This window comes from Photobacterium carnosum (assembly GCF_021236965.1).
Classification (GTDB): Bacteria; Pseudomonadota; Gammaproteobacteria; order Enterobacterales; family Vibrionaceae; genus Photobacterium; species Photobacterium carnosum.
Window position 1 is genome coordinate 1 of record NZ_WMDN01000014.1, and the last position, 105880, is coordinate 105880.

The 105880-nt window shown below is 38.4% G+C and carries 85 protein-coding genes, 7 tRNA genes, 3 pseudogenes and 2 CRISPR repeat arrays; of the genes and pseudogenes, 38 read left to right on the forward strand and 57 right to left on the reverse strand.

The window, feature by feature from the left end; genetic code table 11:
* Window positions 1-9 precede the first annotated feature (9 nt).
* A CRISPR array of direct repeats spans window positions 10-374; the repeat unit is 33 nt; unit sequence GTCGCTCCCACCACGGGAGCGTGGATTGAAACA.
* 1031 nt (window positions 375-1405) lie between these two features.
* Window positions 1406-2171: a CRISPR direct-repeat array (repeat unit 33 nt; unit sequence GTCGCTCCCACCACGGGAGCGTGGATTGAAACA).
* Between the two features lie 30 nt (window positions 2172-2201).
* From GLP24_RS13230 to GLP24_RS13255, 6 genes are all read right to left on the reverse strand, one after another.
* A complete protein-coding gene (locus GLP24_RS13230; protein ID WP_232616140.1) occupies window positions 2202-2828 on the reverse strand; it encodes an NTP transferase domain-containing protein in 627 nt (208 codons plus the stop codon).
* Window positions 2788-3768 (reverse strand): XdhC family protein, encoded by a 981-nt coding sequence (locus GLP24_RS13235; protein WP_232616141.1) that lies wholly within the window; start codon window positions 3766-3768, stop codon window positions 2788-2790. Before GLP24_RS13235 ends, GLP24_RS13230 begins: the two co-directional genes overlap by 41 nt.
* A gap of 74 nt (window positions 3769-3842) precedes the next feature.
* On the reverse strand, window positions 3843-5123 hold the full coding sequence (locus GLP24_RS13240) for a cytochrome c (RefSeq protein WP_232616142.1): 1281 nt from the start codon (window positions 5121-5123) through the stop codon (window positions 3843-3845).
* Window positions 5120-5650 (reverse strand): (2Fe-2S)-binding protein, encoded by a 531-nt coding sequence (locus tag GLP24_RS13245; RefSeq protein ID WP_232598076.1) that lies wholly within the window; start codon window positions 5648-5650, stop codon window positions 5120-5122. Before GLP24_RS13245 ends, GLP24_RS13240 begins: the two co-directional genes overlap by 4 nt.
* Window positions 5647-8490: a xanthine dehydrogenase family protein molybdopterin-binding subunit gene (locus GLP24_RS13250; RefSeq protein WP_232584338.1), complete on the reverse strand. Its 2844-nt coding sequence runs from the start codon at window positions 8488-8490 to the stop codon at window positions 5647-5649. Before GLP24_RS13250 ends, GLP24_RS13245 begins: the two co-directional genes overlap by 4 nt.
* A gap of 503 nt (window positions 8491-8993) precedes the next feature.
* Window positions 8994-9530, reverse strand: coding sequence for a Dps family protein (locus GLP24_RS13255; protein WP_152653228.1), 537 nt, complete (start codon window positions 9528-9530; stop codon window positions 8994-8996).
* A 240-nt stretch (window positions 9531-9770) separates the two neighbouring features.
* Here GLP24_RS13255 and GLP24_RS13260 point away from each other — a divergent pair, with 240 nt between their 5' ends.
* Together GLP24_RS13260 and GLP24_RS13265 are read left to right on the forward strand one after the other, a co-directional pair.
* The gene (locus GLP24_RS13260) at window positions 9771-10694 is read left to right on the forward strand and encodes a M14 family metallopeptidase (RefSeq protein WP_232616143.1); all 924 of its coding nucleotides are present in this window, start codon (window positions 9771-9773) and stop codon (window positions 10692-10694) included.
* A gap of 66 nt (window positions 10695-10760) precedes the next feature.
* Entirely contained in the window at window positions 10761-11237 is a 477-nt protein-coding gene (locus GLP24_RS13265; protein WP_232584339.1) for a methylated-DNA--[protein]-cysteine S-methyltransferase, read from the forward strand.
* Here the strand turns inward: GLP24_RS13265 and GLP24_RS13270 are convergent.
* The 8 genes from GLP24_RS13270 to GLP24_RS13305 all read right to left on the reverse strand — a co-directional run bounded on the left by GLP24_RS13270 (window position 11234) and on the right by GLP24_RS13305 (window position 18305).
* Entirely contained in the window at window positions 11234-11452 is a 219-nt protein-coding gene (locus tag GLP24_RS13270) for a TIGR02450 family Trp-rich protein (protein WP_045035418.1), read from the reverse strand. The two genes, GLP24_RS13265 and GLP24_RS13270, sit on opposite strands and share 4 nt — an antisense overlap.
* Window positions 11453-11473: 21 nt before the next feature.
* Complete coding sequence (locus tag GLP24_RS13275; RefSeq protein ID WP_232574742.1) at window positions 11474-12130, reverse strand: HAD family hydrolase; 657 nt, start codon at window positions 12128-12130, stop codon at window positions 11474-11476.
* 142 nt (window positions 12131-12272) lie between these two features.
* Window positions 12273-13430: an N-acetylneuraminate epimerase gene (locus tag GLP24_RS13280; RefSeq protein WP_232616144.1), complete on the reverse strand. Its 1158-nt coding sequence runs from the start codon at window positions 13428-13430 to the stop codon at window positions 12273-12275.
* Window positions 13431-13497: 67 nt separating this feature from the next.
* Window positions 13498-13962 (reverse strand): N-acetylneuraminate anomerase, encoded by a 465-nt coding sequence (nanQ, locus tag GLP24_RS13285; protein ID WP_232616145.1) that lies wholly within the window; start codon window positions 13960-13962, stop codon window positions 13498-13500.
* A gap of 77 nt (window positions 13963-14039) precedes the next feature.
* Window positions 14040-15518 (reverse strand): sodium:solute symporter, encoded by a 1479-nt coding sequence (locus GLP24_RS13290; protein ID WP_232577052.1) that lies wholly within the window; start codon window positions 15516-15518, stop codon window positions 14040-14042.
* A 42-nt stretch (window positions 15519-15560) separates the two neighbouring features.
* Window positions 15561-16457 carry an N-acetylmannosamine kinase gene (locus GLP24_RS13295; RefSeq protein WP_232577051.1) on the reverse strand — a complete coding sequence of 299 codons (897 nt, stop codon included), beginning with the start codon at window positions 16455-16457 and terminating at the stop codon, window positions 15561-15563.
* Entirely contained in the window at window positions 16454-17170 is a 717-nt protein-coding gene (locus tag GLP24_RS13300) for an N-acetylmannosamine-6-phosphate 2-epimerase (RefSeq protein ID WP_101769749.1), read from the reverse strand. The genes GLP24_RS13295 and GLP24_RS13300 overlap by 4 nt, the downstream gene beginning before the upstream one ends.
* A gap of 265 nt (window positions 17171-17435) precedes the next feature.
* Window positions 17436-18305 (reverse strand): MurR/RpiR family transcriptional regulator, encoded by an 870-nt coding sequence (locus tag GLP24_RS13305; protein ID WP_101769750.1) that lies wholly within the window; start codon window positions 18303-18305, stop codon window positions 17436-17438.
* Between the two features lie 274 nt (window positions 18306-18579).
* Here GLP24_RS13305 and GLP24_RS13310 point away from each other — a divergent pair, with 274 nt between their 5' ends.
* The gene (locus GLP24_RS13310) at window positions 18580-19473 is read left to right on the forward strand and encodes a dihydrodipicolinate synthase family protein (RefSeq protein ID WP_152653222.1); all 894 of its coding nucleotides are present in this window, start codon (window positions 18580-18582) and stop codon (window positions 19471-19473) included.
* 75 nt (window positions 19474-19548) lie between these two features.
* Here the strand turns inward: GLP24_RS13310 and GLP24_RS13315 are convergent, their stop codons facing one another.
* Window positions 19549-20226 (reverse strand): YoaK family protein, encoded by a 678-nt coding sequence (locus tag GLP24_RS13315; RefSeq protein ID WP_101769752.1) that lies wholly within the window; start codon window positions 20224-20226, stop codon window positions 19549-19551.
* A 289-nt stretch (window positions 20227-20515) separates the two neighbouring features.
* Between GLP24_RS13315 and GLP24_RS13320 the strand changes: the two genes are divergently transcribed.
* Window positions 20516-20671, forward strand: coding sequence for a hypothetical protein (locus GLP24_RS13320; protein ID WP_232616146.1), 156 nt, complete (start codon window positions 20516-20518; stop codon window positions 20669-20671).
* Window positions 20672-20680: 9 nt separating this feature from the next.
* Here the strand turns inward: GLP24_RS13320 and GLP24_RS13325 are convergent, their stop codons facing one another.
* Window positions 20681-22288: an NAD(P)/FAD-dependent oxidoreductase gene (locus tag GLP24_RS13325; RefSeq protein ID WP_101769753.1), complete on the reverse strand. Its 1608-nt coding sequence runs from the start codon at window positions 22286-22288 to the stop codon at window positions 20681-20683.
* Window positions 22289-22685: 397 nt separating this feature from the next.
* Between GLP24_RS13325 and GLP24_RS13330 the strand changes: the two genes are divergently transcribed.
* On the forward strand, window positions 22686-22799 hold the full coding sequence (locus GLP24_RS13330) for an oligogalacturonate-specific porin KdgM family protein (protein WP_232616147.1): 114 nt from the start codon (window positions 22686-22688) through the stop codon (window positions 22797-22799).
* Window positions 22800-22875: 76 nt separating this feature from the next.
* Here the strand turns inward: GLP24_RS13330 and GLP24_RS13335 are convergent, their stop codons facing one another.
* Entirely contained in the window at window positions 22876-23793 is a 918-nt protein-coding gene (locus GLP24_RS13335; RefSeq protein ID WP_232616148.1) for a DUF808 domain-containing protein, read from the reverse strand.
* A 776-nt stretch (window positions 23794-24569) separates the two neighbouring features.
* On the opposite strand from GLP24_RS13335, the gene speA reads away from it, so the two are divergent.
* Together speA and speB are read left to right on the forward strand one after the other, a co-directional pair.
* The gene (gene speA / locus GLP24_RS13340) at window positions 24570-26489 is read left to right on the forward strand and encodes a biosynthetic arginine decarboxylase (RefSeq protein WP_232577048.1); all 1920 of its coding nucleotides are present in this window, start codon (window positions 24570-24572) and stop codon (window positions 26487-26489) included.
* Window positions 26490-26592: 103 nt separating this feature from the next.
* Window positions 26593-27510 carry an agmatinase gene (gene speB, locus GLP24_RS13345; protein ID WP_232616149.1) on the forward strand — a complete coding sequence of 306 codons (918 nt, stop codon included), beginning with the start codon at window positions 26593-26595 and terminating at the stop codon, window positions 27508-27510.
* Window positions 27511-27623: 113 nt separating this feature from the next.
* Here the strand turns inward: speB and GLP24_RS13350 are convergent, their stop codons facing one another.
* Together GLP24_RS13350 and eptA are read right to left on the reverse strand one after the other, a co-directional pair.
* Complete coding sequence (locus GLP24_RS13350) at window positions 27624-27983, reverse strand: diacylglycerol kinase (RefSeq protein ID WP_232616150.1); 360 nt, start codon at window positions 27981-27983, stop codon at window positions 27624-27626.
* 130 nt (window positions 27984-28113) lie between these two features.
* Complete coding sequence (gene eptA, locus GLP24_RS13355; protein WP_232598067.1) at window positions 28114-29721, reverse strand: phosphoethanolamine transferase EptA; 1608 nt, start codon at window positions 29719-29721, stop codon at window positions 28114-28116.
* Window positions 29722-29972: 251 nt separating this feature from the next.
* Here eptA and GLP24_RS13360 point away from each other — a divergent pair, with 251 nt between their 5' ends.
* The 4 genes from GLP24_RS13360 (at window position 29973) to GLP24_RS13375 (ending at window position 32434) form a co-directional block, all read left to right on the forward strand.
* Window positions 29973-30380, forward strand: a complete 408-nt coding sequence (locus GLP24_RS13360) for an NUDIX hydrolase (protein WP_232616151.1) — start codon at window positions 29973-29975, stop codon at window positions 30378-30380.
* Window positions 30381-30774: 394 nt separating this feature from the next.
* Window positions 30775-31242, forward strand: a complete 468-nt coding sequence (locus GLP24_RS13365) for a DUF302 domain-containing protein (protein WP_101769760.1) — start codon at window positions 30775-30777, stop codon at window positions 31240-31242.
* Between the two features lie 11 nt (window positions 31243-31253).
* Window positions 31254-31949, forward strand: a complete 696-nt coding sequence (locus tag GLP24_RS13370; protein WP_232616152.1) for a hypothetical protein — start codon at window positions 31254-31256, stop codon at window positions 31947-31949.
* Window positions 31931-32434 carry an RNA polymerase sigma factor gene (locus GLP24_RS13375; protein ID WP_227990303.1) on the forward strand — a complete coding sequence of 168 codons (504 nt, stop codon included), beginning with the start codon at window positions 31931-31933 and terminating at the stop codon, window positions 32432-32434. Before GLP24_RS13370 ends, GLP24_RS13375 begins: the two co-directional genes overlap by 19 nt.
* 123 nt (window positions 32435-32557) lie before the next feature.
* Here the strand turns inward: GLP24_RS13375 and GLP24_RS13380 are convergent, their stop codons facing one another.
* From GLP24_RS13380 to GLP24_RS13390, 3 genes are all read right to left on the reverse strand, one after another.
* Entirely contained in the window at window positions 32558-35134 is a 2577-nt protein-coding gene (locus tag GLP24_RS13380) for a glycosyl hydrolase family 18 protein (protein ID WP_232577044.1), read from the reverse strand.
* Window positions 35135-35530: 396 nt separating this feature from the next.
* Window positions 35531-36535, reverse strand: a complete 1005-nt coding sequence (locus GLP24_RS13385; protein ID WP_232616153.1) for a HEAT repeat domain-containing protein — start codon at window positions 36533-36535, stop codon at window positions 35531-35533.
* 60 nt (window positions 36536-36595) lie between these two features.
* Window positions 36596-37915, reverse strand: a complete 1320-nt coding sequence (locus tag GLP24_RS13390; RefSeq protein ID WP_232614405.1) for an anaerobic sulfatase maturase — start codon at window positions 37913-37915, stop codon at window positions 36596-36598.
* Between the two features lie 342 nt (window positions 37916-38257).
* On the opposite strand from GLP24_RS13390, the pseudogene GLP24_RS13395 reads away from it, so the two are divergent.
* Together GLP24_RS13395 and GLP24_RS13400 are read left to right on the forward strand one after the other, a co-directional pair.
* A pseudogene (locus GLP24_RS13395) lies at window positions 38258-38371 on the forward strand (sulfatase); the annotation flags it as partial.
* 34 nt (window positions 38372-38405) lie between these two features.
* The gene (locus tag GLP24_RS13400; protein WP_232616154.1) at window positions 38406-40100 is read left to right on the forward strand and encodes an alkaline phosphatase family protein; all 1695 of its coding nucleotides are present in this window, start codon (window positions 38406-38408) and stop codon (window positions 40098-40100) included.
* Window positions 40101-40322: 222 nt separating this feature from the next.
* On the opposite strand, the gene GLP24_RS13405 is transcribed toward GLP24_RS13400, so the two are convergent.
* The 11 genes and pseudogenes from GLP24_RS13405 to dbpA form a co-directional block, all read right to left on the reverse strand.
* Complete coding sequence (locus GLP24_RS13405) at window positions 40323-41657, reverse strand: hypothetical protein (RefSeq protein WP_232616155.1); 1335 nt, start codon at window positions 41655-41657, stop codon at window positions 40323-40325.
* Window positions 41657-43360 (reverse strand): vWA domain-containing protein, encoded by a 1704-nt coding sequence (locus GLP24_RS13410; protein ID WP_232616156.1) that lies wholly within the window; start codon window positions 43358-43360, stop codon window positions 41657-41659. The genes GLP24_RS13405 and GLP24_RS13410 overlap by 1 nt, the downstream gene beginning before the upstream one ends.
* Window positions 43353-44459 carry a VWA domain-containing protein gene (locus tag GLP24_RS13415; RefSeq protein WP_232616157.1) on the reverse strand — a complete coding sequence of 369 codons (1107 nt, stop codon included), beginning with the start codon at window positions 44457-44459 and terminating at the stop codon, window positions 43353-43355. Before GLP24_RS13415 ends, GLP24_RS13410 begins: the two co-directional genes overlap by 8 nt.
* Window positions 44449-44985, reverse strand: coding sequence for a DUF4381 domain-containing protein (locus tag GLP24_RS13420; protein ID WP_107237558.1), 537 nt, complete (start codon window positions 44983-44985; stop codon window positions 44449-44451). The genes GLP24_RS13415 and GLP24_RS13420 overlap by 11 nt, the downstream gene beginning before the upstream one ends.
* Window positions 44985-45920 (reverse strand): DUF58 domain-containing protein, encoded by a 936-nt coding sequence (locus GLP24_RS13425; RefSeq protein WP_232614411.1) that lies wholly within the window; start codon window positions 45918-45920, stop codon window positions 44985-44987. The genes GLP24_RS13420 and GLP24_RS13425 overlap by 1 nt, the downstream gene beginning before the upstream one ends.
* A gap of 8 nt (window positions 45921-45928) precedes the next feature.
* A pseudogene (locus tag GLP24_RS19970) lies at window positions 45929-46276 on the reverse strand (AAA family ATPase); the annotation flags it as partial.
* Between the two features lie 89 nt (window positions 46277-46365).
* Window positions 46366-46945, reverse strand: a pseudogene (locus GLP24_RS19975) (AAA family ATPase); the annotation flags it as partial.
* An 84-nt stretch (window positions 46946-47029) separates the two neighbouring features.
* Window positions 47030-49222 (reverse strand): tetratricopeptide repeat protein, encoded by a 2193-nt coding sequence (locus tag GLP24_RS13435; protein ID WP_232616175.1) that lies wholly within the window; start codon window positions 49220-49222, stop codon window positions 47030-47032.
* Window positions 49223-49453: 231 nt separating this feature from the next.
* A complete protein-coding gene (locus GLP24_RS13440; RefSeq protein WP_232598056.1) occupies window positions 49454-51001 on the reverse strand; it encodes an arylsulfatase in 1548 nt (515 codons plus the stop codon).
* 380 nt (window positions 51002-51381) lie between these two features.
* Complete coding sequence (locus GLP24_RS13445; protein WP_232616159.1) at window positions 51382-53172, reverse strand: cation:proton antiporter; 1791 nt, start codon at window positions 53170-53172, stop codon at window positions 51382-51384.
* Between the two features lie 142 nt (window positions 53173-53314).
* On the reverse strand, window positions 53315-54700 hold the full coding sequence (dbpA, locus tag GLP24_RS13450) for an ATP-dependent RNA helicase DbpA (protein WP_101769772.1): 1386 nt from the start codon (window positions 54698-54700) through the stop codon (window positions 53315-53317).
* Between the two features lie 285 nt (window positions 54701-54985).
* Between dbpA and GLP24_RS13455 the strand changes: the two genes are divergently transcribed.
* Together GLP24_RS13455 and GLP24_RS13460 are read left to right on the forward strand one after the other, a co-directional pair.
* On the forward strand, window positions 54986-55540 hold the full coding sequence (locus GLP24_RS13455) for a type II secretion system protein (RefSeq protein ID WP_232578656.1): 555 nt from the start codon (window positions 54986-54988) through the stop codon (window positions 55538-55540).
* A gap of 305 nt (window positions 55541-55845) precedes the next feature.
* The gene (locus GLP24_RS13460) at window positions 55846-56163 is read left to right on the forward strand and encodes a fumarate hydratase (protein ID WP_232578655.1); all 318 of its coding nucleotides are present in this window, start codon (window positions 55846-55848) and stop codon (window positions 56161-56163) included.
* Window positions 56164-56231: 68 nt separating this feature from the next.
* On the opposite strand, the gene GLP24_RS13465 is transcribed toward GLP24_RS13460, so the two are convergent.
* The 5 genes from GLP24_RS13465 to GLP24_RS13485 form a co-directional block, all read right to left on the reverse strand.
* A complete protein-coding gene (locus GLP24_RS13465; RefSeq protein ID WP_101769784.1) occupies window positions 56232-57101 on the reverse strand; it encodes a glycerol kinase in 870 nt (289 codons plus the stop codon).
* Window positions 57102-57503: 402 nt separating this feature from the next.
* On the reverse strand, window positions 57504-58508 hold the full coding sequence (locus GLP24_RS13470) for a DUF6929 family protein (RefSeq protein ID WP_232616160.1): 1005 nt from the start codon (window positions 58506-58508) through the stop codon (window positions 57504-57506).
* A gap of 191 nt (window positions 58509-58699) precedes the next feature.
* A complete protein-coding gene (locus GLP24_RS13475; protein ID WP_232616161.1) occupies window positions 58700-60187 on the reverse strand; it encodes a DHA2 family efflux MFS transporter permease subunit in 1488 nt (495 codons plus the stop codon).
* Between the two features lie 8 nt (window positions 60188-60195).
* Window positions 60196-61344, reverse strand: a complete 1149-nt coding sequence (locus GLP24_RS13480) for an HlyD family efflux transporter periplasmic adaptor subunit (RefSeq protein WP_232577033.1) — start codon at window positions 61342-61344, stop codon at window positions 60196-60198.
* A gap of 40 nt (window positions 61345-61384) precedes the next feature.
* Window positions 61385-62788 (reverse strand): efflux transporter outer membrane subunit, encoded by a 1404-nt coding sequence (locus tag GLP24_RS13485; RefSeq protein ID WP_232574772.1) that lies wholly within the window; start codon window positions 62786-62788, stop codon window positions 61385-61387.
* Window positions 62789-62868: 80 nt separating this feature from the next.
* Between GLP24_RS13485 and GLP24_RS13490 the strand changes: the two genes are divergently transcribed.
* The 8 genes from GLP24_RS13490 to GLP24_RS13525 all read left to right on the forward strand — a co-directional run bounded on the left by GLP24_RS13490 (window position 62869) and on the right by GLP24_RS13525 (window position 76023).
* Window positions 62869-63792, forward strand: coding sequence for a LysR family transcriptional regulator (locus GLP24_RS13490; RefSeq protein WP_232578652.1), 924 nt, complete (start codon window positions 62869-62871; stop codon window positions 63790-63792).
* 200 nt (window positions 63793-63992) lie between these two features.
* Window positions 63993-65324 (forward strand): ferredoxin reductase family protein, encoded by a 1332-nt coding sequence (locus GLP24_RS13495; protein WP_232616162.1) that lies wholly within the window; start codon window positions 63993-63995, stop codon window positions 65322-65324.
* 408 nt (window positions 65325-65732) lie between these two features.
* Window positions 65733-67112, forward strand: coding sequence for a C4-dicarboxylate transporter DcuC (dcuC, locus tag GLP24_RS13500; protein ID WP_107249861.1), 1380 nt, complete (start codon window positions 65733-65735; stop codon window positions 67110-67112).
* A gap of 647 nt (window positions 67113-67759) precedes the next feature.
* Window positions 67760-67954 carry a hypothetical protein gene (locus GLP24_RS13505; RefSeq protein ID WP_232616163.1) on the forward strand — a complete coding sequence of 65 codons (195 nt, stop codon included), beginning with the start codon at window positions 67760-67762 and terminating at the stop codon, window positions 67952-67954.
* A 45-nt stretch (window positions 67955-67999) separates the two neighbouring features.
* Window positions 68000-69118, forward strand: coding sequence for a DNA cytosine methyltransferase (locus GLP24_RS13510; RefSeq protein ID WP_232616164.1), 1119 nt, complete (start codon window positions 68000-68002; stop codon window positions 69116-69118).
* Between the two features lie 10 nt (window positions 69119-69128).
* Entirely contained in the window at window positions 69129-70712 is a 1584-nt protein-coding gene (locus tag GLP24_RS19930) for an McrB family protein (RefSeq protein ID WP_232616165.1), read from the forward strand.
* Window positions 70709-71992: an McrC family protein gene (locus GLP24_RS13520; RefSeq protein ID WP_232616166.1), complete on the forward strand. Its 1284-nt coding sequence runs from the start codon at window positions 70709-70711 to the stop codon at window positions 71990-71992. Before GLP24_RS19930 ends, GLP24_RS13520 begins: the two co-directional genes overlap by 4 nt.
* 866 nt (window positions 71993-72858) lie before the next feature.
* Window positions 72859-76023 (forward strand): chitinase N-terminal domain-containing protein, encoded by a 3165-nt coding sequence (locus GLP24_RS13525; RefSeq protein ID WP_232616167.1) that lies wholly within the window; start codon window positions 72859-72861, stop codon window positions 76021-76023.
* Between the two features lie 188 nt (window positions 76024-76211).
* On the opposite strand, the gene GLP24_RS13530 is transcribed toward GLP24_RS13525, so the two are convergent.
* The 8 genes from GLP24_RS13530 to GLP24_RS13565 form a co-directional block, all read right to left on the reverse strand.
* The gene (locus GLP24_RS13530; RefSeq protein ID WP_232616176.1) at window positions 76212-76448 is read right to left on the reverse strand and encodes a hypothetical protein; all 237 of its coding nucleotides are present in this window, start codon (window positions 76446-76448) and stop codon (window positions 76212-76214) included.
* Window positions 76449-76549: 101 nt separating this feature from the next.
* Window positions 76550-76639 (reverse strand) — tRNA-Asn (locus GLP24_RS13535).
* Between the two features lie 80 nt (window positions 76640-76719).
* A tRNA-Asn gene (locus GLP24_RS13540) sits at window positions 76720-76807 on the reverse strand.
* A 77-nt stretch (window positions 76808-76884) separates the two neighbouring features.
* Window positions 76885-76960, reverse strand: a tRNA-Asn gene (locus tag GLP24_RS13545).
* A 6-nt stretch (window positions 76961-76966) separates the two neighbouring features.
* Window positions 76967-77041 (reverse strand) — tRNA-Gly (locus tag GLP24_RS13550).
* A 19-nt stretch (window positions 77042-77060) separates the two neighbouring features.
* A tRNA-Tyr gene (locus tag GLP24_RS13555) sits at window positions 77061-77145 on the reverse strand.
* Window positions 77146-77154: 9 nt separating this feature from the next.
* A tRNA-Thr gene (locus GLP24_RS13560) sits at window positions 77155-77230 on the reverse strand.
* A gap of 47 nt (window positions 77231-77277) precedes the next feature.
* Window positions 77278-77368, reverse strand: a tRNA-Ser gene (locus tag GLP24_RS13565).
* A 288-nt stretch (window positions 77369-77656) separates the two neighbouring features.
* Between GLP24_RS13565 and bla the strand changes: the two genes are divergently transcribed.
* A complete protein-coding gene (gene bla, locus GLP24_RS13570; RefSeq protein ID WP_101770272.1) occupies window positions 77657-78514 on the forward strand; it encodes a class A beta-lactamase in 858 nt (285 codons plus the stop codon).
* Window positions 78515-78736: 222 nt separating this feature from the next.
* Window positions 78737-78982, forward strand: coding sequence for a Rho-binding antiterminator (locus tag GLP24_RS13575; protein WP_101770271.1), 246 nt, complete (start codon window positions 78737-78739; stop codon window positions 78980-78982).
* A 129-nt stretch (window positions 78983-79111) separates the two neighbouring features.
* On the opposite strand, the gene GLP24_RS13580 is transcribed toward GLP24_RS13575, so the two are convergent.
* Together GLP24_RS13580 and GLP24_RS13585 are read right to left on the reverse strand one after the other, a co-directional pair.
* Window positions 79112-79291: a hypothetical protein gene (locus GLP24_RS13580; RefSeq protein WP_101770270.1), complete on the reverse strand. Its 180-nt coding sequence runs from the start codon at window positions 79289-79291 to the stop codon at window positions 79112-79114.
* 511 nt (window positions 79292-79802) lie between these two features.
* Complete coding sequence (locus GLP24_RS13585; RefSeq protein WP_232616168.1) at window positions 79803-81161, reverse strand: NCS2 family permease; 1359 nt, start codon at window positions 81159-81161, stop codon at window positions 79803-79805.
* 491 nt (window positions 81162-81652) lie between these two features.
* Between GLP24_RS13585 and GLP24_RS13590 the strand changes: the two genes are divergently transcribed.
* Together GLP24_RS13590 and GLP24_RS13595 are read left to right on the forward strand one after the other, a co-directional pair.
* Window positions 81653-82957: an L-cysteine desulfidase family protein gene (locus GLP24_RS13590; protein ID WP_232577903.1), complete on the forward strand. Its 1305-nt coding sequence runs from the start codon at window positions 81653-81655 to the stop codon at window positions 82955-82957.
* 576 nt (window positions 82958-83533) lie between these two features.
* Window positions 83534-84817 (forward strand): SLC5/6 family protein, encoded by a 1284-nt coding sequence (locus tag GLP24_RS13595; protein WP_407951509.1) that lies wholly within the window; start codon window positions 83534-83536, stop codon window positions 84815-84817.
* A 93-nt stretch (window positions 84818-84910) separates the two neighbouring features.
* Here the strand turns inward: GLP24_RS13595 and GLP24_RS13600 are convergent, their stop codons facing one another.
* The 3 genes from GLP24_RS13600 to GLP24_RS13610 all read right to left on the reverse strand — a co-directional run bounded on the left by GLP24_RS13600 (window position 84911) and on the right by GLP24_RS13610 (window position 87176).
* A complete protein-coding gene (locus tag GLP24_RS13600; RefSeq protein WP_101770267.1) occupies window positions 84911-85801 on the reverse strand; it encodes a DMT family transporter in 891 nt (296 codons plus the stop codon).
* Between the two features lie 221 nt (window positions 85802-86022).
* Window positions 86023-86583 (reverse strand): 3'-5' exonuclease, encoded by a 561-nt coding sequence (locus tag GLP24_RS13605; protein WP_101770266.1) that lies wholly within the window; start codon window positions 86581-86583, stop codon window positions 86023-86025.
* An 80-nt stretch (window positions 86584-86663) separates the two neighbouring features.
* Window positions 86664-87176 (reverse strand): hypothetical protein, encoded by a 513-nt coding sequence (locus GLP24_RS13610; protein WP_232616169.1) that lies wholly within the window; start codon window positions 87174-87176, stop codon window positions 86664-86666.
* Between the two features lie 395 nt (window positions 87177-87571).
* On the opposite strand from GLP24_RS13610, the gene GLP24_RS13615 reads away from it, so the two are divergent.
* The 11 genes from GLP24_RS13615 to GLP24_RS13665 all read left to right on the forward strand — a co-directional run bounded on the left by GLP24_RS13615 (window position 87572) and on the right by GLP24_RS13665 (window position 100773).
* Entirely contained in the window at window positions 87572-88351 is a 780-nt protein-coding gene (locus GLP24_RS13615; protein WP_152653186.1) for an AraC family transcriptional regulator, read from the forward strand.
* A gap of 326 nt (window positions 88352-88677) precedes the next feature.
* Window positions 88678-89736, forward strand: coding sequence for a PTS fructose transporter subunit EIIC (locus GLP24_RS13620; protein WP_045038524.1), 1059 nt, complete (start codon window positions 88678-88680; stop codon window positions 89734-89736).
* Window positions 89737-89796: 60 nt separating this feature from the next.
* Entirely contained in the window at window positions 89797-90111 is a 315-nt protein-coding gene (locus GLP24_RS13625; protein WP_101770263.1) for a PTS fructose-like transporter subunit IIB, read from the forward strand.
* Window positions 90112-90384: 273 nt separating this feature from the next.
* Window positions 90385-91227 carry a helix-turn-helix transcriptional regulator gene (locus GLP24_RS13630; RefSeq protein WP_152653185.1) on the forward strand — a complete coding sequence of 281 codons (843 nt, stop codon included), beginning with the start codon at window positions 90385-90387 and terminating at the stop codon, window positions 91225-91227.
* Between the two features lie 104 nt (window positions 91228-91331).
* Window positions 91332-91754, forward strand: a complete 423-nt coding sequence (locus GLP24_RS13635) for a hypothetical protein (protein WP_101770261.1) — start codon at window positions 91332-91334, stop codon at window positions 91752-91754.
* 244 nt (window positions 91755-91998) lie between these two features.
* Window positions 91999-94461 (forward strand): beta-mannosidase, encoded by a 2463-nt coding sequence (locus GLP24_RS13640; protein WP_232616170.1) that lies wholly within the window; start codon window positions 91999-92001, stop codon window positions 94459-94461.
* 153 nt (window positions 94462-94614) lie between these two features.
* Window positions 94615-96279, forward strand: coding sequence for an ABC transporter substrate-binding protein (locus GLP24_RS13645; protein ID WP_232616171.1), 1665 nt, complete (start codon window positions 94615-94617; stop codon window positions 96277-96279).
* Window positions 96280-96424: 145 nt separating this feature from the next.
* Window positions 96425-97411: an ABC transporter permease gene (locus tag GLP24_RS13650; protein WP_045038518.1), complete on the forward strand. Its 987-nt coding sequence runs from the start codon at window positions 96425-96427 to the stop codon at window positions 97409-97411.
* Between the two features lies 1 nt (window position 97412).
* Window positions 97413-98435, forward strand: a complete 1023-nt coding sequence (locus GLP24_RS13655) for an ABC transporter permease (protein WP_232616172.1) — start codon at window positions 97413-97415, stop codon at window positions 98433-98435.
* Window positions 98435-99832 carry a M17 family metallopeptidase gene (locus tag GLP24_RS13660; RefSeq protein WP_232616173.1) on the forward strand — a complete coding sequence of 466 codons (1398 nt, stop codon included), beginning with the start codon at window positions 98435-98437 and terminating at the stop codon, window positions 99830-99832. Before GLP24_RS13655 ends, GLP24_RS13660 begins: the two co-directional genes overlap by 1 nt.
* Window positions 99833-99846: 14 nt before the next feature.
* Window positions 99847-100773 (forward strand): N(4)-(beta-N-acetylglucosaminyl)-L-asparaginase, encoded by a 927-nt coding sequence (locus GLP24_RS13665; protein ID WP_045038515.1) that lies wholly within the window; start codon window positions 99847-99849, stop codon window positions 100771-100773.
* Between the two features lie 98 nt (window positions 100774-100871).
* Here GLP24_RS13665 and GLP24_RS13670 read toward each other — a convergent pair whose 3' ends face one another.
* From GLP24_RS13670 to GLP24_RS13695, 6 genes are all read right to left on the reverse strand, one after another.
* Window positions 100872-101150 carry a hypothetical protein gene (locus GLP24_RS13670; RefSeq protein WP_107276787.1) on the reverse strand — a complete coding sequence of 93 codons (279 nt, stop codon included), beginning with the start codon at window positions 101148-101150 and terminating at the stop codon, window positions 100872-100874.
* Window positions 101151-101432: 282 nt separating this feature from the next.
* Window positions 101433-101618, reverse strand: a complete 186-nt coding sequence (locus GLP24_RS13675) for a hypothetical protein (protein ID WP_152653179.1) — start codon at window positions 101616-101618, stop codon at window positions 101433-101435.
* 255 nt (window positions 101619-101873) lie between these two features.
* Complete coding sequence (locus GLP24_RS13680) at window positions 101874-103031, reverse strand: M20 aminoacylase family protein (RefSeq protein WP_152653178.1); 1158 nt, start codon at window positions 103029-103031, stop codon at window positions 101874-101876.
* Window positions 103032-103096: 65 nt separating this feature from the next.
* Window positions 103097-104071: a DMT family transporter gene (locus tag GLP24_RS13685; protein ID WP_232584217.1), complete on the reverse strand. Its 975-nt coding sequence runs from the start codon at window positions 104069-104071 to the stop codon at window positions 103097-103099.
* A gap of 140 nt (window positions 104072-104211) precedes the next feature.
* A complete protein-coding gene (locus GLP24_RS13690) occupies window positions 104212-105000 on the reverse strand; it encodes a maleate cis-trans isomerase family protein (RefSeq protein ID WP_152653176.1) in 789 nt (262 codons plus the stop codon).
* Between the two features lie 66 nt (window positions 105001-105066).
* Window positions 105067-105880 (reverse strand): M24 family metallopeptidase (locus tag GLP24_RS13695; protein WP_232616174.1); only part of this gene is annotated, 814 nt, incomplete at its 5' end.

The window sequence follows — 105880 nt, forward strand, 5'->3', positions numbered from 1 at the left end:
CAAAAGGCAGTCGCTCCCACCACGGGAGCGTGGATTGAAACATATAGATGGGTCAACTGTTTACGGCACTAATGCGTCGCTCCCACCACGGGAGCGTGGATTGAAACACTATTAACTCCAGTGAAGTCTCCAGCATCTAAAAGTCGCTCCCACCACGGGAGCGTGGATTGAAACAAAGAAAACGAGACAATCATTAAAGCTGGCGGTGTCGCTCCCACCACGGGAGCGTGGATTGAAACCACCTGAGTTAGTGGCAGCATTTGACGAACGGGTAGTCGCTCCCACCACGGGAGCGTGGATTGAAACTTAGATCCGTACACATAAGGTGTGACTATCCGAAGTCGCTCCCACCACGGGAGCGTGGATTGAAACATTTTCTGCCAGCCATGCGAACGTTTTAGCTCTGGGTCGCTCCCACCACGGGTGGCGTGGATTGAAACTTATATCCCTGTAAAGATCTTAATCTTATATTGAGTCGCTCCCACCACGGGAGCGTGGATTGAAACAGGCTTTATGGTGCCATTGATCATCGAGTCTAAAGTCGCTCCCACCACGGGAGCGTGGATTGAAACCATATCCAAGGCATTAGATTATTTCCTTAAATGGTGTCGCTCCCACCACGGGAGCGTGGATTGAAACCATGAGTTACACCTACAAATGATTCACGACCAACAGTCGCTCCCACCACGGGTGGCGTGGATTGAAACATGCTCACAGGTATAGAGCACAACGCCAAAAAGTTGTCGCTCCCACCACGGGAGCGTGGATTGAAACTGAAAATACCGCGTTTTAGGTTTATCAATAAACACGTCGCTCCCACCACGGGAGCGTGGATTGAAACAGTATTGCCACAGAGTTAACAGCTAATTACATAGGTCGCTCCCACCACGGGAGCGTGGATTGAAACTTGCAACTCGGTATACCATTTGTCGAGGAACCATGTCGCTCCCACCACGGGAGCGTGGATTGAAACATGAAAAAACACAATGAGCGAGGAGCTGGCAGAAAGTCGCTCCCACCACGGGAGCGTGGATTGAAACTGGATTGATGATGATCAATGTCAATCACTACTTAGTCGCTCCCACCACGGGAGCGTGGATTGAAACATCTTCTCCCACCAACCTTTAGTGTATACAGCCACGTCGCTCCCACCACGGGAGCGTGGATTGAAACCATTTAAAGACTGGGTTAACGCTCAGTACGGCGCGTCGCTCCCACCACGGGAGCGTGGATTGAAACTTAACCTAACAACTCTAGGGCAAGGTGATAAATCGTCGCTCCCACCACGGGAGCGTGGATTGAAACATTGCGCCTGCATAATTGATTGTTGCGTACTCAAAGTCGCTCCCACCACGGGAGCGTGGATTGAAACAATCAGAAGGTACGTTTAAATACCAGGAGGCAGGTCGCTCCCACCACGGGAGCGTGGATTGAAACACCAAAATCAGCAAAACCACCTAACTGATTTGCAAGTCGCTCCCACCACGGGAGCGTGGATTGAAACAGTTGTTTGACGATCGATTCGGTGATGTACCTAGGTCGCTCCCACCACGGGAGCGTGGATTGAAACACAACGGAGCAGTGAAAAATTATGGACGATGAGAAGTCGCTCCCACCACGGGAGCGTGGATTGAAACAACACCGCATCGACGCTGGAATTCAACTCGAGCAAGGTCGCTCCCACCACGGGAGCGTGGATTGAAACAATTAACGGAATTGACGCAAAAGCGCCAAGATAACGTTGCTCCCACCACGGGAGCGTGGATTGAAACTGATATCCGAATCAATCAAGTGTCGCCATTTTTGGTCGCTCCCACCACGGGAGCGTGGATTGAAACTGACGTGATTGATATTTACAAACCCACAACTCTAGGTCGCTCCCACCACGGGAGCGTGGATTGAAACTATCGTGTTTGTGTTTGTTGTAGTAACTCGAACGGTCGCTCCCACCACGGGAGCGTGGATTGAAACAATTAACGTGTCTGACGTCCACGGAATAGGTGCGAGTCGCTCCCACCACGGGAGCGTGGATTGAAACAGTCAATCTGAAAGATATCTGTCTCAGTGGTGCAGTCGCTCCCACCACGGGAGCGTGGATTGAAACAATGTTATGCTTTATCAGGTGCGATAGTTCTGTGGTCGCTCCCACCACAGGAGTGTGGATTGAAACTAACTCTCACAAAACAAGCATCACAAAAATACTATCCAGTATTATCAGATAAGCTAATAACACATGTCCGAAGTAATTGCTGATATTTTTCAGGTGTATCAATATCATGATAAATACCACTCGTGGCATCTAACTGTAAATATTGCTCTTCACCTGTTTGCAGTACTTGCTTCATTTTCGCCGTGATAGGTAAGGCTAAAATTCGAGGAATTAACGCAGCATCAATTAAAACGGGATGCCCTGTTTGTTGTTTATTACCAGGAAAGACCACTCGCCCATGACGCATTTGCGATAACAGCGTAAATACCTGCGGATCGATACACGGCATATCGGCATGAGTAATAAAAAACCGAGAACTAGTGACGGCTGCAATACCCTTTTGAATCGAGCTTAACATGCCTTGTTGATAGTCAGGATTCACCACCACAAGAATATGTGACTGATGTTGGTATCGCTGTACCAGTTCATCAGCGCGATAACCTGCAACGACTATTACTCTTGAACAAAAGACCAAGGCGTGTTCAATGGCAATATCGAGCAGTGTACTGTCACAATAAGGTAGCATCGGTTTCCATGCCCCCATTCGTGATGACAGTCCCGCAGCCGGTATCACACAATCAACCATGGTGATAATGCCATGAATCACAATTAATCCCATTTTTTACTGCAATAACTTCTGCAATCACGGCAATGGCTATTTCAAACGGGGTTTTACTTCCAATGGCAATGCCAATTGGTGCATGCAATCGTGCTAATTCAGACTGAGTATATTCACCAATTCGCATTAATCGTTCACGACGACGATCACTGTTCGCATGTGATCCTAATGCGCCAATATAAAACGCATTGGACTCTAATGCCCCCATCAATCCCATGTCATCAACGCGAGGATCATGGGCAAGAGCTAACACTGCGGTATAAGCATTGGTGTAGCGCTCAACAAAAGCATCCGCAGAGCACCATTCAACATCAATGCCCCCCTCTGCCGCTGTCCAACGCCAACTTTGACTGTAATTTTCACGAACATCGCACAATCTTACGGTAAATCCAGCTCTGATCGCTAACCGTGCAACTTCTTCACTGACTTGGCTAATACCCAATAATAATAATTGCCAATGTTGTTGGTAATGCACCGTTAACCAGGGTGAAGGATATACCGTAGTCTCTGTACCCGTCACAATACTGCGTTGCTCTGTCTCAATATTAACAGCACGAATAAAGGTGGACGTTTGTTCCGCAGCCATTAACCAGTCATCAACCAAATAACAATTATCAGGGTATAAATGTTCGATTAATAAAGAGATATGACCACCACACGGCAGTTCATATTGGCTGCCATTCGCGGCTAAGTGAGTACCATAATCAAACACTTGTAATGGTTTATCAAGACCATGTTGTTGAATTAACTTCATAAAAGCATCTTCAATACATCCGCCAGATACCGACCCCGAGCGAATATGACCATCAGTGGCAAATAAAGCGCCAACAGGACGAGGAGCCGACCCATAAGTGGATAAAATAGTACATAACCACACCGGTTTCCCTTGTTGTAGCCATGTCTGACAATCTAATAATACGTGTTTATCTAAGGCATTCATAAGTCGTCTATCACTTTGTTTACTATAACAACAGTACCAAAGTTAGCCTGCACTAATGCAGGCTAATCGCATGATCAATTAGTCGCTAATTGCTTTTTAATGTCAGCCACTTGCTTCGCCGTTGTGGTTGTCATCTGTGTAGTAAAACGCTTATGTAAGTAAGTTATCAAATCAGCCATTTGTTGATTATTCAAACTGTTCTTATAACCCGGCATTGCATAATATGTTTGCTCTTGGCTATAACTTTGGCGCTCAATACCATTATTTAACACAGCTACGGTATTAAAAATATTACTGTTTTCAATAGTCGCGTTATTTTGTAACGCAGGGGCTACGTTTGGTGTTCCTTGTCCATTTTGACCATGACAACCAGAGCACTTATCCATATAGATACGGTATCCTGGTAGTTTAGTATCAAATTGTGATGCGACAAGTGACGTTAACTTCGGTTGTGATACCGCTGATTGTGATGGTTGTGATGGTTGTGCTTGATTCAATAAATAACTGGTTATCGCAGTAATATCATGATCATTAAGTTGAGTTAAACTATGTTTTTCAACGATGAACATATCATTAAACGCAGTGCCTTTAGGCGATTGCCCTGTTTTTAAGAATTGCGCTAAATTATTAAATGTCCAATGTTCTTGAGTCAGATTTTTTGACGTAATATTAGGCGCATTAAGATAATTAACCACCGCACCTTCAAGCGGATGATCTTGCTCCGTTGCCATCATAAAATTACGTGGAGTATGGCACTCACCACAGTGACCTAACCCTTGCACTAGATATTTACCACGATTCCATAATGGCGTTTTATCCGCAGTAGGCGTAAAGGTCGGTTTATCAAACGCGACAAGATTCCATACTTTTAATCCCATTCGAATATTGAAAGGGAAACCAATCCCATTTTCTCTATTCGGTTGAGTCGCAGGTTTGGTTTGCATGAAATACGCATACAACGCGTGCATATCGTGATCGTTAATACGGTGATACGACGTATAAGGCATTGCCGGATATAAATTACCTTTAGGCGCAACACCATTACGTACCGCATCAACAAATTGCTGATAACTATAATTACCAATACCGTGCTGTTTATCACTACTAATATTGGTTGAATATAGAGTACCAAACGGCGTATCAAATGCACGCCCGCCGCCATACGCTTGACCGCTTTCAATAGTATGACAACCACTGCAATCACCCGCAGCCGCTAAATATTTACCTTGCGCAATCAATTGTGCCATATTTTCAGATAATGGCGCTTGTGTATCCGTTGATGATGCATCTGCATAGACCGCACCGCTACTTAATAACAAACCACAAACGACACTGATTTTTAAACTCGGTTTCATTTGACTAACCCCGGCTGTGACAGTACTAAATCTCGCAAACCAACATAGTATTTACGGTAACCAGAACAACGACAGATATGTTTTTTCAATGCGTTTTCAATCACATCTTCAACCTGATCTTTATCGACAGGTTGTTTGGTTAATTGCTCAACTAATACGGTTGATTCATTAACAAAACCAGAAGTACACCAACCACATTGGAAAGAAAAATGATCCACAAATGTTTGCTGTACTGGGCTTAATGCAGTGATTTGTCCCATTAAATTACGTTTAGCGTGACCTTCTACTGTGCGCAGTTTTTTACCGTTAAAATTACCGACGCCATTAATACAAGTACGCTCAGTGTGTGATCCACCATCGGCATCATCCACAATGATAGAGCAGGCGTGACAAACACCAATACCACAACCAAATTTAGTACCAGTTAATCCTTGATACTCATGAAGAAAATCAATCATTTTCACTGATTCATCAACGTCAACTGGGCCGACAACATTACCGTTAATAGTCATTGTTACAGTGATCATGCAAGTACTTCCTTAATATCATTAGCCGTTACAGGTAAGTGGTAAAAACGTTTATTTGTAATTTGGTAAAGAGCTTCGGTAACAGCCGCGACAATTGGGATCATCACCACTTCAGCGATACCTTTACGTTGGTCAGAATTATTAAATGGCGGCAAAATAGTATGATTCATTTTCCATACACCCACATCAGTCGCTAATGGCACTTGATAGCGATTAAGGTTCCAAGTACCGTTACCCGGACCTTCTTCACCTGGTGGTAAATATTCATGCAATACATGCCCAATACCCATCACTAAGCCACCTTCAATTTGACCTTCAACCAGTTCTTTGACGATCACTTTACCCGCATCAAGCCAAGTCTGGGTTGCTACGATTTCAACCTTACCAGAGCCTTTTTCAACGGCTAATTCAACTAATACGGCACAAGGAGCGTAATACACTACCATCGCATTATTTAGAACCGTCGCTGGGTATTTAACATTGCGACGATCCAATAAATGCCAACCATTGCTGGCCATTAGTTTTTTCTTATTCGCATTAGCACCATGACCATATTTCACGGCCATTGCATCTAGTTGATAAGTTTGAGTCTGCCCTTCAACAGTGAAATCAGCATCAACCCAACCCCAACGGTTAAATGTATGCACCATTGCGCCCGTTACTAAACCTTGCTGATGGACATGTTGTGCCAGCATATCAAGGGGTAATGGCTCCATGCCTTTAGCACTTAACTTACCATCAACCCAAACAGCGTCTTCCATTACGCCAAAATCCATCGCAGCAAGATCACCGCTGTAGTACAACTTACTCCAAATAGCTTTTGCCGCAGGCCATAATCCATATTCAAAAATAACTTTAGCGGCATTTTCTGTTGCTTTAGATTGGAAATAAGCCGATGTCGATGCAGACGATGCATAAGGAATCGTCGGTGTCCAACGTGGATTTTGTTGCATTTTATCTTGGTAGGCTTGGCTCATCGTAAACGGTGATTGGGTATTGATCATTTGGAGAGGATCCCAACCATGCACTTCAGCAAGATTAATAGCGTCAGCCGGGCGACCAAAATAATCTGCTAAAACAGCAGCTTGTGATGTTTGTGCTCCAGTGCCAATTTCAACTGCAGAGATCCCCATCACTAAGCGGCCGGTCTTATCCATTTCAATATAGGTTGAAGGCGCGTCATCACCCGCACCATAGTCTTTAGTACAAATCGCAAAGCCAGTACCGAAGCGTTTATTGGGATGCTTCGCTTCATACGCTTTACGCCGCTGCTCGCGCTGGGTCCACATTTCATGTTGTTGAGCTTGTTTTAATATCTCAACATAATGTTCAGTACTGGTTGGTACTGCACCTTGAGTATTCAATTGACCCGTTTTAATTGTATTACGAAGTCTTAAATCAATCGGATCAATATTGAGCAATTGTGCCGCTTCATTGACCATCATTTCCATGGCTGACATTGTCTGTAACGTACCAAAACCACGCATAGAACCTGACGCTGGGTTTTCAGACACATTAGCAACAGCGGTAATATCATTTTTAGGGAAATAATAAATTGACTGCAATGCACTCGCGCCGACTTCAGCAACAACAGAGCTAAAGTTTTCACGACCACCACCATCAAGATCCATGTAACTCACAATTCCTTGGAATTTACCGGTAGTTTTATCAATCGCTAATTGATTGTGCATCTTAAAAGGATGGCGTTTTAGACCAGATTGAAATTGTTGAAAGCGATCGTTTGCCATACGTACAGGATGTTTACTGTACATCGCCGCTAATAAACCATAGAAAGGCAATATAGTGTGATCTTTACCGCCAAAGCCACCACCAATAAAAGGTGAATGTACGACTAAGTTTTTAACGTTACCCGCAAGAGGCCCATTGTTAAGCATCTTGGTTGCAAAACCAAAGAAGTTAGCTGGAGATTGCGAAGAAGGAATGGTATGCATGGTCTGTGTTTTAGGATCAAACCAACCATTAAAACATTCTGGCTCTAAGAACATCGGATCAATAAATTGAGTTTGATAATTACGATCTAAAACAAAATTATTTTCATCTTTTAAACTTGCTTTAATATCGTCAGCAACCGCCATTTGTTGCTCTAATGCTGAGCCTAAAGAATTAGGTTTAGGCCAAAATGGTTTATGGTCAACATAGTTAGGGAAATTAACCCCATTTTTTAATGGACTGTATTTATCAGGCAAGACACCCGCAGCATTACCTTGTTCACGAGTAATTCGCCACACGCCCCACGGATCTTTTTCTGCAGCAACTAACGGTTGTTGTTTACCATATTTAATAATTTCACTATTAAATTGCAATATACCTTTAGCGCGATGATAAGTGATAAAGTCATCAAAAATAAGTAGCATGACGGCTTGACCAATATAGTCAGGCATTGCACCTTCAGTAACCAACATATTAGTGCCAAAAAATTGAGGTAATTCAATCTTATCTTTGGTTAATGTTGATCCAGTAACAATATTACTTGGCTGAGCATTTGCAGGTAATAAACTTAAATCAACACCTTGATAGATACGATCAGCACGATCGGCACGAATATAAAAAGCCCATGACTGCTCGCTTGGCCAACCATCAATATCGGTTGATCGCAAATCACGTCCATACACTTTTTCACCCGTGACTTTAGCAATAGCATCACTTCTAAAACGTACTTTAAAATCAGATTTCCAAGATGCCGCTAATTCAGGAGCAACTAAACTATTACTACCATCTAAATTAAGATTAAATCGGGCTAAAGCGGGAACAGTATAAACGCAGATACCAGCGATGATACCATGTTTAATAAAACTCCTTCGCGAAAGTTCCATTGACATGATTAACTCCTTCAACATTCTCATTATAATTTTTATTATATTTCAAGATGAACATTCTATTTTATTAAATACCATACAATGCTTATGGTTATTAACAAAAGTAAGAACATCAACTCAAAATTACTATTTATGCACAATAGATATGCTTAATCTTTAACATTTTATACCTCTTCGTCATATACGCAACAATCAATTAAAGCAAAAAGTATGAATACTTATTCAAATCAAATAAATGCAACATAAAAACAACAACAAGGTTTATATTCAATAGTTTTTTATTACTAAACAGACAATAAATAAACTATTTTTACAACGTTAAAGAGATCTTCATTCAAAAAATGATAAATATTTAAATTAATATTGATTTATAAGTTATTAAGTTAACCTATAACGTATCGTCATTTTTATGACGGTTAAACCATATATAATAAAAAAGGATAGGTTATTAAACCTATCCTTTTTTATTATAGATAAACGAAATAATTAGATTATATCTCGCTATATCAATGACGGTATGATTCATAAAGGAACCAGACACGACGTTCTGTTTCATCAATCCAATTATCAATCATACTCACTGAAGAAAAATCATTACGCTCGTCACATAAAATATGTGCTGCTCGAAGCTCTGCGGCTAATTGTTTATTATCTTCACACAATTCAGCAAGCATATCGGCAGGCTCAACATAATCAGCATCATTATCTAAAATACGCTGCATACGTGCGATTTCACCAATTGAACGTATAGTACGACCACCAATTTTACGTGCACGTTCAGCTATATCATCAGTCATTGCAAATAACTGTGCACTCTGCTCATCTAACATTAAATGGTAATCACGGAAATGTGCACCACTCATATGCCAGTGGAAGTTTTTGGTCTTCATATAAATCGCAAATACATCAGCTAAAATTGCAGTTAACGCACCACTAATCTCTTTAGTCGCGTCTACACATAAATCGGTAGGTGTGGCTAGAGGACGAGTAAGGTGTTGTTTAGCATCTTCAATTTGAACTTCATTCAAGATTCTAGTACTCATCATCTTTTCCTTAGTAATAATTTTGTGAACGTCATTACTATAAACCGTCTGATTTGTATGACAACAGCCAACAACAGCAGATTAATGCAAGCTAACTTTACTTTCTTCCACTAAATAATTGTGATTTTATTTCAGTATAATTATAAGTATTTCTATTTTTTTGGCTTGATAATTTGCTTAAATATAGTCAGCTGTTTACCCTCTAAAAATAAACACTTCAATAATAATATAGGTAAGAAAATGGATAATTCATTTGAATACGAAATTGGCACTCCAGGTATAAAATGGAATGCCACAGAAAAAGCAGCATGGTTGGCACAAACCACCATTAAGCGTAGTTATCTTGAGCAGGTTGTTAGCCATATTCATACCCTAAGTGAAGAGTTCGATGTTGAACAATACGGTGCACTCTCTTATTCACCTGAAAAGTACCCTTTGTTTGCGATTAAAACGCGTGATTGGGACAACACTAAACCTACAGTATTAATCACGGGTGGTATTCATGGTTATGAAACCAGTGGTGTCCATGGTGCATTAACTTTCTTGGCACAAAAAGCACAACAATACAGCACTGAGTTTAATATTCTGGTGGTGCCTTGTGTTAGTCCGTGGGGATATGAAACGATCAATCGTTGGAACCCAAATGCTGTTGATCCGAACCGTTCATTTTATGCCAATAGCCCAGCAGAAGAATCGGCAGCATTGATGAAACTCGTTCAAGCTCAACATACGCATTTTCTTGCTCACCTTGATTTACATGAAACCACTGATAGTGATGAAAGTGAGTTTAGACCCGCGCTTGCGGCACGTGACGGTAAAGAATATATCGCCGATATCGTACCTGACGGTTTTTATGGTGTTGGTGATACTGAAAACCCACAACATGATTTCCAAAAAGCCATTATTGATTCAGTGCGCCATGTTACTCATATTGCACCCGCTGATAGTGATGGCAACATTATTGGCGAACCGATTACTCAAGAAGGTGTGATTAATTATCCACTAAAAGCATTAGGTTTATGTGCTAGCGTAACTGACGCTTTGTATACTTCAACAACTGAAGTTTATCCAGACAGCCCACGCGTTACGGATCAAGAGTGTAATATGGCGCAAGTTGCGGCAATTATTGGTGCTCTTGAATATTTAAGACACCACCATTCGTAAGCTCTTTTTTATCCACTATTTAACGCGCTATACTGATTTTTTAGTGTAGCGCGAAGGCTTTTTATTATGTCTAATTACTACCACACTATAGAAACCCCTTTAGGGAGTTTAACCTTATATGCTTCTGACGAGGCGTTAACAGCAATTCTTTATCAGCATCAAACACCGCAACCTGAAACAGCAACGTATATGCCACAACACCCATTATTGATTGAGTGTGAACGGCAATTACAACAATATTTTGCGGGGACTCGCCAACAATTTAATTTGCCATTAGCACCTAAAGGTACTGATTTCCAGCAGCGTGTATGGCAATCGTTAAGCACAATCCCATATGGTGTGTGTTGGAGTTATCAGCAACTTGCTATCTCAATTGGTAATATTAAAGCCTGCCAAGCGGTTGGAATGGCAAACAGTAAAAATCCGTTATCAATCGTCATTCCATGCCACCGCGTTATTGGTAAAAATGGCAAATTAACCGGTTACGCAGGCGGGTTAGATAAAAAACAAACCCTGCTGGCATTAGAACAAGAGCATGCTTAATTCCAACCAATGATCCATACTTGGTCATTTTTTAAATCATGCCAATCAATGTCATACAGTTTATTTGTCATTACGGCTTGAATAACACATTTTTCAATTTGCTGATTATCATTAAATAATACGGTGACTATCTCAAAATGTTTTTCTTTGTGATCCACAACCACTTTCGTCCATTTACTATGAAGTAACGCTTTTGAGTTTACTGGATTAGCCATAATTAATTACCTAACTGAAGACTAGACTTCCACACTATCATGCTCTTGTAACGACATATATGCTTGCTCACGTAGAATATCCGTCAAGCTATCAAGTTGTTGAACCACAATTGAAGCTTGATCAATAAAGGGTAATTCCTCACCATTGGTCACTAAGCATGATGGCATATTAGCGTGAAAAGCTGCTTGTAAATCATAAATATAATCACCAACATAGAGTATATTTTTAGGTGCTAATCGCCATTGTTTAGCAATATCAAGTAGCGCATCAGGAGCAGGTTTAGGCGGAAATTCTTCACGTGAAACAATACGATCAAATTGTAATTGATGGTGATCAATCTTCAGCTTTGCCGCTTGAGCACAATTGCGCGTTACAACAGCGGTAGGGATTTTTTGTTGGCGTAGATACAACAGTAAATTTTCACATTCGGGCATAATCGTTGATTGACGAGCGTCAGCTAATTCATACTCAATCACTTTATTTCCTAGCTGTGTTCGTAATGAAAGATCAGAAATGTCAGAAATGTATTCTAATAAATCAGTCTCCACAGTACAGCCTAATTGCTGACGTAACCAATCAAAATCTAATGCGGAACTCACCAATGTATTATCTAAATCAAAAATAACACCACAGATCATATTGCAAGGGATCGGTGCATACATACCATTCTCCATCATCAATAAATAACCTTAACTAGTGTAAGAATATATGCATCGAATAGCAATGAAGTGCAATAAATTCAGCGAGTACGATCACGTCTTATTTTGTACCTCAAGCTACTTTATAAAACAGTAGCTTGAGATTACGGTTATAGCCAGATCAATCGATAATACGCACATCCGATTGCTCATAACGTAACAGATACACTTTCGCTTGTGGTTGGCCCGTAGCATTTTCTCCCCCGACCATTAACACCCCATCTGGCGTAGAAAAAGACGCGCCATAGGCTAACCCTTGTGGTAATTTTGTAGACACTAACGCCCATTTATCACCACGGTAAGTATAAATATCGTCACTCCAATGTTTACTTAAACCATCATGGGCAAACCAATGACCTTGCTCGGCTTTTGCCCTTGCACCAACAAAATTCGCACCACCAGCAACAATCAATGAACCTTGATTTGTCCCTGCATAAGCGCCAGCAACACCTTCTTGTAATTGGCCACTAGCAGCATCAGGTAAAGGTGCAAGTGATTGCCAATTAACGTCATCCCCTTTAATGGTCACTGTTTTAACTATTGGTGTGCGTAAGCCGGGTTTAATCTCACCACTGATTAGCGTAATACGATCCCTCTCACCGACTAATGCCGCTCCACAATTTGCTAAATAAGGGCTGTTACCTTTTGTCGACCAACTATTGGTGTCGGTATGGTAAATCTGAATAGCTTGATTCCATTGATAAGATTCAGGTGCTCGAGCCATAAAATCAGTAACGGTTTGTTGCCATTTTTTTGATTCAGTCTGTTTATCGATAGTCGAAACAGCATGTAAATATTGATCAAATTGCTGTTTATTGTAGCCACCAAAAATAGCAATCTCGGTTTTATTAAGAGGATAAGCTGACGACCCTAATAACCCAACGGGAGTACGGGTGTTTTGTTTACTCCACACATTGTTATTAATATCGTAAACATAAACGCTATCAAAAATAATGGGCGATTTATCGGTTACGGCAGCTTTGCCTGATCCAGAAAAAATATAGATTTTCCCGTTAATTGCCGCAGCCGTTGCTTGATCCGTAACAGGGCCAATAAAATCCGCTAGCTTTTGCCACTGAGGGTGACTACTCGCAGTATCCATCGCATAAAACGACTGGCCCGCAGCACCTAAACCAACATAAACGATATTATCAGCTTGCGCACTGATACCATTTTTAATGGGTTGCGGTAAATCAGGCCACAATTGTTGTGCCGTAACGCTAGTCGATAAAGAAAGGAAAGCACACACCATTGCGAATCGAGTACATGAGTTTTTCATACCATCTCCAATCAATGCTCATCATCATTACAATCACACCAAGTAGCTACTCTCACCTAGTAGCTAATCACACCAAACATTGTTGATGAATTTTAATCACCACTTTTTTAATCATCATCGGGGTCGTAACAACACAACCTGGTTTATGCGGTTGCTGCGGAAAAATAGCTAAAAACATACCGGGCTTTAATAATAAAGAACTGGTGTTAGGCATGGTTTCAACTAACGCAAAATCATTGTCATGATCATAATCAGTTGCAGGAATGCAGTCAGTTAAATTAAGTGACACATCTATCCGCTCTTCACCACTGATTAAATATTGAAAATCAATATATTGTTGATGTACTTCACCTTGTTTAGCGACTGCAGCTTGGGTTTCAAAACTCATCACATTAGCAAACATACGATCACCATCTATCTCATAACGGCCATTCTCTAACTGTGCCATATCATGGGTATTAATAAACGTTATCGCTTGTTGAAAAGCTGCTGGTAATGCATGTAACGGTTGTTTAATTTCACCAAAAATCATTTTCTTATCCTTTTGAAAAGCGGAAAAGCATCCATCTCCCCCGCTTTATTTTAAGTTTATTTTTAACCGAATTAGTATTATTCAGTAACTAACGCTAATTCTTCAGCTGATTTATTTTTAAATAATGGTGCAGTAATAAAACCGACGACCACAACCATTAACGTACCAATGACACCGTAGAAGAAGAAATTCAAATCAGTAAAGCCACGTGCAATCAGCACTGCAACCACGGCTGCAATAACACCACATAAAGCACTATTTGCATTAGCTCGACGGACAAAGATACCCAGCATAAATAGACCCGTCATTGGGCCACCCATTAACCCTAATAAACTATTAAATGCATCCCATATTTGGCTTTCATTACTTTTAATTAAGTAAATAGAAGCTGCAACACCTAAGACACCTGCAACAACAGTCACAATACGAGCGGTATTAAAGCTTTGCTGTATATTCTTGTCTTCACCAAAACGGTTATAGATATCGATGGTGAAACAAGCGGAAATACTATTTAAGCTACTTGAAATACTTGATTGTGAAGCCGCGAAGATAGCAGCAATGATCAATCCTGCAATCCCAGCGGGCATTTGAGAAATAACATAGAAAGGCAGAATACCGCCAGTATTAAAATTCTCAGGTAACAATTGTGCATTTTGACTATAAAAAGCATATAACGCCGAACCGATAGCAAAGAAGAATACTGGCACACAAGCAACTAATTTGGCATTAGTGATCAAGGTTTTTTTCGTTTCTTCAATAGAGTCCGTTACGATATAACGCTGCACTACATCTTGACTGGCGGTAAATTGCTGTAAGTTAGCAAATAAGAAACCAATCATTAATACCGGTAAGGTACTGTTGGTCCAACTCCATTCAAAACTTGAACTTGGGAAGTATTTATCTTGTTCAGCACTTAAGCGGAATACTTCAGTCACACCACCGTCGACTTGAAAACAAATAGTGATAAAGATTAATACGGCAGCAACTGACAACATAATACCTTGAATAACATCAGTCCAAATAACACCCTCAATACCGCCAAGGAAAGTATATACAATACATAACACACCAATTAAAAAGACAATAGTTAATGGGTCAATATTCACAAATGGCATTAATGCAAGTGCAGTTAAATAAGTAATAATCGCAATACGTCCAATATGAAATAACATAAATGATATACTGGCGAATAAACGCATTTTAATATCAAAACGACGCTCTAAGTATTCATATACAGACGTTAAATTTAGTTTTCTAAAAAATGGAATATAAAAATAGAACACTAAAGGCAAAATAAGAATCGCTAAATATTGCCCAACAAGGAACGTCCAATCAGAAGTGTAAGCCTTGGCCGGAATAGACATAAAAGTGATCGAACTTAATGTGGTCGCAAACACACTAATACCCGCCGCCCAACCCGGTATACGGCCACCCGCTTTAAAATAATCATCTGCAGTCTTCTGACGACGAGCAAAATAGACACCAACTAACATGACACCAATTAAATATGCGAACAGTACAATGTAATTTATTGTACCAAATGCTTGAATTTCCATATTAAGCCTCACCATTTAGGGTTGAGAGAAGATAATTAATTTCTATGTATGACTTTCTTGTCGTGCAAACCAATGAGCAGCACCTAATAACCCAGCATCACCGCCTGACTTGGCTGGAATAATACGAGGTCGATAAAGTTCTGGTTTTTCATTTAAATACTGTTGAATATATTCACAATAATGGGGTGCAAGACCAACACTACCGCCAATAACGACCGTATCGAGATCTAAGCTAATCGTCAGATTGGCAATTAATTCCGCTACCGCCGCCGCTGAAGAATGAATAATATTTAACGCCTCACTATTACCTTCAAGTGCCAGTTGATACACCTCTTGTCCAGTACATGGACGCTTAAATAAGGCAGTACCAAGCTCACCGATCGCCGTACCTGAAGCCACTTTTTCAATACATCCCTGACGACCACAACCACACACAGGGCCATTAGCATCAACAACAGTATGTCCAATATGACCACTAATACCTCGAGCACCCGTTTGTAATTGTTGATTCAACACTAATCCACCGCCGATACCGGTAGAAATAGTAATAAACAACATATTATGGGTATTATTATTAGGGGTTAACGAAATAAATTCATACCATGCCGCCGCTTGAGCATCGTTCATTGCATACGTCGGTAATTTTGTAATGTGCTGAATTTCGTCAACTAATTCAAAGCGATTTAAGCCGCCTAAATTCGCGGGATTTAATGCGGTTAAAATCCCGTTATTAATAATTCCTGTTGAGGCAATAGCTACAAAATCAGCCGGCGCGATAAACGGCGTTAATAAAGAGGCTAATGCTGCGGAAAATACCGCTGGTTGTTGCGACTTAGGGGTTACGATTTGATGACGGTCAACAATATGGTTAGTCGCACTATCAACTAATGCGGCTGCTATTTTTGTGCCACCAATATCAACCGCTAAACAAACACTCATGCGATATCCTTAAGGGATAATTCATCTGTAGTTGCGGCTGTGTTTACCGCTTCTTTAAACCATTGGCAGATATGTTCAACACGCGTGATTGCAGAACCGACAGTGACGCAATTCGCTCCCGCTGTCATTGCTTGAGCCGCTAACGCTGGTGAGTTATAACGCCCTTCAGCCATCACAAAATAACCACGTTGGTGTAAAGCCATCACCAGCTCTAAATCAGGATCCGTCGGTACCTCACCGTCGGTATAACCTGATAATGTCGAACCAATAATGTCAGCGCCTAATTGGTGGCACATATCACCATCAGCCAAAGTCGCACAGTCAGCCATTGCTAAACATCCATGTTGATGAATAGCATTAATTAAATTTTCAACCGTTTCAGGACGCTGACGTTGCGTACCATCAATCGCAATAATGTCAGCCCCAGCAGCCGCAAGATCAGCAACATCCTGTACAAATGGCGTAATTCTTACTGCTGAATCCGTTAAATCTCGCTTAATAATACCGATAATAGGCACATCAACATGAGGACGTATTGCTTGTAAATTTGCAATACCTTCAATACGTAAACCCGCAGCGCCCCCTAAAACTGATGATTGCGCCATTGCCGATACAATCTGAGGCTGATCCATTGGGCTATCATCAACAGGCTGGCAAGAAGAGATAAAACCATTATTTATATGAGCAAGAAGTGTTTGTGAACGCTTAACCATGATCGTTAGCTCCAAAAATATCAACGTTATGAAGTTTGACTCCATCATGTCGTTATCGTTGGAGTGACGCAATAATGAACTTTTTAAATAGAGAGATATTGCACACTCTTTGCCTAAAATAACGCCAAATTCACGATGTAAATCACAGTTAAAAAATAATTCATCAATTGCGATTAATATTTATTGAATAACCAACAAGGCTATATTGCACCCATAAAAAAAGGCCACATTTGAATGTGACCTTGAGGGTATTTCAGGTAAATACTTAATCTAACGCTTGAGTTGTTTTATACTTCTGCTGACGTGTATGTTGAGGATTATCACGAACCAATAAAGTATAAATCATATCTAATACAAATAGTTGCGTTATTTTAGTGCCAATAGAATCCCCTTGCAATTGCCCCTGTCTATTACCATTAATTAATACATAATCAGACAATTCAGCCAACGGAGATAATGGATTATGCGTCAGCGCCACGGTAATTGCACCACACTCTTTGGCCAATGCTAACGCTTTAATGGTCTCTTTTGATGTTCCTGAATGACTAATACCAATCGCAACATCATCACTGTTTAATAATGCAGCTTTCATATACATAAAATGATTATTGGTTAACGCATCCACATCAAATCCAATCCGCATTAATTTATTTTTCGCATCTTCTGCAGTAATGCCAGAGGAACCAACCCCAAAAAAATAAATCCGTTTTTGCTGTTGCAAAGCGCAAGCCACCGCTTCTAATTCAGAAAAATCTAATAAATTTAATGTCTCACCTAATACATTATTGATCGTCTGTTGTAACTTTCGACCAATATGCTCAGCATCATCGTCTGCGGTTAGTTCAGTATCAAGCATGTGTTTTTCAGTATCATGAGGTGTTGCAACCTCAATCGCTAGTTTCATTTTAAGATCTTGAAAACCTTTAAAATTGATCCCTTTACAAAAACGAATAATACTGGCTTCGCCAACGTTAGCTTGCTGTGCAAGTTCTGCAATTGAAAGCTCAGTCACACGCTGAGGTTGTACTAATACATAATCAGCGATTCGACGTGCCGATGGTGTCAAGCTATCACGTAGACTACCTAACGTATCTAAAATTTTACCCACTTGAATTGCATCTGTTGCTGCATTCATACGTTATCCTTGCCATTCTTCAAACTTAGGTGGCGATCTGTATCGTATTATCATTATAAAGTTTTACTCCAAAATCAAATCCAATGCCAAATAACGATAAAAAATATTTTATAAATTTCAAAAAATCAATTAATAGCAATAGATCACAGTTTCCATTAAAAGCCCTCAAAGTCGTTTATTTTTTATTGCCAACCCAAATATCACTTCGTATGATAATACAACTCCAAAATAATTACAGTTTAGAAGTAAAACTTCATAAATAAGGATCTTAGACATGGAAAAGCTAACAGGTTTAATTGCAGCCCCTCATACGCCATTTCTAGCCAATGGTGAAATTGATTATGTCGCTATTGATGCTATTGCTAAACATCTTATTAATACCAACATTGTTGGTGCTTATGTCTTAGGTACAACTGGCGAAGGCATTCATTGTTCAGTTGCAGAACGTAAAGCGGTTGCAGAGCGATGGGTACAGGCAAGTGCTGGCCAACTAAAACTCATTATTCATACTGGTGCGTTGAGTATTGCTGATACTCTAGAATTAACCCGTCATGCTGATCAGTTAGACATTTATGCAACCTCTGCCATTGGTCCTTGTTTCTTTAAACCAAATAACGTTACCGATTTAGTTAATTATTGCAAAGCTGTCGCTGACGCTGCCCCTTCTAAAGGATTCTATTACTACCACTCAGAGATGAGTGGCGTAACGGTTGATATGGAACAATTCTTAATTGCTGCAGATAAAGTTATCCCTAATTTATATGGAGTAAAATTTAATAGCGTTAATTTATATGAATACCAACGTTGTTTACGCGTTTGTGATAGTAAATTTGATGTGCCGTGGGGTGTTGATGAATATTTCCCTGGTGCATTAGCGGTAGGTGCAATTAGTGCAGTGGGCAGTACTTATAATTATGCTGCACCACTTTATCACGACATGATGGATGCTTTTTCTAAAGGTGATAATCAAACAGTGATCAATAAAATGGACAATGTGATTGCGCTTATTCGTGTCTTAGTTGAATACGGCGGTGTCGCGGCGGGTAAAACAGCCATGATGTTACATGATATTGATGCCGGCAACCCTCGCCTACCATTACGCACATTAACAGCAGAACAAAAACAAGATGTGATGTGCAAAATGCGTGATGCTATTTTAGCGTCTTAGTCATTCTTTTTTATATACAAAAAGCCAGCAAATTTTGCTGGCTTGTTTATTCTTTACTGTACAAATTAATATATATTACAGTTCAGTATCAATCGGGGTTGAGTGGTGATTATGTTCAATATAAAACAATATCATAGCGATTGAAGTTGTTAATATTAATGGCGGAAATAATGAATATTGAGGTATTATTTGCATTATAAAGCCACCATTCATCGCGCCACAGATTAAAGCACCCCATAAACAAAGGTATTGCATCAACCGTTTACGATCACCTTGACCAACAATTGCCAATGCCAATAACCGACCAATATTAACTAAATACCCAGTGGCATACGTTAGTGGAATTGATTTTTCAATCGTCAATCGTAACGCGATATTTTGCATTCCCATGGCATAACATAGAATAAAATTAATCGCTAAAAAAGGCAGATAAGACTCCATAATAATGGCGAATATCAGCACAACCGATACCGATGCCATCACCACGCCACGATAGAACCGACGTCCCGACAAGGCAATTAATTCACCTGACATGGAACCGATAATAAAAATGCTCAAAATTGCAATATAAACAGCAGCACGTGGGTAGTCATGATAACTTAATACCATTCCCATATGGGTCGAGTTACCACTCATGAAAGAAGCAAACACGCCATTCTTTAGATGTAAAAACCCAACCGAATCAACAGTACCAGCAATAAACAATAACAAATATGGCATTAATGATAAAAAGAACCGCCTTTCATTTAACATTTACTATGTATATCCGACTATATTTCCATATTATGACTATCAGTAAACCCTTAGCACTCTATTAATCTAAAGAGGCTATTTACCCTTGCTGAACGCTATTGTAACCAAATATTTCAGCATAGCTAGCAACTTCAGTTTAGTGACGCAAATCACATAATAAAAATAAAAACACAATCCAATATTGTTTGATTTTTATAACAACAGTCAATAATAAAAAATGAAGATATGTCATTTTTTATTTTTAAAACAATAAATTAAAAAACACATATAAAGAATTCACTTTATATTAATGCGATATTCTGACGTTATTTCATTTAATGAAGAAGAAATGGAGGAAGAACAACAAGCAGAAGAAGAACCAGAAAATAACCACCAAGGGCTCATGAAGAATAACGATAAAAGGTGCAATAACATTGTGCTGATTTGCTGTTATTACACCTTTTAATTTAACTAATTATGCATTTAACATATCAAGCGCAATCGCTTCGGCAACTTTGATACCGTCTATGCCCGCAGATAAAATACCACCCGCATAGCCAGCACCTTCACCACCAGGATATAAACCTTTAGTATTAATGCTTTGGAAGTCTTTTCCACGTTTAATTTGTACTGGAGAAGATGTGCGCGTTTCAACACCCGTTAGCATGCTATCCGCATTTGAGAAACCTTTGATCTTTTTATTAAACGCAGGCAATGCTTCGCGAATCGCTTCAATCGCATAATCAGGCAAACTGCTGCTTAGGTCAGTCAACTTAACATTTGGCTTATAAGACGGTTCAACATCGCCCATTTGGCTAATGGTTTTACCCGCTAAGAAATCACCTACACATTGTGCTGGCGCGTCATAGCTGCTGCCACCAAGAACATATGCATTACGCTCTAACTGACGTTGAAGTGCGATGCCTTGCATTGGATCATTAGCAAAGTCTTCAGGTGAAATACCAACAACAATCGCACTGTTAGCATTACGCTCGCTACGTGAGTATTGGCTCATACCGTTGGTTACAACAGACTCAAGCTCAGATGTGGCGGCAACAACCACGCCACCAGGACACATACAGAAGCTATAAACAGAACGACCATTTTTACAGTGGTGAACCAGTTTATAATCAGCAGCGCCTAATAATGGATGACCTGCATTTTTACCAAAACGCGCTGCATCGATCATTGCTTGTTTATGTTCAATACGGAAACCAACCGAGAATGATTGTGCTTCTAAATGAACACCTTTGTCGTGCAACATCTTGAAGGTGTCACGCGCACTGTGGCCAATGGCTAATGCAACATGCTTTGATGGGATCACTTCACCGGTTGATAATGTCACGCCAGTAACTTGGTTATCATCAATATTGATTTCTTCAACGCGAGTTTCGAAACGAATTTCGCCGCCAAGCTCAATGATTTTACTGCGCATTTTTTCAACCATTGTTACCAATTTATAGGTACCAATGTGAGGCTTACTAACATAAATAATTTCAGCGGGTGCACCTGCTGCAACAAATTCTTGTTTAACTTTAAGGCCTAAGAAATGTGGATCTTTCACTTGGCTGTATAATTTACCATCAGAGAACGTACCTGCACCACCTTCACCAAATTGCACATTTGATTCAGTGTTTAGCTCACGCGTACGCCAAAAACGGAAAGTATCTTTCGCGCGCTCATGTACTGATTTTCCGCGCTCTAAAATAATAGGGTTAAATCCCATTTGAGCGAGAATCAGTCCCGTAAATAAACCACACGGACCCATACCAATCACGATTGGACGTTCAGTTAAATCTTTAGGTGCTTGAGCAACATATTTATAGCTAGTATCTGGTGATTTTTTCACCTGATGATCGTCAGCAAATGTCGTTAATAATTGCTCTTCATCAACGTCTTTTAACGTGATATCTAAAGTATAAATCAGATAGATATCATTCTTTTTACGGGCATCATATCCGCGTTTAAAGACATGGATATCAACTAGTTGGTCTTTATTTATCGATAACTTGTTGATGACAAAATCATGTAAAGCTACTTCACTATGATCTAACGGTAATTTAACTTCATTAATACGTATCATTAAGTCCACTAACTCGATTGGGAATACAATAAAAATATCTCGGAGAGAATAAATCCAGTCTTAATGTGACTGATTTATACCTTAGCCAAGTATTATCTCACAGACTTTAGTGTTTATCCCAATATTTGCATTATATTCCCATCGAAAACACCACCACAAAAAATAGGTAAATCCCCATAAAAGAAAAAAAGGCGTATGCCATATGATATAAATATCAGCATAAACCTTATTTTTTAATCACCTATATTACTTCAAGGTCATTATTTAACTAACTGACAACGACCAAATGTTTGTGGATTATGGAAGTTTGGTTTTGGTGTTTTTGGATCGACCCATGTCATCGCTTATTTCTGCACTAAATATATAACTATCTACCTACAAAACAGTAGAAGGCACAATGTGGCGTCCATTCGTAGAAGTGGGTAATGTTAGCCAAAGTCGAGTAACAGACAATCGTCAAACTCGTTACGCATGGGTATTAAATACACATGGTAATAATCTAAACGAATAACCAACAAAAAATGCCAGTGACTTATCATCACTGGCATTTTTTATTTTATAGCGTTTAGGTTTTTAACTGCTATAAATTAATGTGCTGATTTTCCACGAATTTTATTCACTATAGTGACAACAATCACCACAATCGTACCTGCAACCACACCTACAACGCCATTCAGTAACGGGGGTACAATCGAATGAGCACCAGTAAAAATCACCAACTGTGCTAAATGTTCGACGATTACATGCACCGCCGGAATGCTATGAACAACAATACCGCCACCCACTAAAAACATTGCAATGGTGCCTACTATCGCCAATGTTTTCATTAGATAAGGTGCTACATTCACTAGCAATGAACCCAGACTACGTTGTAAGCCAGCGCCTTTACTGTGATTAACAAGGTACAATCCAGCATCATCAAGCTTCACAATACCAGCAACAACACCATAAACACCGGCGGTCATAACAATCGCAATCAAACTCACCACAATAGCTTGAGTTAAAAATGGATGATTCTGTACCGTACCTAACGCAATCACGATAATTTCAGCAGATAAAACGAAATCAGTCCGAATAGCACCTTTTATTTTTTCACGTTCATAAGCAACTAAGTCAATATCTTCTGTTGCTAGTTGTTCATGCTCATGTTGATCTTCTTCACCACCATGAGAAAATAATTTTTCTGCAATTTTTTCCACACCTTCAAAACATAGAAATAAACCACCCAGCAATAGCATTGGCATAATTAACCATGGCGCAATAACGCTAATTAATAATGCTGCAGGAACTAAAATTAGTTTATTTTTAAAAGAGCCTTTTGCAACGCCCCATACTACAGGTAATTCTCGTTCAGCACGCACACCAGATACTTGCTGGGCATTTAGCGCCAAATCATCACCTAATACACCAACAGTTTTACGTGCTGCCACTTTCGTCATTAATGCAACGTCATCAAGAACGGTTGCAATATCATCAAGTAATGTTAATAAACTTGCGCCAGCCACTGCATACTCCTCACTAAAAACTTATACTATTCTAAATTAACAATTTCGTATTTATAAATATAACAAACGAATTCAATACATTATTTGTAACTAATTGTTACTATTATATACTATTTATTGCCGTTAATTCCCAAAGAAACAGTTGACCTAACCTTCAATAATTTACAATGCTCAATCGTTAATTAATTAACCATAATTGTTACTAAACACACTGTTATTATGATTATCCACTTCTTTTAATCTACAGATTTAATCGCAATAATAATCATCTTTTATGATAACGATAAATCTTTTTTGTTTGCGCTAAAAACAATTCGATTGTTTAATCGCAGCGCACCCAATTATTGGTTTGAGGTGTAGACTGAGATTGCATCGGGCACTCTTATTCCCTGTCATACTGTGCTTGTTGTAACAGCACTACCTTTAAGGGTAATGACAATGAAAACTCTTGCTGCATTATACTCGAGGGCTTTTCTTAGCCTCAATAAAATATGCAATAACGCAACCGCTAATACCAAACCTAATCAATCAAGAAGAACATCCCGCTTGTTCATGACTTGTAATGATGATTCCAGTTCAGGTAGTCCCAGTAGCTTGTAATTGAAAATGCTATAACACCGACAATGGTGTCATTAGATTTCAATAACAAAGCACTTTTATTCTGACCATTATCGCGTCAGTCATCACACTATTTCGATATTTACTGCGGCCTCGCAGGGATGTTTATCATCTGCACTTTTAGGCCGGCGTATTTTCGCTCAGGAAGAGATTAAACAATGAGTGATTGGACAATTAATAATGCCCGTAATGTTTACAATACACCTTACTGGGGTCAAGGTTATTTTGATATAGCGCAAGACGGTTCTGTTATCGCCCGTCCCGATGTTAATAACCCAACCAATACTATCGGATTATCACAACTTGCTGATGAATTGATTGCAGCAGGTGCATCATTACCTGTTTTAGTCCGCTTTCCCGACATTCTTCATCACCGTGTAGACAGCCTCTGTAGCGTTTTTAATCAAGCCATTGAAAATTATGGTTACCAAGGTGATTACCTTGCGGTTTACCCAATTAAAGTAAACCAACAGCAACAAGTGGTTAGTGAAATATTAAAAAGCCAATATGCCAAACAACAACGTCAATTAGGCTTAGAAGCTGGCAGCAAACCAGAACTGATGGCGGTACTTGCAATGGCGCAAGAAGCAAGCTCAGTGATTGTCTGTAACGGTTACAAAGATAGAGAATACATTCGATTAGCATTAATCGGTGAAAAGCTAGGTCACGAAGTCTATATCGTGCTAGAAAAACTTTCTGAGCTCAATATTATTTTACAAGAAGCAGCGGAACTTGGCGTAACACCTCGCTTAGGTATTCGCGCACGTCTTGCTTCTCAAGGTAAAGGCAAATGGCAAGCTAGCGGCGGTGAGAAATCCAAATTTGGTTTATCTGCATCGCAAGTATTGACCGTTATTGACGATCTACGTCAACGTGACATGCTCAATTGCTTGCAGTTATTGCACTTCCATTTAGGTTCACAAATTGCCAATATCCGTGATGTACGTAATGGCGTTGGTGAAGCTGGTCGTATTTATGCCGAACTTAAAAAATTAGGTGTGGGTATATCTACAGTTGATGTCGGTGGCGGTTTAGCGGTTGATTACGAAGGTACACGTAGTCAAAGCAGCTGTTCTATGAACTACAGCATCAATGAATACGCCAATAATGTAGTGTATGTTTTAGGTGATATCTGCAAAGAATACAACATATCAATGCCTCGTATTATTTCAGAATCAGGCCGTAATCTAACCGCTCATCATGCGGTTTTAATTACCGATGTAGTGGGTATTGAAAGTTACAAAGTAGAATCGATCAATCCCCCCGCTGAGGATGCTCCGCATATTTTGCATAATATGTGGCGTTCTTGGAAAGAGCTAACCGAACATACCGATCACCGTTCATTGGTTGAACTTTATCATGATAACCAAAGTGATTTAGCTGAAGTTCACGCATTATTTGCCGTTGGCATGATCAGTTTTATTGATAGAGCATGGGCTGAACAAATCAGTTTACGTTTATGTCATGAGCTTGCTCAAACATTGTCAGCAAAAAACCGTGCCCACCGACCACTGCTAGATGAATTACATGAACGTTTAGCCGATAAGTTTTTTGTAAACTTCTCTCTATTTCAATCATTGCCAGATGCATGGGGAATTGAGCAAGTGTTCCCTATTTTGCCATTAAGCAACTTAGATAAAGCCCCTGAGCGTCGCGCAATTATTCTTGATATTACGTGTGATTCCGATGGTGCAATTGATCAATATGTTGAAAACCAAGGTATTGAAAGTACATTACCCGTTCCAACATGGAGTGACGATCAACCTTACCGTATTGGTTTCTTTATGGTCGGCGCATATCAAGAAATTTTAGGGGATATGCATAATTTATTTGGGGATACAGATACTGCGGTTGTGCGCTGCACGGCTGATGGCGGCTATAACATCGAAAAAATCAATCGTGGCGATAACGTCGGTGATGTATTACGTTATGTACACTTAGATGCTAATGAGTTTTTACGTCAATATCAGCTAATGGCAGAGCAACATCTGGCGGAAAATGAACGTGACGCTATTCTCAAAGAACTAGCAGATGGGCTCGAAGGATATACTTATCTAGAAGATGTTCGCGCAATTTAAGACTAAACAATTAGTCTTCCTATTTTAGAACATCCTATCACTATAAAAAGTAGTGATAGGACTTTTAGTGGGCCTTCGCCCTATCTTGTTGTTGGAGAAAATCATGGCAACACTCGCTAACTACCCAGATTACTCTTTATATGCCAACGCTTTTGGCTTTTTACGTCAACCACTAAACTTCTCACCAATAGAATCAGACGCTGATATAATTATTACTGGGGTGCCGTTTGATATGGCAAGCACGGGCCGTTCGGGTAGTCGTATGGGGCCGGGTGCTATTCGTCAAATATCAACTAACCTAGCATGGGAAGGTAAACGCTGGCCGTGGACGTTTAATTTATTAGAATCAATTAAAATCGCTGATTGTGGTGATTTAGTGTTTGATTGTGGTGATGCTGGTCAAATGTGTGAGCGCTTAGAAGCACACGCCAGTGGTTTATTAGTACAAGGGAAAACACTGCTTACTTTTGGTGGTGATCATTTCGTTACTCTGCCGCTGTTGCGTGCTCATGCTAAACACTTCGGCAAAATGGCATTAATTCACTTTGATGCCCATACTGATACTTATGATCAGGGCAGTAAATTTGATCATGGCACAATGTTCTATCATGCGCCTAATGAAGGCTTAATTGATCCTACACATTCAGTGCAAATTGGTATTCGTACAGAACATTGCAACAAACTGGGTTTTAATGTTATCTCGGCTGACACGGCTAATGATTGGAGTGTGGCGCAGATTGTTGAACAAATAAAAGCGACCGTTGGTGATATGCCGGTTTACTTAACCTTTGATATCGATTGTTTAGATCCAGCTTACGCACCAGGCACTGGTACGCCAGTTTGTGGTGGCATAACATCAGATAAAGCCCTAAAAATCATTCGTGGGTTACAAGGTATTAATTTAATAGGTATGGATGTGGTTGAAGTATCCCCTGCGTATGATCATGCAGATATTACGGCATTAGCCGCCGCCACGATTGCGACAGATTTATTGCATCTTTGGGCAACCCAGAAACAATAAATCATGCAATATGATAGTCACATAATATGGTAGCTACGTAATAGCATAAAAAAACGCCAGTATTTTAATAATCAAAAATACTGGCGTTAATTTATAACTCGATTAAAGAGTGACTATAAAAATAAAATACTGCCCCAAATAATAGCCACCATCACTAACGCAACAAAAACGGCCGCCGAACCAATATCTTTAGCACGGCCACTCAATTCATGGTGTTCAGGCCCAATACGATCAACTACTGCTTCAATCGCTGAATTAACCAATTCTGCAATAACAACAATAAATAATGAACTAATCATCATTAGTCGTTCAAGTTTTGTTACTGGCATAAAAAACGAAATAACCGTCATTACAACTAATAAAATACTCTCTTGTCTAAAAGCGGCTTCATTAATCCATGCTGCTTTTAAACCCTGCATCGAATATCCAGTCGCATCAATAATTCGTTGTAATCCCATCGCCCCAGGTTTCATCGTTATCTCTCTTTCTTTATTTTTATTGTAAGTAAATGACTCACTTGCGACAAATAATACCTTTTAAGCAACTAAATAAAAGTAAAAGTATTCTTATGGTCACTTTTACTTTTTATTTCGTCAAAAAACACTACTGTCGACACTGAGCAAATATATCTAATTTAGCATCGTAAACTTTTGTTTTAACATCCATCATTCCCAACAATGAATGGAACAAATTATCTTGTGAAAAACCACCAGCCACGGCTTCACGTTGTAAACATTGACGATTTATATGCTGGCTGTGCTGATAAGCTGGCGACAACCATAAAATCAAAGGCACTGTAGTTTGCTCTTTAGGCGCAATAGAATACGGTAGCCCGTGTAAATAGACCCCATCTTCACCTAATGATTCACCATGATCCGCCATATAAATCATCGCGGTATTAGCTTTACTGTCATCTTGTTTAAGCATATTAATTACACTGCTTAAAATATGATCAGTATATAAAATCGTATTATCGTAAGTATTGGTGACCTGTTGACGACTACATGCTTGCAAGTTACTGGTATTACAGGTTGGCTTAAACACTTTAAACTTAGGTGGATAGCGATCATCATATGTCGGGCCATGGCTACCAATAATATGCAGCACAATTAATGTATCTTGCTTAGCCGTATCAATTTGTGTCTGTAAATTTTTAAGTAACACCGCATCATAGCAACTACCATCATGGCAAAGTTTAGGATCATCATCAGCCTTGATCACAATATGCTTAACCCGATCGCACACCCCTTTACAACCACTATCATTATCTTTCCAAGACACATTAATACCCGCACGCTGTAAAACATCCATGGCAGTATCTTGATGACGAGCCGTTATCGCATTGTAATTGGATTTATTCATCACAGAAAACATGCAAGGTAGTGATACTGCTGTCGCTGTACCGCACGATTTTACATTTAAAAAGCTAATGACATTATGCTTGGATAACTCCGGGTTAGTATCCCTATCATACCCATTTAATGAATAATTCATTGAACGAGAAGCCTCACCAACCACCATTACAATAACATTATGTTTATCACCTTGATGGGTATTCTTGGCATCTAATCCAATCTGAGTAAATGGCATTTTAGCTTCAATCAACTGATATTTTGCATAACGAAAAGTGGCTGAAATATAATTGGTCGGATTAATCAGCGCTTTAATTTCAGAGTGATTACGTACTAATGATGCATAATCCTTATAATAACCCGCTGCAATAATAACAATAATTAATAGTGAAACAATAATACTTAGACTGCGGGCAATTAATTCTTTTACTACAGAACGATAAACAACCTTAATTTGACACAATATAATGATAGGAAGAATAGCAATCACGACTATCCACATAACACCGGCAATAGAGAAATAACTGCCAGCTTCTGCAGGATTCGTTTCAAATACATTAACAATCATACCATGATCAAAATACACCCCGTAGCTACACATAGCATAAGTCACTAGGCTTGATATAAAGATCAATACCGTAAGCAAAGGTCGCTGTAACCATGGCCACAATAATAAATTAAAAATGACATTTAATACCGCAAGAATAAATAGCGGAATAGTGGCAATAAAAAACACATCATTAGTACTGCTTTTTGAAAACAATTCGTTTAAATGTTCCCATAAAGCAATATTTTGTACAGCAGCAAAAAAAACAGCAACGAGTAATATATAATTGGTACTGGTTAAACGAAAATTCATTATGGAGTATTCCTAATATTTCATAACGATTACATAAACTACCAGCACATTGATGGTGAGAGACACTGGTAAGCATAAAGCCAACCGTGGCGATTATTGTTCCATTAAGGGCGATGATTATGTCTATAAAGATAAGTAATAGACACAAAACTAAACCATTTGCCCGACTGAACAAATGCTATCATATAATGATAGTCACTTTTCTTTATTTTTGCTAAAAACACTATATTAAAAATCACCTAGAAAAAATAATGAACACTATTCAACCTATTGATAAGCTTGCCTGGCTTCATATTGACCAACGTAAATTACTTGCAGTACGCTCATATGGAAAATCACTCTATTATATTCCTGGCGGAAAACGTGATGCGGACGAAACGGATGCTCAGGCATTAATTCGTGAAATACAAGAAGAGTTATCGGTTGATCTTGTGCCTAAATCACTCTGCTATGCCGATAGTTTTCAAGCACAAGCCCATGGTAAAGCACAAGGTGTAATGGTTAACATGACATGCTACTACGCTGAATATAATGGCGACTTATTACCCGCAGCTGAAATTGAAGAAATTCGATGGATCAACAGTAATGATATCGAGATTAGCTCTAGTGCAACATTAATGATCCTCGCGTATTTAAAAGCCCAAGATTTGATCGATTAATATCTACCAAATTCAGCTATTGATCATCGTAAAATTATCCATATAAAAAACGCCAATACACAAACATGTATTGGCGTGATTTAAGAGGTACAAGGGGAAAAGTACCCTGCTTCCATTCAATAAAACTTGTACTCAATAAAGCTTAATTGCCCTATTTTAGATAATCATTATAAATGCAGATAATAATAATACTGATGTACCACCGGATTGTTAACCCATTATTAAGTGGCTACTTTCTGCTACGCCCTCTTAATAATCAAATTTACAATAATCGTAACCAATTGATAAGTATTAATATTAAATTTATTTAAAATATTTTGAATCCTTTTTGAAATTTTTAGCCTCTTTAAAGTAGAAACAAAATATCTTGTCTCTACTTTAAGGATTAAATCTAATGAAAACTAAAAATATTCTGCTAACAACACTGATGTCTTCTGTTCTATTTATCGCTAGCCAAAGTGCAGTAGCCGCGCCTGTAAACGCATTTATGACTGTCGCTTCACAACAATCATTTGCTGAAACAACTCAAGCAATACAAGAAGCAGCAACAAACAACCAAATGATGGTAATGGGGAAAATAGATCAAGCGAAAGTGATGTCAATGACCGGATTGAAAATGGAAGGAGCACAAAGCTTTTTAATCGGTAGCCCACAATCAGGTAAAAAACTTTTTAGTATGTTCCCAGCAGCAGGTGCTGTTGTACCAGTACGTTTATATGTTTGGGAGCAAAACCATAAAACATCAATTGGTTGGTTTAACCCAGCAGAACAATTAACAATGATTTCACCTAAGTTACAAATGCCAGGCAAAATGCTTGAAAAGAAAATCATGAACATTGCTGCTCAAGCATCACGTAACTAGGAGCAGACCCCATGAGGCTACTAAGATTGTTAAATAATCGTAATACTATAGTGATGTTAGTAGCCTTAATGGCAGCCTCAATATCACCTTTAGCTTTTACACTCTCAGCAACCGGAATGTATACATTCCACTGGTTAGGTATTTACGCAATATTACCTGCCGTGATTATTTGGTTTAGCATTCTGGCTTATTCAGCCATAGCACCAAATAAACAACTAATGAATATAATGATGCTATCTATTCTGGCTGGTATTATTGGCACCATCGCCATGGAGATTGTAAGAAGTATTGGCTTCAGTTATTTTAATGCCATGCCCGGGGACTTACCGATGCTTATGGGTGTTAAATTAACCAATCAATTTATGGTCGGACCCAACTGGTGGTCAAATTTAATTGGCTGGAGTGATCATTTTTGGAATGGTATTGGATTCACATTCATCTATTTAGTTCTTTTTGGCAAAGGTAAATGGTGGCTTGCCACATTATATTCAATAACTGTAGCAACTACTTTTATGCTAAGCCCAGTAATGAATATATTAGGTGTTGGTTATTTTGGCCAAGAATTTGCGCCGATTGCTTTTCCATTAACGGTGTACCTTGCTCACATTGCATGGGGAACCACATTTGGACTCATTGCTCAAAAAAGCACCAAACATATTGAATCATTGTATGAGAAAGAACGTCAATTATGGATAGAAATGAACTAATCGAGGCGGCCAGACAAGGAAGCTCAGAAGCAACAGAACAACTGCTTATTGACTGGCAACCAACACTAAAGAAAATGGCTTTTAAACAATGTACATCTAATGATGTCGATGATGCAGTCCAAGAGTCTTTAGCTATTATTTGGCGACGAATAGGGACGTTAAAAACGGTAGAAGCATTTCCTGGATGGTTATTAATCATTATCAAAAGAGAGTGTTCTAAGCTAATGAAATCAAATAATAATTTAGATGAATTACCAGAAGATTATCATGAATTGTTTTCTTATTATTCTAGCCCTGAATTACGATTAGATATCATTGCCGCTATTCACTCACTACCAGAGAAATACAGATCTGTCATATTATTGAGAGATTTAGAAGAATTATCGATTGGTGAAATTGCTGATAAATTATTACTAACAAGAATGGCAGTCAAAAGCAGGATTCACCGCGGACGATTAATGATGCAAGAATATCTGGAAAAATAAGGTCTTATCTTATTGGTCATTTTATATAAAAGCCGAGTGTTTTTAAACACTCGGCTTTTTGATCCCATTAATCGCAATAACACAACATTGTTATTTCACCGTGTCTCGATTAATAAAGATGACTTATTTTACTTTTACCCATACATCTGCTTTACCCGGCTCATCACCTTTTGTCCACCACTTAGCTTCCCATGAGGCGTTCAAATGCGTTGTGATATCACCACCGCTATAAGCTATATTTGTATCCCAACCAAGCTGTACATCACTGATTAATTTCCATGTTTCATTACTTGGTGTTGGTTCACTTGCTTGATTCCACCAGTTTGACTGATAAACAAGTCCATTATGGCTGACCGTTTCAGTTGTATAGATTGTTGCTTTATTCCATGCAGGGTATTGACCTTCTTCCGGATCAACAACATCACCACCCACTTTTTTTGCAACAGTAATTACACTGTTAGCTTGGGCATCAAGTTCACCATCAGTTACGCTAACAACAATTTCATATGTTGTATCTTGCTCTAATTGAGGCGCTTTTAATGTAATAGTTTCAGCATTATGGCTACCAATAACAGCTAAATCAGTTGGAATAGTCCAATCAAAAATCAAAGCATCATTATCAGCATCTGTTGCTTGTGCTGTAATATTGAGGGTTTCTCCAGATTTTACTTTATATAAACGATCTAAAGTAACCACTGGCGCATGATTTTCTTGTTGAGGTGTATGAGCAATAACAATTGAATCAGTTGCCGTTAACCCTTCAATATCAGTGACGGTTAATACAAATGTGTATTCTTGATCGCTTTCTGTCGCAGTAACATCAATCTCAGCTTTTGCTGTATCTGCATTAACAATAGCAACCTTATTACCCGCAGTTTGTTGCCACTGATAAGTCAATATTTCACGTTCAGGATCATAAGACTTCGTACCATCAAGGATCACAGTACGAGAACCTATAACGGTAATATCAGCACCCGCATGAGCAACTGGCGCTTGGTTTTCAGGTTCTACTGGCGGTGTAGTATTACCATGCCCAAGGCCTTCATGCATTGCATTTAGAATATCGCCATTATCAGCATCAATTTCCCAAGAAAAAACACCACCTAGATTATTTTTAAGGGCGTAATTACCTTTAGCGATTGCTGAGCGAGCATTATCATAAGTGATGAGATCACCAGATGATGCGTTAAAAAGATATGGGGCTTCAGCTTGTTCATCATAGCTATAAGTCCAACCTTCACCCATATGGTTATTGGCAATATCACGATAATCTAAAACGCCATTTTCCCATGTACCTTTAATCGGTCCAGTGGCTTTACCACTAAATGGATTGCCTTCAGTATAACCACTCACACCCGTCCAACCACGTCCATACGCGGCAACGCCAACCACTAATTTTTTAGGTTCAACGCCTTGGGCTAACATCGCATCAATACCTAGCGACGTATAATATTTAGTTTCTTCTTTTAAGCTCGATTTATGTAATGCCGTCTGGTGGTTTAAATCATTTAAATCAAAAGCACCATAGAAGTCATAAGACATCACAAAAATATTATCTAAGTATTGCTGAGATTCATTATAATCAATAACTGCAATCTTATCTGGACCTGCACTAATGGCTGAAGTCAGTTCATATTTACGACCAGTCTCGGCGGATAATTCATCTAACATCGTACGTAAATCTTTTAAAATCAAGTTATATGTCTTGCCGTCTTTGTCTTTATTACCAAGCGCTGGGTTTGCACCTTCACCACCCGGAAATTCAAAATCGATATCTAAACCATCGAAGAATTTCCATGTTTGTAGATAACGCTTTGCTGAAGCAACAAAAGTGGCACGTTTAGCGTCATCATCCATAAAGAAGAATGGGTCAGATAATGTCCAACCACCAATAGATGGCAAAATTTTCAGATCAGGATTGGCTTGTTTTAACGCCATTAACTGACCAAAATTACCTTTATACGGATCAGACCAATCAGCAACACCTGTTTGGCCTTTTTGAATCGCAGCCCACGGGTCGTGAATAGCTAATTCAAAATCATTAGTGCCTGCACACGCTTTTTGTAATGCTTCAAAAGAACCGCTAATGGTTTTAAGACTGTCGTTAATCCCATCACCACCACACATTGGTACAAAACCATATAGAATATGTGTTAGGTTTTTAGCGGGTAGCATATCAACGGTATATTTACGACCGTAAACACCCCATTCAACAAAATAAGTACCAACAACTTTATTAGTTGTGTTTGGATAAGCTTTATTATTTTCAATAAATTCCGTTTTTAATGGTTCTAAATGGCTACCATCAGTATCGGCAATAAGCAGTAATTTCTCATCTGAAACAACAGAACCGTCTTTATTAGACAGTTCAATTTGCATTTTATAACGACCGCCTTTATTCATTTTAAATGAAGCAGACTTTGCAGCACCATCACCTATCCAAACTTCAGAGCCATTAATTAATACTCGTGCTGTGGTTGCTGGCTCGCCTGAATAAGCATCCCATGAAACATCAACAGTTATTTCATCATGTAGCGCTTTTACAATTTTACTGTAAGCAATTTCATCACGATTAAGCTCTACAAGTGAAAATTTATAATCACCCCAACCAATAGTTGGTTTACCCGGGGCTGCTGCTTGAGATTGTCCAGAAAATAACGCTGTTGAAATCATTAAGGCTAATAGTGCTTTATTTTTCATTTATTTTTCGCTGAGATGTAAGAAGAGCGATGCATATTATTTAAACAAAAAAATAAATAAAGTAATATTTTGCAATTGATTGAATTTAGTCTGTAGGGGAATAAATTAATAGCGTAATCTCTGAAAAAACCAATACAATAATTCCAAAATAGAATTATTTATAATATTTCAATAAAACATAAAAAATATAAAACATGATATAATTTATTTATTATTCTATTTAAAATTGATTTTGTTTTATTTATAGTAATTAAGGAATTATTTATCTGTTATTTTTAATTACCTTATTACTTAATTTATTTAAAAATATATCAACAAGTTTTTAAATAAATTGATGCCTATATTTCCCTTATTCTTAATTGTAATAAAATTTAAACGTCACAGAGACAAAGAAAATTATTCTTTACGATTGTGCTTTAATTGTTTAATCACCGACTCTGGTGCCAATTTTTCTAACTCAGTGATACATGCATTCGCTTTTTCATTACCATGTCTAATATAAATATCACACAAGGCATACAATTGTTCTGGTGATCCCGAAATAAGATAGGCTTTTTCAAATGATGCTATCGCTACAGTTAAATCAAAATCTTGATGTAATACACCATTAAGATACCAATAATAACTATTATTATCCGCCAACGTGGTGGCTATCGTCATTGATTCAGCCGCCGATTTTTTTTGATTTAACCGTACTTGAGTCAGTGCTATTGCATAATATAGACTCGCTTCTTGCGGTAATTGTTTAATTGCATTATTTAAAACAACCAAAGCCTTTTCATCTTGATCTTGAGCACGATAATTATCAGATAAATTAAGCCAAATTTGACTGTTTTTCGGGTCAATTTTCACTAATCGCTGATAAATAACCTCAGCTTCTTTCCATTCACCATGCCAACGGTAGGCATCTGCCAATAACAATTGCTGATCAGGTTGACGCTGTAAATACGCGACAAAATCCTGATATGACGCTTCAAAATTATGTTTTTGATCAACATTCATCGTCTGGTAATTACGCAACAAATTAACAGTCGCAGCCATGCGCACATTAAATTCAGCATCATTTAAAAGCGGCGTAAGCATTCGCCACCGATGTTCAAATTTATATAATTTCGATCCCGTAATCGCCGCTTCACGAATAACAGGGCTGGGGTCTTTTAACCCCCGCGCAACCGCAACCAAACTGTTTTGATTTGGGTAACGAGCCAATTGACGTAACGCCTCGGCACGTTTTATAACGGTTTCATTTTTATTTTGAGCAAGATATGCCAATTGTTGTTCGATCGGCATATCTTGCACTTGATTTGTAGGTGCCGTCTCGGTTGCAGCATAAGATGAAATAGAAAAGCTCAACACGCTCATTAATCCTATCGCTGCATATTTTTTTATTTTATTCGTCACGGGTAACACTCCATACTATCGTTTTCTTTATCCGCCTTATTCATTAAACAATGGACTATATTAAAATTTAGTATGATAAACCGCCGCCCGTTGTGCTTCTAATCGCTTTGCATCACTGTATTTACCTTGCTGCACCGAATGCCCTAACATATTCAATATATAAGCAATCGATTTATCCGCGTGAGCAAAGAATTTTTGCCAACCCGCACACAAATAATTTAACCCAGGCTCACCGTCTTTAGTCTTTATGAATCGATTTTTAGGACACTCACCATGGCAGGCAAACTTATACTCACACTGTTGGCATTGCGTTGTCAGGGTTTTCGCTTTTGCAAACCCAAATTGTTGTTGCTTACGGCTATAAGCCAATTCATCTAATTTCTGATGGTGAATATTGCCAATTTTATATTCAGGATAAACGTAGTGATCACAAGAGAATACATCACCATTATGTTCCATCGCCAAACCTTTGCCACAAATTTCACCTAGTGTACATAATGGGTTTTTACGCCCCATCCATGTTTCAACACTGGCTTCAAAATATTGAACAAACACTTTACCTACATCGTTCTGAGCCCACTCATCAAACACAGCAATTAAGAAATCTCCCCATGCTTGATCAGACACGCACCATGGTTCCATAATCGATTGTTTGTTGCCGGGTATTAAACGTTTATCACCTTGGCGTAATTGAGCACTGGTTTGTTCGGTTTGAGGGGCGACAGTTCGAAAACTTTTTTGTTCTACAATCGGAATAAACTGCATTTGAGGTGATTTAACCACATCACGTAAGAAACGGTACACGTCAAGAGGATTACGGCTAGTGAGGTTATTAACACACGTTAATGTGGCAAATTTCACACCGTATTGATGTAATAAATCTACCGCTTTCATCACTTGCTTAAACGTTCCTCGACCCGCTTTATTGGTACGATACGCATTATGTAATAACTCAGGACCATCAATACTCAATCCAACCAAGAAATTATTTTCCACCAGAAACTCACACCATTGTGGGGTTAATAATGTGCCATTGGTTTGAAGGTCATTGGAGATAATAACGCCTTCAGGTTGATATTTTTGCTGCAATACCACAATCTTTTTAAAATAATCTAAACCTAGCAATGTCGGCTCACCACCTTGCCATGAAAAAATAATTTCAGGGGTATTTTGGCCTTCAATATATTGTTGAATATAGGTTTCTAGAGTCGCGTCATCCATTTGTGGAGAGCACCCTTTTTTATAGTCAAGTAAGTCTTCTTTGCTCAAATAATAACAATACGTACAATCGATATTACACACAGCCCCAATAGGTTTTGCCATAACATGTAATCGCTTTGAGGCTTTACCTTGGTACTGAGGCCCTTGAGTAATAATCATTTAAATTCCTATTTTATAACAAAATTAATAGTACAAAGTTATCTAACAAATAGACGAATCCATCTATTAAATCAAACCACGATATAAGTTCTAACTTCATAATAAACAAAAAGAACAGATAAATTAGTTATCTGTATCATTCCAATTTAGAAAGTTCTTTAACTGTATAATAAACGGACAATCATTACTGTTGAGAACATCATGTTTATCGCTTATTTTTTTACAAAAACAAAAATATTATTAACATTAACATTACTAAGTGCATTTTTAATAGGTTGTACCAAAACGCCACCACACCCTATTGCTCAGCAAATAAATCAAGATATGGTTCGTATTGATAGCGGTAACTTTTCTTATAACGCCAATGAATCTGAAAACTATCGCAGAAATTTTGCAAGCCAATCTATCATCATGTCAGATATAGGACTACGTTTAGTAAAAGACGTAAAAAAATAACACGCTCCCCGCGTATATTGGCAAGGAATCCATAATGAAAAATAAAATATTGTGTTATATAACGCTCACAAGTGCGTTACTTATTCCAATAACCTCTCTCGCAGCCCCGCCAAAACCTAAATTGATAGTACAAATTACGGTTGATGCACTAAGAGGTGATTTACTTGAACGCTATAAAGCCAATTTTGGTAACGATGGTTTTCGTTATTTAATGGATAATGGCACTTATTATACTAATGCATATTATCAACACGGCAATACTGAAACCATTGTTGGCCACGTATCTCTCGCTACGGGTGCTCCCCCGAGTGTTCATGGCATGGTGGGTAATGTTTGGTACGACCGTAATAAAGAACGCTTGGTTTATAATGTCGAAGACGGCAATTACCAAATGTTAAACGCCGGTGCTGGCGTCAATAAAGCAACAGAAATAGATCCTACCCAAAAAATAGCCACCAAAGATGGACGCTCACCAGATCCAATTCTGGCGACAACGTTTAGTGATGAATTAGCAATTTCAAATAATGGCGTATCGAAAATATTTTCAGTATCAGTAAAAGATAGAGGCGCTATTTCATTGGGAGGCCACCTAGGCAAAGCCTTTTGGTTCTCAAAAGCACAATCAGAATTTGTTACCAGCAATTATTATTACGATAAATACCCACAATGGGTAACAGATTGGAATCAACAAAAACTGGCTGAGCAATATTCAAATACACGTTGGGAGCTCTCTCTTCCCCCAGAGAAATACACGGTTAAAGAGAGCAATCCAGACTATAAAGTTGACCTCGATGGGTTTAAACGCACTTTCCCTCACCCATATAGCTCAGTCGACAATAAATATTACAGCACCACGCTAACAGTAAGCCCTGCGGGTGATGAACTCACCGAGAACTTTGCGAGCACATTATTAAGACAAGAAAACTTAGGCAAAGGGACGTTTCCTGATTATTTATCGGTAAGCTTTTCATCTAACGATTATGTCATTCACATGTATGGCCCGACGAGCTTAGAAACAGAAGATAACTTAATTCGATTGGATAAAACCATTGCCAAGCTTTTAAAGAATATTGATCAACAGGTTGGATTAGAAAATACCCTGATTGTTTTATCTGCCGATCACGGTGCATCAGAAGCACCGGCGGTTGTTAATGCATTAGGGGGCCACCAACCAGCCACCTTTGATCAAAAACAATTAATCTCCCCTCAATTACTGACACGTTTAAAAACTGAATTTAGTTTAGGAGAGGATGCCATTCGTTTGTATGCTCAGCCTTATATTTACCTAAACCATAACGTCATAAAAAAGAAAGGCGTCCCGCTTGAAAAAGTTCAGATGGTGGTTGCAGAAGAACTGTTAAAAATAAACGGAATTGCATACGCCGTTACCAGTACTGATATAGAGAAAAACCAAGTACCGAATACGCATACTATGCAGTTGGTTAAAAATAACTATCACCCAGCACGTTCAGGTGATGTCTATATCGTCTACCAACCACGAAACTTTATCAATGACATGGATGGCTTAACTATCGCCTCTACTCATGGTTCACCGTGGCGTTATGACACCTATGTACCGGTGATCTTCGCGGGATACAATATTGATGATAAACAGATTAGCCGTGAGATCACGCCCTATGATATTGCCCCGACACTATCAAGTATCTTAGGCATTACACAACCCAGCGGCGCAACAGGGCAGATATTAACGGAAGTGATCAAAAACTAACTTCTGAATTTATATCAACCTCGTAAATAACAATAAAACGCTTTAAATAACAAAGCAGCATTATTCACTTAATGCTGCTTTTTTTATTTACTGTCTTAACCATTAATGGCCACTCTTATAACAATATTTCTTGCCTCAAGCTCATCAATACGAGGATGATTCTCACAACAAGTAATCCGCAAAATGAAACAACAACCTCATCCCATTTTTGTGTTAATACGCTTAATTTTTCTTGTATTTTGTTCGTTGTTTGGTCAATTGCGGAAAAATAGGCTTGGGCTTACACTTTGCACAAATAGCATTCAAACCTCGCCCTGATTGAGTAATCTGTTGCCATAAAGACAGTGATAATTTTTTTGTAATACTGTGCGATTGAAACTGAGTCACATCTTGTTGCCAATCAGTCGTCACACAATATTGTTTTAATTGTAACTGATCACTGTGCTTTCTTAATACGCGGTAAAGTAACACTCTCACTTGGCTCCATTGCTGTTGTTTTACGGCATTAGCATAAATAAACCAAGCAGGTAACGGGTGTGTTTTATAATAGGTTATAGTTTTAAACCCAATCAACGTTATCACCACAATCGCAATAATTAAGGCGATTAATCTATGCCAATATTGGTGTAGCCACGAGCTTAATGTATGCGCAATATAAAAAGATTGTCCCTCAAGGGTAATAGTTTCTAATGTTTGGTTCTCAGTATTCCACCAGGTTAAATGAATAGCAGGAAAACTCACATTGCCGCCATTTTGAAGAACATAAACAACCGATTCTTTTCGCTCAGATAAATAATCACCACGGGTTTGTGAATCACTTAATTGATTAGGTTGAGGGTAGATTTGATAATCCGCAGTCGCTATTGGTTGAATCAGTTTTGGAATCAACATTGCTAAAGTATTCGACCCTTTTACAGTTAAAGTTCGCGTGATCGCATCCCCTGCTTTTAATTCAGGGTTAGATTGACTCCATTGCTGTTCAACCGAGAAATCTTGCCCAGAAATCCATGCCGATTGCTCACTTAATAAACCTGATGGAATAATAGCGGAGAACGCCTGTGGTTCAGTATATAAAACCCCTGTGGCATTGGTTGAATTAGGACGTGATACTTGTACCGTTACAGCCGTTGAGGGCACCACAAAATGTCCCTCAGCTTGAGGATATAATGTTATTTCCCAACGTTGATGGGTCCAGGTAATACCCTCTTTTTTTTCGGTAAAATTCATCGCTAATGGATTGCGCTGTTTAGCCACTACATTGGGTATTTCAATCGGTGCGATTCGCGTTCCGCCAGTAAACCACCGTGGTGTAATCACTTCGATATAGAGAATAATTTGTTGATTAACGGCATAGGTTGACGTCTTGCTGTCTTTTGTTTTGTGAATATTCTCTGTATCACTTAACCATGTTTTTATTGTCACTTGATCTGATTTATCAACCATATTGACTGTGCTTGCTTGTGCATTAACACTTATTGACAGCAATGTGAGCGCAAGCATAACCAAAACATAGATAGCGTAGCGTTGAAAATAATGGTGAGCATTATAGGGAGGCATTATTTAATCTCCTCGTTAGACACATCTTTTATATCCACTGATTGCGAACGAAGCTGCAATTGAAATTTAGCACGTAAAAAATACTTAGGATCAGCTTCTACACGACGCAACCATTTATCAGCTAGCTCTTGGCTGCCTAATATTTCGTTCGCATTAAGCGTCTCTTTTGCCATCATTGCAGCATCCACTTTTTCATCAGCGCCATCCCCTGTTTTAGGCTTATCATCACCTAATTCAAACGACTCTTCAGGACCATCAGTACTGCCTTTTTGGCTTTCACTAATACGATTTACTTCATCAACGATGCCTTGCATAAGGGCTAAATTGTTTTCGACCGGTGCTTTTAATTCCATTTCAAGTTCACCGCTATCAAGCAATAACTGATAAAGATCACGCGCAGCAACATATTCTCTTTGCCTTGCGAGGGCATTCGCAGCATTAAAAAGACTTTGGGGTGTTTTTACTTGTAAAAAAGTACTGTGAGATAATTTATATTCACCCGCATAATAATAAGCGATGCCTTTTTTAAGAGGATCTTGATAACGCTTTGCTGCGGTTAAATAATCAAACTGATTAAAATACCATTGCCCTTGTTGATCCGGCGTCAGCCAAATATTCATCCACCAATGTACTGTCTTATCCCACATCGTAACATCAGCTATCGGCTCATTTGTGGCCGCTTTTAGGCTTACTGTTTCCGCATAAGTGGTCGTTGAATAAAAACTTGGAAACACAATAGCCGCCACTAAACACCACTTGACTAACCACCCTTTTCTAAACCATAACAACATCAATAATGTTACGGGAAACAGCAAAAAATACCCCATGTCTTTCCATGGCATTGCAGATTCATTATTTAACTGCATATGGCGTTCAATATTACGGTTAAGTGCCTTGATATCACTATCATCAATGGTCACTTCCACTACGCTCCCTTGCGTGTTTTTTGCGAGGGACTTAAGTGATGCCAAATCAAGAGGTTCATTACTGACGCGATCGTTATTGCCCGCTGCCAGCACCAATAATTGATAAGGACTGGTTGAGAAATACGTTTCAAATGCTTTAATCGTTGCCGGGTTTACACCATCAGAGATCAATAAAACAGTCCCCGCACTTTCAGGGCCTAGTTGAGGCTCAATTAACGCTAACGTTGTTTCAGCGTTTTTCCCTTTTATCGGCATAATATCAGGCTGAATCGCCGCTAAAAAAGGTGCAAAAACAGCATCATCTTTGGTTAATGGCATCGCTAAATGCGCTGAACCTGCAAAAACAACTAACCCTGTTTTACCCCCCTGACGTAATACAATTAAATCTCGAATCTTTTGTTTCGCACGTTCTAAGCGATTAGGGGCAAGATCTTTTTGTAACATAGATTCACTGTTATCAAGCACAATCAATAAAGCGGCTTTATCTTCCCCAAAAGGTGAAGCTTCACGTTCCCATGTCGGGCCAGCACACACAATAATCGCCACCAGCATGGATACACTTAACAACTTCAGCGGTAATTGTTTTTTCCAACCACTATCACCAATGGTTAAAACTCGACGCAAATGTTGTGGTAGTTGTTGCTGCCATTCCTTGTTTGAATCTTGTTTCCAGCGTAAATAAATCACAATGGAAAAAGGAACCAAGAGCAATAACCACCACGGGCGAATAAAATGAAAATTATCGACAATTTGTTGCCACATCAGGGAATTAAACATGTTTTTCTCCTGAGTCTGGTGCGGCTTTATTTGACGATGATGTCAACTGTCGTCGCATCGTTGCAACCCCAAAGCCAAACAGATACATCACTACAATCAGCATAATCGGGTATTGATGAATCGACTTTTTAGGTCGATATGTGGTGCTTTCATATAACTGCGGCTCTAACTCACCAATTGCCGCATAAGCTTGTTCTAATTCATTCCGATTAATAGCTTGAAATGCTTGCCCTCCAGATACTTCCGCAACCCGATTGATCACATCCATATCTAATGCTTTCTCTCCAATCGTGGTGGGATCTCCCATGGCGATCATATGAATACGAACATTTTTAGCCGCAGCAACTTTAGCGGCATCAATCGGCTCAACATAGCTGCCAGTATCATTACCATCAGTTAATACAATCGCAACTTTCTCTCGAGGTTTCTCATTTTTTTCATTCTGCTGTTGAGGCTCGGTTGAAGTAGAAAGTTCAGCAGATGCACTTTGCTCAAACACTTTAATCGCGAGCCCGATTGCATCACCTAAATGGGTACTTTGGCCAGCCATTGTCACATCAGTTTGATTTAAGAGTGCTAACCATACTTTTTGATCCGCTGTAAACGGTGTTTGCACAAACGCAGCATCGCCAAATAAAATCAGCCCTAAGCGATCCCCTTGACGCGTTGTTGCGAAATCAGCTAATACTTCTTTCGCAGCATCTAAGCGTGATATTTTCTGAACACCACCATTATCAGATGCTGTTTTTGAGACAAAATCTCGCTCAGCCATGGAGCCTGATAAGTCCACGACCACCATCACATCTCGCCCTAAACTTTCTCGTGTTTGTGGTGGACCTAAAATAGTCGGCTTAGTTAAGGCGAAAATTAATAAACACCATGAAATAATTAGCAATGTTTTTTGCCAATAACGGGCACTTAACTGACTTGCCCCCGCAGACGGCGTTTCATCTAACGCTTGTACTAGCACATCAAAAAAAGGCACTTTTATCGCTGATTGACGGGTGCGATAAGCAGGAATAAACCAATAAATAATAATCGGTAATGGTAATAGCCATAACCAATATGGATTCACTAACTCCAATTGACTAAACAACATTTTGGCCTCCATTTATCTTTAAATGAAGTTCACCATGTTCGACTAACCATTGCTGGCATAACGTCATTAGTGCTGATAATTCTTGCTTGGATAATGGATACTGTTTTTGCACCAAAGATCGCATCCACTTCTGGCCAAGTGCATCATTAAAGACTGCATTTTGTGGTGAGCGATAATCATCTAAATCAGTAAGGAATTTTTCACCAAAGGCATTGGCTTTTTGAGGATTAAGATAAATTAATACCGCCTTCATCACTTCAAATACATCTAAAGGCAATGATAATGGCATACTGGTGCTATTTATTGAGGCTTGCATGACGGTCATCAGAGCCATTGCTTCTCGGCGGTAACGGTTATTCCACCACAACCTAATAGATTGAATAACATAATATAAAGCAACAACAATCAAAATAGCCGCAACGACTTTCCAGCCAATAGTTTGAGGAAACCAGCTCACATGATCAGGTATTGTCACCTCACTCATATTTCTTAACATGTAATTACTAGGTGGTGCATGAATGCTCATTATCGGCCTCCAATTGCACGTTTAAATTGTTCAAGATGATGACCCGACGTATCCGCTTCAATCAATGGCAGCCCTTTTGTCGCCATCAGTTGAATTAATTGCTCTTTCTTTAAATCTTGATGTTCACCTAAGCCTTTATTGGCTAAATCAAACCGCTTAGCATCACTTAAATTAAGTTGATACGCCCCATCACCCACCACCCAATGGCTGTATTGCGATGGAAACTGAGATTCAAAAGGATCAGAAATTAATACCCCTAATACATCATTATGTTTTTGTAGATGTTTCAGATGGGTAATTTCATCAACCGTGGCTCCATGCCAATCACTTAAAATAATGATGGTGGCTTCTTTGAGTTTCAAACGACCTAATAACGTAACAAATTGAGTAAATCCAACCTCATAGTTGTCATTACTGCTGACATCAAGCGATTGATTCACATCAGACAATAGCTGTAATCGATGCAGCAGGTCAGCTTGAGATCGCTTTGGCTTTAACCAATGAATTTGATCAGGAGTATTAATAATAAAACCAACACGATCGCTATCTTTAAGAATGCGCCATGCGGTCAATGCTGCCAATTCTGCGGCAACCACTGATTTCATGGTATCAATGGATGAAAAGAACATACTGCTGCGTTGATCGACACAAATAATAAAATTACGATCTTTCTCTTCGGTATATGAGCGAACATGGGGTTTTCCCGTTCGCAGCGTCACTTTCCAATCAAGATTACGAATGTCATCCCCTAATTGGTAATGTCGTAACTCTTCAAAATTTAATCCCCGTCCTCGAAAAATAGACGAATGGCGACCCGACAACGCTGTACCTGCTTTTAAATTGGGTAATAAGCTGAAAAATCCCGCTTGAGATTGTAATTTAATAAGTTGGCTATATTCACAATGAATACGGCTGTCTGTGCTTTTTTTACTCATAAAAAGCCCTACCCAATAACAACATAATCCAACAATTCATCTATCACTTGTTGTTGAGTCACACCATCAGCTAATGCGTCATAGCTCAACGTAATCCGATGTCCTAATACCGCGTGTGCCATTGCTCGAATATCATCAGGTTCAACATAATCTCTCGCTTGTAGCCATGCATAAGCACGGGCACATTTGTCTAATGCAATTGAAGCGCGAGGACTTGCTCCCACCTCTATCCAACGAGAAAGTGACGATGCTAAATAACGTTCAGGTTTACGCGTTGCCATCACTAACGCCACAATATAACGTTCACTAATTTCAGATATTTCCACCAGCGCAAGCTCAGCTCGTGCTTGCATCACAATGGAGGGATCTAATTGAATATTAGTATTAGTATTAGTATTAGCGTTATTTTTATCGGTATCAGGTTCAGCGGTTAGCTTAGGATCGGTTTCTTCACGGCGCACAAGGCGAATAATCTCAAGTTCAGCATCATCATCAGGATAATCAACACTGATCTTCATAATAAATCGATCCATTTGCGCTTCGGGTAGTGGATACGTTCCCTCTTGTTCTACGGGATTTTGCGTCGCTAGTACCATAAAAAGTTCTGGTAATACGTGCGTTTTATCTCCGACGGTTATTGTTCTTTCTGCCATCGCTTCCAATAACGCCGCTTGAACTTTTGCGGGTGCGCGGTTAATTTCATCGGCAAGCACAATGCTATTAAAAATAGGTCCCGCTTGAAAATGCAATTGCGGTTTACCATTTAATTCTTGATAGACTTCAGTTCCTGTTACATCGGAAGGCAGTAAATCAGGCGTAAATTGAATTCGTCCAAATGAGGTCTGTAAATTATCCGCCAATGACTTAACTGAGCGTGTTTTTGCCGTGCCGGGTAATCCTTCAAGTAAAACGTGTCCCTGCGTTAATAACCCAATAACAAGTGCACGAACCACATCGGATTGACCAATCACCGATGCCTCGACTTGAGAGATAAGCGTTGTAATAGCTTGTTGAGTTTGATTCATGTTTTCTCCTTATACCCACTTGCCTGATTATTGACTGCGTATTATCTTAATCAAATCCGCCATAACTATTGGTTATAGTCCTCATCAATAAAGCCGTTTCTTAAGTGCATCAATGACATTTTTAGGGGCGTATTGTTCCAACTGAGTAATACAGACTTTTGCTTGTGATGATTTCGCTTTTAACAACAGATCACACTGGGCAAATAAATGCTGCGGATTTGCACTCAAACTGAACGCTGTTGCTAATGCATTTGCGGCTTGATTGGTATTACTCTGTTCTAAAGAAAGACCATAAATATACCAATATTGCGCATTTTGAGGATCAACGGCTGTCGCTTGTTTAAAATAAGTGGATGCTTGTGCTTTGTCGTTTAGACGTAATAATGCCAGCCCTGTGCTATAACGTAATGCCCCAGATTTAGGTTGCGCGATGATCCCCTGCTGCATTAATTCAACCCCTTTCATTTCATTGCCTTGTGCTCGATATAAATCAGCAAGATTGACATAACTATTAACAAAGTAAGGCTCAACTTTTATTGCCTTTAAATATGCCTGTTCTGCTTGTTTAAATTCTCCCTGAGCACGATAGACATTGCCTAAGTTTGTCATTCCAAAGCCTCTGTCGGCATTAAATAATTGAATTTCAATGTACTCATCTAATGCTGGCGATAACTGTTCTCGCTGTAATGGGTTCCACTCTGGCCAATATGCCGCTAATGCTCCTGCCGCTTCCGTTCGCACACCAAGTACTTTATCGGTTAATAACGGCGATAATATCTGCCACCGATCGTAAGCTGAATATCCAGCAGAGCCTTGAATTGCGCCTAAACGTATTAATGGATCGTCATGTTTTATTGCTCGTCCTAAAGCCACAATCGTATTCTTACTTGGAAAAGCACCCAAGCGCTGTAATGCTGAACCACGAATGATCCCCGCTTGTTTTACATCTTGAGCCGTGTAAGACAGTGCATCACCTGCGCCTCGATAATTAATATCAGCGGCATAAAATGCGACCGCAAAATGTTGTTGATTTCGAAAAGGTGAATCAGGGAACCATTGACCGACATGTTTATCTGCCCAAGCATCATCTTGTTGATGACATTGAGTACAGACATTGGGGGTACCAATATTTTTACTTAAATCAGGACGAGGAATTTGCCAACTATGATCACGTCGAGCATCCACCCCCATATACGTCATTTCAGGCATATGGCAAGTGGTACATTGTGAGGCTTCTGTGTTTGCTTTATGAAAAGTATGTTTTTCCGGCGTATATTCTGATGCTATATGGCATTGACTACAGACGGCCTGTTCTGGAATCTCTAATTTGGTTGAATGCGGATTGTGACAGTTAGTACAGGTTACCCCTTTTTCAGCCATTTTTGACTGCATGAAAGAACCATAAACATAATCTTCATCATAAATCTGACCATCATTATGGTATAACTCAGACGTAATTAAGCTCGGTAAATAACTGTCTAGCAGTGAGCCTTTAACGTGTGCTTGGTCTTCATTTAATTGCACTCGACGACTATGACATTGCGCGCACACCGTTATTTGATCTGTAAATTGAATTTCTTTGGGCTGCAAGGTTGAATGCCCTTCTTTAAACACCCATTCTTTAACAGACTTACTTAAATCACGTCCAAAACCATAATGAGCCGTAGTGTTTTTTTGCTCACCTTTAGCCCATGAAATATGATCACTGGCAGGCCCATGACAAGCTTCACAACCAACGTTTATTTCAAACCATTGGGTGTTATAAGTATTCGTTTTAGCATCATAGTTTTTCTTAACATCGGTAGAATGACAATCTGCACACATGAAGTTCCAATTCTGACCAGTGTTAGTCCAATAAAACGCATCAGTTTTTTCCATTTCAGGATAAAGATGATACCAACGCTGTCCTCCTTGCTCTTGCGCTCTAGCATCCCAAGCAAACGGAATTAATTGAATACGTCCATCGTCAAATTCCACCATATATTGCTGTAGTGGTTCAAAGCCAAACGTATAACTAATTTTATAATCATGAAACTGGTTATCAGGCCCTTCAATATTGACCCAATATTGATCGCCTTTAGTAAAAAAACGATTCACTTTGCCTTTAAATTTGATCGTCGCATCATTGAAATCACCTAACACACTGTCTTTATCAGCGTGCTTCATCGCCATGTCGTGATCTGAGCCTTTCCATGCCTCGACCTGCTCTTTATGACAATCAATACACTGATCACTACCCACAAAATCCGCAGCAAAAGCCGTTGATGTCAACATCATTAGGCTTATCCATACTTGGCAAAAAATAGCGAAGACTGTTTTATCAATCATATACATCCTTGTATTGATATTAACTAAATCATTGTATTTAAAATAAAATATAGCGATATTTCAGATATAGCTTATATCGGATGAATTTTCCATTAGCATTAACGGTTATGTGAATAAAAGCGGTTTATCTTAGATAAGAAAAATGGGCCCCGAAGAGCCCAAATATTAATCAATATTTAATTACTTACTCTGCGGTTGTTTCAGTTTTTCCATTACCTGATCCAAACTAAAACTTGCCGCTTCTTGACGAGGTGGGAACGCTTTAAAGGTTTCTAGATATTTGCCTACATACGCTTGTGCCGGAACAAACATATACGCGTGATCTAATAACCAATCATAGTAAGTATTTGACGTTACATCAGCGACTTCATATGGGTCCATACGTAAATTAAACAGTTTAGGCACACGTAGGGTAACAAAAGGTTCGGCCCAAATTTGTAACGTACCTTTCATACGTTGCTCCATGAACACAGCTTTCCATTTGTTATAACGCAACGCAGCTAAATCACCATCATCGGTAAAGTAGAAGATCTCTTCACGACGACCTTTATCTTCTTTTCCTGTTAAATAAGGTAGGAAGTTATAGCCATCAAGATGATTTTTAAAACTCTTGTTACCGAGTTTAGTGCCTTCTTTTAGCTCCTCTTTAATCTTGTCGTTACCCGCGATGGCTGCAAATGTTGGTAGCCAGTCCATGTGGTGCATAATTTCATTGGATACAACACCAGGCTGAATCTTACCCGGCCAACGAACCATTGCAGGTACGCGGTATGCGCCTTCCCAGTTAGTATTTTTCTCACTACGGAACGGCGTTGTACCCGCATCCGGCCATGAGTTCATATGTGGGCCATTATCCGTTGAATAAAAGACAATGGTATTATCTTTAATACCTAGCTTATCTACCGCTTTTAATAGTTCACCAACGTGATTATCGTGCTCGACCATACCATCAGCATAGTTACTGATACCGGTTGAACCTTGAAGCTCAGGCTTCACGTGGGTTCTAAAGTGCATACGAGTCGCATTCCACCACACAAAGAAAGGTTTATCAGCTTTCACTGCACGTCCCATGAAATCAATCGCAGCCGCTGCCGTTTCATCATCAACCGTTTCCATACGCTTACGGGTTAGTGGGCCAGTATCTTCAATTTTACCATCGGCATAAGAATGGATAACACCACGAGGACCAAACTTTTTACGGAATTCTGGATCTTTAGGATAATCAATATTCTCAGGCTCTTCTTCTGCATTTAAGTGATAAAGATTACCGAAGAATTCGTCAAAACCATGATTTGTAGGTAGCATTTCATCTTTATCACCGAGGTGATTTTTACCAAATTGCCCCGTCATGTACCCTTGAGGTTTAAGTACTTCAGCAATGGTCGCATCTTCGGCTTGTAAACCAATATCAGCCCCTGGTAAACCTACTTTACTTAATCCTGTACGTAGTACCCCTTGTCCAGTAATAAAAGTTGAACGCCCCGCTGTACACGATTGTTCAGCGTAATAATCAGTAAACATCATTCCTTCTTTGGCGATGCTATCAATATTGGGGGTTTTATATCCCATTAAACCAAAGGTATAAGCACTAATATTAGATTGCCCAATATCATCGCCCCAAATGACTAAGATATTTGGCTTTTCTGCTGCAACAGTATATCCAGAAGCGCCCATCATCACGGCGGCTAGAATACTTAATCGACGGTGAGTTCCCTTTCTAACTGGCATATAAACTCCTGTATACATGAATAAAAAATATCTCTATATTTATAGTCTACAAAGTAAATACCAGCCACACTTAATTAACATAAACTTCACGTTTATTAATATAACAATGTCGCAATGAAAATATCTTTATTACTTATTTAAGATAAAATGCCCACACCAAAGTCTAGACAAAGATCTCACTTCCTCACTTTTCCGCGATCCATTCCTTATCACCAAGCTAATTAAAACCATATAGAATCAATATATTAGTTAATAAAATAACTTTTGGTTATAACGCCTATAAAGCCAATAAGGAGTTAAACCCTAAGTAGTTCATCGAAAAAAAAAGCACCATTACGGTGCTTTTTATTTTAATCAATTTACGTTAAAGATCGTAACAATTACACCGATTCTTTTACCAAAGCAATCATTGTCCATCCCGCCTTTGCTTCTAACGTCGAAACATCTGTAAATGGGAAAATATTTTGCTTTAAATCAATGACAAATAATGGAATAAGTGACGATCCTTTATATTGCTGAAAATAATCCTCAAGGGTGAAATTATCACTTAACTTAGTATGCTTAATTTCGGCACCTTGATTGATTAAACTGGCTAATTTTTTATAACTAATATCATCGCCGAAAAGTACAGTACCACTATGAGCTTGAGTTGCAGAGTGCTTCTCTAGGCCACTATTATGTCGACGACCATTTAAACGAAAGATATTACGTTGTCCAAAATCCGTTTCATAATGGCTTGTGGCAACCGCATTAAAGTGTTTATCTGGAGTAAGTGCCAACAAATGGCCTACCCCAATTAAATCCAAATATTCATCGGCATGGCTAGAAACCGCATTACCATAATACGTTTCTAAACCAGCCATTCGAGCGGCGCGAATATAATCCCAGTTAGAATCAGTCATCACTACTCGACAATCATATTTTTTAAGGGCTAATCCAATTTCTCGCGCAACATCATTAGCGCCAACAATTAAAAAGCCTTTGGGTGATGGCTCTGCAACCCCAAGTAAGCGAGCAATAGGCCGAGCAGTTAAGCTTTGTAGCACCACCGTACCGATAATCACCATAAAAGTCAGTGGTACTAAAAGTTGAGCACCAGCAACACCATCATCGATTAATTTAAGGGCAAATAACGCTGAAATTGCAGCAGCAACAATCCCCCTTGGTGCAACCCAAGCTAAAAATAGTTTTTCCTTAAAGGCTAATTCACTGAATATTGTTGATATAAAAATAGAAGCGGGTCGTGCGACTAATTGGATCACTACAAATAATGCAATTGCTCCCCAGCCTAATGCATGAAAATCAGCTAATTGGATCCGCGATGCTAAAATTAAAAATAATCCAGAAATTAATAAAATAGTCAGATTTTCTTTAAAGTGAAGAATATGACGAATATCAACATCTTTCGCATTCGCAAGCCACATACCCATGACTGTAACCGCTAATAAACCCGCTTCAGATTCAAGTACATTTGCACCAGCAAACACACCAAGCACAACCGCTAATACAGCAAATGGTTGTAAATATTCAGGTAATAAGTGATTTCGAAGCACATAAGCAATAAGCCAACCAGCTACAGCACCAATCACTAATCCAACTAATAGCATTAATCCAAAGACTTCTAAACTGTGTAGTTGGCTACTAGAAACAATAAATTCGTACACGATTACGACAAATATAGCCCCAATCGGGTCAATCAATATTCCTTCCCAACGTAAAATATTAGCAAGTTTAGCTTGTGGCCTTACGGTACGTAATAAAGGCACGATCACTGTTGGCCCCGTTACAACTGTCATCGAACCAAAAAGGAACGCCAATGACCAACTGAAATCTAATAAATAATGGGTGGCAACACTGGTAACAACCCACGTAATAATTGCACCAAGAGTGACAATACTTTTTACATTTTTTCGTACCGTTTTTATTTCAGCAAAATTCAGGGTTAAACTACCCTCAAACAAAATAACCGCTACCGCTAATGAAATCAGGGGAAACAGTAAATCACCAAAAAGTCTATTCGGATTAAAAATCCCAGCCACAGGGCCAATTAATAAACCCGCTATCAGTAATAGTAGAATTGCAGGTAATTTCATTCGCCATGCAAGCCATTGACATCCAAGCCCAAGCACACCAAGGCCTGCAATCGTCAATCCAATCATCTCTTGATGCATAAATAGATACTCTTTTTAAAATAAAATAAACCAGCAACCATTATTATTATCCTTTTTACAGTTACAAAAAAGCCGATGGAGGCTTTATTTAAAAAGCACAGCATCGGCATAATATAATTGTTATAAAGTAGCTGTATATCAGTTAGCGCAGTTGGCGCGAACGGAAATTACGGCCTTTAATACGGCCTTTTTCTAATTTTTGTAATGCCTCACGTGCAACGTCACGTTTAACTGCAACATAAGCACAGTGATCAAATACATTGATCTTACCTACAGCAGCACCAGCAATACCGTTATCACCGGTTAGCGCACCTAGGATATCACCAGGTCGTACTTTTTGCTTTTTACCACCATCGATCATTAAAGTGGTCATTTCAGGACGGAAAGTCGGTTGTTCTAATAAATCGCCAGCAGGTAACGCTTCGCCGTTAATTTCACGATCAAGGTAATCTTCAAGCAACTTAACTTTGTAATGCTCTTTATCACTGAATAAAGAACATGCAAGACCTTTACTGCCTGCACGGCCTGTACGACCAATACGGTGTACGTGTACTTCAGTGTCACGTGCTAAATGGTAGTTAATCACCATATCAAGATTATCGATATCCAAGCCACGCGCTGCAACGTCAGTCGCGACTAAGATTGATTTACTCTTGTTAGAGAACAATACTAAAGTACGGTCACGTTCACGTTGTTCTAAATCGCCATGTAATGCAATTGAACTAAAGCCGAAGTCTTCTAAATCATCAGACATCTCTTGTGCTTCACGTTTAGTGTTACAGAAGATCACACATGATTCAGGACGGTGTAAATTCAATAGTAAACGCACAGCATCTAAACGCGCTTCATTACCGCTTACTTTATAAAAGTGCTGTGAAATACTGCTATCATCATGACTAGATTCTACTTTCACTTGCACTGGGTTGTTCATAATGCGTTTTGCAATCGATGCAATTTGATCAGGGAAAGTCGCACTAAATAGCAATGTTTGACGATTGCTTGGTGCCGCATCAATGATCACATCAACTGAATCTTGGAAACCCATTTCTAGCATACGGTCAGCTTCATCAAGCACTAACGTATTAAGTTCATCAAGGCATAAGAAACCTTTGTGAACATGCTCTTCAATACGGCCAGGTGTACCAACAATAATGTGTGCGCCATGTTCTAATGAACCAATTTGAGGTCCAAATGGCATGCCACCACACAACGTCAGCACTTTAATGTTATGAATTCCACGCGCTAAACGACGAATCTCTTTAGCAACTTGGTCGGCAAGTTCACGTGTTGGACACAAGACTAATGTCTGAACACGGAAACGTTTTACATTAAGGTTGTTTAATAATCCTAAGCCAAACGCTGCTGTTTTACCTGATCCTGTTTTACCTTGAGCAATGACATCCTTGCCATCAATAATAAGTGGAAGACTCTGAGCTTGAATAGGTGTCATAGCTTCATAACCTAGTGAGTCTAAGTTGCTCAATAGATCAGAATGAAGATTTAAGGTAGAAAATGCCGTCTGACTCAAAATGATGTCCTGTAAACGTCAACATATATCAGTATTTTCAATAAGAAACATGACTGTATATGTACTAAAAATAAAATCAGTATGTCGAAATACATACATTGGGTGCCGACACTAACAGCTAACGCCTTTGCTGACAATGTATACAGCTATTTTGCCGTAAAAATATTCAACTAAAACGTATGACCAAATGATGGCACACAGCATTAAATACTGTCAGGAGATTGACTTACTGAGTCAGAATTATACAATTTAGACATATATTATATTTTTTATTCGATGGCCCATATGAAAAAAAATGGATTTACCTTAATAGAACTTGTCGTTGTAATTGTTATTTTAGGTATTCTCGCCGTTGTCGCTGCACCTAAATTTATGAATCTACAAGTTGATGCTAGAAATGCGGCATTAAAAGGTCTTAAAGGAGCTATTGCTTCGGGATTAGGTATCGGATATGCAAAAATGGCAATTGCAGGGTTAGAAAATTTACCATATGTCTCAAATACCGATACATACCCAGGACTAAAAATTGATAAACATAATTTGCCATTTGCTGGTTGTTCAATACAAAATCATACAAAAAGTTGTACGTTCATCAACGGTTATCCTGATGGAGATTCTACCTCTTTAGAACTATTAGTTGCTAATTTAACTAATGATAATGATTGGAAGATAATCCGACAATCAAATCCTCAGAGTCTTAGCCGTACAATCAAGATTACATTTAGTAAATATGTGACCCCAAAGACTACTTTTGATAATCTAAAAAATTGTTATGTTTTATATACACCACCAATATCTACAGAAGCAAGTTATACGCTAAATCTAATAAAATGTAGCTAATTAATATTGACTGAACATCTTAAAAAAACAACGTCTATTTATTATAAAAAACACTATGTAACCATTAATAAATAGGCGTGAGTTTTATTCTTAAACAATAAAATCCGCATATAAAACAACAAAATAAAAACCAAACTCATTTAATGAAAGTTAAGTTCACTGCGTGGATAATTGCACAAATTACATTGCTGTGCGATCATCACAAAATCAACTTAAAAATCCATTGCTTACTATCATTCATAGTCCACAATATTATAAATGAGTGAAGCAGCTATTGTCCCTTTTTACAGCAGGAATTAACCTTTATGAGTCAGCCAGAAAATGACCTCATCAAAGCAAGTGAAAATAAATTACAAAATGAATTTAATACCACTCAATTTCAGATTGCTCGAGCACTAAGTATTACATTCAATGTCATATTAATTCTTGCTCAAATAAAATTACTAAAAGACCACGATATTGATATAAAAACCTATGGCGTTTTCATTTTTTGTAACATTAGTATCTTAGTCAATATCCTTGCACCAAAGCTAACAAAATTAACGCTTAAACAAGTAGGAAAATACAGTGCGATACCTACAATAATCAGCGTGTTTTTATTTCTCAGCCAAACCCTCGCTTAATAAAAAGTAAATAGCCGATTAATCACCTTACAATATTAAGAGATTAATCAGCTATTTTACTCTTTATCTTAATAAGCTTTTATATCAAATTTTAATAACATTCGAGGTAATACATCATCAAGGTTCTGCACATCATGATCATTTAATTCAATAAGATTAAATCCATATTTAGCATACAAATCTTGCTTTATTTTCTTACGATGGGCATATTTAGGATCATCTTCCAATCCCCAAAATTCAATATATACTTTACCGGTTGGAAGATAAAAATCACAATAAAGGTCTTCTTCAATCGGCAATTTACGCTCATAGGCATGCACAATACCCGCCATATAAAGCCAATTATCAATCAGCATTTCAGCTTTAGAACGTACATAATGACCATCAGCAGAGCGGTGTTTTGCTTCAAATTTCTGTCTAAAATTTGATACTGAATTATCAGTACTTTTAACTTCAGCATTAACACCCGTAAATTCATTAACAGAATGTTGTAAGCTATTATTTGTTAATACTGTTTCATCCCACACCACATAGGGAATACCTGTACGTGAATCTTCTTTTTGAATACCACCTAATCGAGAACCAGATTGACTGACTTTCCAACCTTTAACGGCTTTATTGATCCAACCAAGCTCATCAAGTATTTGATTTATTTTTTGTGACGTTAATTTAAAATGACCGCTTAGTTGAGTTGCTGATAGCTTTTTACCCTCAAATGATGGTGTTGTAATAATCTCTAATGCTTCAGGCCAAACAATATACTGCCCAAAATGAGATGATTGTTTATACTCACCTTCCGCTGCTTTACCAATATCTGTTAACCGCCATTCTTTATTGTCACGAGTAATATAACCCGCTTCAGCTAACTCACTAAATAAATTTTTAGCAACAAGCCCCCTTGTTTTTGCTAACTGCGACGTTGATATTTTAGATGCCATCATACTCATCACCATGGTTAAAATTGTAATAATATTAACTTTAGTTACGGATCGTTATAAGTAAAAAAGCACACTCAGATTACTTTCAATATTTATTCACTATAAAGTTAGATGCATATCAAAAATATAATAATATTTAATTCTAAATAACGCTCATTTTTTGACTATACATATAATTTTCTGACTCCTTCGAGACTCTGCCAAGATAAATAACCGTGCTCTACTTTGTTTTTCCATTCCGACCATTTTCATAAATTCGGATATAGAAAATCCTTTCTGACATTAAATTGAAGCATAGGTAATTATTTAACCATGGCTGTTAAATAGTGGTAATCAGGAACAATTAAATAAAAAGCAGTAACAAGAGGCTATTACTGCTTTTTTATTTAATCTCTAATCAAATTACTTATCAATGGTAAAAGTAAAGAATTGACTGGTACCATTATCATTATCACTAACAATGTAACCATTAGCTTGTTTATTTGTTTGATTTTCAATAGCTATTGATTCAGCTTTTGTAATAACTGCTTTACCGTTATTTTTTATTTCTTGACTATATGTAGTCAAATTAATTGTTGATTTATTAACTAAGGCTTTTAGTGGCAATACACCAATAAAACTCCCTTGAATCGCCCCATCATTAATACTGCTTTCATTATTACCTTCAACCGATGCCGTAAAGACCATACTATTAGTCTCTTTCCAGTAATCAGCACCAGAGAAACAAGCTTGAACACCATTAATCTTAGGTAATTGAACTTGATAAACTTTTAAAGAAGATAATGTTTGAGTTTTACCTTCTAAATAATCCATTAATTCTTTTTCATTAATAGTAAAAATGGCATTTTTACCTTCATTACCGCGATTAAAAATAAAGATTTCATTACCTGTATTGGCAATACCTTCAATATTAATTTTTTCTTGTTGAGTGAAATTTGCGGCTTTATGCAGTTGAGCATACAGGTTAGACAATGATAGTTTTTGATTTTCACCACCATTAACTGGCATTAAATAAGCTTGCTCACGTAATACCGCTTTACTGCCAGAACCCATCACTAAATAATAAGGATGATTAAGGTAGTTAACCATTGTCATTGATTCAAAGTCAGGCTTTATTTTATGATTAATACGATTTTGTTCATTAACCGGAAATTGGTCAATTAATGTTTTTGCGTTAATTTTAAAATCGTTATTTACACTAAATAGCCATGGCGAATCATCACCCACAACCATGATTTTACCATTATTCACAACCATGCCTGAGCCTGAAGAAAGATTATGATTAATGGTTGAATTCGCAATATCAAATGTAAATGAATGCGATGAATCAGCAGATGGTGAACAACCTGTAACAAGTAATGTTAGCGCGCTAAGAATACTAATTTTTGCTATTTTTTTGATATTCATTAAGTATTTACACATTGAAATGTTTAAAAGTAAAAAAATATTACGCTCATAATTCAAAGAAAAGAAGATCTGCAAACATATATTTTATAAAACGCACGATAAAATAAATAATCCCGCGTAATAAAAAGAGTAACCATAATTAATGATTACTCTTTTTTATAGGATCTTCGTATAACGGCTACCCTAAATAATTAATGACGCACTGGTTTTGCTAGCCATACTAATGGGATCAATAATAAACATAAGATCCCTGACAACCAAAATAAATCGACCGTTGACATCATATAGGATTGTCGAGTAATCACATTATTCACCGCATCAAGGTTATTACCCATTGAATGGATAAACTGACTGACTTGGTGATTAGCAAGCGTAAATCCTTCTGCAATGCGTGAATGGTGAAATTCCATTCGTTGATCCCACATTGTAGTAACAATTGATGATGAAAAACTACCAAATAAAGTCCGGAAGAATGTTGATAACGCGACCGCATTCGCTATTTGATCTAATTTAACACTATTTACAATTAAATTTTGGAGTGGCACAAAAAAGGCCAACGTTGCCGCCCCCTGAATTAATTGTGGCATCATAATATAATCAAACGAAGCCGCTAAATTATAAGTACTCCGCCAAAATCCAACCACAGCAAAGATCAAAAAGGCATAAGTTAAAATATAACGAATATCTGTTTTTTGAACTAATTTACCAATAATAGGCGCACTCACAACCGCTAAAATACCGACGGGTGCTGTCGCATAGCCTGACCATGATGCGGTATATCCCATCACCGCTTGTAACCACAACGGCAATAATACGGTAGAGCCAAAGTAAACCATATACCCTAAACTCATCACAATTACTGCAATCGTGAAATTACGTTGGGTAAAGAAACGAAAATTAACGATTGGGTTATCATGATACCATTCCCAAATGATCATACAGCCCCAAGAGAGAACAGCGACCAGCGTTAATCCTAAAATTAAATTAGATTGAAACCAGTCATGATCTTTACCCAAATCAAGCATCATTTGTAGGCTACCCGCCGCCACCACTAATAGCCCAATTCCCATATAATCGACGCTTTCACGTTGGGTTTTTGTTTCTTTACCTTTCAATAAAAAGAACACTAATGTACTGGCAATAATTCCGATGGGCGCATTAATGAAAAATATCCATGACCACGAGTAATTATCAGTTAGCACACCACCTAAAATTGGCCCCATAATGGGTGCAACAACAACCGTCATTGACCATAACGACATCGCTAACCCATGCTTTTCTCTGGGAAAATTTCGCAATAAAATACTTTGTGATAATGGTGCGATCGATCCAGAAACAGCACCTTGTACCACGCGGAAAAAAATCAACATGCCAATACTGCTCGACATACCGCATAACATCGACGCAATAACAAACCCTATAGTGGCAAAGATAAATAATTTCACTTCACCAAAACGACGGCTTAAAAAACCCGTCATCGGCATTGAAATCGCATTTGCAGCACCAAAGGCGGTGATCACCCAGATACCTTGATCGGTTGATACACCAAGATTACCCGCGATGGTTGGAATCGCGACATTGGCAATCGATGTATCTAAAATCATCATGAAAGTTGCCATTGATGTCGCGAAGGTAATCAACAGCAGTTTAATGCCTTTTAATGGTACAGATTCATTCATTACATCACCTACGCCTTAATAAGGCGGTTAACGAATATCTCTACCTTTTTATCAACAACGGCTAAGCGTTTATTAGTAGTCTTCTGTGCACTTTCATTGGCGGTAAACACAGTATAATCAAACGGCTGCTTAACTGTCGCTTTGGTATCAACTGTGACAGCCATCGACATACCGACACGTAATGGATGTTGTTTAATTTGTTGTGAATCAATATAAATACGGACAGGTACACGTTGAATAATTTTAATCCAGTTACCCGTCGCATTTTGAGCAGGTATCGCTGAAAACGCACTACCCGTACCCGCACCAATGCCCGCAACAACACCTGTGTAGGTATACTTATCACCATATAAATCAGATTGAATGGTAACAGGTTGTCCGGTTTGCATATTATGTAACTGCGTTTCTTTAAAGTTAGCTTCAACCCAAACATTATCTAATGGCACGATAGTCATTAGTGCTTGACCTGCTTGAATTTGTTGACCCACTTGCACACTACGATTAATAACCATACCGCCTTTAGGCGCATAGATAGTGGCATTTTGTTGATCAAGATAAACATGACGTAATTGCGCAATCGCCATTTGAACTTGAGGATTATCTAAAATATGTTCTTGCGGCAATAATGTTTGTAGCGCTTGTAATTGTTTATTTAACGCAATTAAGTTTTGCTCTTTAATCATGACCGCATTTTTTGCATGCGATAATACTTCAGCTAATACTGAGCCATCTTTATCACCCCCAATTCGACGCTTATAATCTTGCTTCGCTTGGGCTAACATGACTTTTTCTGCTGCAATTTGGGCTTTTAACTGTGCTATTTTTAAATAATTACTTTGTACATCACGAACCGTATTTTTAAGGTTAGCTTCCGCTTGTTGTTGCTTTAATAACAATGGATTACGATTCAAGATAACGAGCTGTGCACCTTGCTCAACTTGTTGAGTATCATCAACATTGATGGCATTAACCGTGCCAGCCTCTTGGGCGGTGATCATTATTCGCTGGCCTGCAACATACGCATCATCTGTACTTTGTGAAGTGGTTGGCATGAGTAAATAAATAGTCACAGCCACAGCCATAACGATGACGATAAAAACACCGAGAATAATATTGCGCTTTTTTTTAGAAGTAGAATTAAGAGGTTGCTTTGTCATATTGGATCTCATCTTATTTATTGTGCTAAGTGGCGGTAGTTTATTGTTGAGCGTGATAACCGCCACCGAGGGCAACAATAAGTTGTAATTGATTTTGCAGCGTGGCGTTATCAGCATTCGTGGTTTGAATAACCTGTTGGTGCCATTTTATTTGTGCATTATTCATTTCCGAAAAGCTGGCTAATCCACGCTGATAACGGTGCTTAAAAATCATATAAGCTTGCTGATATTGTGTGGTTGATGCCACAGTAAGCGCTTGTTGTTGTAATGCTTCTTGTAAATTAACAATCGCATCAGAAGCTTGTTTTACTGCTGTAAGAACAGATTGGTTATAAATAGTTACCGCTTGGTCATAATGAATATTGGCCGACGCATAATTGGCATCACGAACGCCGCCATCATAAAGCGGTAAAGTCGTGGCAATGGTTGCGCCACTTAAAAAGAGATCCGCTGGGTTCATCGAAGATAATTTTTGAAAAACGCCCATGACCATTAAATTCATATCAGGATAATAAGCCGCTTTAGCTTGTTTTATTCCTTGTTGATTCGCTTCAACCAACCATTTATTCGCAATAATATCCGCGCGACGACCCAATAAATTCATTGGAATCGTCGTCATGGTATTCAATTGATTTATTGGATGTGCATTTGGCGTTAATAGCGTTCCCAGTTGCTCTGGCGTTTTAGCTAAATATAACGCTAATTGGTTTTTGGCTAATTGCTGTTGAGTGATAGTCATTGAAAGCTGCGCTGATAACTTATCAAGATCGCCTTGCTGTTGAAATAATTCCGCTTTGCTTGCTAAACCACGATGAATTTGGTCTTCAATAACGGCTCTTTGCTTATTCGTTTCACGCACTAACAACTGAATATTCTGCGCTAAGCGGTAATTATTCTGTAAGCTAAAATAGCTACTGGTAATCGCCGCTGATAACAATAATTTAGCTTGTACTGCTTGTGCTTCTAATGATAATTTTTGATTGGTCGCAGCAGCAATGATTGCCTTATTTTTACCCCAAAAATCAAATTGGTACGAAAAAGAAGGCAGCAACATTCCTAACGCTGAAAATTCCGCATGATTAGGGGATAAAGAGTGTAAATTAGCCCCCATTGCCCCACCACTCACATTGAGGTTTAAGGTTGGCTTATCACCCGCTTGAGCCAAAGCAACCTGTTGAGTGGCTAATTCAATACGCTGTTGAGCTTGCTGTAAGGTTAAGTTATTCGTTAGCCCTAATGTGATTAATTGATTTAATTGCGGATCCTTAAATTGGGTCCACCAATCTGTTTTTATATCACTAAGATCACGCTGATATAAATGAACTTGTTGGGCGGTAAGTAGCGAATGGTGTTGTGGTTCAGAGGGCGGAATCATACTACATGCCGATAATAGCAACACAACCGCCAAAGAAGATGCGGTGCGAGTGATATAAAATGCTTTCATTTTCTGTCCTAAATTACTTTATGGTATAAAGTATAAAGTGGAATCGATTGTTGTTATATACATCACAAAGGAAAAGACTGTTGCAGACAAAAAACAATAAAATTGGCTTTGATTTAAACACCATCGCAATATTCGCGCGCGTAGTTGAACGCCAAAGTTTTACGCTAGCGGCTGCTGAATTAGAACTAACCAAATCAACAGTAAGCCGGAAAATTGCAGAATTAGAACGCTATTTAGGAATTAGATTATTAACACGCTCAACACGCCAATTAGTGCTAACGGCAGAGGGTGATGCTTTTTACCGTTCTTGTTCACAGATTCTAGACGTCTTAAAACAATCTGAACTTGAAGTTACCGCAAGTCACGACTTAGTTTGCGGTACCTTAAAAATGGTCATGCCCGTAGAGGTAGGAAAAGGCTTTTTTGGCGCTTGTATAAAAGCATTTATGGCTTTACATCCTAACTTAAAAATACATCTTGAATTATCAAACCGTAAAGTTGACCTTATCAAAGAAGGCTTTGACGTTATGATACAAGTGGGAGAAATTGAAGATTCATCGCTGATCGTCAGAACGTTCCATCATTCAACACGAGTATTAGTAGCAAGCCCTCAATACATAGAACAGTACGGCTTACCCCAAAGTTTGGCCGATCTAAAAGCGCCTCATCAACAAATTAAAATGATCAGTAGTGTTCGTACGGGTAATAAAAATGTATTAGAAGGACTACCTTATCGTTTTAAGGTCAATACATTAAGCGCCGCGTTAGATCTCTGTTTAGATGGTTTTGGGATCACCTATATTCCAGAGTTTTTGTGCCGTAATCTTATTACTGAAGGAAAATTGGTCCATATTTTACCCAGCCTTTATGCCTCACAAGTTCCTATTCCCATCAGTTTTATTTATCCAGAACGAGACTTAATGCCTCGACGATTACGTGCATTCATTGATTTTACAATCACACGTTTTCAAGATGAAATTGAGCGACGTAAAAAAGACAGCTAACATCATTTTAAATAAAGATTTTTATATAAGCGTGTGATGCATGGTTTTAATAACCATCGTTATATTAAAAAGAAGTCATGATGGCTTCTTTTTAATAAGCAAAATACCAACAATCAAACTTTGCATAGATATACGTATATTGACGTCGCTTTACATCCCAAAAGTTAACATAAAGCTATCGTTTATATGAGCATAAAATAATGAAAACTACTCGCAATGTTATTTGGGTAATGATTGCCACAATATCAACGCTTTGGTTTGCAGTGGAGCCGCAATTCTTCACGTCAAACAACCTCTTTGAGTGGCGCTCAGCAATAATTCAATACTCTGGTATTTTATCTCTGATATTAATGTCCATCACCATGATATTAGCCATGCGCTTATCTGTAATTGAGAACTGGCTTAGTGGCATGGATAAAGCTTATCGCATACACAAATGGCTAGGTATCAGTAGCATCGCACTCGGTATCTCACATTGGCTATGGTACCAAATTCCTAAATGGCTAGTTATGTCTGGCATCTTAACAAGACCGGCTCGTCAGCATCATTCAAAACCAGTTGCAACTGAGTTTAGTTGGAATGCATGGGTCAATAATTTGCATGGCTTTGCTGAAAACCTTGGGGAGTGGGGATTTTATTTACTATTGGCCTTACTGATGATCTCGCTATGGGCCACGGTAAAATATAAACCCTTTAAATTATCACACCGCCTAATGTCAGTTGCCTACTTACTTATCGTTGTTCACTCAGTATTACTACTCAAGCATACTTATTGGGGAGAGCCTATTTATTACCTCACATTAGGCTTTGCTTTTATTGGCTCTATTGCGGCAATGTATAGTTTATTGGGTTTTGTCGGACGCAGTAACCGCCACGCTGCTGTTGTTGTCTCGACGCGTTATTTTCCACAAGCTGAAACAATGGAATTAATATTAAAACCCAATAGTGCTTGGCAAGGACATACAGCAGGACAGTTTGCATATTTACAATTTGGTAATGAAGATCCACATCCATTTACCATTGTTTCAGGCACTACCGACCCTGAAATACGGTTTTTAATTAAAGCCTTGGGAGACTTCACCACGGGATTGTACGAACGGGTAAAAATAGGTGATGCAGTAACAGTAGAAGGCCCTTATGGTCGTGTTAATTTTGACCTTAACAAGCCACAAATCTGGATTGCGGGTGGTGTTGGCATCGCTGCTTTTTTCGCTATCTTAGAAACACTCAAAGGAAAAACCAATCATCCTCAAATAGATTTATTTTATTGTAATCGAGGTATTGATAATCACTTAGCTGACGAATTGTACTCTCTTACACAGCAAGCCGACGTAAGGTTAAACGTCATAGACACCCTCCATTCACCGCGATTAAATATCGACTACATCGCAACTCAATGCGGTAACGTAAACGATTATGATTTTTACTTTTGCGGGCCAGAAATCTTTTCAAAAACACTAACAAAAGCGCTCGCTACATGCCATTTTAATATTGAAAAAAGTTACCACGAAGAATTATTTGTGATGCGCTAAAAGAAAAACACCATAAAAAAGACGACATATTCCTGCTATGTGTATCAACACTATGGCGACAAAGGTAACGTGTCTCTTTTTATTACTGTCGTGTAATCACATATTCTATAAATAATATAGATACGTTTTGAATTATCTCGATTTCATCATCAATATAATTCTCAAAAATAGATATAACATAATAAATTGACATCCACGGTATATTATTTTGCTTAAATTATTAACATAACAACAACCACTAACAATCATAGAAAAAACAATTAACCAACATATAGAGTATAACAATGAGATTAAGATCTAACTTATTATTAAAGTAATTTTTGTTATTTATTTATAAGATAATCATCAGCGTTTTTTTACTTCAATTAATAAATAATTATTCCATCTGTCTTTATCAATGAGAACAACATGGAATATATTTTTACACTATGTATAGTTGGGCTTGTCGCCTACTCAATGTTAAAAAAATTCAATCCCCAAGCAACATTAATTACCGCAGGCTTATTGTTGCTGGCTTACGCATCCATATCAGGTATTGCGCCTGTACTTGCCGATGGGAAGACGCAAGGCGCACTATTTTTTGACCTATGGCAACGTTTTACGGAAATCACCAATACCCGTTTAGGCAGTGTCGGTTTAACACTTGTCTCTATTGCTGGTGTTTCAACCTATTTAAATCACATTGGCGCATCTCAGGCGTTGGTGAAAGCCACATCTCGCCCGGTTATGGCGGTAAAAAATCCTTATGTATTGTTGATACTCGTTTTAATATTTGTATCACTAATGTACGTGTTTATTACTGGCGCAACATCGTTATCATTACTCTTAATGGGCACACTTTACCCAGTATTACGTAATGCGGGTATTAGTGCGAAAACAGCCGTTGCTACCATCGTTATTCCAACAGCATGGGAATATGGCCCAGGGCAGATTAATGCGGTTATTGGTGCCAATGCGATCAATGTTGAAATTATGGATTTTGTGGTAAATCATCAAACCATATTTCAAGCAATGCTACTTATTTTAATTCCTTTGGTTAACATTGTATGGCAACGTCATTGTGACCGTATTGATGGCTATAACCCATCAGAAGATAGAGGTAAGTATTTAGAAACGCTAGAAAAGCAACATGACGATAATGATACTGTCCCTAAGTTTTACGCATTACTTCCCATCTTGCCTTTTATCTTTTTATTTGGATTTTCAAGCATGGTAATGAAGTCTATTACGATGACAATTCCAATTGCAATGATGTCGACAATCAGCATCTGTATCATAATAGAAGCAATAAGATTTCGTTCAATTCAGCGTGCCTTTGATAATTTTGAAGCATGGCTAAAAGGTACCGGAATGATATTTGCGAGCGTATTAACATTAATGATCGCTGCTGAATATTTCTCAGCGGGTTTAACCAATATCGGCGCTATTAACACCTTAATCGATACCGCAAAATCATTTGATCTTGGTCCAAGCGGCATTGTCATTGTCTTTTCTGGTTTTATTTTATTAACCGCATTTATTACAGGTTCAGGCAATGCGCCTGTAATGGCTTTTATTCCTATCGTGCCTCAAATTGCAACTAACTTTGATGTTAATCCTCTACTTCCATTACTGCCTATTTTATTTGCAGCTGGCATCGGTAGAACAATGTCACCCGTTGCTGGGGTTATTATTACCGTTTCAGGCATGGCAGGTTTAACACCTATTGATGTCATCAAACGTACCAGTGTCCCAATGTTAAGCAGTATGGTTGTCGTCTTAATTATGGCGGTTATTCAATACTCTTAACTCACCATAACCGCCAATACTCACGCTACAGCATTAGAGTATTGGTGGTTTGCTTCACAGACACTTATCGCATCAAGCAGGTGTAATTTAAGTTGGTTTCTTAAATTGGTTGATTATAAGTGGTTTCTTAAACATTCCAATGCAGGTTCGGAAGGAAGGTGAACTGGTTTCGTTGGGGTATACTTAAATTGAACACCTTCAAGATTAAAGAAAACTTATCTATTTAAATAAAGTTAAATGAATCCAAAGAAATAAAAAACTAATAACTAAAATGGAAAATAAAAATTTAAACGTTATCTCTTAATGATATTGGTCGCACTAGTCTTTGTGATGTGGTTTGCGTTAATGCCATCAGTAGCACAAACATCAGCAACGAGTTTTGTTACTGTATTAATTACGATTATTACTTAATATAGGTGTACTAGCTAAAACACTGTGTGTATTAATCACATTATATAATGTAAAGAATCTGTTAGTGTCCTCATAAATTAAAGAAATTTAATATGATTAGTAAAGTGTTTATCTTCGTCACTGGCCAAGCATCCATTGTTAAACATATCGACTTAATAATACTGAATAACTTATTCTCTTATGTTCTTAATTAACGTACAATTTGGGCATACATTGTTGCTCCATTGGATGTACAAATGAAGTCAGCTGCATTAAGAATAAGAATAGATCCAGAATTACATGATAATTTCCTAAAGAGTTGCAAAGAATTAGATCTCTCTGCATCTCATATTCTTAGACAATTTATGAAAGAGTTTGTTGATAAAAGTAAAAAGAAGACACAAAAAGAGTTACTTGAAATAATTGACAGTGTTGTTAACAATCAAGTTTAACTGTATATTTAAACAGTGTTCGGTAAGGGTTTTAGAAAGGTTAATATGACTGTAAATACAAAGAAAGAATTTAATGTTGTAAGCATGTTCTCTGGCTGTGGTGGAATGGATCTAGGCTTTAAGCAGGCAGGTTATAATATTTTATGGGCCAATGACGTAGATCCTGATGCTTGCGATACATATGAAGCTAATATAGGAAATATACATAGAGGCGATATTTCAAAACTCGATATTCCAAATATTGAAGATGTAGATGTCTTAGTTTCTGGATTTCCTTGCCAGCCATTTTCAAATGCAGGCTCAAGAAAGGGAACGGATGATCCTCGAGGGCAATTATATGAATATACATTTAAATTTATCGAAAAATTAAATCCAAAAGTTGTCGTTATTGAAAATGTAAGAGGGCTTCTGAGTACTAAAATCCCAAACGGGAAGTTAATAGATGAATTAGTAAGAAGATTAAAAGATGATCATGGTTATCATGTTACATATCGACTATTGAACTTGAGTCATTTTGGAGTTCCTCAAAAAAGAATTCGTGTCGTACTAATAGCGACAAAAAATGCTAACTATGCTGCACATTTATTTCCTGAAGTTGTAGAAGGTAAAGACTTGTCAATTGAAACCACCTTAAAAGGCTTAAGGTCTACACAACCGAATCAGAATGAATTGATGAAGTTAAACCCACAAGCCTTGCATTATGGTTCTTTAATTCCAGAAGGAGGATCTTGGAAAAGTTTAGATTATGATATATTACCTGAAAGATGGAAAAAAATTCGCGACGACATGGTTAAGTATCACTATCCAAATTTCTTTAGAAAATATGCAAAGCATGAAATTCAAGGAACTATCACTGCTGCATTTAAACCTGAAAATGCTGGTGTATGGCACCCGACGAAAGGACGTATATATTCAGTTAGGGAAATAGCTCGTTTTCAAACATTCCCCGATAACTTTATTTTTTATGGCCGAAATATAAAATGTAAATATCAACAAATCGGAAATGCTGTACCACCATTAATAGCTAAAAAAATTGGTGAACAATTAAAGCATTATTTAAATAATACAGCGATTTGTGAACTGAAAAGGTATAAAGTTGAAAGTACAGAATTAAATGTAAACCAACCTATTGATAATCAAAAAATATCGGTGAACTTAGTTTAAGGGAAGTCTAGTGTATTTAAGTCGTGAGTTAGTTGTAAAAGCGTATGGTCAGTTAGTTGACATTGACGATACTGCTGGCAAATCGAGAATGGAAAAAGTAAGCGGAATTCGTTATTTACTCGCAACTAGCGAACTACTGAAAAAGCATAACTTATTATCATTAGATTTATGTGTTGATAATAGAGAATTAAGAAAAGAATTCGTTGATGCCGTTGCAGAGGTTATTTGCATAGATTCTGAAAAAAATTACACGAAAGATTTTTTTACAGATATTGGCAAACATAAAGATTTTGGTGTTGGTAGTAATTTCTTTACTACAAGACTTGCGAATAGTCGTGCACAGGAAATTAATTATCCTGGCAGACCCTCTAGTTTACTGAAGCTAAATCAAGAAAATATTAGTATCTTAGGAGATGCATGTTCTAAACTTACAACTGATTACTCTTTGATTACAATTAAAACACCGTTGTCAATATGGATACTCAGGAATACTAATTTCAATATTGAAATCAGTATTTCTGAACCTGCTGAAATACTTGAATTAATTAAACAAAAGTTAATTCACAAATATACGCAAGAAGTGGCTGATTATCTAACTCCTAATTTAGTCGAACTCTCAAGTATCATCGGCTCTTTATCTGAACCTTTATTTGAAACTGAACAGTCAATACTAACTAGTTTATTGGTTAAAAATATAGAAGTTCCAACAGAAGATAATTATATCGATTCAAGTGAAGCTAACCCCCATGTAATGAAAAACGACTTGAGTGATGATGATGAGATTCTTTTAATTGTTAAAAAACTATTAGAGCGTGGATCTAAAGGAATACTTTTTAGTGGACCGCCAGGAACAGGGAAAACTTGGTATGCCCTAAAGATTGCCTTGAAACTTATTGATGGAAATATAAATAGATTAGATAGGGTTCAATTTCACCCTTCATATTCATATGAAGACTTTATTGAAGGGATGGTATCTACTGGATCTATTTCGGGAAGTGAACCGCTATTCAAAGCAAAAGATAAAACCTTTGTTAATTTGTGTAATGTAGCTAAAGAAGATAAAGATAACGCTTACTTTTTAATAATTGACGAATTTACCAGAGGCGATCCGAGTAAAATTTTTGGAGAACTATTAACTTATATTGAAGCTGATTATAGAGATTTAAAGTTTATTCTCCCCTATTCTGAAAAAGAATTTTCTGTTCCTCATAATATCATTCTATTTGCTACAATGAATCCATACGATAAATCAGTAGTTGATTTAGATGCTGCAATGGAAAGACGTTTTGATGTAATTGAGCTGCCCCCTAATGTAAACACATTAACTTATTTTTTGAGCAATAATGGTATTAAAAAAGAAATAGTTGGAAAAGTCATCACTTTTTTTAACAGGTTGAATAGCTTGTCTGACCATGGTTTTGGTCATACATACTTTAAGAACATGAAAGAAGAGGAAGATTTTATTTTACTTTGGAATCATAAGCTTAGATTTCAATTAGAGGAAATGTTTAGGTTTAAAGAAAATGCTTATAAAGAAGTAAGGGATTTATACCTTGAAATACTATCAGAACAAGGAAAGGATAAACTTCAGTGAGGATTGAGGTAGGCCAAGAACGAACAGAAATAGATATTGATATATCAGACATTATTCAAGAAGGAGGTAACTTAAATATACTACCTCAGGTGAAAAACTACTTCAGTATTGACTACAAGCCTAAAAAAAATAAATTATCTCTTGTTGCGAAAGGTTATATTGGTTTAATACCCATTACTGCCGATTTAGCAATTGATATAAGACCAAAGTTTTCTATTAATAATTTGGCAAGAATTGTATCTATTTCACAAGGGAAATTCAAATCAATAAGTTATTTTTCTAAGTACTATAATGAACAACCGGATGCTTCAAAAGTAGTTAGTGAATTCCTACTTGATAGCTTTATCATCGAATTGGAGAAACTTTATTCAGAAGGGGTTTTTCGAGAATATTTAGCCAAAACTGAGTATTCCTCTTTCATCAAAGGTAAATTGAATATTGCAGATTCGATTAAAAAATTATGGTCTCATGGTCATTTCAATAAAGCTTCTGTTAAATATTATGAATTATCACCAGAAACTCCATTAAATAAGTTAATAAAATACACCATTGAATATTGTTTAACCTTGCTTCATCAAGAATTTCTTACCCCGTCGATTCAAACTAAGCTTATTTATTTTCATCAAGGATTTTCTAATTTTGAAATAAATCCATCTGATGATTTTTTAAAAGATGCTTTTGAATTGATAAAGGGGAATAAAATCCCTGAGCTTAGACATTATTATATCAATATATGTGAAATCTGTAGGCTGTTGCTTACTGGTTCTGGTATTGACTTTGATAACCATGGAACTATGTTAAATATAAGTAGTTTTATAATTAATATGGAAAGTGTTTTTGAAAAGTTTCTACTAAACTCGATTAAAAATAGAAAGGCGCTACTTGGTGATAATTACATCATATTAGATGGAAATGATGAAGGAAAAAAGAAATTTTTTAAACCTCCAGGGCGAGGAAGGGGTGATGCTAAACCTGATATAATCATAAAAGTTAATAATAAAACAACAATAATTGCTGATGCAAAATATAAATTCAAATCAAAAGACAGTGATAGATACCAAGTTATTTCTCATGCTTTAAGTTATGAAGCTAAAGTTGCAGTTTTAATCATGCCTACAAATGATTCTGGTACAAGGGTTGTAGAGTTGGGAGGAGTTGGTGGTGTTTTTGAAATTAGAGTTTATGAAGTTTTTGTTGATATATCATCTAATGATTTAGAAGCAGAAGAAATTAAGTTAATGAGTATACTTAAAAGCTTTATCGATACTGAAGTGACATAGTTAATGGGTAACTATAATGGGAATGTTGCAAAAATTGAGTCTTCGCTCAAGATCACTTCTTTTCTCATTTAATCTGCCGACTTCTGCTGGTATGGTATTGTTCGACCCGACACATACCATACCTAAGAAAGCCTATAATTCTCGTCACTGACTCTTTCTGGGAGCCTTTCCCCTAGCACGCTTTCCATGAATCAAGATAAAGGAAACAAATATTTTAGCGAGAATACCTATAATTATAATGATTGTTCTGTACTTATTAGAATTACAGACATTTAATTGCAGGTAATTAAAGTATTTTTAACTAATAGTTGTTGTAGCTTAATGTGTGTAGTAGTTAAGTTAGCCATTTTGTTATACTTTAACTAATCCACATCCACTTAGTTAAAGTATAAATTCTAACTAAATTCGGTCCAGATACGAGTTAACTGAACGACTAACTCACAGTGATTACTCAACTATTCCGTTATAACAAACTTCACCAATATCATGCCATATCAACGAACATTCCCACCAATTTCACATAACATCTGTAATGACTACCAAATTTATAAACTGATGAATAACCCTGTTTTTTTGTGATTAGCTTACGAAAATCACCCAAAGTGATAATTTAGGTTCGGGCAGTGTGGTTAACAAAATAGTAACGTTATATTAAGGCTTATTTGTGATGCTTTTTTAGGGGAAATTACTGTTTCAGGAAGATTCTCACGAACACTGATGATAATGCGCGATATTAGTGCAAATTCATTAAACCCACACAACTATCATTAAATATTGTAGTTATCATAAGTTTAACCTGTATACATTAACTTGAACACTTAACATATTGCAAAAGCATAATTTAACTTTCAAGAAAGTATAATCACATGAAAATAAAAATATTATCAGTGCTAGTCATGTCTGCACTAGCCATGACAGGTCAAGCACACGCTAATACCAGCACCCCCTATTTTGAACAAACATCACAAAATATTTACCAGAAAATTCAAAACAAGCTCAACGATATTAAATCGCTGGCTGAAAATAGTAACAACATAATTGTTGGTGAAGATAAACAACGTTATATTGAAATTAACAATACGCGCTACCGCTTAAATAGTGATAACTATTTGTTGTTTGATTTCCCGAGTTCATTTACCGACGAATCTAGCTTCCGTAATGTTTTTGACTTTATTCCACCAGAATGGGAACTAACATGGAATGACTTAGGTGTTGTGATTGTTAACACCCAATTCGGTAATTACGACTATGGTAATGGTTGTTTAATTGAATATATGCCAGCGGCCACTCAATTAGATGCTGATACTCGCGTGATAATTGAAACAGCATCCTGTGCATGGAATAGCAACCTGCTACCGTCACATTCTCCTGCCTCCCTTTCTCTTCTCGAGGCAACGCCTGATACCGCCACTCTGACATGGGATAAGGTAGAAAAAGCAGATCTCTATAAAATCTACCTCGATGGTATGATGATTGCTCAAAGTTCTGCTACCAAAAGCTTAACTTTCAAGGATATTAGCCTGTCCTCAGAAACCCGTTATAGCTACCAAATTGAAGCTTGTAACCAATATGGTTGTGCAGAAGAAAAAAGTGCAACATTAGCAGTTGAAACGCTACCGACGCCAGAGGTTATCCCTAATACACCCCCTCCTCCATCACTGATTAATAACGGTACACGTACCAATATCGTTAACTGGAATATCACTTCTGGCGCAACACATTATCAAGTATTCCGTAATGGGGAAATCATTGCCGATGATCTGACGGATGTCAGCTTTGTCGACACAGCAGCCACTGGTGTAACACAAAATACCCAATACCAGTACGCCGTTGCCGCCTGTAATGACACCGGTTGTTCTGTGCCAAGCCAAACGGCTGATGTACATACCTCAGCGATGGATAAACTAGCCATCAATGTTAAAAATATCGATCCGAATACCAATTCTGTCGGTGTGAACATTCGTAGCCAATACACCAGCAACCAAATATTCAGCGAAAACAAATCTTATTCAAAAAAAGGTATTTATGATTACGGCCGAGGGATTTACTTTAGCCAAAACGATGGCGGTAAGTATTGGGTGCAGATTAATCGCCAACCAACAAACGGTCAGATCTGTCAATCAGACTCACACAACTATAAACGGACACAAGGCCAGAATGTTGTTGCTGTCCTTGACTGTTTAACGCCTGCCACCTTAACGTCACTTGTTCCACAACAGATCACCTTGCACCCGACACAAACTGACTTCTATCTGTCGATGCCGCTATTACATCGTGTGGCTGATGGTAAAGAAATTATTACGTCTTCATACATCATGACCTCTTCGAATGAAAAGGTAGTGACTATTAGTAAAAACGGCAAACTCATCCCACAGGCCGAGGGCGAAAGTATCATCACAGTACAGGCTAATCCTGAATACTATGACGTCGCTACACCGATTACTTATACTGTTCGTGTCAATGCACATCAACAATCTGTTGTGTTGCAAAACGTCGAGATTGGTCAGTCAACGCTGCTATCTCCTCGATCTGAACACCAAATTATCGCACCAAAAGCCAAAACTATGGTACGTGCCTACTTGTACGCTCAGGATGCTTCTGACACAACCATGCCAGCGGTTAATATGACACTTTCTGCAAACGGTCAAACAATGACCACTGCAATGACGTGTCCTACAGAAGCCAAAGTCGGTCCGTTTGATGCTCCAAGCTATGATCGTGCAGAAACATGTTATAGCATCATTGATGAACAAACCGCCCGAACTTTCATTGACAACAATATGGTAATGAACATCAGTACCGATACTGGTCTGTCGATGACAACCATGCCGAAAGTCAATATTCACTCCACGTTAAACCTGAAGCTAGTTCCTGGTTATAACGATCGCAGTGAAGCACTAGCACCAGACATTGATGCATTTAGTGATACGATCAAACAAGCCTATCCATTATCGACCGTCAACATCTCGGTACGTGAATCAGTAGAAACCCCTTCAGTATTGAACCAATCCTTAGATATCGTGGAGAAAATCCGCAAACTGGAAACTGATGGCCTCTCCTACTTCTATGGCCTTGTTCCGGGCGGATGCTATGGTACCGTCGGCTTAGCCTTTGTCGGTGGAACGTCTGCTGTCGGTCGTGATGCATCTTGTCCACCCTACTTACGTTCAGTATTCGTGCATGAGTTAGGACACAACTTTGGTCTTAACCATGCTCCAGGCTGTGGTAAAACTTCATCTGAAGCATTCTGGAACTCAGACGCATGGGAAGGTGTAAACCTAGGAAAACACAGCCCATCGCCCTTGTTTGATCGTACTAACAACAATGTGATATCACCAAAGGATCCATCAATCCATTCCGATTCAGATGTCATGAATTACTGTACCGGTGATCGCTTTACCCAGTACAACTACAGCAAAGTGGCTAGCCACATCAATGCAAAATCGTGGTTCTCTAACACCACAACAAACCTGCTTCAAACGACAGAACCAACACTGATGATTTCTGGTGAAATCGTTGATGGTAAAGTGTGGCTTGACCCCGTAATTATGTCTGATAACGCTATGTATGAAGACAATGGCACAAGTAACTCCACATTCACTATTTTGATCAATACGACCGATGGCGCAGTGATGTATCCCGTACATTTCAATGAGATCGATCATAGCGATAAGAAGACCTTCAGCTTACAAATTCCGGCTTCGGCACACATCAATGCCATTAAAATGTTTGAAGGCGAGCATGAAGTAACGATAGAAATAAAGGGCTTGAAAGAGCAAAAAACAAAAGCAATAGACCAGTCTCCACGTACTAACACCGTGGAACTATCAGGTAACGAAGTCATCTGGAACCACGTTAAGTATCCGTGGTTAACAGTAGTTCACATCAAAGCAGACGGTTCACGCCAAGCACTGAGCATTAATGCTACAGGCGGCAGTGTAGATCTCAGCGGATATGATTTAACACTCGGAACATTAAGTTTCAGCCTATCTAACGGGATAAGCAGTGTGATGAAAACAGAACAGCTATAACCGCTGATTGGTTGATCGTATAACCTCTAACATGCCAGTGGGATCCCACTGGCATTTTTTTGGTTCAGTTACAACGTTGACGAAATCAACTAAAGAGTTAGAGTATTAAATAAATAGATCATCATATTAGGTATGACAAACATGTTTAAGTGTAATAATTACGCTTAATGTGACACTTAACCAACGTTTCAATCAATACAACTTTGTCGTTCGATTTTATGTTCAAAGACAACCACATCACCACCTTCTCCCAGTAGCTCTGTTATTTCATCCACGACTTCTTGCTCATCTTCCGCTTTAACTTGATTCGCTAGGCTTTCTTCAGTGATAAAGACGAAAGACTGGACACCCATAATTTTTTGCTTAGATACTGCCATTCCAAATAAATAGAAAATACTTGTGATAGCGATAAGAAATCTACTCACAGTGTGTTTAGTTTTTAAAGTAAAGATATGGCTGTCCTATGTTTAGCATTACTGAATTTCAAACGTAAAAAAGCCCGCAATTGCTTGCGGGCTTCTCTATTTGGCTCCCTCTACTGGACTTGAACCCGTGATACACGGATTAACAGTCCGCCACGCTTCTAATAAAAAGAAACCAACTGAACTAAGAGGGAATTGTTTGGAATCAGGAACCTGACTCACTTTTCTCCAGACGTAAAAAAGCCCGCAATTGCTTGCGGGCTTTTCTATTTGACTCCCTCTACTGGACTTGAACCCGTGATACACGGATTAACAGTCCGCTAATCTTCCCAATAAAGAAGCACCAACTGAACTAAGAGGGAATTGTTTGGAATCAGGAACCTGACTCACTTTTATCTAGACGTAAAAAAGCCCGCAATTGCTTGCGGGCTTCTCTATTTGGCTCCCTCTACTGGACTTGAACCAGTGACATACGGATTAACAGTCCGGCGTTCTACCAACTGAACTAAGAGGGAATTATCTGGAGCAGGTAGCGGGAATCGAACCCGCATCTCAAGCTTGGAAGGCTGGAGTAATAGCCATTATACGATACCTGCGATGTATCTTTACAAATTATGGTGGTGGGAGAAGGATTCGAACCTTCGAAGGCGATGCCGGCAGATTTACAATCTGCTCCCTTTGGCCACTCGGGAATCCCACCGAAATTTAATGGTGCCGACTACCGGAGTCGAACTGGTGACCTACTGATTACAAGTCAGTTGCTCTACCTACTGAGCTAAGTCGGCACACTAATTTCTGTTTTATTGCTAAGTCGAAACTCAACAATTAAATTTGGCGGAGAGATAGGGATTTGAACCCTAGATACGCTATAAACGTATGCTGGTTTTCAAGACCAGTGCTTTCAACCGCTCAGCCATCTCTCCAATGCCGCGTATGATATAGCGCAGCCCTTCCGCTGTAAAGAAAAAAAACACAAAAAAATTCTAACTAGCTATTTATTAAGCGAAAGTTATTGATTGGTGTATTAATTGTGCATAATTGAACTATTACTAATGATATAACTTGAACTATTAATATCTATTAATCGCATTATTTTATTTAAATATCACTATCACAATAAGTCTATTTACAATATTTAACAATTTAACGAAGACATTAGCGATAATATCCGTAAAATTTAGCAATTAATTATTTACGCAAAGGCTCTCTCTATGAAGCTACGTATTTTCGTCAGTACCTTGTTACTCTCTGTTAGTCATTTAGCATCAGCACAAATTAGCCAAATTACCCCCGAGCTGACCAACATTGAGCAACACCTTGGAGGCACTGTCGCGGTAGCGGTCTATAACGCCAATACTAATACAAGCTGGAGTTACCATGGCGAACAACGTGTTCCAATGATGAGTACTTTTAAAACCTTAGCCTGTGCTGACTTATTACATCAAGCAGATACTAAGCGTGTTGACTTAAACCAGCCAATCATGATCAACCAAAGTGATATTTTAAGCTATGCGCCAGTAACTGCCGATCGTGTTGGTACAAGCATGACCTTGGCTCAACTCTGTAATGCAACCATGCTAACCAGTGATAACACGGCTGCTAATCTGGTGCTTAATAATATTGGTGGTCCTCAAAGTGTCACTCAATTTATCGGTACGCTTGATGATAAAACGACCCGTCTTGATCGTATTGAACCTGAAGTGAATAATGTCAGTAAGGCTGAACTGCGTGATACCACCACCCCTATCGCCATGAATTCAACCTTATACAATTTACTCTATGGTCATACGCTATCTGAAACAGCACGGATACAATTAAAACAATGGATGATGGACAATAAAGTCTCTGATCCATTATTACGCGCCGCCTTACCCGCGGGTTGGTATATTGCCGATCGTTCAGGTTACGATAGTAACTATGGCTCACGAGGAATTACAGCGGCAGTATGGCAACAAGGTAAACAGCCCATCATGATCAGTATTTATTTAGCTCAAACAGGAAAACCAATGGCTGATCTTAATACGACGATAGCAAAAATTGGGCAATTGATTTTTACGCATTTAAAATAAATACCATAAAATGATATAACAAAGAGGGATCTTTTTAGATGCCTCTTTGGCTATTGTTTATAGCATTACTTTCAGATTAGATATCAAATGTATTTATCTATTGCAGGTCTAATGAATTTTTTTGAGATGCTGCTAACTTTTATCCATAATATTTTAAATCTATTACACTGACTTTTTGATGTCATTACTCTATATCATCATGCATTATATAAGGATAACAATATGTTAAGTTGTCACCAACATGATTATATCGAAATAGCGTGTATGCATCATTTGAACATTGATCTAACGTTGAATGACGGTAGCCATCTTATCGGTATTGCACACGATACGTTTTATAATCAAAACCGTGAAGAGTGTATTGTATTAGTTATTAATCATCAGCAACAATTAGTCGTATTAGATGATCTTTTGTCTATGACAGCAATAATAGCAAACCCATATTTTGATACGATAAATTTCAAATAACCACTTGATTAATAATAAATTTACATTGTAAATGCTATTGATATTCATATTTATTGCTTAAAACAAAAATGGCGTTTCTATTTTAGCTAATAGAAACGCCATTTCTAATTATTGCTACCATATAGGTAATTATGCAAACTTCATTTCCCCGTTGTCATCAAGATAAAGTGCTGCTTTTGCTTGACCAATCAATTGAGCTGCATAAGACGGTGTTACAGCACGTAACTCACCTTTAACTGATAAAAAAGTACCTTCCCAAGCTTGATCGCGGTATTTGCCTGATTCTAAAATTTCAATAATAACTTTCATGATTAATCTCAACGTCTAATAAATAATAAAATAATGACAAAACCCTAAGGTACCTCGTCTTCTTTTAGAATCTACCAGCATTAAATTAATTGTCATCCCATGTAAATTGCAACGTTAGATACACAAATAGAATGAATTAAAAATCACTGTCCTAAAAAAGCGAAAATTCTCATAATATTTTATATTCGTGATTAAATCACACCATAAATAACTAATCGTAAATGATTGATTTTAAATATAAATAATCATTTAAATAGCATTGAATAATGCTGTTTTATCACTGTATCTATATTTCGATAATTTATTCATTAATTATTCAACAGAGACAAAATGTAAATCGCGTAAAGCAAGTTTCCATTTTTGATCAATACAACTTATCAAAACTGATAAAAAAGAGCACTTAACAACCATTCCGATGATGGATTAACAAATGATACCTATTATATTAAACATAAAAAAACCCGCGTTTAATACGCGGGTTAATAATAACTAACTAGCAATTAGTATTCGGTTAAATAGCCCAACCACCCGCGTAAAACGCAACTAATGCGATTGCGATAATTACCGTGCCGATGTTTAAACGTTTAAAATCACCTGATACCACGCGTCCAATCACTAAACTCACAAAGCCAAGCATAATGCCCGTAACAATATTGCCCGTTAGCACAATAAAAACAGCACATAACAACCCAGATAACGCATCAACAGAATCGTTCATGTCTAGCTTGCTAACATTACTTAACATCAATAAACCAACATACATTAATGCAGGAGCCGTTGCGTAAGCAGGAACCAAATAACTTAATGGCGCTAAAAATAACATCACCACAAACAACAACCCAACCGTTGTTGCTGTTAAACCTGTTTTACCGCCAGCCGCAGTACCCGCCGCAGATTCAATATAAACAGCGGCAGGTGAACCACCGACAAAGCCTGCAAAAATACTACTAACGGAATCGGCAGTTAATGCTTTACCGCCACTAATAATATTACCGCGTTCTGTCAATAAATTAGCCTGACCTGCGACTGCACGAATCGTACCTGTCGCATCAAAAATAGCCGTCATCACTAACGCAAGCACTGTCGGCAAGATCACTGGATTAAGCGCGCCCATAATATCCATAGAACCAATTAAAGAACCTTCACCACCAAATGTCGGCAGCGCAAAGAAGCCATGGTATTTCACATTAGGATCAAATATCAGACCAAACACTGAAATAGCAACAATCACCAAGAGAATACCACCAGGCACACGACGTTTTTCAAGTCCTAGAATTGCCGCTAATCCTACTAATGACATAATCACGGGTAATGACATAAAATGACCAAAAGCGACCGGTAAACCCGCTTGTGGATTTTTAATCACTAAACCAACACCATTGGCTGCAATCAATAATAAGAACAATCCAATACCGATACCCGTACCATGTGCGATCCCTGTTGGCATGTTTCTCATGATCCAACCACGAATGCCGGTCACGGTGATCAGAGTAAATAAGACCCCCATTAAAAATACAGCACCAAGAGCAACAGGAATACTGACCCCTTGCCCAAGCACTAAACTAAAAGCCGTAAATGCCGTGAGTGATATAGCACAGCCAATAGCCATTGGTAATCGAGCCCATAAGCCCATCAGTAATGAACCAAATGCAGCAACTAAACAAGTTGCGATAAATACTGCACTTTGATTAAAACCAGCGGCACCTAACATGCTTGGTACAACAATGACTGAATATACCATGGCTAAAAAAGTTGTTAACCCAGCAATAATCTCTTGTTTAACACTACTGCCACGCTCAGATATTTGAAAATAACGATCTAAACCGCGAGTTGATGAACTTTGGGTATTAGGTGTACTGTCAGCAGACATGATGTCTTCCTATAATTTTCTGATTTTAATCCGTTCTTATTGGCTATAAATAATCAATATAGCCAACGCAAACGTTTACTTTTTTTAAAAAAGAAAAGGTTGAAGCGATTTTACCTTCAACCTTTATGTGATCTTTACCTAAATATGATACCTAGAAAGCAACCATCACCGCCACCATAAACTACTTTTTTACTCAAAAAAATAAAGCCCCCACTAACATCATAAAAAAAACTCATCATCACAATTAAAAAATATTCCTACAAAAATTGTGATGAGTATAACAAAAACCTAATAACTAATTTTTTAATAGAAAAATATTCTATATATCCTTGTTATAAGTAATGATTATATGATTTTTTTCTTTACGACTAGACGTATACTCATCATTACGAACTGAAAGAGAATGTTAGCTAATTATTTGCTCTACAGTGATTTCAATTAGCTTTATCTGTAACTTTTGATGCTTTAATATAAAGCACTAGGTGATTGCAATGAAAAACACACTTTGGCCTGCATTTATTGATGTTGTAAAACGCGACGTTGTACCTGCATTAGGTTGTACAGAGCCAGTATCTGTTGCACTAGCCGCAGCCATTGCCGTCAATAAGCTTAATATAAAACATCAAGATATTACCGCTATTAACGTTCTCGTTTCTGCTAATTTAATGAAAAATGGCATGGGTGTAACCGTACCTGGAACGGGAATGGTGGGTCTAGAAGTCGCAGCTGCAACAGGTGCAGTCGCAGGTGATAGCCAAGCCCAGTTAGAAGTGCTTAAAAATTTAACTACCGAAGATGTTGCTATCGCAAAAGCAATGATCGATAAAAAATTAGTCTCAGTTAGTGTGGCTAATGTCAGTAATATTCTGTATGCCAAAGTAACAGTATTAACGGATCATCATTCAGCAAGTGTCACTATTGCAGATAGTCATACTCATATACTGGCGATTGAAGAAGATGGCATAACGACTTATATTGCCAATCCTAAAAATACCACTCAAACCGCCCAACAAACCGAAAATAGTAATCCTTTTATTAATGCATGTGCGCAAGATATTTTTGACTTCGCAACCCAAGCACCTTTAGCTGATATTCACTTTATTGAGCAAGCTTACCAACTTAACAACGCCCTTTCTATTGAAGGCCTACAAGGTAACTATGGTCTACAAGTGGGTGCTACTTTCCAACGTAATATTGAACGTGGCTTGCTTTCTGCTGGATTATTGACTGACGTATTACTACGTACGGCTGCCGCTTCAGATGCGCGAATGGGCGGCGCGATGAAACCTGCGATGAGTAATTCAGGTTCAGGTAATCAAGGTATAGCAGCAACGATGCCTGTCGTTGTTGTCGCTGAATTTATTAAAGCTGATGAAGAACAACTTATCCGTGCATTAATGTTGTCACATTTAATGGCGATTTATATTAAAAGTCATCAAAACAAATTATCCGCACTATGTGGTGCAACGACTGCATCAATGGGTGCAGTTGCAGGTATGACATGGTTACTTGGTGGTAATATTCAGCAAATCAGCGCAGCAATCAATAGTATGATTGGTGATATCGCAGGTATGATCTGTGATGGTGCAAAAACCAGTTGTGCAATGAAAGTCTCATCATCAGCAGGCTCGGCAATCAAATCAGCATTAATGGCATTAGATGGCCTCGGTGTTACAGGAAATGAAGGAATTGTTGCACATGACGTTGACAGCACTATCCGCAATCTTTCAGCATTAGCTAACGGTTCAATGACACAAACAGATATTCAGATCCTTGATATCATGGTTAATAAATAGCCATACATTCTCTAATGTAGTGGCGAACTCCTCTAGATTTATAGAAAAAGTCAGATAACTCGTTTGCTTTTTTATGTTTATCTAGAGGATTATATTGTCTTATTTCGATAATCCTCAGCAAAAAACAGTTAAAACCGCATTTATCTCCTTATAAATATTCCTTTTAGCTATATGTAATTACCTCTAGTTATTTAAAAAACACGTCATTAGCGCAATAATCCTCTCATAAACAGCGTAAACACTATTAGAAAAACCGCCATCTACATCAATAATAATCGTACGATCCTACACTTTGCCATTCTGACATTTTGTGTGTTTTATGCTTCGCGACCATTTTTGATACGTGGTTCTAAAATATTTAAAAAACATAAACTTAAAGCATATTTCATGAGCAAACCACACTCTTTTTTACTGCTATTTGGTTATAGTTTGACTGCTTTATATTTCTAACAAAACGCAAACAAGGTCGGCAATGCTGGCTTCAAAATAATAAGCCAAACACGGTGTTTTGGTTAACTATTCAAGGCTGAAATTAATATGAACCAAACAGTCAATATATCTCCAACCACAGAGAAAATGCCCCTACATGTTCGAGCTAATATGAGCAAAGAACAATGGCAACAAGCGATCAAATTTGACAATATCGACATCGGTTGGATTGTGATGAGCATTGGTATGGCCGTTGGTGCGGGTATCGTATTCTTACCGGTTCAAGTTGGCGTTATGGGATTATGGGTATTTTTACTTTCAGCCGTGATTGGTTACCCTGCAATGTATTTATTCCAAAAACTATTTATTAATACATTAGCTGAGTCAAAAAAATGTACCGATTACCCTGGGGTTATTTCTGGTTATCTAGGTAAAAACTGGGGAATTGCATTAGGTATATTATATTTCTTAATGCTAGTAATTTGGGTCTTAGTTTATTCTTTGACTGTCACCAATGATAGTGCCTCTTATTTATATTCTTTTGGTATAACGAAAACCCATCTTAATGATAATGTTTTTTATGGCTTAGCACTGATTAGCTTATTAAGTTATATCGGCTCTAAAAGTGAAAAGTTCTTATTTAAAATATCTGGCTTTATGGCGGTTACAGTACTGATTTTAGTTGCTGTTATGGGGGTTTTATTAGTCCCACAGTGGAGTCTTGCTAATGTTACCCCAGTTGAAAATTGGGGATTAATGCTTAAAAATGCCATTATTACATTGCCATTTACTCTTACATCGATTCTATTTATTCAATCATTGAGCCCAATGGTTATTTCTTACCGCTCACATGAAAAATCGATTGAAGTAGCACGCTATAAAGCAACCCGCGCAATGAAAATCGCCTTTACTATTTTATTTGTTATCGTATTTTTCTTTGCGGTGTCGTTTACTTTCGCTATTAACCAAGCTGAAGCAAAACACGCCATGGGACTGAATATTTCAGCACTTGCAATGATTGCGCATTACTTCCCTGGTAGCTCTGCAACAATTGTCGGTATCGTGATCAATATATTTGCAGTAGTAACATCATTCTTTGGGGTGTTTCTGGCCTTTAAAGAAGCCTGCCGTGGTTTAGCTATGAATGTATTAGAACGTAAATTTGAAACCAGCAAGATTAGCCGTGAGCTTGTCGATAAAATTACGACTGTATTTATCATTCTGGTTGCGTGGGGCGCTGTTGCTTTAAACCTACCGATCCTATCATTCACATCTATTTGTTCTCCTATATTCGGTATTGTAGGCTGCTTAATTCCAGCGTATTTAGTCTATCAAGTACCTCATTTGCACAAATATAAAGGCACAGCAACTAACCTTATTATAGTGACTGGTATTTTACTGTGTATTTCACCATTACTGGCTTTTGTTTAAAAAACAGTTTTATTTAAATAAAAAAACGCCGCAATTATAATAATTGCGGCGTTTTTCTTTATATTTATACAGAGCAACACCGATCAATACAGATTAAGCAGTAACTGCATCAATTTGTTTCTTCGCTTTCGCACGTTTCTGTGCCAATGCCACACCAGATAACACCATAACGCCACCAATATAATGATAGCTATGTAACTGCTCACCTAACATCACACTCGCAATACCTGCAGCCATAATAGGTAATAGGTTCATAAACATTGCCGTTCTATCTGCACCTAAACGTTCAATACTTTGCATCCATAACCATGGCGCTAATACTGAGGCTAATAATGCCGCATACAGAATTAACGGAGCAGCGGCAGCAGTAATCGCCATACGATGACTGGTTAATAATAATGGGGTTAACATCGCCACCGCAAATAAGCACTGCACATACACTGAGTGCCAATTTGATATCGGCATTTTCCAGCGCTTAAGTAACACGCAATATAATGCATACACCACAGCAGCAAGCAGCATTAAACCATCACCTTGTTTAATGCCCTGACTGATCAAATTAGTGATATGGCCATGGCTTAACATCAAGACCAATCCACTTAATGATAAAACCGCACCAATAAGAGCGAAAGGTGATAAACGCTGACCAAGTAATGGCACACTTAAAAACATACTCACTAATGGCACTAACGAAATAATCAATGCAATATTGGTCGCACTAGTGGTTGCAGCAGCAAAATACCCTAGTGATTGATTAAGTACCATTCCAAGTAAGGCTAAAAAAGCTAACTTACTTAAATACGGTTTAATAATGACTCGTTCACGCCACACAGACTTAATTAAAAAAGGGGTTAGCGCGATCAAAGCAAAAAACCAACGATAAAATGAAATGGCGCCAGGATCGATAACACTGAATGCCATTTTATTGACAATGGCATTCCCTGCCCAGATTGCAACAGTAAAAAAAGGTAATAAATAGAACATTGTCGGCCTTAGATAAAACAGTTATTTCAATAAAAGCCATTGAAATAAAGAACGCCGCCATTCTGTCACTTCCTATGAGAAATATATATCTGTAATCAGACATAAAAAACGCTTAGTCGGACATTTATTAATTAAAATAATAAAAAACCCTAATCATCTTACTCTTTAGTTATAAGTAATATGTTTAGGGTCTAAAATACTATTTTAAAAATAAAAAATGACTATTTATCGGTCGTTAATACGTCTTGTTCACAGAACATGGTTGCCGCTAATCGAGCAAGATTATAAGCATCAACATAACCTGAATGCTGACGCCCTTCCCAAGTTACACCTGCAATTTCCATTGCGGCGCGTTGCCCTAAGCGTTTATTGGTAACATGACGTTGTAATTTAAAAAGCGTCGCTAAATTCAAATACTCACGAAAGAGTACTTTTAATTCTTTAGCATCACATTCTTTCTTTAAAATACGATCATCATGGCCCCAAGCTGCATAAATTTTATGCCGACCACCAAATTTTTGTTCAATCGAACGTAAAATAGTCTCTAATGGTTTACCATTTTTCTCAATAAGATCTGGCTTAATACCCGTTAATTCAGTACAAAACGGCGAAATTTCATCATGTACAGGTTTTACATAATGTTGCGCACGTCGCACAATACGGCCCGTATTTAAATCCAGTTCCGCCACTCCAATTTCGATGATTTCACCAGTTCGCGATGTACGGCCATCATTCCAGCAGCACATTTCGAGGTCAAAACAGACAATACGATCAAAATTCATTAAGTTATCCAAGAGTCACGGAGTAAAACGGGCGCAGATAATACCATTTTGTCACTATCGGTTCATCCTTCCTCGTGAGATTATTTATGAAATATGACTTGATGGATATTTGGATCGCGAAGCAAATTTTTAACCACTAAGGGGTTAATTACTGCGATTGTAGAAGAAACTCCAGCCCACCCATCATTATTCATTTCTAATTCAATATAAGCAATATGGTTTTTTACTAATAAGTATGTAATTTTTCCCGCAGATAAATATGTCGGAGAGATAACTGAATCAATAATAAATTGAATATTATTTTGTAAGCTTGGCTTTATTGTTTTTAGTAGTTTTTTAACGACAAACGGAGAGTTATTAAAAGGATTTATACCGCCAACTTGACTGTAATTAATCATGGCTTGACGATACGTTTGAATATTTGCTGGTAAGATAACGGTATTGAGATGTAGTCGTTGACTGTGATTGTTATTTTGTGAATTAGCGACTACCGATGATGGAGAGGATTTTGATTGTTCGCTTGAATAGCATCCTATGAGTGAAAGGCATAATCCAATGCTGATGATGCTATAAATATATCGTTTTTTAATCATAATTATTGTCTTTTTGTGGATGTAATATTTGAATATAAATGAGTATGGCTACATCCAATTAAAAATCAATTAACACCCGATAGAAATACTAATGTACCAACTTACCTTCTGCTATTGCTTATGTTTTTTTCATCATCACGCTATATCACTTCACATTAAATTTGAATGATATTACAACGAAGACAAATAGAAGTTAAAGCGATATTGCTTTCAAACTATTTACGCTCCCGCAAAAATTATATCTGGTGTTTAACTTCGCCATGTATCAGTCAAAATTTTCGATAAAACCTTCTTTAATTCAATATCACCAATAAAATTATATATATAACCCATTGCATCTATTCTACTTATTGACTGGTATACTCTTAAATTCGTAATACTGTTTAGATCTGATTATGACAACTATTTACAACCCAATTATTGACAATAATAACCCACCTGATGATATATTTTTTGTTCATGAGATATTTGAACCCGATACTAGTACCTTGAATCATATCCATAATTGGGGTCAGCTTCACCTTGTTACCAACGGTATTATTGAACTCAGCACCCACAATAATCGCTTTTTAGCGCCCCCTCGTTATGCGTTGTGGATCCCTGCCAAGATCGAACATAAAAGCTATATTCGTCGTAGTCTTAATTATTGTTCAATGAACATTTGCGCGCCGTTATCTGATCAGCTTCCCGCTTATCCATGCTTACTTGAAGTCACAGACGTGATAACTGCCATTATCGAGGATTTACGTCAACGCCAAGTTATGGTTGCAACAACGGAACAAGATAAGCGCTTAATCACCGTACTATTTGATCAAGTGCTATTATGTAAAGAACACGACCAATTTCTACCCACCAGCGAAGATAAGCTATTACAGCCAATTTTAGTTGAACTAGAACATAACCCAATCAATAATCTGTCACTCACCCAATGGGCGCAGCTACTGCATACAACAGAACGAACATTGGCTCGCCATTATAAAAACAAATTGGGGATCAGTTTTACTGAGTGGCGACAACGACGTAAATTTATCTATTCACTCCATTTACTGCGCCAAGGTATGTCCGTCAATGAAACCGCATTAACCTTGGGTTATCACCAAGCCTCGCCCTTTATTACGTTATTTAAAAAATATGCAGGTGCCACGCCAGATCAATATCGCTTACGGCTAGATTAATCCACCTTCGTCGAGCACTTATAGCGCCCAAGCACCCTATAATTCCCCATATAAAGTGCTTTTCTTATTACTGCAATCAAAAATAAACACCATTAGCGCCCGTTCTGTGCGCTAGATCTCCTTATCCCTATAGCCAACCTGAGAGTTAAATCACAACTCATTTGGCTGGTTACAAATGTCCAGTAAATGCACCCTTTATCCCATACCGATAATTGTTTTAGCCGCACATAATAGCTCCAACAAAACGGCTTACCGCCATCTTAAACCTGTTATGTTCTTGTCCTTATACGTGGCCAAATTTATCATAACGAAATGGAGTTATTCTTATGAAAAACCAATTGTCGCAACTAAAACGGCACCTATTAACAGGTACCAGTCACATGTTACCTTTCGTTGTTGCTGGTGGTGTATTACTTGCATTATCAGTAATGCTAGGTGGTAAAGGCGCAGTTCCTCAAGGTGTTTTCCTTGAGGGCCTTTGGGACATGGGTATCGCAGGTTTCACATTATTCGTACCAGTGTTAGGTGGCTACATTGCTTACTCTATCGCTGACCGCCCAGCACTTGCACCGGGTATGATTGGTGCTTACCTTGCTAACCAAGTTAACGCGGGTTTCATCGGGGCCATCATTGTTGGTTTCATTGCGGGTTACGTCGTATTACAACTAAAACGTATTCCGTTATCAAATAAACTAAAAGCTATCTCAACCTATTTCATTCTTCCTATTGGTGGCACGTTTATTGTTTCAGGTCTTGTTATCTGGGTTATTGGTGCACCAATTGCAATGGCAATGGAAGGCATGAACACTTGGCTTCAAGGCATGGCGGGTACATCTAAAGCATTCTTGGGTGTAATTCTAGGCGGTATGACAGCCTTTGATATGGGTGGCCCAATCAATAAAGTAGCAACCTTATTCGCTCAAACACAAGTTGGTACTCAACCTTGGTTAATGGGTGGCGTGGGTGTTGCTATCTGTGTACCACCACTAGGTATGTTCCTTGCTACTCTTTTATCTCCTAAGCGTTACTCTGATGAAGAGCGTGAAGCAGGTAAAGCCGCTGGCATCATGGGTTGTATCGGTATCACTGAAGGTGCAATCCCATTCGCAGCCTCTGATCCAGTCCGTGTAATCCCGTCAATCGTGGTGGGTGGTATCGTCGGTAACGTCATCGCATTCTTATTCGGTGTCCTAAACCACGCACCTTGGGGCGGTCTGATTGTCCTACCCGTTGTTGATGGTCGTATCTTCTACGTAGTCGCCATTATTGCAGGCTCGGTAACAACAGCCCTAATGGTTAACTTCCTTAAGAAACCTATCGCAGACCGTCAAGAAGAAAAAGCGCCAACCGCAGCTTCTGACGACCTAGACCTAAGTTTTGATTAATAACATCGCATTCATTTATCAACGCGTTTATCGCATTAAATAACAAATTTGGAGATTCACATGAAATTATTAGCTATCACTTCTTGCCCATCAGGTGTTGCACATACATACATGGCAGCTGAAGCTTTAGAAATCGCAGCAAAAGCGAAAGGCTGGGATGTTAAAGTTGAAACCCAAGGTTCTATCGGTATTGAAAACGAAATCACCATGAGTGACGTTGCTGACGCTGATATTATTATCCTAACCAAAGACATCGCAATTAAAAACGAAGAGCGTTTCGCTGGTAAGAAGATTGTACGTGTCGGTGTTGCAGACGCAGTAAAGAAAGCACCACAAATCATGGATAAAATTGAAGCGCATTTAGCTCAAGCTTAATCGCGCCATCAGGCACAATTAAATGAATGCCTGATGATTTCCCCCTCAAACAAAGCCACCTTAGATCACATTATTTAAGGTGGCTTTTTATATAACAGCTAAAACAGCCACATCGCCAAAATAAACTGGTATCAAGATAACACTTCCCACAGCATTATATCGCATCCCATTACCAGCTAAATGATAATGTGCACATTCACACATAGGGGACATTTAGTGGTCTCTATTAGTTAGTCCACGCCCATAAAAAATAACAATAAGTAGACGCAAGACATGCATAATATTTTTATTGATTTGCTTGATAGTGCCATTTCTGATTTTGAATCTTTAAATAACATTTGGTTTGCAGGGGACTCGTTACCACCGCTAGAATCAAGCTACCAAGTTAACTTTCCACGGCTTGAACTGGTCTTTAAAGGCCGTTATGCCAATACCTTTGATAACCAACAATCAGATGTTACTAATATTACATTAGGTGTCGGCGAAGCATTATTCATTCCAGCCAACGCTTGGAATAAACCCGACTGGCAACACGAATGTTCAGTATTAAGTTTATTATTTGGTAAAAGTCAGCTTGGTTTTAGTTTGGTCAGCAAACGTGAAAATGAAGACGGTTTTTATGATGTTCAGAAATACAGTGTGCCACAGCGTAGCAGCCATGCTATCGATCATATTCTCAATGCATTATCAAGTTTGACCCACGAAAAGAAAAGACAGCCAGCTGATAAATTTTTATTAATGGCACTACTATGCTACTGCAAAGATATGCTTGAAATGCCAACCACTGACTGCACCCGCCGCAGCCAAGATTTATTCAAAGGCATTTGTATTTACGTTCAAGAAAATTTTCATCGTAATATCAACCGTAACACCGTAGCAGAACGGTTTAATATTTCACCCAATCATCTATCACGTTTATTTCGTCAAGAAGGTCATATGCGGTTTGCTGATTATATCGCGTGGGTACGTTTAGAGCGGGCAAAATTCATGCTAAAACGCTACAATTTCCGTTTAGAAGAAGTGGCAAATCGTTGCGGTTATCATGATTCTAATTATTTTTGTCGTGTGTTTAAACGCAAAACAGGTAAAACACCCACAGAATATCGGGTTCATTAACGATGCCTATATAGTATAAATAAGTGAATGTTTATATTCTGTTTTTATATATACCCATTACAACTAATAAGCTTAATATGCTGTTATTTTAATGGGAGATAAAAATGAAAAAATCACTGCAAGCCTTGATCGTTCTTTGCGCATGTAACATTAGCTTCTCTGCTTTTGCTAATACAACATCAGCCACGGAATCACCATTATCAATTCCATTTTCTCAGCAAATTCATCGTTATCAATATTCTGGTGTCGTTCACAACGATGTTACCAATGACTTCAGTTTCTATGGTCACCAAGGCCAAAAAATCACAACACTAGTCACAACTGATAGTGCGAAATTATGGGTTACCATCAAACACCCACAAATGAAACAAGCGGTCGATATTTCCGCCATTTCGACTAACCCTAATCAACGCGATACCTATACTCTACCTTTTACGGGTCAATACCATCTTAGTATTGGTGAATATCATGCCATCAGTAAACGTAATTCAAGCCAAAACTACACCCTAAAAATCACCTTGAATTAAGATTTACAACAGCATGAAACCAATGACATCGAAATCAATAAATCTCGATGTCATTTTTTTAATCAAGCATAATGACAAATAGTCCCCACCAGCCATATCCTCAACCTATCACAGAGTATTTAACACGGTCACATATCCATCAATTGGGTACATAAATCCAGTTACAACGCCTTTTGTCCACTGCTAATTTTTTAACGAGCGTAATACACTCTTACTTTATTCGCGCAGTTGACAGGAGTCTCACGTGTCGCATATTTCATTAGATGGTCAGTGGTTACTCACTTCCCCACAGCATTCACATATTTCTATTCCATGCGCACTACCTGGCGATGTACATTCAGCACTTATTCAAGCGGATTTACTGCCACAACCTTATTTCGGTTGTAATGAAGAATTAATTCAATGGGTCGGTGAAAGTGAGTGGCAACTAACAACAGACTTCACACTCACAGCCGAGCAACTGACTGCAACCGCCATCGATTTGAATTTATCGTTTGTTGATACCATGGCTATCGTTAGCATAAACGGTACTCAGGTATTAACCTGTAGCAACATGTTCCGTCTTTATCAGGTTAATGTTCTGCCCTACCTACAACAGGGTGTGAACCACATCAGTATTGCATTAGCGCGTAATGATAGTGAAGCACAACGACGGGCAGAAAAACTACCTTTCCCCGTACCATGGGCGGTCGGTAATAATCAAATTCCACACATGAATACTCTGCGTAAAACCCAATGTCACGCGGGCTGGGATTGGGGCATTTGTTTATTATCAACAGGGGTATATAACTCGCTAATACTCACCCCGATTTATAACACTCGCTTACACCATGTTAGAACCCAACAAGCATGGCTACCCAATGGCGATTGTGAAGTCACCGTTAACATTGATTGCGAAGTACTGAAAGACTGTACGGAGCAAGCACTTGAACTTAACTTTGATAAGCAAGTACACACTATCGTTATAGATAATACAAACAATGGCATTCAAACTGTTACCACTACTATTGTTGTGAAAAATCCACAGCGCTGGTGGCCTGCGGGTTATGGCGAGCAACCATTATACCCATTAACAGTTACGCTTAATAATCACACCATCACTAAAAAACTTGGACTACGTGAACTCACATTAGATACACAAACCGATGCTATTGGTAGTGCAATGACATTTGTGGTTAATGGCAATGCGATCACCGCCAAAGGTGCCAATTGGATTCCACTCGATGCCCTACCCAGCCGTCAAACTCCTGCACGCTATCGTCAACTATTAGAAGATGCAGTTGCCGCTAACATGAATATGATCCGTGTATGGGGTGGTGGCATGTATGAGCATGATATTTTTTATGAGTTGTGCGACGAACTCGGATTATTAGTGTGGCAAGATCTGATGTTTGCTTGTGCCTTGTATCCATCAACCCCTGAGTTTTTAGCCGATGTTGAATTAGAAATTGTTGACCAAGTAAAACGCCTAGCAGATCACCCCTCACTGGCATTATGGTGTGGTGATAACGAAGTCATTGGCGCGATTGGTTGGTATGACGAATCTAAACACAATCGTGAAAAATACGTAGTGAATTACGACCGTTTAAATCGCATGCTGCAACAAGTGGTTGAACAGTACGATCCTAGCCGTCGTTTTTGGGCAAGCTCACCGTGTAATGGCGAACTCGATTTTGGCGATGCATGGCATGACGATAACCGTGGCGATATGCACTTTTGGGATGTGTGGCATTCTGGCAAATCGTTTGATGCTTACCACAATGTTAAACCGCGTTTTTGTTCTGAGTTTGGTTATCAATCGTGGCCATCATTGCCAACGGTAAAAACCTTCGCCGACAATGAAGATTGGAATGTCACCTCGCCGACATTTGAACAGCACCAAAAGAACAGTTGTGGTAATAGCATTATGACCGAAATGTTTACCCGCTATTTCCGCTTTCCGGTTGGGTTTGCCAATATGTTGTATTTAAGCCAAGTACAACAAGCGATCGCTATTAAAACAGCGACTGAGTTTTGGCGCGCTCATAAACAACATTGCCGTGGTATTCTCTATTGGCAACTCAATGACTGCTGGCCGGTGAGTTCATGGTCAAGTATTGAATATACCGGGCGTTGGAAACAGCTCCATCATCACGCAAAACGTTTCTTTTCCCCTGTGATGACGACATTTATTCAACAGCCGCAGCAACCTCTAACACTGCATGTGGTTAATGATCATCATCAACCAATGCCAATTAGCGGAACAGTGATCAAGGCAGATTGGCAAGGGAATGTCCTCGCTACATGGCAACTAGACACCCAATTAGCTACTGACAGCAGTGACATTGTGTGGCAAACAGAAGACATTTTAACCGCCTCTGAAACTAAACAGGTGTTTTACCATGTTAGTTTAACGGCCGCTGATGGCAGTGTGACTGAAAATACACATTACCCATGCTTGTTTAAACACGCACAACTGCAAAATCCAACCATTAACACAGAATGGCATCAAGATAATGAGACTATTTGGCTAGAACTCGACACTGACTACCCGGCATTATTTGTTGAGCCACAACTTGAATGCCAAGGTCGCTTTAGTGATAGCAGTTTTACTTTATTACCAAGCCATATGACAGGTGCTAAACATCGCCTTTATTATATTGGTGACTGTGATCTTAAAACATTAAAACAGCATTTAACCTTATATCATCTTCGAGGAACCTATTAATTTATAAAGCATCCTAAATAATATAAATAGAGCAAACAGATACGCATATTTTTATATGTGTATCTTGTTACGACTGTTATTTATTAATAAACACTCTCTATTTTCATCATGTTTATACGGAATTTATCTCTACATTTATAATAAGGAATTTTCATGATCATAAATAAAGCACATTCTTTAGCATTAATCACATTAGCAACATTGTGCACTCCAACCACGTTTGCAGCAGAAAAAAATCAATTAACGATTGTGGCTGATTTTTATCCCACTATGATCCGTAACTTTAATCCTTATCTAGCAACCAATTTACGTACCACAACCGATTTTATTTATGAGCCTTTAGTTGTTTTTAACCAAATGCATGGCAATAAACCCGTGATGCGGTTAGCGAAAAACTACTATATGTCTGACGATCTGAAGCAAGTGACGTTTGAAATTCGCGACGGCGTAAAATGGTCCGATGGCACGCCATTTACCGCTGATGATGTGGTGTATTCATTCCAACTTATTCATGATAAACCAGAGCTTGATCCGAAAAGTATGGATCGCTGGATAAAAAGCATCCACCAGCAAGATAACAAGGTTATTTTTGAATTAACTGAAGCCAATTCTAATCTGCCGTTTGAAATTGCCTCGATTCCTATTGTGCCAAAACACATTTGGAAAAATATTGAAAAACCTGAATTATTTACTAATGAAAACCCAGTAGGTTCAGGCCCGTTTACTGAAATCGACACCTTTACGCCACAGCTTTATGTGCAATGCCGTAACCCTAATTATTGGGATAACGACAACCTAGAAGTCGATTGCTTACGCGTACCTCAAATTGCCAATAATGATCAACTGTTAAACAAAATCATCAAATCAGAATTGGATTGGACCAGTGCCTTTATTCCTGATGTTGATGCACTGTATGTAGCTCGTAATCCTAATCATAAATACTGGTATCCTGCGGCAAGTACCCAATCTTTTATGATGAATTTCAAAACACCGCACCCAGGTAACAATGAAGCGATTAATAACCTTGATTTCCGTCGCGCGTTATCAATGGCGATTGATCGTCAAAAAATCATTGATGTCGCTTTTTATGGTAACGGCATCGTTAATGATTACGCATCAGGCTTAGGTAAAGGCTTAGAATTCTGGGCTGATAAAGATATTTACAACCAATACAAGGGCTTTAACACTTACAACATTGATAACGCCAAAGCATTGTTAGCAAAAGCGGGCTTTAAAGATATTGATGGTGACGGTTATGTAGAAAGCCCTACTGGTAAAAAAATAGAGATAGCGATTCAATCACCAACAGGTTGGACTGATTTCAACAATACCGTTCAACTTGGGGTTGAGCAGTTACAAATAGCAGGTATTGATGTCAAAGCCAAAACCTCTGACTTTGCGGTGTATAACCAAGCCATGACCAATGGTACTTATGATATGGCTTACACCAACTACTTTAATGGTGCCGACCCTTACCGTTACTGGAACAGCGCCTATCATTCTCGTTATCAAGATGGCACGAGCATGCCACGTTTTGCTATGCACTTCTTTAAAAACGCCGATTTAGACCAATTGCTGGATAATTTCTACAAAACCGCGAATCAGGATGAGCAAATGGTTATCGCCCATAAGATTCAAAAAATTATTGCCGAAAACCAAATCACTATTCCAGTCATGTCTGGCGTTGATGTTTATCAATTTAATGAAAGTCGTTATACCGGTTGGTGGAGTACAGACAACCCTAAAGGCCGTCCTTTAGCATGGGCGGGAGTACCTGAGCGTTTATTGCACGTATTAGATTTAAAACCCAAAGCGTAATAATAACCATACCGTTATCTTTTGATGGCGGTATTTATTTCGCTGTGATGTCCGCCTGAATATATAACACCACTGTTATTTACTTAACAAGCGTTTTTAATATTCAGGCTAATTAAATCGAATATCTTTATTAGGAATAAATACGATGGGCTTTTTCTTTCGTCGATTATCATTTTATTTTGTCGCGTTATTATTTGCAGCCACATTAAACTTTATATTGCCTCGCGCCATGCCTGGTGATCCAGTTACGATGATGTTTGCTAATGCTACCTCACACGTTAGCCCTGAACGTATTGAAGCCATGAAAAAGCTGCTTGGCTTTGTTGATGGTCCTTTATATGAACAATACTTTTCTTATCTTGCCAATATATTTACCGGACAATGGGGAACCTCCATTAAGTTTTATCCATTATCGGTTAATGATCTGCTTGGTAGTGCCATTGGCTGGTCATTATTTCTAACCGGAACCGCGGTTGTTTTATCGTTTTGTATTGGCTCGGTAATGGGTATTTTTGCCGCGTGGCGTCGAGGTAGTTATTACGACACCTTTATTTCACCAAGTACGCTGGTGGTGCAATCTATCCCGTCAGTGGTTATTGCGATGCTGGTGATGTTCACCTTTGCCATTGGCTTAGAATGGTTCCCGATTGGCAATGCTTACACCTCTGGCACTACGCCTGATTGGTCAAGTTGGGCGTTTTATAAAGATGTGATGTATCACGCTGCCCTGCCGTTGTTATGTGCCACCGTCAGTCAAATTGGTGGCTTTTTAATTAGCATGCGTAACAACATGATCAACCTCTTAAACGAAGACTTTATCACTATGGCAAAAGCCAAAGGATTAAGTGAGCATCGAGTTATTTTTAACTATGCCGCTCGTAATGCCATGCTACCAAGCGTGACCGCATTATCAATGGCCTTAGGTACTGCAATCAGTGGTCAGTTAATTGTTGAAATGATCTTTAACTACCCCGGTCTTGGGACGGTGTTATTAAACGCTATTCACGCCCGTGACTACCAAGTATTACAAGGGCAACTATTATTAATGACCTTGTTTATGTTGTTCTTTAACTTTATGGCTGATCTGTTAATTGTTTTCTTAGATCCCCGCCTACGTACTGGAGATCGATAACATGAAAGGCATTATTCAATTATTAATTCGTAACCCTAAATCATTAACTGGACTCTGTATTTTAATCATGTTTGTGTTGGCGGCTATTTTTGCGCCAATGATCACTAACCATGCACCAGATAGAGGTACGGGAAACCCTCATGAATACCCTGCTTTTGTAGTAAAAGCGGCGCAAAATAACCCTGATGGCTGGATCGCAACCAACTTAGCCACCAATAAACGTACCTTACTAATGTCAAAAAAAGCTGATCATATTTTAGGGACTACCCGCATGGGGCGTGATGTGTGGTCACAATTAATTTATGGCGCACGTACTTCACTGGCCGTTGGTTTAGGCGCAGGTATTTTAGTGTGTTTTTTGGCAACCTTAATCGGTGTTTCAGCTGGATATTTTGGCGGTAAAGTTGATGAAATTTTAACGGCCGCCATGAATATCATGTTGGTGATCCCACAGTTACCGCTGCTATTTATTATTGCTGCATTTATTGGTCAGGCGGGGCCATTTACGATAGCAATTGTGATCGCCATTACTTCATGGGCATGGGGCGCACGGGTGGTGCGATCTCAAACTTTATCCTTACGCGAAAAAGAGTTTATTCGTGCCGCAGAAGTGTTAGGTGAATCACCATGGCGCATTATTGCCGTTGAAATTCTGCCGAACTTAATGTCCATTGTTGGTGCTAGTTTTATTGGTTGTGTATTGCTCGCGATCATGACCGAAGCCAGCTTATCGTTCCTTGGCCTTGGTGATCCAAATGCCATCAGTTGGGGGGTGATGTTATATAACGTCCAAACTTCATCGTCGATGCTGATTGGCGCATGGTGGGAAATACTTGCACCGTGTATGGCGCTAATTTTTATCGCTATCGGTTTATCGTTATTAAACTTTGCCGTCGATGAAATTGCCAACCCTCAGTTACGTTCCCACAAAGGCATGCGTCGTTGGCAACAGCGCAGTGATGCAACCCTTATCGAGACTCAAACCGAAATGCCTCACCCTATCGCAGATGGTGGAATCAAATAATGAATAGTAACCCATTAACTTTAACTTTTAGTCGTGAGCATCAATGCGATCAATTAACGCGAACGCTTCATCTAACCTTGGGTGAACATTCAACATTAACCGTTAACCAAGATGTGAGTGATTTTAATGCTGAGATCAGTAAGCGCGTTATTGCTGTTGCTGATATTCAAGATGTTGGCTATTTAATCGCGACCACATTTACGCAAGCGACCACACTTCAATTGTGCATAGATGTCGATATTGCCGCTCGTTTTGAACGTCAGCAATGGCTGAAATGGCTCTCTTTTGGTTTGGCGTTATCAGATTATCATTATCGCCACAGTAACAGCCCATTATTAACCCCAACACTGGCAGATTTCACCTTATTGAATGCTGATGCTAGTGATAACACAGCGTTTGAAAATGGTAAAATTCTTGCTCACAGCCAATTGATTGCACGCGAGTTAACCAATAAACCGGGAAATATTCTGTATCCACAATCCTTTGTCGAAGCTGTAGAAGCATTAGCGATTAACAATATTGAGTTATCTTATCTCGATGATGCAATGATGCTTGAACAAGGCTTTGGCGGCTTAATGAGTATCGCCCAAGGCAGTGATCGCGAAGCACGTTTATTGTGCCTCGACTATCATCCTCAAGATCCCAAGTTTACCGTCGCTTTAGTCGGTAAAGGCGTCACCTTTGATTCCGGTGGTATCAGCATTAAACAACCGCGGTATATGAGTACCATGAAAGTCGATATGGGCGGTGCAGCGGCGGTTGTTGGTGCACTTAATGCCATTGCACAACTGCAATTACCGATTCGAGTGATTGGCTTATGTGGCTTGGTTGAAAACATGCCGTCAGGTAAAGCCATTAAACCCGGTGATGTGGTGACGATGCTCAATAAAACCAATGTTGAAATCATTACTACCGATGCCGAAGGGCGAATGGTGCTAGCAGATGTATTGCACTATGCTCAGCAGCACTACCAACCTGATTATTTAGTCGATATTGCAACCTTAACAGGCGGGACTGGTATTGCGCTTGGTAAAGCCTATGCCTCATTAATGGGTAATGATAATAACTTGATTGCGAGTGCTCAAACAGCGGGTCAAGCATGCTCTGAACCGTTATGGCCAATGCCTACCGGAGGTATGTTTACCACCGCACTTGAAAGTGACTTTGCTGATCTACGCCACGGTAGCGAAGAGCCTGACGGTAGCCCGTGTGTTGCCGCTACCTTTTTAGAACACTTTATTCAACCTGATCAAAAATGGATCCATATTGATTCAGCCGCAATGTCACTGGGTATGAATCACCGTAAAATTTACCCTAGAGCCACAACGGGCTACGGCACTTTATTATTAACCGAGCTTTGCCAACAATTGATCTTGCAAGATCGGTTGCACCAATAACAAGGACGTTGAACATGATCTTATTAGCAAACTCAGAAGCCTACCCAGGCATTGAAGCATCAGCACGTCGCCTGCAAGCTGGTGAAGAAGGCTTACGGGCTTTAGTTGAAGGCATTAAGCTGGTGGAATTAGATCCGCGTGTGCGTACCGTGGGGTATGGCGGCTGGCCTAACGTATTAGGCGAAATGGAATTAGATGCATCGGTAATGGACGGTGACAGTCTACGTACTGGCGCTGTTGGTGCATTAAAAGGTTACATCCACCCAATAGAAGTCGCCTATAAGGTAATGACCGATCTCAACCATGAAATTTTAGTTGGTGAAGGTGCGGCTATTTTTGCCAATGAAATTAATGCTGTTGCGGGTGATAACCTCATCGAAGATTCAAAGCAAGTATGGTGGGAAAAACTACAACAAGCCATGACACCTGAGCAACAAGCGGCATTTCCTAATGTACCTCTTGCGCCATTATCAAATAATGCCACCGATCCTGAACGTGTACGTGACACCACCGTTTTTTTAAGCAGTGATATTAATAACAAAATTACCGCCGCCACATCAACCTCTGGTTGGGCATGGAAATACCCGGGGCGGTTAGGTGATAGCCCAATTATTGGTGCTGGCTCTTATGCCGACAGTCGTTACGGGGCTTGTGCATGTACCCATACAGGGGAAATGAGTATTCGTTGTGCAACTGCGCATGCGGTAGTGCTGTATATGAAAATGGGCATGAAACTCGATGATGCCGTCTATGAAGCCATTCAAGATCTTGATTATTTAAAAGATGGCTATACCGAAGGCGTCACTATTCATGCGATTGATTGCCACGGTAATCACAAAGTGGTGAGCTTAAATTGTCCGGGCAATATTACTTATTGGTTGTGGCAAACAGGCATGGATAAGCCAGAAGAGCGCCAAGCTGAAGTGATCATGACTAAGTAATTATTCTCACTGAAAAGAGAATACAGCCACACTAAGATCAACAACACCCTGCTAAGATCATACTTACAGGGTGTTGTTATATAGCAACAGCCATTTCATTATTTACATTTATTAAGTACAAATCCCCACAGCTTTTGCCATATCACATCGAGTTGATTATAAGGTACATAATCATAACGAAAGGCTTTGCTATCATCTTCTGCAATACTTTTTACATACTGCTTATTATCGGTAGTGACAATTTTCGTAAAACCACGCGTATAAGGCGACACTTCACGTTCAAGAAAACGTAAAGCTTGGCGAGGATCCGTCGTCACTTTTATAATATCAGGATGATGAGATAGTCCATGAGTGATCTTTAACTTAAACCTTGTCATTGTTGCCGTCCTTGAAACGATTGAGATACTCAACAACCGTGAAAATGGAAATATAAAAAAGAAATTCAAATAAAATATACTCGCTCTTGTTTCTTTTAAATATCAGCAATATGTTTCAATTTGTATGAAAGATCGAAAGTTGTAACAAAGGTGATTATTAAATAATAATACACGGAATATTCTTAACAATAAGCCAAACTAACCCGCTAGATTAACGAAAAACCCCCCTTTGTTATTACCATAAAGTAACTCAGATTATGCCTTTATCTAACACCACCATTATTATGCTGTAGTGTATTTATTCTCGATGGTTGTAATGACGATAAGACTAACAGCACTAATATAAAGTAAATCAGCCTGATTAATAAAAATAGAGTAGGCGAGAATCAATTTGTTATTCAGCAATGCCATATCAACATAAATCATCACCTCACTCACACCGTAATGTTGGATGCTGTAGTCACGCACCCAATCACTTTCAGAGCAATGAGTTTGTATATACAGATCATAATGCTGGACTAAGCCGCATAATTACTTCAATAATTCACAGCTACAACTTGATACAAAACAATGGGTAATTACATCTTTCATTAATCCCGACAGATTACCTGCAAGCTCAAATACGTTATAAGAATAAATGATGGTACAATTTTATTAAATAATAAATAAAACGGCCCTATTTCAGAGCCGTTCATTTTAAAAATATTTTTTAATTAGTAATATTTATTTGTGATGAACTAATTGCTGCTCAACAAGCGCCTGCCAAAAATTAACACCATCCATAAGAATATTATCATTAAAGTCATAATATGGATTATGTAAAGCAGTACCACCACACTCCCCCACACCATTACCAACTAAAATATAACAACCTTTAGCTTCTCTAAGCATAAAAGAAAAATCTTCACTAATTGTAAAAGGCTGACAACTGCCATTTACTTTATCAACACCTGCTACCGCAATAGCTGCATTAACGGCATGAGTCGTTTCTTGTAGAGTATTAATCGTAGATAAAAAACTATTGTTAAATTTGAACTGGTAATCAACGCCTGCAGACATACATTGACCAGCAACAATACGCTCAATTGCAACTTCTATTTTATGCAAGGCAGAATCTGTAAAACTACGAGTGTCCCCTTTAATTGTGACACGTGATGGAATCACATTGACAGTACCATTTGTAGCAAATTCTGTTACAGATATAACAGCAGTTTCATCAATTGCACTAAGATGACGAGAAACAATGGTTTGTAATGCCAACACAATTTGTGAACCCACAACAATAGGATCAGTCCCCATATGTGGCATTGCAGCATGTCCACCAGTTGCAACAACTTCTATTTCAAAACTACTTTCACTCGCCATTAATGAGTGTGGCCGAGTAACAAAATGTCCCGCAGGGATCCCTGGTAAATTATGCATTGCGTAGATAGCATTAATATTCCAACGTGTAAATAAACCATCGGCAATCATGGCTTTAGCGCCAACGCCATGTTCTTCACCTGGTTGGAAAATAAAATATACCGTACCATCAAAATTACGTGTCCTAGCTAACTCATGTGCAGCACCTAATAACATGGCAGTATGGCCATCATGACCACAAGCATGCATAATACCATTATGAACAGAACAGTGAGCAAAGGTGTTTTTTTCACAAATATGTAATGCATCCATATCCGCACGAAGGCCAATAGAACGTTCGCTATCACCACATTTTAAAATACCAACAACGCCTGTTTTTCCAATATTACGGTGTACTTCTAAACCAAATTCTTCCAACTTTTCAGCAACCATCGCAGACGTTATTTCCTCTTCAAAACCAAACTCAGGATGCTGATGAATATCATGACGCCATTCCGTCACTTTAGTATTAATGGTCATTACTGTATTCCTTTAGTAACAAAAGCGCAGTCGTTATCTATTATCGACTACGCATTGATATTTAATTATGATTTTTGTAGTTTTAATTTATTCACAATTTGTTCTGTCATTTCTTGTTCTTTATTTTTACCAAACTTCATAAACATCATCATTGAAATAATCACAACGCTAATCGCAAGTAAACGCATGGGAGTTACTGATTCACCAAGAGCAAAAACAGCAAGTAGAAAAGATGATAAAGGCATTAAGTTTAATGCCATTCCAGTTCCATCAACACCAACACGCTCCATAGCATAAATATAAATTAAATAACTAATACCAGAGATACCCACACCAAGAATCGTAATACAAAGAATGCGTAATGGTGAACTAAAAATGCCTAAAGCAGAGCTTAGATCTGCATTTGACACAAGAAGATATAATCCGAAACCAACCGATGCGAATACAAATTGATGGAACATCGTTGCAACGGAACCATATTTCTCAGCTAATTCCGCACGAGCATAAGCCATTGTGGCAAAACTGGCGGCACTTGCAAAACAGATTAAGTGACCAATATTGAAACCATCTGTTTCTGATTTTGGATCCATAACCAAAATAGCAACACCAACAAAAGCACCTAATGCAGCAACCATTTGTAATGGGGAAAATCTTGCGTTATGACGAAAGAAACCGACAGTTAAGATAAGAATAGGGATTAAACCCTGAATAACACCATTTTCTGATGCAGTAATATAATCAAGAGATAAAAATGAAAAGAAACTAAAAGCACCTTGCCCAATAATACCGCACGCTGCTGACCATATAATATCGTGACGATTTTCCCAATTTAATTTGAAGTCTTTTTTCTTCGTTAATTTTCCTGTTGCAGTACCAATTTTTAAAATTAGAGCAAGCGTCATAAATGCAATAGTATAACGAACCCAAACAAGTACTTGAGCATCCATTACTTCAAGAATAGGTGTTCCCACAATCCATGGAATCCCCCATAAAAGCCCAATAAATATTGCAGCAGTCCAACCCATTGTCGTACGGTTCATAATTTAAATCCTTTATTATCCATTAAATTTAAGACGAACGTCCCCATAGGCTGAATACTTCAACTTTATTCCATTTATTAAATAAGGACGATCGATAACCTGTAACTTTAGATCTTGGTACGGTAGAGAATATTATTCAGTTATTTTAAATGAGGGTTATCACTATTTAATAAACGCCCATATCCAGGACAACAAGCTATTTGACCAGTTAAAGCCATAGCATGCCAAAACATAGCAGAATTACTACAAATAACAGGAATATGAAAGCGTTCTTCTATTTCTTGAATATGATCAAGTACACGCAAATTAGTACAAGACATAAAAACAAGGTCAGCACCAGATTCTGGTAACATTTGCTCAAGAGCAGTGAACATCGACTCTTTTGATACCGTCGTAATATCAGTATCACGCTCAATACCTAATGAACCCAATACAACAATATCAAAACCTGCATTTTTAAGCTGTTGATATAATGGGTAATTAACTTCTGTTGGATAAGGTGAAAAAACAGCGATCTTTTTTGCATTTAAGTGATTAAACGCGGCTTTAGCTGCTGTCCAAGGGTTTGTCGCAGGAATATTATCTCGGTTTTGCGTTAGTAATTGTCCAACCCGCTCTTCACCAATAATAATAGATGCCGAAGTACAACCAAAAGCCATTACATCCATTGGCAAACCATTAGCAATAAGATCTGAACCTTCACTAATGCCATTTGCAATATTGTCCAATGCTTCAGGTGTCATCTCGCTATTATAAAATACACGAGTACTAAATACGGCGGCTTGTGTTCCAACTAATTTAGCCCAATCCATCTCTAAAGAATGATCAGTACTTAATTGTACTAAACCAATATGAATACGATTAATTCGAGGCGCTGCAATATAATCTAATTTTTTTTCAAACTGTTTAAATTCATGAATAGTATTCATCTATAACATCTCTTCTTGACGATATTTATAGGGCTAACAATCATTAGCCCTTATTATTTTCATATTTTATTTAATTATAATAAGTTCAGGTTCAGCGCGTTCAGAAAGCCATTCTGCACCATTTTCAGTAATGACAATATTTTCTTCATGAACCATTGATTTACCAGGGGCATAAACCATTCCAGGTTCTAATGTCATCACCATTCCGGGTTTTAATAACGTATTATCTGTTGCAGTATTTGATGGGCGTTCAGTTAATTCCATACCTAGACCATGTCCTAAACGACCAACGTCATTACCTAATGCACCATTTTCTTCCAGTATTGACCACATCGCATTATAAATATCTGATGTTGTTGCTCCGGGTTTTGCCGCTTCAAATCCCTTAGTTGTTGCATCATACACTGCACGATAAGCTATTTTAGTTTGCTCACTTGCAGAACCAAAAGCCCAGTTACGATCAAAGTCAGAAAAGTAACCATCACGTACTGCACCTGTATCAATAATCAGCACGTCACCATCTTCAATAGTACGATCAGTTGGTCCCATAATAATACTGTCATAACCATCGGAGCCTGAGCCGGCAATAATATATGGGCACTCATCAGCACCTTCCATTAGCATATCAATACGGAAACGCTTACAAATTTCACGCTCTGTCATTCCCGATTGGGCATATTCAGGAACCTTAGCAAAACCAACATTGGTAATGCGGCAAATTTCTTTTACTTTGGCAATTTCAGCAACAGATTTCACTTGACGAATTTCATGTATCGGCAATGAGGCATCAACAAAAGTTTTCTTCACTAATGTTGTTAACTTAAGATAATTATTAACGGGCATGCGTAGATGAGATTCAATACCTAGTGTTGCGCCAACA

Coding starts and splice junctions, on each gene's coding strand:
- GLP24_RS13440 (WP_232598056.1), bottom strand. CDS start 51,001: ATGCCAGTTAGAAAGGGAACTCACCGTCGATTAAGTATTCTAGCCGCC.
- GLP24_RS13410 (WP_232616156.1), bottom strand. CDS start 43,360: ATGTTTAATTCCCTGATGTGGCAACAAATTGTCGATAATTTTCATTTT.
- GLP24_RS13230 (WP_232616140.1), bottom strand. CDS start 2,828: ATGGGATTAATTGTGATTCATGGCATTATCACCATGGTTGATTGTGTG.
- GLP24_RS13590 (WP_232577903.1), top strand. CDS start 81,653: ATGAAAAACACACTTTGGCCTGCATTTATTGATGTTGTAAAACGCGAC.
- GLP24_RS13250 (WP_232584338.1), bottom strand. CDS start 8,490: ATGTCAATGGAACTTTCGCGAAGGAGTTTTATTAAACATGGTATCATC.
- GLP24_RS13465 (WP_101769784.1), bottom strand. CDS start 57,101: ATGGCATCTAAAATATCAACGTCGCAGTTAGCAAAAACAAGGGGGCTT.
- GLP24_RS13510 (WP_232616164.1), top strand. CDS start 68,000: ATGACTGTAAATACAAAGAAAGAATTTAATGTTGTAAGCATGTTCTCT.
- GLP24_RS13575 (WP_101770271.1), top strand. CDS start 78,737: ATGTTAAGTTGTCACCAACATGATTATATCGAAATAGCGTGTATGCAT.
- GLP24_RS13470 (WP_232616160.1), bottom strand. CDS start 58,508: ATGAATATCAAAAAAATAGCAAAAATTAGTATTCTTAGCGCGCTAACA.
- GLP24_RS13245 (WP_232598076.1), bottom strand. CDS start 5,650: ATGATCACTGTAACAATGACTATTAACGGTAATGTTGTCGGCCCAGTT.
- GLP24_RS13595 (WP_407951509.1), top strand. CDS start 83,534: ATGCCCCTACATGTTCGAGCTAATATGAGCAAAGAACAATGGCAACAA.
- GLP24_RS13415 (WP_232616157.1), bottom strand. CDS start 44,459: ATGTTGTTTAGTCAATTGGAGTTAGTGAATCCATATTGGTTATGGCTA.
- GLP24_RS13685 (WP_232584217.1), bottom strand. CDS start 104,071: ATGAACCGTACGACAATGGGTTGGACTGCTGCAATATTTATTGGGCTT.
- GLP24_RS13235 (WP_232616141.1), bottom strand. CDS start 3,768: ATGAATGCCTTAGATAAACACGTATTATTAGATTGTCAGACATGGCTA.
- GLP24_RS13445 (WP_232616159.1), bottom strand. CDS start 53,172: ATGCATCAAGAGATGATTGGATTGACGATTGCAGGCCTTGGTGTGCTT.
- GLP24_RS13625 (WP_101770263.1), top strand. CDS start 89,797: ATGAAATTATTAGCTATCACTTCTTGCCCATCAGGTGTTGCACATACA.
- GLP24_RS13665 (WP_045038515.1), top strand. CDS start 99,847: ATGATCTTATTAGCAAACTCAGAAGCCTACCCAGGCATTGAAGCATCA.
- GLP24_RS13655 (WP_232616172.1), top strand. CDS start 97,413: ATGAAAGGCATTATTCAATTATTAATTCGTAACCCTAAATCATTAACT.
- GLP24_RS13290 (WP_232577052.1), bottom strand. CDS start 15,518: ATGGAAATTCAAGCATTTGGTACAATAAATTACATTGTACTGTTCGCA.
- GLP24_RS13505 (WP_232616163.1), top strand. CDS start 67,760: ATGAAGTCAGCTGCATTAAGAATAAGAATAGATCCAGAATTACATGAT.
- GLP24_RS13280 (WP_232616144.1), bottom strand. CDS start 13,430: ATGAAAAACTCATGTACTCGATTCGCAATGGTGTGTGCTTTCCTTTCT.
- speB (WP_232616149.1), top strand. CDS start 26,593: ATGGCAACACTCGCTAACTACCCAGATTACTCTTTATATGCCAACGCT.
- speA (WP_232577048.1), top strand. CDS start 24,570: ATGAGTGATTGGACAATTAATAATGCCCGTAATGTTTACAATACACCT.
- GLP24_RS13610 (WP_232616169.1), bottom strand. CDS start 87,176: ATGATTAAAAAACGATATATTTATAGCATCATCAGCATTGGATTATGC.
- GLP24_RS13320 (WP_232616146.1), top strand. CDS start 20,516: ATGCGATATTCTGACGTTATTTCATTTAATGAAGAAGAAATGGAGGAA.
- nanQ (WP_232616145.1), bottom strand. CDS start 13,962: ATGATTTTTGGTGAAATTAAACAACCGTTACATGCATTACCAGCAGCT.
- GLP24_RS13260 (WP_232616143.1), top strand. CDS start 9,771: ATGGATAATTCATTTGAATACGAAATTGGCACTCCAGGTATAAAATGG.
- GLP24_RS13300 (WP_101769749.1), bottom strand. CDS start 17,170: ATGGTTAAGCGTTCACAAACACTTCTTGCTCATATAAATAATGGTTTT.
- GLP24_RS13380 (WP_232577044.1), bottom strand. CDS start 35,134: ATGAAAAATAAAGCACTATTAGCCTTAATGATTTCAACAGCGTTATTT.
- GLP24_RS13650 (WP_045038518.1), top strand. CDS start 96,425: ATGGGCTTTTTCTTTCGTCGATTATCATTTTATTTTGTCGCGTTATTA.
- GLP24_RS13620 (WP_045038524.1), top strand. CDS start 88,678: ATGAAAAACCAATTGTCGCAACTAAAACGGCACCTATTAACAGGTACC.
- bla (WP_101770272.1), top strand. CDS start 77,657: ATGAAGCTACGTATTTTCGTCAGTACCTTGTTACTCTCTGTTAGTCAT.
- GLP24_RS13305 (WP_101769750.1), bottom strand. CDS start 18,305: ATGAATGCAGCAACAGATGCAATTCAAGTGGGTAAAATTTTAGATACG.
- GLP24_RS13580 (WP_101770270.1), bottom strand. CDS start 79,291: ATGAAAGTTATTATTGAAATTTTAGAATCAGGCAAATACCGCGATCAA.
- GLP24_RS13310 (WP_152653222.1), top strand. CDS start 18,580: ATGGAAAAGCTAACAGGTTTAATTGCAGCCCCTCATACGCCATTTCTA.
- GLP24_RS13255 (WP_152653228.1), bottom strand. CDS start 9,530: ATGAGTACTAGAATCTTGAATGAAGTTCAAATTGAAGATGCTAAACAA.
- GLP24_RS13425 (WP_232614411.1), bottom strand. CDS start 45,920: ATGAGTAAAAAAAGCACAGACAGCCGTATTCATTGTGAATATAGCCAA.
- GLP24_RS13265 (WP_232584339.1), top strand. CDS start 10,761: ATGTCTAATTACTACCACACTATAGAAACCCCTTTAGGGAGTTTAACC.
- GLP24_RS13585 (WP_232616168.1), bottom strand. CDS start 81,161: ATGTCTGCTGACAGTACACCTAATACCCAAAGTTCATCAACTCGCGGT.
- GLP24_RS13365 (WP_101769760.1), top strand. CDS start 30,775: ATGAAAACTAAAAATATTCTGCTAACAACACTGATGTCTTCTGTTCTA.
- GLP24_RS13315 (WP_101769752.1), bottom strand. CDS start 20,226: ATGTTAAATGAAAGGCGGTTCTTTTTATCATTAATGCCATATTTGTTA.
- GLP24_RS13295 (WP_232577051.1), bottom strand. CDS start 16,457: ATGAGTGTTTGTTTAGCGGTTGATATTGGTGGCACAAAAATAGCAGCC.
- GLP24_RS13330 (WP_232616147.1), top strand. CDS start 22,686: ATGTGGCGTCCATTCGTAGAAGTGGGTAATGTTAGCCAAAGTCGAGTA.
- GLP24_RS13420 (WP_107237558.1), bottom strand. CDS start 44,985: ATGAGCATTCATGCACCACCTAGTAATTACATGTTAAGAAATATGAGT.
- eptA (WP_232598067.1), bottom strand. CDS start 29,721: ATGAATTTTCGTTTAACCAGTACCAATTATATATTACTCGTTGCTGTT.
- GLP24_RS13525 (WP_232616167.1), top strand. CDS start 72,859: ATGAAAATAAAAATATTATCAGTGCTAGTCATGTCTGCACTAGCCATG.
- GLP24_RS13670 (WP_107276787.1), bottom strand. CDS start 101,150: ATGACAAGGTTTAAGTTAAAGATCACTCATGGACTATCTCATCATCCT.
- GLP24_RS13600 (WP_101770267.1), bottom strand. CDS start 85,801: ATGTTCTATTTATTACCTTTTTTTACTGTTGCAATCTGGGCAGGGAAT.
- GLP24_RS13690 (WP_152653176.1), bottom strand. CDS start 105,000: ATGAATACTATTCATGAATTTAAACAGTTTGAAAAAAAATTAGATTAT.
- GLP24_RS13630 (WP_152653185.1), top strand. CDS start 90,385: ATGCATAATATTTTTATTGATTTGCTTGATAGTGCCATTTCTGATTTT.
- GLP24_RS13400 (WP_232616154.1), top strand. CDS start 38,406: ATGAAAAATAAAATATTGTGTTATATAACGCTCACAAGTGCGTTACTT.
- GLP24_RS13475 (WP_232616161.1), bottom strand. CDS start 60,187: ATGAATGAATCTGTACCATTAAAAGGCATTAAACTGCTGTTGATTACC.
- GLP24_RS13325 (WP_101769753.1), bottom strand. CDS start 22,288: ATGATACGTATTAATGAAGTTAAATTACCGTTAGATCATAGTGAAGTA.
- GLP24_RS13360 (WP_232616151.1), top strand. CDS start 29,973: ATGAACACTATTCAACCTATTGATAAGCTTGCCTGGCTTCATATTGAC.
- GLP24_RS13270 (WP_045035418.1), bottom strand. CDS start 11,452: ATGGCTAATCCAGTAAACTCAAAAGCGTTACTTCATAGTAAATGGACG.
- GLP24_RS13605 (WP_101770266.1), bottom strand. CDS start 86,583: ATGAATTTTGATCGTATTGTCTGTTTTGACCTCGAAATGTGCTGCTGG.
- GLP24_RS13615 (WP_152653186.1), top strand. CDS start 87,572: ATGACAACTATTTACAACCCAATTATTGACAATAATAACCCACCTGAT.
- GLP24_RS13390 (WP_232614405.1), bottom strand. CDS start 37,915: ATGATTATTACTCAAGGGCCTCAGTACCAAGGTAAAGCCTCAAAGCGA.
- GLP24_RS13240 (WP_232616142.1), bottom strand. CDS start 5,123: ATGAAACCGAGTTTAAAAATCAGTGTCGTTTGTGGTTTGTTATTAAGT.
- GLP24_RS13370 (WP_232616152.1), top strand. CDS start 31,254: ATGAGGCTACTAAGATTGTTAAATAATCGTAATACTATAGTGATGTTA.
- GLP24_RS13455 (WP_232578656.1), top strand. CDS start 54,986: ATGAAAAAAAATGGATTTACCTTAATAGAACTTGTCGTTGTAATTGTT.
- GLP24_RS13660 (WP_232616173.1), top strand. CDS start 98,435: ATGAATAGTAACCCATTAACTTTAACTTTTAGTCGTGAGCATCAATGC.
- GLP24_RS13480 (WP_232577033.1), bottom strand. CDS start 61,344: ATGACAAAGCAACCTCTTAATTCTACTTCTAAAAAAAAGCGCAATATT.
- GLP24_RS13405 (WP_232616155.1), bottom strand. CDS start 41,657: ATGCCTCCCTATAATGCTCACCATTATTTTCAACGCTACGCTATCTAT.
- GLP24_RS13495 (WP_232616162.1), top strand. CDS start 63,993: ATGAAAACTACTCGCAATGTTATTTGGGTAATGATTGCCACAATATCA.
- GLP24_RS13435 (WP_232616175.1), bottom strand. CDS start 49,222: ATGATGTTGACATCAACGGCTTTTGCTGCGGATTTTGTGGGTAGTGAT.
- dcuC (WP_107249861.1), top strand. CDS start 65,733: ATGGAATATATTTTTACACTATGTATAGTTGGGCTTGTCGCCTACTCA.
- GLP24_RS13680 (WP_152653178.1), bottom strand. CDS start 103,031: ATGACCATTAATACTAAAGTGACGGAATGGCGTCATGATATTCATCAG.
- GLP24_RS13375 (WP_227990303.1), top strand. CDS start 31,931: ATGGATAGAAATGAACTAATCGAGGCGGCCAGACAAGGAAGCTCAGAA.
- GLP24_RS13350 (WP_232616150.1), bottom strand. CDS start 27,983: ATGAAACCTGGGGCGATGGGATTACAACGAATTATTGATGCGACTGGA.
- GLP24_RS13275 (WP_232574742.1), bottom strand. CDS start 12,130: ATGATGGAGAATGGTATGTATGCACCGATCCCTTGCAATATGATCTGT.
- GLP24_RS13460 (WP_232578655.1), top strand. CDS start 55,846: ATGAGTCAGCCAGAAAATGACCTCATCAAAGCAAGTGAAAATAAATTA.
- GLP24_RS13485 (WP_232574772.1), bottom strand. CDS start 62,788: ATGAAAGCATTTTATATCACTCGCACCGCATCTTCTTTGGCGGTTGTG.
- GLP24_RS13645 (WP_232616171.1), top strand. CDS start 94,615: ATGATCATAAATAAAGCACATTCTTTAGCATTAATCACATTAGCAACA.
- GLP24_RS13635 (WP_101770261.1), top strand. CDS start 91,332: ATGAAAAAATCACTGCAAGCCTTGATCGTTCTTTGCGCATGTAACATT.